General features: G+C 34.8%; 101 protein-coding genes and 1 tRNA gene (1 of these 102 running past the window's edge). 44 read left to right on the plus strand and 58 right to left on the minus strand.

Going from position 1 to position 115,343, the window contains the following annotated elements:
• Window positions 1–675 precede the first annotated feature (675 nt).
• Window positions 676–2,019: a phosphoglucosamine mutase gene (gene glmM / locus CQA62_RS03405; protein ID WP_104725151.1), complete on the minus strand. Its 1,344-nt coding sequence runs from the start codon at window positions 2,017–2,019 to the stop codon at window positions 676–678.
• Window positions 2,020–2,113: 94 nt separating this feature from the next.
• Between glmM and rpsT the strand changes: the two genes are divergently transcribed.
• From rpsT to CQA62_RS03425, 4 genes are all read left to right on the plus strand, one after another.
• Window positions 2,114–2,389, plus strand: coding sequence for a 30S ribosomal protein S20 (gene rpsT, locus CQA62_RS03410; RefSeq protein WP_104725040.1), 276 nt, complete (start codon window positions 2,114–2,116; stop codon window positions 2,387–2,389).
• Window positions 2,390–2,449: 60 nt separating this feature from the next.
• Window positions 2,450–3,520: a peptide chain release factor 1 gene (gene prfA / locus CQA62_RS03415; protein ID WP_104725041.1), complete on the plus strand. Its 1,071-nt coding sequence runs from the start codon at window positions 2,450–2,452 to the stop codon at window positions 3,518–3,520.
• A 297-nt stretch (window positions 3,521–3,817) separates the two neighbouring features.
• The gene (locus CQA62_RS03420) at window positions 3,818–5,656 is read left to right on the plus strand and encodes an McrB family protein (RefSeq protein ID WP_232006804.1); all 1,839 of its coding nucleotides are present in this window, start codon (window positions 3,818–3,820) and stop codon (window positions 5,654–5,656) included.
• A 5-nt stretch (window positions 5,657–5,661) separates the two neighbouring features.
• On the plus strand, window positions 5,662–7,152 hold the full coding sequence (locus CQA62_RS03425) for an McrC family protein (protein WP_104725042.1): 1,491 nt from the start codon (window positions 5,662–5,664) through the stop codon (window positions 7,150–7,152).
• A 42-nt stretch (window positions 7,153–7,194) separates the two neighbouring features.
• On the opposite strand, the gene CQA62_RS03430 is transcribed toward CQA62_RS03425, so the two are convergent.
• The 5 genes from CQA62_RS03430 to CQA62_RS03450 form a co-directional block, all read right to left on the minus strand.
• Entirely contained in the window at window positions 7,195–7,746 is a 552-nt protein-coding gene (locus CQA62_RS03430) for an RICIN domain-containing protein (protein ID WP_104725043.1), read from the minus strand.
• An 8-nt stretch (window positions 7,747–7,754) separates the two neighbouring features.
• The gene (locus CQA62_RS03435) at window positions 7,755–8,576 is read right to left on the minus strand and encodes a cytolethal distending toxin subunit B family protein (protein WP_104725044.1); all 822 of its coding nucleotides are present in this window, start codon (window positions 8,574–8,576) and stop codon (window positions 7,755–7,757) included.
• A gap of 18 nt (window positions 8,577–8,594) precedes the next feature.
• Window positions 8,595–9,314 carry a cytolethal distending toxin subunit A/C gene (locus tag CQA62_RS03440; RefSeq protein ID WP_104725045.1) on the minus strand — a complete coding sequence of 240 codons (720 nt, stop codon included), beginning with the start codon at window positions 9,312–9,314 and terminating at the stop codon, window positions 8,595–8,597.
• A gap of 501 nt (window positions 9,315–9,815) precedes the next feature.
• Window positions 9,816–11,714, minus strand: coding sequence for a motility associated factor glycosyltransferase family protein (locus tag CQA62_RS03445; protein WP_104725046.1), 1,899 nt, complete (start codon window positions 11,712–11,714; stop codon window positions 9,816–9,818).
• A gap of 46 nt (window positions 11,715–11,760) precedes the next feature.
• Window positions 11,761–13,305: a flagellin B gene (locus CQA62_RS03450; protein ID WP_104725047.1), complete on the minus strand. Its 1,545-nt coding sequence runs from the start codon at window positions 13,303–13,305 to the stop codon at window positions 11,761–11,763.
• A gap of 171 nt (window positions 13,306–13,476) precedes the next feature.
• Between CQA62_RS03450 and topA the strand changes: the two genes are divergently transcribed.
• Window positions 13,477–15,678 carry a type I DNA topoisomerase gene (topA, locus tag CQA62_RS03455; protein WP_104725048.1) on the plus strand — a complete coding sequence of 734 codons (2,202 nt, stop codon included), beginning with the start codon at window positions 13,477–13,479 and terminating at the stop codon, window positions 15,676–15,678.
• Between the two features lie 6 nt (window positions 15,679–15,684).
• Here topA and CQA62_RS03460 read toward each other — a convergent pair whose 3' ends face one another.
• Genes CQA62_RS03460 through lpxB form a run of 13 tightly spaced genes read right to left on the minus strand, consistent with a single transcriptional unit; the run spans window position 15,685 to window position 25,539 of the window.
• Window positions 15,685–16,896 (minus strand): HD domain-containing protein, encoded by a 1,212-nt coding sequence (locus CQA62_RS03460; protein WP_104725049.1) that lies wholly within the window; start codon window positions 16,894–16,896, stop codon window positions 15,685–15,687.
• On the minus strand, window positions 16,886–17,443 hold the full coding sequence (gmhA, locus tag CQA62_RS03465; protein WP_104725050.1) for a D-sedoheptulose 7-phosphate isomerase: 558 nt from the start codon (window positions 17,441–17,443) through the stop codon (window positions 16,886–16,888). The genes CQA62_RS03460 and gmhA overlap by 11 nt, the downstream gene beginning before the upstream one ends.
• 3 nt (window positions 17,444–17,446) lie before the next feature.
• On the minus strand, window positions 17,447–18,790 hold the full coding sequence (gene rfaE1 / locus CQA62_RS03470) for a D-glycero-beta-D-manno-heptose-7-phosphate kinase (protein ID WP_232006854.1): 1,344 nt from the start codon (window positions 18,788–18,790) through the stop codon (window positions 17,447–17,449).
• A 32-nt stretch (window positions 18,791–18,822) separates the two neighbouring features.
• Window positions 18,823–19,833: an ADP-glyceromanno-heptose 6-epimerase gene (gene rfaD / locus CQA62_RS03475; RefSeq protein ID WP_104725052.1), complete on the minus strand. Its 1,011-nt coding sequence runs from the start codon at window positions 19,831–19,833 to the stop codon at window positions 18,823–18,825.
• The gene (locus CQA62_RS03480) at window positions 19,833–20,363 is read right to left on the minus strand and encodes a D-glycero-alpha-D-manno-heptose-1,7-bisphosphate 7-phosphatase (RefSeq protein ID WP_104725053.1); all 531 of its coding nucleotides are present in this window, start codon (window positions 20,361–20,363) and stop codon (window positions 19,833–19,835) included. The genes rfaD and CQA62_RS03480 overlap by 1 nt, the downstream gene beginning before the upstream one ends.
• A gap of 10 nt (window positions 20,364–20,373) precedes the next feature.
• A complete protein-coding gene (locus tag CQA62_RS03485) occupies window positions 20,374–21,030 on the minus strand; it encodes a sulfite exporter TauE/SafE family protein (RefSeq protein WP_126498334.1) in 657 nt (218 codons plus the stop codon).
• Between the two features lie 5 nt (window positions 21,031–21,035).
• Window positions 21,036–21,341, minus strand: coding sequence for a hypothetical protein (locus CQA62_RS03490; protein ID WP_232006806.1), 306 nt, complete (start codon window positions 21,339–21,341; stop codon window positions 21,036–21,038).
• On the minus strand, window positions 21,325–21,957 hold the full coding sequence (locus tag CQA62_RS03495; protein ID WP_104725055.1) for a type III pantothenate kinase: 633 nt from the start codon (window positions 21,955–21,957) through the stop codon (window positions 21,325–21,327). The genes CQA62_RS03490 and CQA62_RS03495 overlap by 17 nt, the downstream gene beginning before the upstream one ends.
• Window positions 21,954–22,955 (minus strand): hypothetical protein, encoded by a 1,002-nt coding sequence (locus CQA62_RS03500; protein WP_104725056.1) that lies wholly within the window; start codon window positions 22,953–22,955, stop codon window positions 21,954–21,956. The genes CQA62_RS03495 and CQA62_RS03500 overlap by 4 nt, the downstream gene beginning before the upstream one ends.
• On the minus strand, window positions 22,945–23,520 hold the full coding sequence (locus tag CQA62_RS03505) for a hypothetical protein (protein WP_104725057.1): 576 nt from the start codon (window positions 23,518–23,520) through the stop codon (window positions 22,945–22,947). The genes CQA62_RS03500 and CQA62_RS03505 overlap by 11 nt, the downstream gene beginning before the upstream one ends.
• A 12-nt stretch (window positions 23,521–23,532) precedes the next feature.
• Window positions 23,533–23,964, minus strand: a complete 432-nt coding sequence (gene dut / locus CQA62_RS03510) for a dUTP diphosphatase (RefSeq protein ID WP_104725058.1) — start codon at window positions 23,962–23,964, stop codon at window positions 23,533–23,535.
• A complete protein-coding gene (greA, locus tag CQA62_RS03515) occupies window positions 23,964–24,458 on the minus strand; it encodes a transcription elongation factor GreA (RefSeq protein ID WP_104725059.1) in 495 nt (164 codons plus the stop codon). The genes dut and greA overlap by 1 nt, the downstream gene beginning before the upstream one ends.
• A 43-nt stretch (window positions 24,459–24,501) precedes the next feature.
• On the minus strand, window positions 24,502–25,539 hold the full coding sequence (lpxB, locus tag CQA62_RS03520; protein WP_104725060.1) for a lipid-A-disaccharide synthase: 1,038 nt from the start codon (window positions 25,537–25,539) through the stop codon (window positions 24,502–24,504).
• 95 nt (window positions 25,540–25,634) lie between these two features.
• On the opposite strand from lpxB, the gene ispG reads away from it, so the two are divergent.
• The 6 genes from ispG to CQA62_RS03550 all read left to right on the plus strand — a co-directional run bounded on the left by ispG (window position 25,635) and on the right by CQA62_RS03550 (window position 31,159).
• Complete coding sequence (gene ispG, locus CQA62_RS03525) at window positions 25,635–26,708, plus strand: flavodoxin-dependent (E)-4-hydroxy-3-methylbut-2-enyl-diphosphate synthase (RefSeq protein WP_104725154.1); 1,074 nt, start codon at window positions 25,635–25,637, stop codon at window positions 26,706–26,708.
• A complete protein-coding gene (locus tag CQA62_RS03530; protein ID WP_104725061.1) occupies window positions 26,708–27,937 on the plus strand; it encodes a glutamate-5-semialdehyde dehydrogenase in 1,230 nt (409 codons plus the stop codon). The genes ispG and CQA62_RS03530 overlap by 1 nt, the downstream gene beginning before the upstream one ends.
• Before the next feature lie 158 nt (window positions 27,938–28,095).
• Window positions 28,096–28,527 (plus strand): flagellar basal body rod protein FlgB, encoded by a 432-nt coding sequence (gene flgB / locus CQA62_RS03535; RefSeq protein WP_104725062.1) that lies wholly within the window; start codon window positions 28,096–28,098, stop codon window positions 28,525–28,527.
• 9 nt (window positions 28,528–28,536) lie between these two features.
• Entirely contained in the window at window positions 28,537–29,031 is a 495-nt protein-coding gene (gene flgC, locus CQA62_RS03540; protein ID WP_104725063.1) for a flagellar basal body rod protein FlgC, read from the plus strand.
• An 11-nt stretch (window positions 29,032–29,042) separates the two neighbouring features.
• Window positions 29,043–29,357, plus strand: coding sequence for a flagellar hook-basal body complex protein FliE (gene fliE, locus CQA62_RS03545; protein ID WP_104725064.1), 315 nt, complete (start codon window positions 29,043–29,045; stop codon window positions 29,355–29,357).
• Window positions 29,357–31,159, plus strand: coding sequence for a peptidoglycan D,D-transpeptidase FtsI family protein (locus CQA62_RS03550; RefSeq protein ID WP_104725065.1), 1,803 nt, complete (start codon window positions 29,357–29,359; stop codon window positions 31,157–31,159). The genes fliE and CQA62_RS03550 overlap by 1 nt, the downstream gene beginning before the upstream one ends.
• Here CQA62_RS03550 and CQA62_RS03555 read toward each other — a convergent pair.
• The 3 genes from CQA62_RS03555 to CQA62_RS03565 all read right to left on the minus strand — a co-directional run bounded on the left by CQA62_RS03555 (window position 31,152) and on the right by CQA62_RS03565 (window position 33,854).
• Entirely contained in the window at window positions 31,152–31,409 is a 258-nt protein-coding gene (locus tag CQA62_RS03555) for a hypothetical protein (RefSeq protein WP_104725066.1), read from the minus strand. The two genes, CQA62_RS03550 and CQA62_RS03555, sit on opposite strands and share 8 nt — an antisense overlap.
• Before the next feature lie 69 nt (window positions 31,410–31,478).
• Complete coding sequence (gene ruvA / locus CQA62_RS03560) at window positions 31,479–32,045, minus strand: Holliday junction branch migration protein RuvA (protein WP_104725067.1); 567 nt, start codon at window positions 32,043–32,045, stop codon at window positions 31,479–31,481.
• Entirely contained in the window at window positions 32,046–33,854 is a 1,809-nt protein-coding gene (locus CQA62_RS03565; protein ID WP_115585114.1) for a hypothetical protein, read from the minus strand.
• A 65-nt stretch (window positions 33,855–33,919) separates the two neighbouring features.
• On the opposite strand from CQA62_RS03565, the gene murJ reads away from it, so the two are divergent.
• Together murJ and cysS are read left to right on the plus strand one after the other, a co-directional pair.
• A complete protein-coding gene (gene murJ, locus CQA62_RS03570; protein WP_104725069.1) occupies window positions 33,920–35,353 on the plus strand; it encodes a murein biosynthesis integral membrane protein MurJ in 1,434 nt (477 codons plus the stop codon).
• Window positions 35,350–36,756 carry a cysteine--tRNA ligase gene (cysS, locus tag CQA62_RS03575; protein ID WP_104725070.1) on the plus strand — a complete coding sequence of 469 codons (1,407 nt, stop codon included), beginning with the start codon at window positions 35,350–35,352 and terminating at the stop codon, window positions 36,754–36,756. Before murJ ends, cysS begins: the two co-directional genes overlap by 4 nt.
• On the opposite strand, the gene CQA62_RS03580 is transcribed toward cysS, so the two are convergent.
• On the minus strand, window positions 36,753–38,018 hold the full coding sequence (locus tag CQA62_RS03580) for an apolipoprotein N-acyltransferase (protein ID WP_104725071.1): 1,266 nt from the start codon (window positions 38,016–38,018) through the stop codon (window positions 36,753–36,755). The genes cysS and CQA62_RS03580 overlap by 4 nt on opposite strands.
• 50 nt (window positions 38,019–38,068) lie before the next feature.
• Between CQA62_RS03580 and CQA62_RS03585 the strand changes: the two genes are divergently transcribed.
• The 4 genes from CQA62_RS03585 to CQA62_RS03600 are packed head-to-tail and all read left to right on the plus strand — an operon-like array spanning window position 38,069 to window position 42,308.
• Window positions 38,069–38,734 carry a CvpA family protein gene (locus tag CQA62_RS03585; protein WP_158653709.1) on the plus strand — a complete coding sequence of 222 codons (666 nt, stop codon included), beginning with the start codon at window positions 38,069–38,071 and terminating at the stop codon, window positions 38,732–38,734.
• A complete protein-coding gene (gene lysS, locus CQA62_RS03590; protein ID WP_104725073.1) occupies window positions 38,734–40,251 on the plus strand; it encodes a lysine--tRNA ligase in 1,518 nt (505 codons plus the stop codon). Before CQA62_RS03585 ends, lysS begins: the two co-directional genes overlap by 1 nt.
• Complete coding sequence (locus tag CQA62_RS03595; RefSeq protein WP_104725074.1) at window positions 40,248–41,498, plus strand: serine hydroxymethyltransferase; 1,251 nt, start codon at window positions 40,248–40,250, stop codon at window positions 41,496–41,498. The genes lysS and CQA62_RS03595 overlap by 4 nt, the downstream gene beginning before the upstream one ends.
• A 9-nt stretch (window positions 41,499–41,507) precedes the next feature.
• A complete protein-coding gene (locus CQA62_RS03600) occupies window positions 41,508–42,308 on the plus strand; it encodes an SPOR domain-containing protein (protein WP_104725075.1) in 801 nt (266 codons plus the stop codon).
• A gap of 24 nt (window positions 42,309–42,332) precedes the next feature.
• On the opposite strand, the gene CQA62_RS03605 is transcribed toward CQA62_RS03600, so the two are convergent.
• The 9 genes from CQA62_RS03605 to rpe form a co-directional block, all read right to left on the minus strand.
• Window positions 42,333–42,659 carry a YraN family protein gene (locus tag CQA62_RS03605; protein WP_104725076.1) on the minus strand — a complete coding sequence of 109 codons (327 nt, stop codon included), beginning with the start codon at window positions 42,657–42,659 and terminating at the stop codon, window positions 42,333–42,335.
• Window positions 42,652–43,926 carry a homoserine dehydrogenase gene (locus CQA62_RS03610; protein WP_104725077.1) on the minus strand — a complete coding sequence of 425 codons (1,275 nt, stop codon included), beginning with the start codon at window positions 43,924–43,926 and terminating at the stop codon, window positions 42,652–42,654. The genes CQA62_RS03605 and CQA62_RS03610 overlap by 8 nt, the downstream gene beginning before the upstream one ends.
• 142 nt (window positions 43,927–44,068) lie before the next feature.
• Window positions 44,069–44,890, minus strand: coding sequence for a hypothetical protein (locus tag CQA62_RS03615; RefSeq protein ID WP_104725078.1), 822 nt, complete (start codon window positions 44,888–44,890; stop codon window positions 44,069–44,071).
• On the minus strand, window positions 44,884–45,735 hold the full coding sequence (locus CQA62_RS03620) for a hypothetical protein (protein WP_104725079.1): 852 nt from the start codon (window positions 45,733–45,735) through the stop codon (window positions 44,884–44,886). The genes CQA62_RS03615 and CQA62_RS03620 overlap by 7 nt, the downstream gene beginning before the upstream one ends.
• A complete protein-coding gene (gene rlmB / locus CQA62_RS03625) occupies window positions 45,728–46,414 on the minus strand; it encodes a 23S rRNA (guanosine(2251)-2'-O)-methyltransferase RlmB (RefSeq protein WP_104725080.1) in 687 nt (228 codons plus the stop codon). The genes CQA62_RS03620 and rlmB overlap by 8 nt, the downstream gene beginning before the upstream one ends.
• The gene (gene rsmI, locus CQA62_RS03630) at window positions 46,411–47,247 is read right to left on the minus strand and encodes a 16S rRNA (cytidine(1402)-2'-O)-methyltransferase (RefSeq protein WP_158653710.1); all 837 of its coding nucleotides are present in this window, start codon (window positions 47,245–47,247) and stop codon (window positions 46,411–46,413) included. Before rsmI ends, rlmB begins: the two co-directional genes overlap by 4 nt.
• 2 nt (window positions 47,248–47,249) lie before the next feature.
• Window positions 47,250–47,453 carry a 50S ribosomal protein L31 gene (gene rpmE, locus CQA62_RS03635; RefSeq protein ID WP_104725082.1) on the minus strand — a complete coding sequence of 68 codons (204 nt, stop codon included), beginning with the start codon at window positions 47,451–47,453 and terminating at the stop codon, window positions 47,250–47,252.
• Between the two features lie 71 nt (window positions 47,454–47,524).
• On the minus strand, window positions 47,525–48,373 hold the full coding sequence (locus CQA62_RS03640; RefSeq protein WP_232006808.1) for a 3'-5' exonuclease: 849 nt from the start codon (window positions 48,371–48,373) through the stop codon (window positions 47,525–47,527).
• A complete protein-coding gene (gene rpe / locus CQA62_RS03645; RefSeq protein ID WP_104725083.1) occupies window positions 48,370–49,020 on the minus strand; it encodes a ribulose-phosphate 3-epimerase in 651 nt (216 codons plus the stop codon). The genes CQA62_RS03640 and rpe overlap by 4 nt, the downstream gene beginning before the upstream one ends.
• Before the next feature lie 103 nt (window positions 49,021–49,123).
• Between rpe and CQA62_RS03650 the strand changes: the two genes are divergently transcribed.
• The 3 genes from CQA62_RS03650 to CQA62_RS03660 are packed head-to-tail and all read left to right on the plus strand — an operon-like array spanning window position 49,124 to window position 50,719.
• Window positions 49,124–49,981, plus strand: coding sequence for a class 1 fructose-bisphosphatase (locus CQA62_RS03650; protein ID WP_104725084.1), 858 nt, complete (start codon window positions 49,124–49,126; stop codon window positions 49,979–49,981).
• A complete protein-coding gene (locus tag CQA62_RS03655; protein ID WP_104725085.1) occupies window positions 49,978–50,163 on the plus strand; it encodes a hypothetical protein in 186 nt (61 codons plus the stop codon). The genes CQA62_RS03650 and CQA62_RS03655 overlap by 4 nt, the downstream gene beginning before the upstream one ends.
• Window positions 50,144–50,719, plus strand: coding sequence for an SEL1-like repeat protein (locus CQA62_RS03660; RefSeq protein ID WP_104725086.1), 576 nt, complete (start codon window positions 50,144–50,146; stop codon window positions 50,717–50,719). The genes CQA62_RS03655 and CQA62_RS03660 overlap by 20 nt, the downstream gene beginning before the upstream one ends.
• Here CQA62_RS03660 and CQA62_RS03665 read toward each other — a convergent pair.
• The 5 genes from CQA62_RS03665 to CQA62_RS07095 all read right to left on the minus strand — a co-directional run bounded on the left by CQA62_RS03665 (window position 50,697) and on the right by CQA62_RS07095 (window position 54,722).
• Window positions 50,697–51,563, minus strand: coding sequence for an ABC transporter ATP-binding protein (locus CQA62_RS03665; RefSeq protein WP_104725087.1), 867 nt, complete (start codon window positions 51,561–51,563; stop codon window positions 50,697–50,699). The two genes, CQA62_RS03660 and CQA62_RS03665, sit on opposite strands and share 23 nt — an antisense overlap.
• Window positions 51,556–52,218 (minus strand): molybdate ABC transporter permease subunit, encoded by a 663-nt coding sequence (gene modB, locus CQA62_RS03670; protein WP_232006813.1) that lies wholly within the window; start codon window positions 52,216–52,218, stop codon window positions 51,556–51,558. The genes CQA62_RS03665 and modB overlap by 8 nt, the downstream gene beginning before the upstream one ends.
• A 2-nt stretch (window positions 52,219–52,220) precedes the next feature.
• Window positions 52,221–52,610, minus strand: a complete 390-nt coding sequence (locus CQA62_RS03675) for a TOBE domain-containing protein (protein ID WP_104725088.1) — start codon at window positions 52,608–52,610, stop codon at window positions 52,221–52,223.
• The gene (modA, locus tag CQA62_RS03680; protein WP_104725089.1) at window positions 52,607–53,338 is read right to left on the minus strand and encodes a molybdate ABC transporter substrate-binding protein; all 732 of its coding nucleotides are present in this window, start codon (window positions 53,336–53,338) and stop codon (window positions 52,607–52,609) included. The genes CQA62_RS03675 and modA overlap by 4 nt, the downstream gene beginning before the upstream one ends.
• An 85-nt stretch (window positions 53,339–53,423) precedes the next feature.
• Window positions 53,424–54,722, minus strand: coding sequence for a methyl-accepting chemotaxis protein (locus tag CQA62_RS07095; RefSeq protein WP_115585115.1), 1,299 nt, complete (start codon window positions 54,720–54,722; stop codon window positions 53,424–53,426).
• 118 nt (window positions 54,723–54,840) lie between these two features.
• On the opposite strand from CQA62_RS07095, the gene CQA62_RS03690 reads away from it, so the two are divergent.
• Window positions 54,841–55,305, plus strand: a complete 465-nt coding sequence (locus tag CQA62_RS03690) for a tRNA (cytidine(34)-2'-O)-methyltransferase (RefSeq protein ID WP_104725091.1) — start codon at window positions 54,841–54,843, stop codon at window positions 55,303–55,305.
• Here the strand turns inward: CQA62_RS03690 and rny are convergent.
• Window positions 55,286–56,764 carry a ribonuclease Y gene (rny, locus tag CQA62_RS03695; RefSeq protein ID WP_104725092.1) on the minus strand — a complete coding sequence of 493 codons (1,479 nt, stop codon included), beginning with the start codon at window positions 56,762–56,764 and terminating at the stop codon, window positions 55,286–55,288. The two genes, CQA62_RS03690 and rny, sit on opposite strands and share 20 nt — an antisense overlap.
• Window positions 56,694–57,362, minus strand: a complete 669-nt coding sequence (locus CQA62_RS03700; RefSeq protein WP_104725093.1) for a 5-formyltetrahydrofolate cyclo-ligase — start codon at window positions 57,360–57,362, stop codon at window positions 56,694–56,696. The genes rny and CQA62_RS03700 overlap by 71 nt, the downstream gene beginning before the upstream one ends.
• Between CQA62_RS03700 and CQA62_RS03705 the strand changes: the two genes are divergently transcribed.
• Genes CQA62_RS03705 through radA form a run of 3 tightly spaced genes read left to right on the plus strand, consistent with a single transcriptional unit; the run spans window position 57,344 to window position 60,108 of the window.
• Window positions 57,344–57,874 (plus strand): hypothetical protein, encoded by a 531-nt coding sequence (locus CQA62_RS03705; RefSeq protein WP_104725094.1) that lies wholly within the window; start codon window positions 57,344–57,346, stop codon window positions 57,872–57,874. The genes CQA62_RS03700 and CQA62_RS03705 overlap by 19 nt on opposite strands.
• Before the next feature lie 12 nt (window positions 57,875–57,886).
• Window positions 57,887–58,768, plus strand: coding sequence for a signal recognition particle-docking protein FtsY (ftsY, locus tag CQA62_RS03710; RefSeq protein ID WP_104725095.1), 882 nt, complete (start codon window positions 57,887–57,889; stop codon window positions 58,766–58,768).
• Window positions 58,765–60,108 (plus strand): DNA repair protein RadA, encoded by a 1,344-nt coding sequence (gene radA / locus CQA62_RS03715; RefSeq protein ID WP_104725096.1) that lies wholly within the window; start codon window positions 58,765–58,767, stop codon window positions 60,106–60,108. Before ftsY ends, radA begins: the two co-directional genes overlap by 4 nt.
• Window positions 60,109–60,116: 8 nt before the next feature.
• On the opposite strand, the gene CQA62_RS03720 is transcribed toward radA, so the two are convergent.
• The 4 genes from CQA62_RS03720 to CQA62_RS03735 all read right to left on the minus strand — a co-directional run bounded on the left by CQA62_RS03720 (window position 60,117) and on the right by CQA62_RS03735 (window position 64,302).
• A complete protein-coding gene (locus CQA62_RS03720; protein WP_104725157.1) occupies window positions 60,117–61,475 on the minus strand; it encodes an L-serine ammonia-lyase in 1,359 nt (452 codons plus the stop codon).
• 18 nt (window positions 61,476–61,493) lie between these two features.
• A complete protein-coding gene (locus CQA62_RS03725) occupies window positions 61,494–62,756 on the minus strand; it encodes an aromatic amino acid transport family protein (RefSeq protein WP_232006816.1) in 1,263 nt (420 codons plus the stop codon).
• A gap of 95 nt (window positions 62,757–62,851) precedes the next feature.
• Window positions 62,852–63,226, minus strand: a complete 375-nt coding sequence (locus tag CQA62_RS03730) for a group III truncated hemoglobin (RefSeq protein WP_104725097.1) — start codon at window positions 63,224–63,226, stop codon at window positions 62,852–62,854.
• Window positions 63,227–63,294: 68 nt separating this feature from the next.
• Entirely contained in the window at window positions 63,295–64,302 is a 1,008-nt protein-coding gene (locus CQA62_RS03735) for an adenosine deaminase (protein ID WP_104725098.1), read from the minus strand.
• Window positions 64,303–64,391: 89 nt separating this feature from the next.
• On the opposite strand from CQA62_RS03735, the gene CQA62_RS03740 reads away from it, so the two are divergent.
• The 3 genes from CQA62_RS03740 (at window position 64,392) to CQA62_RS03750 (ending at window position 66,712) form a co-directional block, all read left to right on the plus strand.
• Window positions 64,392–64,479 (plus strand) — tRNA-Ser (locus CQA62_RS03740).
• 218 nt (window positions 64,480–64,697) lie between these two features.
• Window positions 64,698–65,870, plus strand: coding sequence for a pyridoxal phosphate-dependent aminotransferase (locus CQA62_RS03745; protein WP_104725099.1), 1,173 nt, complete (start codon window positions 64,698–64,700; stop codon window positions 65,868–65,870).
• A gap of 413 nt (window positions 65,871–66,283) precedes the next feature.
• Complete coding sequence (locus CQA62_RS03750) at window positions 66,284–66,712, plus strand: DUF3149 domain-containing protein (protein WP_104725100.1); 429 nt, start codon at window positions 66,284–66,286, stop codon at window positions 66,710–66,712.
• A 36-nt stretch (window positions 66,713–66,748) separates the two neighbouring features.
• Here CQA62_RS03750 and CQA62_RS03755 read toward each other — a convergent pair whose 3' ends face one another.
• The 11 genes from CQA62_RS03755 to CQA62_RS03805 form a co-directional block, all read right to left on the minus strand.
• A complete protein-coding gene (locus CQA62_RS03755; RefSeq protein WP_104725101.1) occupies window positions 66,749–67,177 on the minus strand; it encodes a globin domain-containing protein in 429 nt (142 codons plus the stop codon).
• Between the two features lie 80 nt (window positions 67,178–67,257).
• On the minus strand, window positions 67,258–68,070 hold the full coding sequence (nadC, locus tag CQA62_RS03760) for a carboxylating nicotinate-nucleotide diphosphorylase (RefSeq protein ID WP_104725102.1): 813 nt from the start codon (window positions 68,068–68,070) through the stop codon (window positions 67,258–67,260).
• Window positions 68,067–69,071: a quinolinate synthase NadA gene (gene nadA, locus CQA62_RS03765; RefSeq protein WP_104725103.1), complete on the minus strand. Its 1,005-nt coding sequence runs from the start codon at window positions 69,069–69,071 to the stop codon at window positions 68,067–68,069. The genes nadC and nadA overlap by 4 nt, the downstream gene beginning before the upstream one ends.
• A gap of 12 nt (window positions 69,072–69,083) precedes the next feature.
• Window positions 69,084–69,872: a phosphatidylserine decarboxylase gene (locus tag CQA62_RS03770; protein ID WP_115585116.1), complete on the minus strand. Its 789-nt coding sequence runs from the start codon at window positions 69,870–69,872 to the stop codon at window positions 69,084–69,086.
• Window positions 69,872–70,408: a hypothetical protein gene (locus tag CQA62_RS03775; RefSeq protein ID WP_104725105.1), complete on the minus strand. Its 537-nt coding sequence runs from the start codon at window positions 70,406–70,408 to the stop codon at window positions 69,872–69,874. Before CQA62_RS03775 ends, CQA62_RS03770 begins: the two co-directional genes overlap by 1 nt.
• Window positions 70,408–70,950: a hypothetical protein gene (locus CQA62_RS03780; RefSeq protein ID WP_104725106.1), complete on the minus strand. Its 543-nt coding sequence runs from the start codon at window positions 70,948–70,950 to the stop codon at window positions 70,408–70,410. Before CQA62_RS03780 ends, CQA62_RS03775 begins: the two co-directional genes overlap by 1 nt.
• Window positions 70,950–71,819, minus strand: coding sequence for a menaquinone biosynthesis prenyltransferase MqnP (mqnP, locus tag CQA62_RS03785; RefSeq protein WP_104725107.1), 870 nt, complete (start codon window positions 71,817–71,819; stop codon window positions 70,950–70,952). The genes CQA62_RS03780 and mqnP overlap by 1 nt, the downstream gene beginning before the upstream one ends.
• A gap of 44 nt (window positions 71,820–71,863) precedes the next feature.
• Window positions 71,864–73,030 (minus strand): ComEC/Rec2 family competence protein, encoded by a 1,167-nt coding sequence (locus CQA62_RS03790; protein WP_158653711.1) that lies wholly within the window; start codon window positions 73,028–73,030, stop codon window positions 71,864–71,866.
• Window positions 73,031–73,104: 74 nt separating this feature from the next.
• Window positions 73,105–74,415: an MFS transporter gene (locus CQA62_RS03795; RefSeq protein WP_232006821.1), complete on the minus strand. Its 1,311-nt coding sequence runs from the start codon at window positions 74,413–74,415 to the stop codon at window positions 73,105–73,107.
• A gap of 322 nt (window positions 74,416–74,737) precedes the next feature.
• Window positions 74,738–75,343, minus strand: a complete 606-nt coding sequence (gene lpoB, locus CQA62_RS03800) for a penicillin-binding protein activator LpoB (protein WP_104725109.1) — start codon at window positions 75,341–75,343, stop codon at window positions 74,738–74,740.
• A 9-nt stretch (window positions 75,344–75,352) separates the two neighbouring features.
• Window positions 75,353–76,741 (minus strand): COG3014 family protein, encoded by a 1,389-nt coding sequence (locus CQA62_RS03805; RefSeq protein WP_104725110.1) that lies wholly within the window; start codon window positions 76,739–76,741, stop codon window positions 75,353–75,355.
• A gap of 251 nt (window positions 76,742–76,992) precedes the next feature.
• Here CQA62_RS03805 and CQA62_RS03815 point away from each other — a divergent pair, with 251 nt between their 5' ends.
• The 4 genes from CQA62_RS03815 (at window position 76,993) to CQA62_RS03830 (ending at window position 82,214) form a co-directional block, all read left to right on the plus strand.
• Complete coding sequence (locus CQA62_RS03815; RefSeq protein ID WP_211305525.1) at window positions 76,993–79,263, plus strand: hypothetical protein; 2,271 nt, start codon at window positions 76,993–76,995, stop codon at window positions 79,261–79,263.
• Between the two features lie 115 nt (window positions 79,264–79,378).
• Window positions 79,379–80,563: a saccharopine dehydrogenase family protein gene (locus CQA62_RS03820; RefSeq protein WP_104725113.1), complete on the plus strand. Its 1,185-nt coding sequence runs from the start codon at window positions 79,379–79,381 to the stop codon at window positions 80,561–80,563.
• Window positions 80,560–81,114, plus strand: a complete 555-nt coding sequence (locus CQA62_RS03825; RefSeq protein WP_104725114.1) for a hypothetical protein — start codon at window positions 80,560–80,562, stop codon at window positions 81,112–81,114. Before CQA62_RS03820 ends, CQA62_RS03825 begins: the two co-directional genes overlap by 4 nt.
• Window positions 81,111–82,214 (plus strand): hypothetical protein, encoded by a 1,104-nt coding sequence (locus tag CQA62_RS03830; RefSeq protein WP_104725115.1) that lies wholly within the window; start codon window positions 81,111–81,113, stop codon window positions 82,212–82,214. Before CQA62_RS03825 ends, CQA62_RS03830 begins: the two co-directional genes overlap by 4 nt.
• Here the strand turns inward: CQA62_RS03830 and fdhD are convergent.
• A complete protein-coding gene (gene fdhD / locus CQA62_RS03835; protein WP_104725116.1) occupies window positions 82,207–82,983 on the minus strand; it encodes a formate dehydrogenase accessory sulfurtransferase FdhD in 777 nt (258 codons plus the stop codon). The two genes, CQA62_RS03830 and fdhD, sit on opposite strands and share 8 nt — an antisense overlap.
• A gap of 147 nt (window positions 82,984–83,130) precedes the next feature.
• On the opposite strand from fdhD, the gene CQA62_RS03840 reads away from it, so the two are divergent.
• From CQA62_RS03840 to CQA62_RS03865, 6 genes are all read left to right on the plus strand, one after another.
• Window positions 83,131–84,060, plus strand: coding sequence for an NAD(P)H-dependent glycerol-3-phosphate dehydrogenase (locus tag CQA62_RS03840; RefSeq protein ID WP_104725117.1), 930 nt, complete (start codon window positions 83,131–83,133; stop codon window positions 84,058–84,060).
• On the plus strand, window positions 84,060–87,098 hold the full coding sequence (locus CQA62_RS03845) for an autotransporter outer membrane beta-barrel domain-containing protein (protein ID WP_104725118.1): 3,039 nt from the start codon (window positions 84,060–84,062) through the stop codon (window positions 87,096–87,098). Before CQA62_RS03840 ends, CQA62_RS03845 begins: the two co-directional genes overlap by 1 nt.
• Entirely contained in the window at window positions 87,095–88,354 is a 1,260-nt protein-coding gene (locus tag CQA62_RS03850) for an autotransporter outer membrane beta-barrel domain-containing protein (protein ID WP_104725119.1), read from the plus strand. Before CQA62_RS03845 ends, CQA62_RS03850 begins: the two co-directional genes overlap by 4 nt.
• Window positions 88,341–91,004 carry a hypothetical protein gene (locus CQA62_RS03855; RefSeq protein ID WP_115585117.1) on the plus strand — a complete coding sequence of 888 codons (2,664 nt, stop codon included), beginning with the start codon at window positions 88,341–88,343 and terminating at the stop codon, window positions 91,002–91,004. Before CQA62_RS03850 ends, CQA62_RS03855 begins: the two co-directional genes overlap by 14 nt.
• Window positions 91,005–91,145: 141 nt before the next feature.
• Window positions 91,146–99,779 (plus strand): hypothetical protein, encoded by an 8,634-nt coding sequence (locus CQA62_RS03860; protein ID WP_104725121.1) that lies wholly within the window; start codon window positions 91,146–91,148, stop codon window positions 99,777–99,779.
• Entirely contained in the window at window positions 99,779–105,448 is a 5,670-nt protein-coding gene (locus CQA62_RS03865) for an autotransporter outer membrane beta-barrel domain-containing protein (protein WP_104725122.1), read from the plus strand. The genes CQA62_RS03860 and CQA62_RS03865 overlap by 1 nt, the downstream gene beginning before the upstream one ends.
• Before the next feature lie 10 nt (window positions 105,449–105,458).
• Here CQA62_RS03865 and CQA62_RS03870 read toward each other — a convergent pair whose 3' ends face one another.
• Window positions 105,459–107,168, minus strand: coding sequence for a cation:proton antiporter (locus CQA62_RS03870; RefSeq protein WP_104725123.1), 1,710 nt, complete (start codon window positions 107,166–107,168; stop codon window positions 105,459–105,461).
• A 101-nt stretch (window positions 107,169–107,269) separates the two neighbouring features.
• Here CQA62_RS03870 and CQA62_RS03875 point away from each other — a divergent pair, with 101 nt between their 5' ends.
• The 7 genes from CQA62_RS03875 to CQA62_RS03905 all read left to right on the plus strand — a co-directional run bounded on the left by CQA62_RS03875 (window position 107,270) and on the right by CQA62_RS03905 (window position 114,835).
• Window positions 107,270–108,784, plus strand: a complete 1,515-nt coding sequence (locus CQA62_RS03875) for a sensor histidine kinase (RefSeq protein ID WP_104725124.1) — start codon at window positions 107,270–107,272, stop codon at window positions 108,782–108,784.
• Between the two features lies 1 nt (window position 108,785).
• Window positions 108,786–109,448 (plus strand): response regulator, encoded by a 663-nt coding sequence (locus CQA62_RS03880; protein ID WP_104725125.1) that lies wholly within the window; start codon window positions 108,786–108,788, stop codon window positions 109,446–109,448.
• Window positions 109,449–109,539: 91 nt separating this feature from the next.
• Entirely contained in the window at window positions 109,540–110,871 is a 1,332-nt protein-coding gene (gene rho / locus CQA62_RS03885; RefSeq protein ID WP_104725126.1) for a transcription termination factor Rho, read from the plus strand.
• Window positions 110,872–111,624 (plus strand): glutamate racemase, encoded by a 753-nt coding sequence (murI, locus tag CQA62_RS03890; RefSeq protein WP_104725127.1) that lies wholly within the window; start codon window positions 110,872–110,874, stop codon window positions 111,622–111,624. It begins immediately after the preceding gene.
• Between the two features lie 72 nt (window positions 111,625–111,696).
• Window positions 111,697–113,256, plus strand: a complete 1,560-nt coding sequence (locus tag CQA62_RS03895; protein WP_104725128.1) for an inorganic phosphate transporter — start codon at window positions 111,697–111,699, stop codon at window positions 113,254–113,256.
• 110 nt (window positions 113,257–113,366) lie between these two features.
• Entirely contained in the window at window positions 113,367–114,521 is a 1,155-nt protein-coding gene (locus CQA62_RS03900) for a YeiH family protein (protein WP_104725129.1), read from the plus strand.
• Window positions 114,515–114,835, plus strand: coding sequence for a thioredoxin family protein (locus CQA62_RS03905; RefSeq protein ID WP_104725130.1), 321 nt, complete (start codon window positions 114,515–114,517; stop codon window positions 114,833–114,835). Before CQA62_RS03900 ends, CQA62_RS03905 begins: the two co-directional genes overlap by 7 nt.
• 21 nt (window positions 114,836–114,856) lie before the next feature.
• Here the strand turns inward: CQA62_RS03905 and CQA62_RS03910 are convergent, their stop codons facing one another.
• Together CQA62_RS03910 and CQA62_RS03915 are read right to left on the minus strand one after the other, a co-directional pair.
• Window positions 114,857–115,144 (minus strand): CiaD-like domain-containing protein, encoded by a 288-nt coding sequence (locus CQA62_RS03910; RefSeq protein WP_104725131.1) that lies wholly within the window; start codon window positions 115,142–115,144, stop codon window positions 114,857–114,859.
• Window positions 115,141–115,343, minus strand: the 3' portion of a protein-coding gene (locus CQA62_RS03915) for a hypothetical protein (protein ID WP_104725132.1). It continues 37 nt past the right edge of the window; the window shows 203 of its 240 coding nt (coding positions 38–240); the start codon falls outside the window, past its right edge — the gene reads right to left on this strand; it ends in the stop codon at window positions 115,141–115,143. The genes CQA62_RS03910 and CQA62_RS03915 overlap by 4 nt, the downstream gene beginning before the upstream one ends.

Here is a 115,343-nt window from a genome sequence, read left to right on the forward strand (position 1 = left end):
TTAGCAGCAGCAATCAATAACGACCTGCACTCTGTAGCACAACTTTTATGGGAATATCAATATGGCAAAAAATCTCCTTTCAATATTTCCAAATCCCCTACTCCCAAAGAATCCTAATGGCCTAGTCTTCTCTTTCTCTTCCTCCCTCTTTACTCTCCCAAGTATAGGCAGTTTAATCCTCATGCAAAGATTGCCATTGCTTTAAGTGAATCCCTCTTTCTATCCTCTGAAGATGTTTCTATTTTAAATCAGTCCTCCCCTACTCTCCTACTTCAAGAAAATTCTTCTCTCCTCTCTAATGCTACTTCTTCTTTGCGGTGTAATCAATGGAGTAGAGAGTTTAGAAGATATTAACAATCCTCTATGAAATAAACACAAAGCCCCCATCCCCATCATTGCAATTTTCTTTGAGTCTTCTTGCACTTCTATCTTTTTTATACAATAGACACCAACAATCCCTAAATAAACATACATTGTCTCCTATCATAAAGGGGTGGAGGCCAGATGCTAAGTTTTTAATCCAAAATAATCTCCACAAACCCCTAGAGAGATAAAAGGTCATTTTGCGCATTAGTTCAAGAATAAGAAAAAAGATTTCCCTCAATGTTTTAAGGAGTTCTTCTAAGTGAGAATTCTAAATATTGTCTGTAGAAAAAAAAAGGGGGGGGGGTCTAACTATGCCTCACCTAAACTTTCTTTAAAGTATGCCTCAAGCTCTGCCATCATCTCTAAAAGCACTTTTTCACTCTTTCCCTCTAAAAGGATTCTAAGTTTATTTTCTGTACCTGAGTAGCGAATAAGATGCCGCATTTTCTGATTTTCAATCTTTTGGATTTTCTCTTGAAACCCTCTAAGTGAACTCAATTCCTCTTTTGAAGCCACATTAAGATTGACAAGCTTACTCGGATAGAGTGAAAAAGGATTAAGAATCTTACTTGCACTTTTATTTGCACGCTTAATCATTGCCATCACCTGCAATGCACTCACAAGTCCATCTCCCGTTTTTGCATAATCACCAAAGATAATATGCCCACTCTGCTCTCCCCCAAAACTCAAATCATAACGCTGCATCTCTTCTAATACATATTTATCCCCTACTCCACACCTTACTAATTCAATCCCATTTTGAGCTAAAAACTCTTCAAAGGCAAGATTACTCATCAAAGTGGCAACAATTTTTGGGTTTTTGAGCATTTGATTTTCTTTTAAATAAAGTGCTAGGGCTCCTAAAAGTTTATCCCCATCAATCACACTTCCCTTCTCATCTACAACTACTAATCTATCTGCATCACCATCAAATGCAAATCCCACATCTGCGCGGTATTGCTTGACTGCCTTTGCTAATCCTTGTGGATGCAGAGCACCGCACTGCTCATTAATATTAAATCCATTTGGCTCATCATTAAGCACCACAACATCAGCGCCCAATTCTTGGAAAATTGTAGGAGCAACACGATATGCTGCACCATTGCTTACATCAAGTACAATCCTTGTTCCTTGCAAATTAAGATCTTTTGGAAAAGAGTTTTTAATCTGCACAATATATCGTCCCACTACATCATCAATTCTCTTTGAGCTTCCTATTTCAAAACCACTCTTAAGATATTGCTCCAAGCCCTGTGTATCATTAAATATCTTTTCAATTTCTCTCTCTGCCTCTTCACTGAGTTTGTATCCAAAGCGATTAAAAAATTTAATTCCATTATCTTCATAAGGGTTGTGACTTGCTGAGATCATAATCCCAGCATCACATCGTAAATCTTCCGTTAAAAATGCAATTGCAGGGGTGGGCATAGGTCCAATCTGAATAACATCATAACCTACAGAAGTGAGAGCTGAAACCAGAGCATTTTCTATCATATAACCACTACGTCGTGTATCTTTACCCACTAAAATTTTATTTGTAATAGAATTCTTACGAAAATACACTCCAGAAGCAATGCCGAGTTTCATCACTTTAAAAGGTGTAATATCCACCCCTGCTTTTCCCCTTACTCCATCTGTGCCAAAAATTTTCATTTTTTCTCCAAAAATATTAGATTTTCCTAGCTTTTTTTCAAAAATCAAGGCATAATTTTGCCTTTAATTCTACAAAAAAAGGATTACATTCAAAATGGCAAACCATAAATCAGCGGAAAAAAGAATTCGACAAACAATTAAAAGAACAGAGCGAAATCGTTATTACAGAACAAGAATGAAAAACATTATCCGTGCTGTAAAAGAAGCAGTGGCTTCTAAAGATCTGACAAAAGCTCAAGAAAGTCTTAAAATCGCCAATAAAGAGCTTCATAAATTTGTAAGCAAGGGGATTTTAAAGAAAAATACAGCATCACGCAAAGTTAGCCGACTTAATGCATATGTAAAAAAATTCGCCCTTCAATCTGCATAATTTATTCTCTTAGGCAGGTTTGCTCCTGCTTAATCTTTATTTTACTCTCAAGGCTATATCATGCTTGTAGAAAAACTAAAACCCATTATTGCACGCTATGAAGAAATTACACAATTACTCTCCTCTCAAGAAGTCATCAATGATGTCAAAACTCTCACTGCATTAAGCAAAGAACAAAGCGATATTTCTCCCATTGCTCAAAGTGCAAAAGAATATATCTGCACTTTAGAAGGGATTGAAGAAAACAAACTTTTATTAGAGGACAAGGAATTAGGAGAGCTTGCCAAGGAAGAAATCAAAAGTTTAGAAGAGAAAAAAATCCAATTAGAAGAAGAGATAAAAGTCCTTCTTATCCCCAAAGATCCCAACGATAATAAAAATATCTATCTTGAGATTCGTGCAGGAACAGGAGGAGATGAGGCAGGGATCTTTGTAGGAGATCTTTTTAAGGCCTATTGTCGCTATGCGGATTTACAAAAATGGAAAGTAGAGATCATGAGCTCTAGTGAAAATAATGTGGGAGGATATAAAGAGGTTATCGCACTCATTAAGGGAAATGGAGCGTATTCTAAGCTCAAATATGAAGGAGGGACACATCGAGTGCAAAGAGTGCCAGAGACCGAATCTCAAGGACGTGTGCATACCTCTGCTGTGACTGTGGCAATTATGCCAGAGGTGGATGATGTAGAGGTTTCTATCAATCCAAATGATCTCAAAATCGAGGTTTTTCGAGCAGGAGGACACGGAGGACAATGTGTCAATACCACAGATTCAGCTGTAAGAATCACTCATATTCCTACAGGAATTAGCGTATCCATGCAAGATGAAAAGTCCCAACATAAAAATAAAGACAAAGCCCTAAAAATCCTTAAAGCGCGTATTTATGAAGCTGAGCTTGAAGCACAAAGAAGCCAAAATGCTGAGGCTAGAAAATCTCAAGTGGGAAGTGGGGATAGAAGTGAGAGAATCCGCACTTATAATTACCCTCAAAATCGTCTTACAGATCATAGAATTAATCTCACGCTTTACAGCTTAGAAGAAGTGATGCTTGGGGGAAGGCTCGATGAAGTCATCAATCCACTCATTGCACACGCCCAAAGTGAGGCTATGGGAGGAAATGGGGAGGAGTGAATGCTCTTGAGATAAGTCTTGAAGTTTAATTTAGGCAAAAAAATTTCTAAACATTTATATCATCGCAAATTCTCACTCCATATTCCCACACATTAACTTCACACAAAATCCTATCCCCCTACTTTCCCACTAACTAAGAGATAAAAACTAAATTGGTTGTAACCAAAGTTATATTTTATTAAATCCCTTATTTTTTATTTGGATTAATTCAGTAAATTTTAATAAAAATAATGCAAAAATCCCTAAGAATATGTTTTACCACTTACATAAAAGCCATATAAAAATGAAGGAGTAAAAATGTCCCATCAATATCAAACAACAAATGAAACAAATTCTCTGGATTACAATATCTATGATACCTATACATCACAACTCTATCCCTATAATAATCAAACCTATCTTCAGCTTGAGGATTTAATCCAAAAAGGAGAAAAAATTAAAACTCTGTTCACACCTGAAGGATCAAAATTCTATGTCCTTAAATCAAAAGAAAAAAATAGTATTAATGTTATCTCTCAAGGTGAAAAATCAAGTTTCGTTTATCTTGGCAAAAATGATTTTAAAAGATACTGCTCAGAAGGAAAAGCAACTTACCCTTCTTATGCTTCTGTATTTGATGATATTCTCAATACCTCTACTTCTATTGCATCAAATAATTTTTCAAGAAAAAGCACAATATCTAAAAACTCACAAACACCACTCCCACTCAATCAAATCCTCTATGGACCTCCAGGAACGGGGAAAACTTATGACACAATTAAAAAAGCACTAGAAATTCTAGGAGAGGATACAAAATCCAAGAATCGACAAGAGTTAAAAAAACTCTTTGAAGATTACAAATCAAAAGGACAAATCGAGTTTGTTACCTTTCATCAAAGCTATGGATATGAGGAATTTGTGGAGGGGATTAAACCCGTGATGAGTGAAGAAAATAATATGATCTATGAAGTGCAAAATGGAATTTTTAGAGAGATTTGCAAAAAGGCATTAGCAAATTATCAAGAAAGTCAAGAATCTCACCAATCCTCTAATTTTGAAGAATTATTTCAAGCCTATGCTCTTTCTTTAAAAGAAAAGTTGGACCAAGGGGAGAATATTACTTTCTATAAAAGTATGAAAATTTGCTCAATTAATCTTGAAAAAAGTGGAAAAATCTACTCCATTGGCATTGGTGTAAATCCACAATCTTTGCAGAATTTAAGTTTAAAAATATTCTTAAGAGATTATCAAGATTTTAAACAAGGAAAAATTAAAAATTACAAAGACATTAAACCCACATATGAATCCACCTCATTGTGGCATGGCAATGCTATTTATTATTTTAAACTTTATGAAAAGCTCCAAGAATTTGAAAAACAAGAGTTTCACCCCTATAATCAAGAAAAGAAAAAATCTGAGCTCAAACCCTATATCCTCATCATTGATGAAATTAATCGTGGGAATGTCAGTAAGATTTTTGGAGAGTTGATTACCCTTATTGAACCAAGTAAGAGGATTGGAGCAGATGAGGAGCTTAGAGTAACACTTCCCTATAGCAGTGATAGCTTTGGAGTGCCAAAAAATCTCTATATCATCGGAACAATGAATACTGCTGATAGAAGTATTACCAGCCTAGATACAGCATTAAGAAGAAGATTTGAGTTTATTGAGATGATGCCTGATTCTCAAACATTGATAAATCTTAGGGTATATGATGAGGGTGAAGATACAAAAATTAATCTAAAAGAACTCCTAGAAGCAATCAATCAAAGAATTGAATTTCTTTATGATAGAGAGAAAACTATCGGGCATACCTTTTTCCTAAGTGAAAACAAAGAATACGAAGGGAAAATAATCCTAGAACAACTTAAAGGAATATTCCAAAATAAAATCATTCCCCTACTTCAAGAATATTTCTACAATGACTATGAGGCAATTGATGCGGTTCTAAATGGTAATGAAATGATACAAGCAGAGAGTAAGACAGAATATTTGACTATGGAAAAGTTTCAAAAATTTATCGATGACAAAGGATTTGAGAAAAAGATTTTCAAAATCACTGCAAAAAATGATAGGGTTTGGGATGACCCACAAACCTACATCAAGATTTATTCCCCTACTCATTCCTCACAAAATCAAGACAATGAGAATAAGTAAGATCAGTGAAGCCTCTAACTTATACAATCATCGAACATCAAATCTTTGGGATTGAGGAGATTGCTAAAGCTTGGACAAAACACAAGAGTGAGGAGTGCAAGGGAGTTGAGCAGAGAGCTAAAAAGTTTTTCAAAGCCCTAGAGGAGTTTCAAAAATCCCACGAAGACAATTACAAATTCCTTAAACACTATAATAAACACAAGCTCAAAGCCCAAAACTATGTAGGCGTGATTCAAACTCAATACGGCACACTAGAGATTTTGCCAAAGTGTTTTACAAGTATAGCTCTAAGCGATGAGAAAGATGAGGAAAAGGCAAAACTCAAAGAGAGCAAAAAGACAAACAAAGAGGCTCTTAAGAAATTTTTCATACTTGAGAGCTTTGAGAAACAATTTAATGGCACTCCTCCTAAAATTCAAGATTTCTCCCTCTTTAATTCCCCCAAGCAATCCGCTCAAAACTTCCTGCTCTTTTGCTTAGGGTTACTCAAAAACTTACCCAAATCGAACAATCTCTCCTCACTTAGCACTACATATACTCCATTGCTAGAAATCTTTATGAAAATGTTTTGTAAGGAACTTTTAGAAGTTTGCAAAAGGGGTATAAGACACGATTATGTTGCCATAGAGAATAATAGAACTTATCTTAAAGGTAAACTTCTTTTTGATAGGCAGATTCGCCATAATTTTGTGCATAAAGAGCGTTTTTATACAAGCAGTGATGAATATATTGCCAATATCGCACCTAATCGCCTCATCAAATCTACTTTAAAGCTTATCGCTACTTTCTCTACTTCTCATTCCACCTATGCACTTATCAATCAATGCCTTGAAGCATTTGAAGAGATTCCAAGCAGTAGCAATATTGATGCAGATTTTCTTTTCTGCACTAACTCTAGGCATTTTTCCTACTATGAAATACTTATGGAATGGTGCAAACTCTTTTTGAAAAATAAAAGTTTTACCCCTTATAGTGGAGAGAGTCAAGCCTATGCCCTCCTCTTCCCTATGGAGAAGCTCTTTGAATCCTATGTGGCTTTTATGCTTAAAACTTGCAACATCCAAGCTCACACTATCACTCCCCAAAAGTCCGATCAATTTTTATACTACTTAGAAAACAACGTTTCTTATCATCCTCGCTTTAATCTTAAACCTGATTTGCATATCCAAAAAGAAGATGGAAGTATTATTATTGCAGATACCAAGTGGAAAGTCCTTAAAAATGCTGATGACAAAAAACACGGAATTGCTCAAGCTGATCTCTATCAACTCTTTGCCTACGCTCATTATTATAAGGCACAAGAGATATGGCTGATTTACCCCAAGCTTTACGCACAAAATGATAAGGAGAATAAGGAGATTGCACAGATTATTGATAATCTACAAGAGTGGAATAGCAAGACCCCCCATTACTCTCATCCCTGCACTTTTGAAGAAAAGGGGGAACACCATAAAATAAAGATAAAAGTCCTCTTTGCTCCCCTGGCCTTTTATTGATCTTATAGTTAAATCTTTTTTTATCACCCCCTATCCTCCTTCTTAAGGATTAATTGTTTTTGCCTCAATAAGAGGAGGAAGAATAAGCATTAAATTGCGCATATCGATACGAAATAATCTATCTACATCACAAGGGGAAATCCCTATGCCTCTTCCTGTAGGCAATCTTGGATTAAAAAATGCTGCAATGCATTCTGTTTTATCCAAAACAAAGGACCGGATTTGCACTGCAGCAGTTGTTGTGGGAATAATTGTAAATACGGTTTCAAGCTTTTTACTTTTTAAGTCCTCCTCACAAGACTTAAGTGCAAAAAATCCACTTTCATCAATCCCTAAACATAAACTTGGATCTTCTGTATTGACAAATTGCATAGCCCCTAAATTAAAGCTAGCAAAAGGATCACTTTTAGTAATCTCTTCATCAAGAATCACCTGCTTAAGATTCCAATTAGGTCTTTTAGAATCTGGAGCAAGCAAATCCCCTGTCATCACATTTCTTAAAGAAAATGGTGCAGTGAAATCAGGCAAATCCTCAGGATTGACTCCATGCATAAAATTTAAAATTAAAGCAAACAATAAGATAATTTTTTTCATTCTGCCTCCTAAAAACGTCCAAAATGCACAGGAACATGATCTGATGAGAGATGTGCACGTATGCTAGCTGCTATAAGCAATGCAGTAATTTGTGGCAAGGTTAAAGCAGAGCGCTCAGAGCTTGATCTGCCCACCACTGCATAATCAAGCGTTCTATTTGCACCACGAGAGCTAAAATGTGTGGCTGAATTTGGTGCAGCAATGCGGATGTGATTGGTAATTCTTGTATCAAGCCCAGCTTGCAAGAGTGCTGGGTCGCGATTAAAATCACCTGCAATGAGCCAATTGATTTGAGGCATATTAATAAAAGTATCATGCACTGCGCTCACTAAAGCAGGGGCATCACCGCCACCATTTGCCAAGGCATGAATGTTAAAAAATACATCATTACCAATACGAATGCCTATGGCTGGACGTGAAGCATCTGTTGCTACAGTATTTTGACGCACTACAAAGACTTCATCAGCCATGACATTGGAGACTATGGCAAGATTTACTCTTCTTGCCCCTACATCAAGAGGAGCATAATAAATATATACCATATTAGGTCTAGAATATGTGCCAAGCTCCCAAGTAAACTCTTCTACAGGTGTACCACCGGGTTGGATGATTCTGCCTGTTCTTCTAGCACTTGCAGGAACAGCACCTGCTTCTTGTATCATAAGAATATTGGCGGGATTATCTCCTGTAATGAGTTGTCTGACGCTGACATTCCATTTACTTTCTGTATTTGCCGAAGAACCTTGCAAATTCCAAGTGCTTACTCTATAATCCTCAAGATTAGCTAAAGCAAGGCCAAAACTTATAAAAAAGCATAACAGTACTTTCATCATCGTTCCTTTTCTCTATTAATTTGGGTTTGTTACAAAAATGGGTGGGGCATTGTCTATAATGGGAGTGATATACCATTGCTGATCAAGATTAGGTTCATTGATTGCACATTTTGTCAAGTAGATACTGTAGTAACTTGTTGAACGATTAGTTGGGGTTTGCAAACAAGCTTTTGTGCCAACATTTTGAATCTGCACTGCCTGATTATCAAAAAAGTTTAAAACCCAAAATTGCTCTGGATTATTTTCATTGCACACTTCATGAATTGCACCATTTCCATATGCTTGAAGACAAGTCCCTTTTTCTTCATTTTTAATCATCACTTGCCCATTTGGAAAATTAATGATGCGCCAAAAGGGTGCTTGATGAAAACTTTGCGCATCAAGAGGTGTGTATCCCCATACCCAATTCCTTGGTTTTAAAGCCCAAAGCGTTAAGAGTCCACCAGAAGAAGACATGATTGATACAGGATTAGAGGCATTTTTATCTATTTTTGGTGCATTATTAGCATTATTACCAGAACCTATAACAGGAATTTTTGTTTTTTGCATTTGTGATTGCATAAATTTTTGTCTTGATTTTTCATTAGGTATCTCAAGATTAGGTGGAGGTGTTGGACTCAATCCTATCCCTAAATCTTTTTGACTTTCAGACAAAAGACTTGACTTTGAAATCTCTGGTTTTGAGGAACACGCCAGAAAGAAAAAGGTTGCAAAAATCAAATATACATACCGCATAAATACCCTCTTAATAAAATTTTTAATAGAAACTCCTAAATAAAATAATTATTTGGAATAACCTAAAAATTATATCTTTAATATTTTAAAAAAATAAAAACCTTTTTTTAATGGGATAAATTTCTTTTTATATCTCTCAATGCAATATTGTAATAATCAATATATAAAAAAACTATCTATTCTATTAAAAAATATTTGATCTAAAAAGATAGAATCTTAAATTTAAAATCAAATAGGATCTTTATGCTATATCAATAATTTAGAAGATATAAAAGTATATACTGAGCTTTTATTTAAAGAAAACTTATGATAAATTTATCTTATTCTATATCTAGTTAATAAGGATAATTTAAAGTATATAAAATTTAATTAAAAGATAAGTTTTTATCAAGTTATGAGATAAAAAATAGATATAAGGTCGCAACTATATCTATAGATCATATACAAATTGCGGTATTATAGATGCAACATTGTTGATCTCTAGTTTTTCTACTTTAAGGATTATTTTCCCCTACCCCAGCTTTTACTTGCCCTTTTAACTACTTCAAGCACACTATCCATTCCTCCCGCAAGAGAAAAAAGCCAATATTTATGTAAAAAAATCAGTTCAATTTGTTTGGCTCTTCTTTGCATTTCATCTGAAGTATTTCTTACAAGCACTTTAGCAATATCCATTTCTTGATGAAAGATATAAGATTGTAGAGCGTCAATAAACGTAGCGGAGAAGATAGGATCTTTAAAGTATTCTTTGACTTTTTCAATCTCTTGACTGAGCTTATCCATTCTCTTATAATCAATTGTTTCAAGCTTATTTTCATCATTAAGTTTTTCTAGCTCTTCACAAAACTCTGCAACTTTTAAAAAGACTTTTTCGATTCTTTTCTGTTTAGTCCTACCCTCTCTAAGCCACATTTTGCACCTCTTAGAAATAGTCTGCATATTTTGCTCTATAAGCTCTTGTGTAGGGAAATTTAAAACAAGTTTAGGTTTAGACTCCCTTGGAATTAGAGAAATTGCTTTGGCAAATGGGATTTCTTGTGTCCCCTCTATCCTTGCACCCCCTTCAGTGGAATTAATCACTTCAAGATTATAAGGAGTATTGGCAATATCTCGTTCATAGAAATTTAAGAACATTCTCCAAACTATTGTGCTTTCTATCTCTCCTCCTCCGCCATATTTGGTGACAAATACTTTCTGATCTTTTGGCTTAATTTCATGAGAACCATAGAGAGCATCTTGAGAATGAGAACTTCCATCCTCACCGAATGCAAGATCTTGCCCAATAATAATGCAGCGTTTAAATCTTGAATGCACAACCATTTCATATGCCATATTTGCAGCACTCATTCCAATCCCAATATAACCATATTCATTGATTCCAAAATAAGTCGTATATCCAAAAGGACGAAAACTATATTGAATAAGCCCCCCTTTCTCTTCTACTGCCTTTTTTAATCTTGGATGTACAATTGAAGTGAGTGCAAACACTACCCCCTCAAAAGCTTCCTTTGGAGTATCTTCATAAAATTTTGCTGTAGCCTCTACCCTCTCAAGAGAAAGGACAACATCAGGTTTAATTCCATGTTTATAAAGAATGGGAAAAGATGCATCAATACAAAAAAGTGTTGCATAAGGGGCAATTTCTTTAAGTAATGGGAGTTGCTTATAGAGACTTGGTCCTGTGGCAACAATAATAGCTGTGTCTCTTCCTCTAAGCTGGGTAATCAGCTCAACTAAACTTGGAGAATGCAGAGAGGCTGGGAGATTTTGTATATGATGATCAATTCCTACAATCGCATCATGTGCATCATTTCCTACAGAAACTACCATATGTTCAATTGCCTTGATGAAATGCAAATTCAGTGCATGGAGTTCTTCATCATGGTTTTCATAATAATAAGCACTGCAAGCTTCAAGCATATAAGTTTTTGCATAAAGTTTGGAGTGTTTATCTTGATCAAAAAGATTGAGTACAGCTTGATAATCTACTTTCTCACCCCAAAGCAAAACAAGCTTTCCTTCCAAAATCTCAGAAGAAAAATCAATAAAATGCATTGCAATAAATAAAATCTCAAGTTCAGGCTCAATCACTACAATTCTTTTAACAATCTCATTTCCTAAAAGAAGCTTATAGAGCACCCCATTTCCTATTCCATAGAAATACATATAAGGATAATAAGCATATTCACTCAACTCCTCAAATCTCTTCATATTCTCTTCAAGAGGACTTGTGAGATATAGGGGCTTCTCTCTCTTGCAATCAAAAATATTATAGTTTGCAATATCTTCACCCATAAAAACTTCAAAAGATTGATTAGGTTTATGAGCTTGAAGTAAGAGTGCAAGTGCAGGATTTTTAATTGCAATAGAAGCAAGATTGCTTTGGAAAAAATCTTTCATAATAAAGCCTTAGAGATAAGATATCCCCCCATAAGAGGGATAAAGATTATTGAAGAAGTTTAAGAACATTTTGTTGCACTGCATTGGCTTGTGCCATTGCATAGCTTCCGCTCTGTGCCAAAATGTTATGTTTTGAGAATGTTGCTGATTCTGCAGCAAAGTCAACATCTCTAATTTGAGATTCAGCTGCCTTAACATTCACTTGAGTTACAGAAATATTATTAATTGTTGATGTGAGTTGATTTTGTACAGAACCCATATCTGATCTAATCTTATCAAGCTGAATTCTTGCAGACTCTGCCATATCCATAACAATCATTGCGCCTTCTAAGCTTGTAACACCTGAACTAAGGCCTTGAGAATTGAGTGCAGCTTGTGCTGCATTTGCATTTGCTCCTGATGCTGAGGCAATATTAGCATTAAAGTCACCCATTAAAGAACGCAATGCAATGGTTGCTTCTGCAACACCTTGAGCAGAATGGAATCCAACATGACTAAAGTTTGTTCCACTTATGACGATATCTCTAGCATTGGTTCGAACAAGAGTGAGACGTCCCACAATTGCATGATTTGTTCCGGAGATTCCCGCAAAGTTTCCTCCTCCAAATACTGCACCGCTCGCACTCGTTGTTTGAATCGAAATCGCTCTTCCATCAATACTCTTTACATTAATTCTTCCTGTGATATCCATAAATGCCTCAACACCTGTTGAATCTTTTACGGCATTAATAGCATTGATGAGTTTTCCATCGGCATCATTTTTTTGAACATCATTGATTGTCCCAATATTTACACCATTGATTGTTAGCCCTCGTACTGTTCCTGATTGTACAGGAGAGCCACCTGTTGCCACAACATTCCAGCTTGCTCTTACACCAAGCTTATCTGAATAGCGATTGATTGCTTCACTAAGCACTCCAATACCTGTTCCTGCTGAATTTGAAATTCTAACTGTTTCAATTGCATATTCTTCCGTTCCATTAACTTCTTTAAAATTAAAAGATACCTCGGTTAAATTTTTTGCAGCAGCACTTGCTTTCATTCCATCAGCAGTCACTGAAGAAGTTTCCATTCTTACATGGCCAATCTTATCTGAGCTTGTTGCACCAATAGAGGCTTTAATTGTTGTATTTGAGAAAGCACCAATTTGGAATTCTTTATTAGTGAAAGCACCAGAAAGCATTTGCTGACCATTAAAGCTTGTTGTATTAGCAATATTATCCAATTCTTCAAGCAATCTTGTGATATCAGCTTGAAGTGCTTTTCTTGTTTCAGTAGTTTGACCATCTTGAGCAGCTTGAATTGCCTTTGTTTTGATTGTATCCAAGATTTTAATCTGCTCATCCATTGCTTTATCAGCAACTTGAATCATACCAATAGCATCATTGGCATTTTTGACTGCTTGACCCAAGCTCTCACTTTGAGATCTCAAACTATCAGCAATTGCCATACCAGAAGCATCATCTGCTGCCTTATTGATACGCAAACCTGAACTGAGTCGCTCAAGTGAAGAAGCGATCGCACGATTATTCTGAACGCCAATGGTATGAGCATTGAGCGCCGCCACATTTGTATTTATCCTAAAACCCATGTTGTATCCTTACTAAAAAAGTTTTTACATGAGGATAAAAAGCAACTAGTATTCCAACTTTATCAAAATACCTATTTTGTGGAAAAAAATATATTTTCTCATCTCATTGCATCCATAATTTCACAAAAGCCTTTTATAATGTATAAAAAATTTCAATATAAAGAGTTCATTATGAAAAATCTAATTATTGTTGAGTCCCCTGCAAAAGCAAAAACAATTGCCAACTTTTTAGGAAAAGATTATGAAGTTATTGCAAGTAAGGGACATATTCGTGATTTACCGCAAAACAAATTTGGAATTAAAATTAAAGATAAGGAATTTATTCCTGATTATGTCATTTCAAGCGATCATAAGGATATTGTAGAAAAAATCAAATCCCTTGCAAAAAAATCTAATCAAATTTATATTGCAACCGATGAAGATCGTGAAGGAGAAGCTATTGGATATCATATTACGCAAGCTATTGGGGGAGAAGCAAAAGATTATCCGCGTATTGTTTTTCATGAAATCACCAAAAGTGCAATTACCCATGCATTGCAAACTCCACGACATATTGATATGAATAAAGTCGATGCACAGCAAGCTAGACGACTTTTAGACAGAATTGTGGGTTTTAAACTGAGCAGTTTAATAGCCAATAAAATTCAAAAAGGTTTAAGTGCAGGAAGAGTTCAAAGCAGCACACTTAAAATTGTGGTTGATCGTGAGAGAGAGATAGAAGCCTTTAAGCCTATAAGGTATTTTAGCATCAATGCAGAGTTTGCACATAAACTCAATACTGAACTTATAGAGTATGATGGAGAAAAACTTGAAAAACTTTCTCTTCAAGATGAAAATAAAGTAAAAAAAATGCTTGAGGTTTTACAAAAAGAGCATTATCATGTTAAAGAAATCAGTAAAAAAAGTAAAAAAACCTCTACACCACCCCCCTTTATGACTTCAACACTTCAGCAAAGTGCATCAAATCTTCTTGGTTTCTCCCCCAAAAAAACAATGAATTTAGCACAAAAACTCTATGAGGGAGTACAAACGCACGCAGGAATGATGGGAGCAATTACATATATGAGAACAGATAGTCTTAATATTGCTAAAGAAGCACAAGAAAAGGCTAAAGAAGTGTTATTCCAAAATTATGGAAAAGATTTCGTTCCCAGTAAGCCCAAAAATTACACTACAAAAAGTAAGGGAGCGCAAGAAGCACATGAGGCAATTCGTCCTACAAATCTTGATTTTACCCCTTCTCTTGCAAAAGAGTTTTTAAGCAATGATGAATATAAGCTATATACGCTTATTTATAATCGCTTTCTAGCCTCTCAAAGTACAGATGCAGAATTTGAAAGTCAGACTTTATTGATTGCCTCAGATCATGGAGTGTTTAAAGCCAGCGGTAGTCGCCTTGTGTTTGAGGGATTTCATAAAATTATTGGAAGTGAAGATAAAGATAGACTTCTCCCAGAGCTTAAAGAAGGTGAAATTATTGAGCCTAAAAATATCTCTAGCAAAGAGCATTTCACAGAACCACCTTCAAGATATTCTGAAGCAGGTTTAATTAAAACAATGGAAAGTCTAGGAATTGGACGACCAAGCACCTATGCACCTACGATCTCCCTTCTTTCTAGTCGTGAATACATTAAGGTAGAAAAAAAGCAAATTTTTGCCCTTCAAAGTGCATTTAAAGTAACACAAATGCTAGAAGAACATTTTAATGAGATTGTAGATAGCCATTTTACTGCCAAGCTTGAAGAAGAACTTGATGATATCGCCGAGAAAAAAGAGCAATGGCAAGAAGTTTTATGGAGATTTTATGAACCATTTGAACAAAAGCTTATTGAGGGAAAAAACTCCATTCCTTCACAAAAAATTGCAATTCCTACAGGAGAAGATTGCCCAGAATGTGGAAGCCCCTTAATTAAGAGAAATGGGCGATATGGTGAATTTATTGCTTGTAGCGGCTACCCAAAATGTAAATATATCAAAAAAGATGATCCACTCTCCATCACTCAAGTCCAAGAAGATTTGGGAGTTTGTGAGAAATGCGGAAGTGCAATGGTTAAAAAAATGGGTAGAAGAGGAGAATTTCTTGCTTGTAGTGGCTACCCAAAATGTAAAAATGCAAAACCCCTTCACCCTATCCACCCGCAAGCCCTTGAGATTAAATGTCCAGAATGTGGTGGAGAAATTCTTCAAAGAAATAGCAGAAGGGGAACCTTTTTTGGATGTGGCAATTATCCAAAATGCACCTTTATTTCAAAATTTGAACCCATTGCACAACCTAAATGTCCAGAATGTGGATACATGGTTGCACAAAGAACTTATAGAGGTAGGGAGATTTATGAATGCATTAAATGCAAAACACGCATAGATAAAGAGTAATAGGGATTATCTAAAATCCCTGATAATTTTTCCCAAATCCACCCCTCTCATCACTTTATTGCAACATTTCTGATAAATACCCTCTGAGCCTTGAAGTAAGTCTTGACTTGAAATTCCATGGGCAATAGAGATCTTAGCTTCCAAATATGCACTTAAATGATCGCAAAACTTTAAAAACTCGCCACATACTGGATCAAATTCATCTTTATCATATTTGCTTAAAAACTCCTCACCACTCTCTACGCGATAGACAAAATGCTCAATTTTATAGCGATTACTAAACTCATCTTGAGTGAAATAAATCACATCATCTTTAATATTTGTACTCACATTAGCCAAAATTTTCTCTTCTACTGCTTCTTTTTCAATTTTTTTAATTTGCTCATCAAGCCCTTTAACATTATGTTTAATAGGAGAAATAATATCTCTTGTAAGAATCTCTGGCAAATCATGGAAAAGTCCACAAAGAAAGTGATTGATCCTCATTTGCTCACAAACTCCTAAATCAAGACTAAGCAGGTATGCACTCATAGCCACTACAAGCGTATGACCTAAGACACTTGTTTCAGGAACGCGTGGGGTTTGACTCCAACGCTTTTGGAATCTTAATTGTCCAAACATATCAATCACTTCTTGACTCTTTTGGTAAAGCACAATCTCACTCATTCCAGCTAAATAATAAAACTGCTCAACTTCTGTATTAATGATGTTTTTAATATTCTCTACACCATACATCTTGGGATTAAAATTATAGATAATATCAAACTCCCACTTTGATGCATAAAAATGTGAAGCTCTTAAAATATCCCTTTCAATGCACTTTGGAGGATTTTTGAGATACTCTTGCAACAAAGTGAGCAAACCATAGGGCTCAAGATCCTCTCTTAAAGCCTCTATAACAAAATCAGCCAATTCATTACGATGATGTTTTTGAAGCTTATGAAATACGGGAGGTTTAATATCTGTAAGCACCATACGTTCAAAAAACTCAAAGCAAAAAAAGTAAATTAACTTCTCCCAGTCAATCTTACTCCCTCTACAATGCTCTTCATAACGTGCAAGAAAATAGGCAATCACCATTTTATGCGCTTGCTTATCAAGCTCCACAAATTCTACTGGACAAGCTTGATCATTCCATCTTCTAATCGAAGCAGAAACAAAGATTTTCCTAAGTAGAACTGAGCTAAGACGTGGAGATTTAAGTGCATTATCTTCCACTGAAAGCCTCGTCAATCTTTTGGCAAATGTAGTGGATAATGAGAATATGCATCTCTTGGATACGTGGCGTATCTGAGCTAGGAATGATAATATTGGGTTCACACCACTCATTCATTTCTCCTCCATCTTTTCCACTTAATCCCACACAATGACACCCTCTTTTTCTCCCCTCCTTTAAAGCATTAATCACATTCATAGAATTTCCGCTTGTAGAGATTGCAAAAATCATATCATCACTTTTAGCCAGTGCTTGAACCTGTCTTGAAAACACATGCTCAAATCCATAATCATTACCAATTGCACTCAAGGCTGAAGTATCTGTACTCAATGCAATTGCAGGCAATCCCATTCTTTCACTCTTATATCTTCCTGTAAGTTCTGCACTAAAATGCTGTGCATCAGCAGCACTTCCACCATTTCCACAGATGAGAATCTTTCCTCCACTTTTTAACACTTCTACACAATGCTGAGCGAGGATCTCAATTTTTGTTCCCATTTTTTCACTTGTAAGTTGAGCAACTTGAATATGTTCTTGAAATTCTTGCATATTTTATCCTTTGATTTTTTTGATGAGATTTGTTGTGCTTTTACCTTCAACAAAATCAATGAGTTTTACCTCTTGAGCAAACTCGCTCCCTATAACCTCTTTTCCCTTATAATCTGCTCCCTTTACCAAGATTTTTGGAGAAATGGATTTAATTAGCTCATAGGGAGTAAGCTCATCAAAAATAATCACATAATCCACACACTCTAAAGATGCTAAAAGAAATGCCCTATCTTCTTGGGAATTAATGGGCCTATTCTCTCCTTTCAATGCTCTGACTGAAGAATCAGAATTCAATCCTACTACTAAAATATCCCCTAGTTTTTTTGCCTTTTGCAAATAACTCACATGACCTTTGTGCAAAATATCAAAACATCCATTTGTAAAGACAATATTTGAATTTTGAGGAAGTTGTTTTGCACAAGCAAGAATCTTGCTATGTGCATATTCTTGGTGGTGAAACCGACCAATTTCCTCTTGTGTTGCAACAGCACTTCCTACTTTTGCAACAACAACAGCTGCTGCACTATTAGCAAATTTTACTGCCTCTTTTATATTCTGTCCTTGTGCAAGCATATAGCCAAGCGAAGCAATTACTGTATCTCCAGCTCCTGTAACATCATAAACTTCTTGGGCAAGTGTTGGAAAAATTTTTAATTCCCCATCTTCTAAGATTCCAATCCCATCTTCACTTAAGGTGATTAAGGGGTACAAAAGATTACATTGCTCTTTAAGTGTATTTAAAGCAAGCAAAAGATTTTCTTTATTATTAATCTCAATACCTGTGGCTTCCTTGGCTTCTTTTTTGTTTGGGGTAAGGAGTGTTGCATATTTATACTTACTATAATCACTCCCTTTTGGATCACAAAGGACAACTTTCTGATATTCATTAGCAAGTGAGATGAGTTTTTTACACATGCTCTTGCTTAAAACTCCCTTACCATAATCTGAGAGAATCAGACCATCACATTCTGTAATCTCAGAGCAAACTCCATGATATAAAGATTGCAAAATTTTATCACAAAGATCATCTTTATTCTCTCTATCTACACGTAAAATTTGCTGATTTGAAACCAAGATTCTACTTTTTTGTGTTGTTTGGCGTTTCTTGTCTTTATAGATATGCTTTACACCAATGCCTAGGTTTTTGGCATCTTGTAAAAGCATCTCTCCTGCCTTATCTTCTCCTATTACGCCACAAAGCTCTACTTTAGCTCCCAATGCAATCAAATTATGGGCAACATTACACGCTCCACCCAGACGATTTTGCTCTTTTGTAACCTCTACAACTTGAACAGGAGCCTCTGGAGAAATTCTAGAACAATCCCCCAGAATATAATGATCCAACATTAAATCCCCAATTACAAGGATTTTTGGAGTTTTTAAAGACACTTCTTCTCCCTTGCATAAATTGCCTTAATCTCAGGCATATAGTCATCAATTCCCTCTTGCAAACTAAATCTAGGGTGATATCCCAAATCTTGCGTGCTTAATGAAATATCTGCTTCTGTATAGTTTTGATAGAAAGTATAAGGATTGTCAATATATTCCACTTCAAATTCACCGAAATGGTATTGAATCCTTTCGACAATATCATTAAAACATCTTGCCTTTCCACTCCCAACATTATAAACCCCACCTTTTTGTGCCTTCATTGCCAAAATATTAGCCTGAATCACATCTTCAATATAAACAAAGTCTCTTTTTTGCTCACCATATTTAAAAAGTCTAACTTTTTTATGATGCATTGCTTGGAGAGAAAGTTGAAGAATCATAGAGGCTGTTTTGCCTTTATAAAACTCTCTTGCTCCATAAACATTAAAAAATCTTAGACCAATAATAGGAGTTTTGGGATCATTTTTAAGAATACTTCTTACACTCTCATCCATACAAAGCTTTGAAAAGCCATACACATTCTCCGGCACTTCACCCTCTCCAATCTTATTAGGTGCTGGAGAGTTTCCATAAGTTCCTGCACTTGAGGCATAAATCATTACTCCATTTTGCTCTCTAGTTAATTGTAGAAGATGAAGAAAACAATCATGATTAGTTTGCATCACAATTTCTTGATTAAGCACAGTTGTATCAGAAATTGCAGCTTGATGAAAAACATAATCAAATCTAGTTTTTTCAAATAACTTACTCATTGCTTGGGTATTATTAATATTTTCACAAATTACATGTCCCTTAAATCCTATAAGATTCTTAAAACTTCCTAAAGATTTAAAATTGCCACTTGGAAATGTTTCATCATTTCTAAAGCAATCAAGTACATAAACATTAGCCTTAGGGTGATGCTTTTGAAAATAAAATGCTAGGGCGCTTCCAATAAACCCTGCACCTCCTGTAATAAGAATATTTTTATTCTCTAATGTATCCTCAATGTATCTCACTATTTCTTCTCCTTTTCTTCAAAATCTTTGATTTGCGCTAATGCAATGACCCATATAAGATTGTCTATTCCACTAAAATCAGGTTTCTTAAGTGAAAAAAAATACTTCTTTCCAATCCCTATAGACTGTGCAGCTTGCATATCACTTTGCTTATCACCAATCATAATACTTTTTTCAAAATCAATTTTAAAGTCCATATTTGCTTCTTCAAACATTCCTGTTTTAGGTTTTCTGCATTGACACCCCTCAAGATGAGGACAAAAATAAATCTTATCAAATGCAAAACCTAGTTTCTTCATAATTTCAGATTGCATATATTCAGTCAAATCCAAAAAATCCTGAGTAGAATAATACCCCCTAGCAATGCCAGATTGATTGGTTACAACAAATAAAAGGTAATCTTGGGATTTATAGTAAGAGAGGAGATTAAAAATTCCTGAGCAGAATTCAAATTCTTTTTGAGAATATACATATCCCTTATCAAGATTAATCACTCCATCTCGATCAAAAAATACAGCCTTTCTCTTCATTTAACCTCCTTTAAATCAGTTTCATACCCTTATAAATTGTAAAAACACCAAAGATCATCATAACAATTGATGAAATTTTAAGCATTATATTTTTAAGTGAGGAATTGAGTATAAGACTTGAAAGAATCCCTACAAAAAGCATAGGTAAAAAGGTGCTCACTCCAAAGATTCCCATAATTATTGCTCCTTTGAATACTCCTCCACTGGCTAAAGCAATCAAAGCAAAATAATACACTATCCCGCAAGGTAAAAATCCATTCAAAAGTCCTAAAAGAAAAAAACTCATAACATTCTGAGATTTTAAAAGTTTTAAAAAAAATGATTTTAAACCTTGACCTGTAGGCATAGAGGGTTCAATTTTATTTAAAAGCTTTGGTGCAAAAAGCAGCAAGGCACCAAAAAGTCCTGTTAAAAAACCAATAAAAATTAAAGCCGCTCCCTTAATTTGCGGATTAATTTCAAAAACAATCCCAATTCCCCCACACAAAGCTCCAATCAAAACATATGCACTCAATCTCCCAATATTATAAAGAAAGTTACAAAGTAGAGCTGGAAAATGATTTTGTGCAATTTTTGAATTGAGTGCAAGCACAATTCCCCCACACATTCCAATACAATGTCCCAATGAAGCAGAGAGGGCGATATTAAAGACTAAAAAATAATCCAACTCCACTAAAATGTCCCTTTGAGCGCATCATTCATAAGTTCTTGAGTTTTTTTTAAACTTTGCATCTTTAAATCATCTTGATGATTCTTTTCATTTTGCGTAGATTTAAGTGGAGGTTGGATTTGCTCAGGAGAGATTCCATGGGGCATTTTAATAAACACATCTTCATAATTTTTTCTATTCTTTTTATAGCGGATATACACCTCCCCAGTTTGGTTATTGTAAAGATAGGTGTCTTGTTTATCAGCAAACATAATCCACTCTCCCCACCCTACCCCTAAAGCAAATAAAAGACTAAGAATGAATTTCACGATATTTCTCCACAGCCTTAAGCATTCCTTTAAAAACTAAAATTTCGTTATAAATACTGTTTTTAAAAAATTTTGAAAAAAACTTTCCATCCCCTCCAGAAAAATAAATTTTCTTTCCACATGATTGTTCCTGAATAAACCCTATGATACTTTTTAAAATCCCTAGACTAATAGCTTCCTTTGTATTTTGAGGCATTAAATCTAAATCAAGAGAGAGATCAGGCATGAGATTCAATCTCTCTGAAATCTCTGAATATAATTTCAAATAGGATCCAACTCCAGGTAAAATGTATCCTCCAAGATGACTGCCATCTTGCATAATATCTATCGTAATAGCACTCCCAGCATCGACAATAATACCATCTGCAATCACACTGCAAATACTCTTTCTATCTATTCCCAATCCTACATAAGTAGTGTCAAGCTCAATATAGGGTGCGAGCAAAATAGCATGAGGAAAGCATCTTAAAAAACTTTCTTCTGATTTGCAAGAGACACTAATGTAAAAAATTTCATTTTCAAAGTGACGAGTTGAAATCTTATTTGCTTTCTCTTTCCATACTCTTCCATCTTGGTAGAAATGCAAAAAAGTATTTCCAATATCACATAGAATCATTTTAACTCCAAGATTTCTTTCTCATAATAAAAAAGATTTTCTCTAGTAAAGATATTTTTCTCTCTTGAGAGGCTGATCTTATAGATTAAGGGTGTAAAAGTTTTTAAATCGATCTTAATTAAATATCCTGATCCTGTTTCCAATACACTTAAAGTATTATCAGTGATATTAATTGTAGAAAAATTTGCAAACTGAAATTTAAGCTCTCTTAAAAGCTTGAGGGTAAAATCTAGTTCCTTAATTCTTCCATCCAGTGTGCTCAAATAAATTCTATCTGCATTAATCTTAATATCTCTAATTTCAGCATCATAAGCATAATCTGATCCCCCATAAAGACTTAAGAGCTTCTTTGCTGTTGCCATGAGTGTTAAATCTTTGCTCACATCAAGAAAAATAACATTATTGAAAAATGGAGCAGAATCAATCACTATGGTTTTATCAATCTCTCCGCTTGTTTTATCCATAATTACAACACTTCCGTCAAGCATTGGATAATAAATCTTTCCATTAGAGAAAACTGGATTTTGAATAAGAGAATTGACTGCAATTGCAGAATTTGTCTTTTTTGTAAAAATTTCTTTTTTACTCTTAAGATTATAAAGATGGATTGTATTCTCATTCCCCACTATAGCAACTTCATCACCTTTAATTGTTGCACTGACTGGACAAAAATTAATAGGCAATTTCTCTTGAATTCCACCTCTTTGATCATAAATTAGAAGTTCTTGGCAATGAGAATTAAATAAATACACCCCCTCAGAATATCCCACAAAGTTTTCATCTTCTTTATATTCAAAAGTACTTAATCCCTCTTGAGTAAGGATTTGACGATTTTTTAAAATTGCAGCATTGATATTAGTATTCACAATCTCTGAGGGAAGTTTAGAAGAAAAAGAAATCTCACCATTAATTTCAAGGGGTTTGAAATATTCTTTTTGTGAACAGCCAAAAAAGATCAGAAATGTAAAAACAAAAAAAGAAATTTGTTTACAACCCATAATGTCCTATCCTATTAGCAAATTCTCTCAAATCAGAATCATTACTAATTTCTGCTAATTTTTGTAATGCTAAAGTGCGATTTTTTTCTTTAAGAGCTAAGAAACCTTCTTGCAACAATGCTAGTGGAGAAAACTCTCCAAAGTTATCTGTTGTAAAACTTTTTTTAAGTGTCGCCACCTCATAATTTGCATAATGAGCAATAAAAGTATTTTTTGATTTTATAAAACCCTCAAGTTCATCAGCATTGTTTTGTAAAAGAGCTTGAGAGAATTTAAGCATCTCATAAAGTGTGTCATTTTTCTCTTTAAGACTATTCCATGCTTGAGTATCTTGTGGATTGGCTTGGATTTGTTGCATTAATTTTGTACTTGCAATTGCCTTTTGCTCTTTAAAATAATCCTCTGTCCAAATATAAGCAATCCACGCACACAAAACAATTCCTAGAGCAATAAGAAGAAATTTATATTTTTTAATAAAAGTTTCAATTCTAAAGATCCCTTCAAGCATTTTTTCATCATTTGAAATCTCTTCCTTGATTGTTTTAAAATCATTTTTCATATTCATCACTTATCCTTTTTAGTTTTTTCCACTACTTCCAAACCCCTTTGTTCCCCTTTGCGTATCCAAAAGCTTTTCTGTTTCAACAAAATCAACTTGCTCAAACCTAGCAATCACCCCTTGAGCAATCCTATCACCGACTTCAACACAAAAATCAATCTTTGAGTGATTGATCAATACAATTCCTACTTCTCCACGATAATCACTATCAATTGTTCCCGGTGAGTTTAAAACACTAATTCCATTTTTGAGTGCCAGACCACTTCTAGGGCGAACCTGAAGCTCATATCCTTCAGAAATTTCAAAAGCAAGACCTGTTTTTACAAGTTCCCATTCTCCAGCTTTAATAATTTTTTTTTCAATTGAACAAAAATCAAATCCTGCAGCACCACTGCTTTGATATGCAGGAATCCTTGCATCTTGATGAAGTTTTTTGATTTTAATCTGCATCACTTCTCTCCAAAAATAATAGGCTTATAACACACTTCTAAAATCTCAAAATCACTTTCTCCATTAGGAAGTTTAATGCTTACTTCATCTCCTTCAACCTTTCCTAAAAGACTTCGAGCAATAGGTGAGCCAAAGGAGATTAATCCCCTTGCAGGATCACTCTCAATCCCCCCAACGATTGTATAAGTTATTTCTTTATCTGTATCAAGGTTGAGAATCTTAACCGTACTTCCAAAACTTACCTTATGATGAGAAAGCTCACTTGGATCAATAACTTGAGCATTTAAAAGCATTTCTCCAAGCTCGGCAATTCTTGCCTCAATAAAAAGTTGTTTATCTTTTGCAGCATGATATTCTGCATTTTCTTTAAGGTCCCCATAAGAGCGGGCAATATCAATCTCTTTTACAATATTTGGTCGCTCAACTTCTTTGAGATTCTTGAGCTCATTACATAGGATTTGATAACCATAAGCTGTCATAGGTTCTTTATTCATCTGCGCCCCTTTATTTTAAAGTTTTACAAAAATCATATCAAAATTATTCCATAATCTTTTGTGCAAGTCTTTTTGAGCTTCCAAAAGCAAGATATTTTCTCAATTCTTTAATCTTACCAAAGAACTCTTGACTCTCCATTGCATGATATGCGCGTATTAGGTTTTCTTTAGTACATTGTGCCTGAATGAGCTCTTGATGAATTTCTCCTTGTCCAAAGTGGGCATAAAGAATATTTGCAAGCCCAATATGCCTAAGCTTGACAAATGCACTTGCAATGCAATAATCAAGTTTTTTTGCCTGATATGCCAAAACAAATGGAGTGCCAATGAGCGCAGATTGTAGAGTTGCAGTTCCACTACAGATAAAAGCAAACTTAGCTTCATAAAGTGCAAAATTTGCATCATAAGAGATCTCAAAGCCTTGAAGTAAATCTCCATAATATTCCTGAATTCTTCTTTGATCAAAATGAGGGGGAATTACAAGGACACAACGCTCTTTTTTAAACTCTTTTGCAATTTCAAAAAAAATAGGCAACATTCTTTTAATCTCTTGTTTGCGACTTCCTGGCATAAAAACAATATTGTCTGTATTTGAGGGTTTGAGCTTAAATTGTGAAATTTCATCAAGTAAAGGATGTCCAATATATTCAGCCTTTCCTTGATACATTGCAATTTCAAAAGGCAAGATTCCATAAAGCTTATCGCAATATTTCTTTAAAGCTTCAACTCTCCAAGGTTTCCAAGCCCAAACTTGAGGAAGAATATAGTAAATAATTTGTTTTTGTGGGTAATATTTTTTGATTGCTTTGGCTAAAGGAAGATTAAAGCCTGAAGAATCAAGTAAAAGCACTTTATCCACTTCTTCTGCTTTCTTCACCATCTCATTTAAAACTTTCTTGAAGAATATAAGCTTTTTAAAAATATCAACAAAACCCATTACAGAAAAATCTTTAGGTGTATAAAATCCTTTTTGATCTTCTAGTTCAAAAATTCCTTCAAACTTAACATTATCTAAATATTTTTTTAGTTCTGCAAGATGAAGATTTGAGCTTGTTTCTAAAGCACTCACCAAGATTTTCACTCAAGCCTCCCGATTTAAATATGAAGCTAAAATTTTACCTATTTTCAAAGTGCAATGTGTTAAAATTGCCAAAAACTCAACATCTTGGTGAAAGTATGGAAGTAAATAGACGAAAAACCAAAACCATCTACATTGGAAATATTCCCATTGGAGGGGATTCTCCAATTCCAATTCAGAGTATGACTTTCTCAAAAACTTGCGATATCCAAGCCACATTAGAGCAAATTAATCGCCTAGCTTTGGCGGGATGCAATATTGTAAGAGTTGCAGTAAGTGATGAAAAAGATGCCCATGCACTCAAAGAACTCAAAACCCTCTCTCCTCTTCCCATTGTTGCAGATATTCATTTCCGCTATAAACTTGCTCTTATTGCTGCACAAAGTGTAGATGCTATTAGAATTAATCCAGGAAATATTGGGAATAAAGACAGAATCAGATCTGTTGTACAAGCATGCAAAGAGCGAAAGATTCCTATTCGGATTGGCGTAAATGCTGGGAGTTTAGAGAAGCAATTTGAAGAAAAATATGGAACTACACCACAAGCAATGGTGCAATCTGCACTCTACAATATTAAACTTTTAGAAGATTTTGATTTTACTGATATTAAAGTTTCACTTAAAGCCAGTGACGTTCTTCGCACCATAGAGGCTTATAGACTCTTGGCCCAAAGCAATGTGCCCTATCCCTTTCATTTAGGTGTAACTGAAGCTGGCACACTTCCCCATTCAATGATCAAAAGCTCTATGGCACTTGGAAATCTTTTAATAGATGGAATTGGGGATACAATCAGAGTTTCCATCACAGGGGAATTAGAAGAAGAAGTTAATGTTGCTCGCAATATTTTAAGGTATAGCTCAAGACTCAAAGAGGGAATAACCATTATCTCTTGTCCAACTTGTGGAAGGATTGAGGCAGATTTAGTCAGCATGGTTAAGGAGGTAGAAAAACGCCTCAAGCATATTAAAACCCCTATGCAAGTCAGTGTTATGGGATGTGCTGTCAATGCTTTAGGAGAGGCAAAACATGCAGATATTGCAATTGCATTTGGGAATCATGATGGATTAATTATTAAACAAGGTAAAATTTTAGGGAAATTCAAAGAGAATGAATTGCTTGAAACTTTTGTTTCAGAAGTACAAGCTTTAGCAGAACAAATGAAGAAGGAATAATGGATTTTAATAAGATTAAACAGGCTCAACATACACTCGCAAAACTTACTCATAAACTCAAAGTTAAAGTTCTTGAAGCGATGGCACAAAATCTCATAGCCCATACTCAAGAAATTTTAGATGCCAATGCCAAAGATTTAACCAACTCCTCACATCTTAACTCTGCAATGAAGGAGCGATTAGCCTTAGATGAGGCAAAGATTAAGATGATGGCAAAGAGCATCCAAGAAATTGCCTCTCTTCCTAATCCCTTAGGGCAAACACTTAAGGGTTGGAAGAATGAAAGCGGCTTAGAGATTAAAAAAGTAAGCGTGCCTATTGGCGTAATTGCAATCATTTATGAATCTCGCCCCAATGTCACAAGTGATAGTTCCTGTTTATGTTTTAAAAGTGGGAATGTCTGCATCCTTAAGGGGGGCAAAGAGGCCAAAGAAAGCAATACCATTATTGCAAAAATTTTACAAAATACTCTTGAGAGTTTTTCACTTCCTAAAGAATGTATCAATATCCTAGAAGATTATTCTAAAGAAAGTGTATTAGACCTCATTAAACAAGATCAATACATTGATTTACTCATCCCAAGAGGAGGAGAGAGATTGATTTCTTTTGTAAGCCAAAATGCCACAGTCCCTGTGCTTAAACATGATAAAGGAATATGCCATCTCTATGTTCATAAAGACAGCAAAATCGATGAAGCAATTGAAATTATTATTAATGCCAAAACCCAACGTCCCTCTGCCTGTAATTGCATCGAAACATTACTGATTCATAAAGATATTGCCCCAACTCTTTTGCCCCCACTATTTCAAGCCTTAAAGGCCAAAAAAACCTATCTTAAAGTGACACAAGAGGTCCAAAATCTTCTTAAAGAAGATTTGGAAATTTTAAGAAAAGAAGATTTTGATAAAGAATATGGAGAAAATATCCTCAATATTGCAATTTCAAAAGATTTGCGAAGTGCAATTGATCATATCAATACTCATGGCTCCAAGCATTCTGAATCTATTCTTACAAAAGACATTGAAAGTGCGGAGATCTTTCTTAATGAAGTGGATGCTTCTTGTGTGTATCTTAATGCCTCCACTCGTTTTAGCGATGGAGGAGAATTTGGATTTGGTGCTGAGATTGGAATCTCTACAAACAAACTTCATGCCAGAGGGCCAATAGGATTAGAAGGATTGGTAACTTATAAATATAAAATTTATGGAAATTGGCAAGTTAGAGAGTAGCTTTCTCCTATTCTCTCTGTCAATGACTCCTATTATTTAGAACACTTTTTGCTTACAAAATTTAAGCATTAAGAGAAAGGACTTGTAAGAGAAATTTCTCAAATAATGGAACTTTATTTGCTTAATAAATTTTATATCTAATTTGGAAAGGAGCAAAAATGTCATTTATCGAAGTTTCACCTGTTTATAAATATGCTCACAAAGCGCTTGATTATCGATCAATACGACAAGATTTAATTTCAGGAAATATTGCAAATGTAGATACTCCTTTCTATAAGCCTCGTGATATCAATTTTGAATCCTATCTCTCTGAAGCAATGAATGAAGAATTTGGAAAAAACAGATCATTTGAGTTAAAAATGGCTCAAACAAGCTCCAAACATCTTAATTCTCTTCAAGAGGGAAATAAGGGTGGAATGATTTTTTTTAGAGATGGACATATGGCAAGAAATGATGGAAATAGTGTTGATCTTGATGTTGAAACAAGCGAAATGGGAAAAAACAGCGTAATGTATCAAGCACTTGTTGCTTCTCTTAAAAAACATAAAGGGATTTTTGCATACGCATTAGAATCAAGTAAAAATATATAAGGAATAACAATGGCTTTTTTATCTAGTTTTGATATTAGTGGTTATGGACTTTCAGCTCAAAGAGTACGCGTAAATACAATCTCTTCAAATATTGCAAATGCCAATACAACAAGAACTGATGAGGGTGGGCCTTATCGCAGAAAAGAAGTTGTGTTTAAAGCAATCAATTTTGATAAGATGCTTAATGAAAAACTTGCTCAAAATGAAAATTTTCATCAATATGAAGATCCACTTGATGAGGGTTTAAAGGGTGAAAAAGCTATTCCTTCTCTTACAAGTGTAATCATCGATAAAATTGTTAGAGATGATAAAAATTTTAAGCTAAAATACGACCCAAGTCATCCTGATGCAGATGCAAATGGTTATGTTGCTTATCCCAATGTCAATCCTGTTGTAGAAATGGCAGATTTGATTGAGGCGACAAGAGCTTATCAAGCCAATGTTTCAGCATTTCAGAGTGCCAAGACAATGGCAAATAATGCTATTACAATGTTTCAGGCTTAAGGAAGTAGAAAATGAATAAATTTGGTGTAATTAACAATGATATCTCTCATGTTTCTCAAAATATCAATCAAGCCCAAAAACAACCAGAATTTGATGCTCAAAAAGCAAAAAGTTTTGAAAATCTTCTTAAAGATTCTATCAAAGAAGTGAATACTGAGCAAAAGATTGCAGAAAAAGCACTTGCAGATATGGCAACAGGGCAAATCAAAGATATTCATCAAGCTGCAATTGCAATTGGTAAGGCAGAAACGAGTATGAAAGTTATGCTTGAAGTTAGAAATAAGGCAATCAGTGCTTATAAAGAAATCTTAAGAACGCAGGTCTAATGTCCTCATCTAGGCCTCCTCTCTCTGACATCCAAAAAGGTACAAGTTTTTTTCTACTTGTATTATTTATTTTTATCCTTGCACTAAGCTTTTTAATTGCACTCTACTTCACAATCTCAGAAAAAAAACGCAGTTTAAATCCACAATCAAGCAAAAAAGATTTTAGTGTCAGAGGAACAATTTATAGCAGTGATGGCTTCTCCATGGCCTCAAGTGAAAAACTTTATAAAGTCAGTATCATTCCACAAAATATTGCTCCAGAGAAAAAAGAGCTTTTTGTTAATCTTTTTTCAATTTATAGCAATATTCCAAAAGAAACCATAGAAGAAAAACTCAAAAATAAAGGTTATACAACCCTCTCCTATCACATCACCCCTATTCAAGCCAGTAGTCTTAGAGTGCTCAATAGTAAATTAAATGCTTATCAAGTTTTTCAAGAGTTTGAAGAAAATGCAAAGGTTTATCAAAAAATGGGGATCTCTATTGAAGTTAGCGGTTATAGTCGTCAATATCCCTATGGAACTATAATGGAACCTCTCATTGGCTATACAAGAAAAATCCATCAAGAAAAAATTACAAGGGTTGAGGGGATTAAAGGAAGCGAAAATTTTGCACAAAACTATCTTAATGGAAAAAGAGATGGGGAAATTGAAGGAAATCGTGATATTGGATTTAATATCATTAGAAATAAGGATTCAAAAGAAATTCAAAAACAAGATGGATTAGATGTTGTTTTAACTCTTCCTTTAAAACTTCAAAAAAAGATGGAGGCCATTCTTGATGCACATAAACAACGTCTCCAAGCAAAAGAGATTATTGCAGGAGTTATGGAATCTTCTACAGGTAAAATTCTCTCTCTTGCCACGTCCAATCGTTTTGATCCTAAAAATATTAAAAAAGAGGATTATCCCTCACTCAATATTACGGCCATTGAAACCTCTTTTGAGCCAGGAAGTATTATCAAGCCAATTATTTATGCTATTTTGATGCAAAAAAAAATGATTGATCCTCAAAAAAATATTGATCTTAATAATGGGGTTTATAAAATTGGTCGCCATACAATCCGTGATGATCATCCTCTTAAAAATGCAACACCTCCGCAAATTCTTATTAAATCTAGCAATATTGGAATGATCAAACTCACTCAAGACTTGAATTCTCAAGAATTTCTTGATGCACTCAAAGAATATGGATTTGGGACACAAACCCAAATTGATCTTCCCTATGAAGCACAAGGAGTCTTGCCTGATATTACAAAACTTCGAGGAAGTTATAAAGCCAGTGTTTCATATGGATATGGTTTTAGGGCAACCTTTATCCAACTCTTAAGAGCTTATGCAACATTTAATAATGGTGGAAAACTCATCACCCCTAGAACTATTGATTATCTTAAAAATAGCCAAGATGAACATTTTAAACCTAAAACTCCTCCACCCTATCCAATCATTTCTGAACAAACAAGTCATGAAATGAAAATTTTACTTGAAGAAATTGTAAAAAAAGGAACTGGTAAAAAGGCAAATGTTGAAGGTGTTGTGATGGGTGGAAAAACTGGAACTGCACGAATCTTTATTAATGGAAAATACACAAAACGCTACAATAGTTCATTTTTTGGATTCGCTGATGATGAGAAGAAAGCCTATACAATCGGTATTGTTGTTTTAGATCCCAATGTGCAAGAAGGATATTATGGTAGCCAAACAGCTGCACCTATTTTTAAAGAGATTATTGAATTACTTTTGAAAGAAAAATATTTATCCAAAGAAAATATAAACCCCCTAGATAAGGGAATTGTTAATTAGAGTTAAGAAGTCCTAGCACTCCTACTGCGTGAGGAGTCATAGCACCACATTTATTGCAAATAGTATAAATTGCAGGAACCATTGGACCGTTAGAAACTAAACTTCCATCAATTCGATTTTGCAATGTAACATTGCTGAACCCTGGTGCGATTCCAATCTCACTACTACCGCATACAGGACATTTAAGCTTTCCGGCCTTTTCTTTTACTTTATCAAGGATAGTTTGTTCTGTAATGGAAACATCTGCCATATTTTTCTCCTTATATTAGATTAAGAGATGAACTCTTATTTAGTATTATAAAGAAAAAATCTAGAATTATTAAATGTTTTGTAAATTTTTAAGCGCACTTTTAATTAAAACTGCTACATCCTCATTTTCTATACCCTTAAGGGCATTTTGAATTTCATTCTTTTTAAATCCCAAGCCCTCAAGAGCTAGAATTGCCTCATCTTTTGCTTTTTGATACCCATTTTCTTGTGTGCAAGAAAAATCAAAGAATCCAGCCAAATCTACCATAATCTTACTTGCACCCTTTGCACCAATTCCTGGCACTTTTTGGATTGCAGAAATATTTTTTTGCTCCACAATTGAAGCAAATACAGAAGGTGAATAAGTCGAGAGAATTGCCATTGCTACCTTTGGCCCTACCCCATTAATTTTAATCAATCTCTCAAAAATTTTTTGCTCTGCTTTTTGTAAAAAACCAAAAAGCAAATAAGCATCTTCACGAATAATTTCTGTGATAAAAAACCTTACTTCTTCTCCAACTTTAAGATCCAAAGATGAGAGCAAAGAGACCTGAATCCCATAAATCACTCCCCCTACTTCAAGAGCAATATTGCCCATTTCATTATGCTCAACTCTCCCTTTAAGTCCAATAATCATTTAAATCCTTTCCTTTAACAGCTTATGATAATTGGCATCAACATACACATTGACCTTTTCGCCCTCTTCAATATTCATCACCTCTCTCTTATCACTCAATGCATCCACAAATTCAACTAGATTTTGTTGTACCCACGCCCCTTTACACTCTATTCTTCCTTCTAAACTCACTTGCATAATAGGTTCAATTTCTTTGAGAATTTCAGCCGATTGCTCTTGATATTGCTGTATTTTTTGCTTAATTCTTTTAAGCCTTCTACATAACCCCATATACTCACCTATCGTGCTTAAAATATAGGGTTGAGTACGCATACCTGATTGTATATTTTTCACAAAAATCTCTCTAAAACGATCAACTGCAGGCTTCATTCTTTTGGTTTGAATTAATTCTTGCTTATAAATTTTTCCTAATTTATCTATTGCTTCCAGATATTTATTATGACGCTTTTTAATTTTTGCAATCTCTTCTCTATAATCCAAAAATGCTGAACTATCAATACAGAAATAATTTCCCCCTCCCTTCATTTCCTCTATACTTACTTTTGAAGAAATATAAATTTTATTATTAGAGTGCAAAGTTTTTACACTTATCTCTTTTCCCATAACTTCTGCCCCAACCATCTCCTCAAATTCACCTACAGTACAATCAACATTTCCCCCCTCACACATTTTGATTTTGACTTCTTCCGCCTTAAGTGTGCCTCTTAAGATTCCAATATCTGCTTTTTTTGCAAAAATCTCAACATTTTGATGCGTAAAACCATTAATATTGCATTCTTGAGTGCGTAAAATCACGCCTTGATCTACTCCTCCTATAACATTAAGTTTTTGAGCCTCAATAATCATTCCTGCCCCAATTGCATCTTTTTCGGGTATTGAAGCCTTAACATTAATTTCAATCTCACACTCAATGCCTCCCAAAAGATTTCCCATATTTCGATTATTAATCTCTTCAAAATCATTTTCTTTTATTAGAATAAGACCACTGCTATTTAATCCTACAAACCCTGTTTTACTTCCCAAGTAAACAATATAATCTTCACAATCTTGAATATTAAAATCATCCTCAAGAGCACTAAATTCTAAATCTTGCAACTCTTTTTTCTCAATCTTGATATATTCCCCTTTTAAATTTCTTCCATCACTTCCATTCTTCGCTTTATAAAGTCTGCCAACTTCCATACCACTTTTAACAGCATAAGAAGAGTTTTCAATACTCATCTTTTTACAATATTCCCACTCTTCTTTAAGGGTAAAGAAAAAATGTGCCTCAATATTGGGATGATAAAACTTACTTTTCTCCAATAAAAACTTCTTCTTTCCTCCAATGGTTTTTTGAGCCGATGTAATTTTCTCCCTCAACACTTCAGCATCAAAATTAAGAGAGAAATCTTTGAAAATGACACCATAAGATGCTTTTTTTCGATCAATTCCTTTTTTAACTTCCAAAAGATTATCCAAAAGCCACTCTTCACTCTGAGCATCAAAAACAAAATATAATTCACTATCCTCTGCTTCAAGCTCAAGAAAAAAATGTTCAGGTTGATGCTTTTCTTTCTTTTTAATCACCAAATCATAAGCTTGGGCAATATAGCATTGATTATCCTCATAGCTTCCTGAATAAAAAAAATCTCTAGTTTTTGCCTCATTAAGCTCTTGTCTTACACCATCAGGTTCTTCACTTAAAAATGTACTTACCCCCACAATATCAAAAGAAAGATTTTTTGAATCTATTTTTAAAACAATGGATGCTTTTTCCAATTCGTGAAAAAGATCAAAACATTGGCTTACCTTGATTTCATTTGTCATTTTGTCTCAAACTTCCTTATTGAATAGGTAGAATTCAAATTTTATCCCATAAATGGAGATTTACATTGTTAAAAAAAGCTTTTTTAACTAATAGCAGTGGAATTTTACTCTCAAGGATTCTTGGCTTTTTAAGAGATGTATGCATGGCTTCAATTCTTGGAGCTGGAATATTTAGTGATATTTTCTTCATTGCCTTCAAACTCCCAAATCTTTTTAGAAGAATTTTTGGAGAAGGGGCATTCACACAAAGTTTCCTTCCAAGTTTTATCTATGCAAGAAATAAGGGAGTTTTTGCCCTGAGCATTGGTGGAGTATTTGCTACGATCTTATTGCTCTTGAGTCTTCTTGTTTGCCTTTTCTCCCCTCTTCTTACAAAACTTCTTGCCTTTGGTTTCCCACAAGATGTCATCAATATGGCAGCCCCTATTGTTGCGATTAATTTTTGGTATCTTTTACTTATTTTTATCGTTACTTTGCTTGGAGGGATCTTACAATATAAAAATGTCTTTTGGGTCAGCGCATATAATACTGCTCTGCTTAATGTGTGTATGATTCTTGCACTTCTATATGCAAAAGATCAAGATAAATTACAAATTGTTTATTGCTTAAGCTATGGAGTACTTTGTGGAGGAGTAGCACAGATTTTATTGCATTTTTATCCCCTTTACCGTTATGGATTCTTTAGACTCTTCTCCTATTCTATTCCTGTAATATTTTCTTTTATAAAAAATACCCATAAACATTCTCAAAGATTTAAAAAAGATTTTAAATCATTCTTCTCACAATTCTTTCCAGCCCTTCTTGGAAGCTCAACAATACAGCTTCTTGCTTTTATTGAAACCTTTATTGCTTCATTTTTAAGCTTTGGAAGCATCTCTTATCTTTATTATGCTAATCGTATTTTTCAACTCCCTCTTGCACTCTTTGCTATTGCAACCTCAGTGGCACTTTTTCCCATGATTGCTAAGGCCATAAAAAATACACAAACCCATCTTGCTTTAAAAAAAATGTCTCAAGCCTTTTGGTTCCTCACTCTCACACTTTGTGCATGTTCTATAGGTGGAATTATTCTTAAAGAAGAAATTATCATTCTTCTTTATCAAAGAGGTCCTTTTACCCAAAATGACACACTCACAACCGCAAATGTTTTTGCCTTTTATTTACTGGGTTTAGTGCCTTTTGGACTAAGTAAAATTCTCTCACTCTGGCTCTATTCTCATAAACTTCAAGGAAAAAGTGCAAAATATTCTTTAATTTCTCTAGGAAGTGGAACCTTACTTTGCTTACTTCTTGTTAAACCCTTTGGGGTTTTGGGTATTGCTTTTTCAAGCTCTTTTGCAGGTTTTATTCTTTTAATACTTAATATCAAAGCAATAGGTACAAAAAACTTTTTTTGTATAATCGCAAATAAAAAATGGGCATTCATTACACTTATTGCACTTCCAATTGAAGCTTTAGCAGTGTATGGTTTGAAAATTTTAATTCAAGGATATCTATGAAAACTTTATTTCTCTTTGATAGTGTTAAAAAACAAAAACTCCCCTTCACCCCTATTTATCTCAACCATGTCAAACTCTACGTCTGTGGTCCAACTGTCTATGATGATTCTCATCTTGGTCATGCAAGGAGTGCCATTGCCTTTGATTTGCTTCATCGCACACTTTTGGCTCTTGGTTACACAGTTGAGTATGCAAGAAACTTTACAGACATTGATGATAAAATTATTAAAAAATCTCTTCAAACAGGTCAAAGTTTGGAAGAAATTACAACCCACTATATTGCCTCTTACCTTAAGGATATGCGGGCTTTAAATGTCCTTTCTCCTACCCTTGAACCAAAGGCAACTCAAAATCTTCCCGCAATGATTGAAATGATTGAAACCCTGCTTAAAAAAGGCTACGCTTATCAAACAAATAATGGTGATATCTACCTTGACAGTAGCAAAGATCTACTTTATGGCTCTCTCTCTCATCGCTACGATGATCTTGAGATGCAAACACGCCTAGAGAGTGAAAATGAAAAAAGAAATCCAAGAGATTTTGTGCTTTGGAAATCCTATAAAGGAGAAAAAGACATAGGTTATGAATCACCCTTTGGCAAAGGACGTCCAGGTTGGCATATTGAATGCTCCGCAATGATAGAGAAACATTTAGCATATAAAGATGAAGAATATGCTATTGATATCCATGGAGGTGGGGCCGATCTTCTTTTTCCACATCATGAAAATGAAGCCTCACAAACCCGCTGTGCAAGCAAGAGAGAACTTGCAAAATATTGGCTTCACAATGGCTTTGTTACAATCAACGGTGAAAAAATGAGTAAAAGCCTTAATAATAGCTTCTTCTTAAAAGATATTTTAAAACACTATCATGGAGAAATTGTACGCAATTACCTCTTAGGCACGCATTATCGAGCAAATTTTGATTTTGGAGAAACAGATTTATGTTTTAGCAAAAAACGTCTTGATAAACTCTATCGACTAAAAAAACGTATCACATCCTCAGTTAATTCCTCCTCTTCATCACTTAAAGATCTTCTTCTTGAAGCCCTAAGTGAAGATTTAAATATTTCTTTAGCCTTAAGTCATATGGAGAACTTTTTTAAAGAAAGCAATGAAGCTTTAGACAAAACACCCAAAGATCAAGCTCTTCAAAAAAATATTGCTGCCTCACTTCTTGCAATTGAGGAAATCTTAGGACTTGGAAAAATTGATACTCATGAATATTTTCAACTTGGAGTGAGTGAAGAAGAAAAAATATGGATACAGAACTTAATCTTACAGCGCCAAGAAGCCAAAGCAAATAAAGATTATGCAAAAGCTGACAGTATCAGAAATGCTCTTGAAGAAAAAAAGATTATTCTTCTTGACACTCCTCAAGGGACAATATGGGAAAAAAATTAAGTCATTACAAAACTTCTTGAACCATTAATCGCATGCAAAATGATTTTGTTATAACGCTTTGCATAATATTTCATAAGCATTTTTTGCACAGAGGGTTCAATACTTCCCTTAAACCATGCATTATTGCTTATCACAATTAAATATTTTGGTGCATTCTCATAAGCTTCTTGGCTTGTCCCTTCATAACATATCAGTACTCTTACTTTTTTCCCCTCAATATTAATATCACTAAACTTTTCTCCTTCAAGTATTTTTGGAGAATTTCCTAAAAAGAAATGACGGAGTGATGAACTCAAAAAATCTGGTAATGGAATTTTTTCACCAAAAGGGGCTAAGATTTTCTTATCTGCAATACTCACTCTTAAGTTTGAAAAAATATAAGCTGAATTATAAATTCCATTTTCTCCTTCTCTTAGCGAACCTACAATCAAAGTGTTCCCAGAACTCATTGAGTTAAGTATTTCCCAAAAATAACTTTTTTCTATTTCAAAAGGAAAAGCTGTTTCAGGAAGAATAATAAGTTTCTTTTTTTCTTTGAGTGCAGTCTGAATTTGAGTAAGTTGCTCCTTTGTCATGGATTGCATATTTTGTCTTTGCCATTTAAAATCTTGTGAAAAAGAACTTCCTAGTAGCGCATAATCAAAAGGAATCTCTTCTTTTTTTTGTGCTAATGAATGATAATCAAGTGCACAAATTAAAAATGCAATTCCAACAATTTGTTTTCTATCTTGGGTTTGTAAAATGAATGCAATTCCTAAAACAATGAGGATAAAATCATACTTTTGCACCCCAAAATAGCTATAGGCAAAAAAGCTATCCACAAGTAGCCAATCAAATCCAAAAGGATGGATATAGCCCAATAAAACGAGCCAAACTCCTCTCCAAATATAAGAAGGATAATACAGAGCAACCACAAAAAGTAGCATGTAAATTCCTGCAACAACGACTGCAATCACAGGTACAAGAATAGGGGCACCAAAATAAAAAAAAGAAAATCCCACCCAATAAAACCATAATAATCCTACAAAAAAGCCAAACCAAAACTTCTTGGAACTTGGAATAAGAAAAAAGATTGCCACACTTCCTAAAGCTAGAAGTGTAATGAGCCAACTATAAGGATCACGATCAAAAATTTCAAAGAAATGGACACAATAAATTGGCCCAACAAATATCAATGAATAAAAGAAAGTTTTTAGCACTTTTTCCTCGTAAAAGAATTTATAAAACTGTAATATTATTGTAGAATTCTTTACAAAAGCAATACTTTAATGTTTGTATTTATCTTTTGCATATAGAGAGGAGTTTAACCTTGGTGGCAAGTTTTGGCTATCTTGATTTTTTATTTTTAGCTATCATCATATTTTCTTCTCTAGCGGGGTTTTTTAAAGGCTTTGCAAAAGAGCTTTGCGCCTTCTTTGGTGTGATTTTTGGAATTTTCTTTGCCTCACGCTTTGCCTATGAGTGTGGAGAGTGGTTTAGAAATACTGTTATTGATATCAAAAATGAAACTTTTGACACAATCATTGGATTTTTAATTATTTATTTGATCATTTGGGTTTTCTCTTTTTTAATTGGAAAACTCCTTGACAAGCTCTTTAATAGTGCGCTACCTAAATATCTTAATAAACTTCTTGGGATGTTTTTTGGAGCAATTAAGAGCTTTTTAGCTATTGCAATTATTCTGCATCTTGCCTTTAGATTAGAAATGCTTGAAAGCCTTAAAGCACATTGTGCATATAATTCAACTCTATATGAGATTATGGACAAAATTGCTTCAAATCTTATTAGTTCTAAACTTATTAGTAATGCTCCAAAAAATACCCAAGAGGTCAAACAGGAGCTTGAGAATATGAAAAATGAAATGATTGATAAAGTCCAAGAGAGTGGGGAACAACTCATTGATAAAACCAAGGATACAATTCAAAATCTCTCCCAACCCACTCCAAGCCAATCTACAACATCACAAGAAGGACAGTAATGTTTGACAATCAATACATTCAGCAAAGAATCCAAAAATCCAATTCATTACGAAAACTAGGCTTTAATCCCTATGCTAATGGCCAAAAACGCTCACTTTATAATGCCCAATTTCTAGAACGTTACTCTAGCATTGCCTCACAAGAAGGGCAAAGAGATGAGAACATAAGTGAAAAGATTGTCGGAAGAGTAAAATTAGAGCGATGGATGGGAAAAGCTAGTTTTATTAAAGTAGAAGATGAGAGTGGAATTTTGCAAGTTTATTTCTCAAAAAATGATTTAGGGGAGCATTTTGAGATACTCAAAAAACATCTTGAAGTTGGGGATATTATTTATGCAATTGGATTTCCATTTTTAACTAAAACAGGAGAGCTTAGCCTTTATGCAAAAGAGATTGAGATTATTACAAAATCTATTGTTCCTCTCCCTGAAAAATTTCATGGACTTAATGATATAGAATTACGCTATCGTCAACGTTATGTAGATCTTATTGTCAACCCAGACGTCAAAGAAACCTTCAAAATGCGCAGCAAAATTATTTCAAATATCCGTAAATTTTTTGAAAAAAAAGGCTTTTTAGAAGTTGAAACTCCTATGCTTCACCCTATTCCTGGTGGTGCAAATGCTCGTCCCTTTATTACCCACCATAATGCCTTAGAAGTTGATCGCTATTTAAGAATTGCTCCAGAACTTTACCTTAAACGTCTTATTGTAGGAGGATTTGAAGCTGTTTTTGAAATTAATCGAAATTTTAGAAATGAAGGAATGGATCATAGCCATAATCCAGAATTTACAATGATTGAATTTTATTGGGCTTATAAAACCTATGAAGATCTTATTGCTCTAACGCATGAGCTTTTTGATTATCTACTCACCTCTCTCTCACTCCCCAAACAAATTCCTCACGGTGAAGATATCATTGATTTTGATAAGATAAGAATCTTAAGTTATCAAGAAGCACTCAATCAAATTGGTGGAATCCCTCAAGAAATTATAGAAGATAAAGAAAAGCTCTATATCTATTTACAAGAAAATAAGGTAGAAGTACAAAAAAATATGAATTATGGAAAACTCCAAAGTGAAGCCTTTGATGCGTTTGTAGAAGACAAACTCATTAATCCCACCTTTATCACTCAATATCCTATTGAAATTAGCCCACTTGCACGCCGAAATGATCATAATCCAATGATCGCGGATCGATTTGAACTCTTTATTGGTGGAAAAGAAATTGCCAATGGCTTTAGTGAGCTTAATGATCCTCTAGATCAACTTGAAAGATTTAAAGAACAAGTAAAGGCTAAAGATGCTGGTGATGAGGAAGCACAATATATGGATGAAGATTATGTTTGGGCTTTAGCTCATGGTATGCCACCAACTGCTGGACAAGGAATTGGGATTGATCGTCTTGTGATGCTATTGACAAATCATAAAATCATTAAAGATGTTATTCTTTTTCCTGCTATGAAACCCATAAGGCATCATTTTGAACCCATCAAAGAAAAGGAGAAAGAAGAATGAGCTTTTATCTACAGGAACAAGATAAAGAGATTTTTAATCTTATTGAAAAAGAATTTGAGCGACAAAATACACATTTAGAGCTTATTGCAAGTGAGAATTTCACTTTCCCAAGTGTCATGGAAGCAATGGGGAGTATTTTAACTAATAAATATGCAGAGGGTTATCCTTATAAGCGATATTATGGTGGGTGTGAATTTGTTGATGAAATTGAAACTATTGCTATTGAGAGAGCAAAGAAACTTTTTAATTGTTCTTTTGCTAATGTTCAACCTCATTCTGGGAGTCAAGCTAATGGTGCAGTTTTTAATGCACTCCTTAAACCTTATGACAAAATTTTAGGAATGGATTTAAGTCATGGAGGGCATCTTACTCATGGTGCAAAAGTTAATGCAAGTGGAAAAATCTATCAAAGCTTTGGTTATGGTGTAGATCTTGATGGCTGTATTAATTATGAAAAAGTAAGAGAAATGGCACATTATATTAAGCCTCAACTTATGATTTGTGGTTTTAGTGCCTATACCAAAGAATTAGATTTTAAAAAGTTTAAAGAAATTGCCCAAGAAGTTGGAGCAATTCTTATGGCAGATATAGCCCATATTGCAGGACTTGTTGTTGCAGATGAGTACCCCAATCCTTTCCCATATTGCGATGTCGTTACAACAACAACACATAAAACTTTAAGAGGTCCAAGAGGGGGTGCAATTTTAACCAATGATGAAGAAATTTCAAGTAAAATTAATAAAGCAATTTTCCCTGGGATTCAGGGTGGTCCATTAATGCATGTCATTGCTGCAAAGGCTGTAGGATTCTTAGAAAATCTTAAACCTGAATGGAAAACTTATGCTAAGCAAATCAAGCTTAATATTAATATAATGGCAGATATGCTTATGCAAAGAGGCTATAAACTTGTAGGAAATGGTACACAAAACCATTTAATCCTAATGGATTTCTTACAAAAAAACTTTAGTGGAAAAGATGCTGATCTTGCATTAGGAAATGCAGGAATCACAGTGAACAAAAATACCGTTCCTGGAGAAACTAGAAGTCCATTTGTTACCAGTGGAATTCGACTTGGCTCTCCTGCACTTACTGCTAGAGGAATGAAAGAAGAGGATTTTAAATTTGTAGCCAATAAAATTGCCGATGTGCTTGATGACATCAACAACCCAAAGATTCAAGAAAAAGTTTGGGAAGAAGTGAGAGCATTTAGCCAAAAATTTAAACTTTATCATCAACCTATCTACTAAGGAGAAAAAATGGAAAACAATCTTGAAGATATTTTAGTGGACAATATCGAGGAAAAACCTTCCTCTAAATCCAAAGCAAGACTGATTATTATTACAGTTGCAACAATTGTATTACTCGCGGTTTTAGGAACTCTTGCATATGTGTTATTGAAAAGTGAACCAAAGAAAAATCCAGAGTTTAATCATACAGAATTAGAAAAAATCATCCCAGAAGAATCTCAACCTGATGATTTTGACAAACTTATTGCAGAAATTAAAAATAAAGATACTCTCAATCAACCTCAAACTTCTATTTCTGCTGAAGAATTACGCCAAAATCCAGTGCAAAAAACTCCACAAGTAGAGGAGAAACCCACTGCTCCAAAGTCTGAGGATCAGCCCCAAATAAAACAAAATGTAAAAGAAGAGAGCAAGCCTAAGAAAGAGAATAAGCCTAAGGCAATTGAAAATAAACCTATAGTGCCAAAAGTTCAAGAGAGTAAACAACAAGAGAATAAAAAAGAAATACAAAAAAAATCTCAAGTAGAAAAAAAGGCACCTAGTGCATCTAAGGCCTTTGAATCACTTGAAACTCCAATGCCTCCAAAAGGATATTATCTTCAAATTGGTGTATTTGGAGGAAAGCCTCAAGCAGCATTTATTTCAAAACTTGCTTCTTTTGAATATAAAACAGAAACACTCCAAAAGGGAGGAAAAGTTCTTACTCGCTATCTTGTTGGACCTTATATCAACAAAGATCAAGCAGAAGCAGCAATTTTTAATGTTATGCAAACAATGGGAATTAAACCCATCATTATAGAAATCAAATAAGGGTAAGGTTTTTTCCCTACCCTGTCATATTGTAATATTCTCTAAAAGTGTTACTTCATCACCACAAATAATCAAAGCATCAATACAGTAATCAAATCTGACATCATTCTGATAAAAATAAAAACCAATAGTTTGATTAATTTTGTGAAGTTTCTTTGAGGTAATGGCATAAACAGGATTTCTTCTTGCACTTCCCTTCACCTCTATAAAGTGTAAAACCTTATCTTTAAGAGCAATAATGTCAATCTCACCAAAGCGTGAATAAAAGTTTCTCTCAATGATTTCAAAACCATTATCTTTTAAAAACTCACACCCTTTTTCTTCATAGTAATTTCCCCATTCTCTACTCATGAACTCTAATTTTTCTTATCGATCCCAAAGTAAAAGAACATAATGAAATCTTTTTTATTGCTTCATTGACTTTTCTCTCTTCTACCCTATGTGTTAAAAGAATAATGATCGCACTTCTCTGATTATCTTCTTGCATAAGCTGACTGATTGAGATTTCACATTCTGCAAGAATTGAGGTAAGCTTTGCCATTGCTCCTGATTGGTGCAGCACCTCTATTTTAAGATAAAACTGACAGATAATATCACCTTTATTTTTGAGCTTAACACATTCAGAAGAGTTGAAAGTTCCAAAAGGAGGGATAGGATATTGTGCACATTCTCTAAGTCTCGCAATATTTACAATATCTGCAATCACAGCACTTGCAGTTGCATCTCCACCTGCACCCAACCCACAATACAACATCTCCCCTATTCCATCTCCTCGCACACTTAGAGCATTTTTCACACCATTGGCACTACAGAGCATTGAGTCATGGGGGATAAAAGTAGGATGTACACGTAATTCTACAAATTCTCCTTCTTTACGTGCAATTCCTAAAAGCTTAATTTTATAACCCAATTTTGAGGCTATCATAATATCTTCAAGTTCAATATCTTTAATTCCCTCAATTAAGATCTCCTCTTCCTTTACTACAATCCCATAAGCAAGTTTGGCAAGAATGAGTAATTTATGAGCAGCATCCCCTCCTTCAATATCAAGTGTTGGATCAGCTTCGGCATAACCTAATTCTTGAGCCTGAGTCAGTGCGCTTTGGAAAGATTGATTTTTCTCTTCCATTTGGGTGAGAATAAAATTACTTGTTCCATTCATAATTCCACTAAAATCTAAAATTGCATTCCCCACTAAACTGTCTCTAAATGCTTCAACAATTGGAATTCCTCCGCACACACTGGCCTCAAAACCAAAAGGAATACCCTTAGAATATTCTACAAGCTCTTGCATTTTTGAAGCAATCATTGCTTTATTTGCACTCACAAAGGCTTTTTTCTTTTGAAAAACTCTCTTAGCTATTTCAAAAGGGTATTCAATTCCCCCTACAAGCTCTACAACCAAAGCAATACTCTCATCCTCTAAAATTTCATCCAAACTTTCTGCAAGATTAAAACCATAGTGAGCATACTTAGCTTGATTTCTTACAAGTACTTTAGCAACGACAATCTCTATCCCACTCCTTTGAGCAATGAGATGTTTATGTTTATTGAGTATTTGAGCAACCGATAATCCCACGGTTCCTAGCCCAATAATTGCAATCTTGTATGTTTGCATTTTTACTCTCCATAATTTTTAGAAATATGCCAAGATTTCTTTGTATTTGAAAAATTTTTTATATTTTTCTCATACTACCATTATTCTCCAATAATCCAAGAAGTATTATTGAAATTTATTTAATTAAAACATCATAAAGTCTTTAATATGGTGTAAATACAACACTTAATCCATATTTTAATCTTGCAGGATTGTTTAAATCTGTCACCATCACAAAGGCTGTTTTTTCATTTAAAGCAATCTCACTCTCAACAGCAAAACTATTTTGTGTAATAATTTCTAGAATTTGTAGATTTTTATCATAAAGAACAATACGTGGAAACCAACCAATGCGCGTATTTTTCTTTTTGATATACAAAACTCCTGGAGCTTGAACATCAAACCAATACTCACCAGAGATTTTTTTTATATCAAACCTTGCCTGTTTTAATAAAGGAGTTGAGCCAAGAGTAATCCATTTTTGAATCTCAAGATTATATTCCCAATGCAAAAGATTATCTCTTTTTACACTCAAAGATATCATCCCTCTTTTTCGAAGCTCATTGAGGAAAATTACAGGATCTAGAATATGTTCAGTTACAAGCGAAAAAGTAAGCTCAACTTCCCCCTGCTCATATTTGGCTTTTGAAATTGTAAAATAAGAATACCCAATTGAAGAGAGAGTGCTATTGATTACTCGTGTGAGAAAAATTGGCTTGCTTTTGGCTTTAATAGTAATTTGAAGTTCTGAAGGCTCAGAAAACATAAGCTCTAAAAGACCATTATCTTTAAGAGTTTTTAAAATCAAAAAATAATCAATCTGGCCCTCATTAATAAATTTTTTTTCATCTTTAAAAAGTTTTTTAATAAAATTTTGGTTAGTGTAATACGCTTGTTTGCCAATGAAATTTTCAATACAATCCTCAAGATTGTTTCCAAATAATCCTCCTACCAAAATAAGAAAAAAGAAGAACTTTCTTACCATTGGACTCCGCCGTTAAGATAAATAAACTCATCTTGACTAATTTCTCTTAATCCACCTTCCTTAGTATAAATAAGATATACAGGAAGATATCCCTTAAACTCTCTGCTCTCTTCATCTAAGCTCAGAACAAATCCACCACGAGCAATGCTGATTAAGAGTTGTTTATCAAGTGGAATATCAAATTCTTGCTTAGTTTTTGCAATACGTTTTCTATTCTCAAGATTAATCATTCCCACCCAAAGAGGTTTAGCACTCTCAATATAAAGAATATTTTCTTCATTAAAAGCGATATTGGGAAAAATCTCAACCCCATACTCAGAAATATTTTTTTGCTCAATTTGAGGTTTTTTCTCCTGTTTTTGCTCCTCCTCTTTAACCTGTCCTTCTTCTTGAATTTGCTTCTCTTCCAAAGGTTGTACTTGAGGGATTTCTTCAATAATAAGCTCTTGAGTAATTTGTGGCTCTTGCATTGTTTTTTTTGTGGTCTCTAAGTCTGTAGAAGCTTTGGGAATCAAAGAAAAGAGCAAAATTGCACCCACAATTCCTAAAACCCCTAAAGCTCCCCAAACCAAATAGGAATTCTTCTTCGAATGCACAACCACGCAGTCCTCATCTTTCTTTTCTTGAAGGAGCGTTTGATGAAATTCTTTATATTCCTGAAACCAAGAAGATAAATCTAAATCATATTGCCTTTGAAGAATATTGATAAAACCCCTAGCCCTCACACTATCAAGTTTTTCAAATCTTTTATTAAGAATACAATCAATTTTGGTAAGATCAAGATTAGTATCTTCTTGAATTTTCTCAATACCAATCTGTCTCAATTTCTCTAATGCGTTATCCATTCTTTAACCTATAAACCAAGATTCCTGTTGCTACTCCAACATTTAAGGAGTTAAATTCATTTTTCATTTTAATTGAGATTATTTTATCCATTTTTTGTTTGATTTTTCCACTCAACCCCTCACCCTCTGAACCCAAAAATAACGCCCACTCATCACTAGGGGCAATAGATAAAACTTCCTCTCCTCCCATATCTGCACCATAGCAAGTTTTATTTTTTGTCTTGAGCTCGTGAATAAGTTCTAAGAGATTGGATGTGATATAAAAAGGCACACATAGCATTGCTCCACTACTCGCTCTAATCCCTCCTTCAATAGCATTTTTACTTAAAGTCCCCCCTATAATAATTCCTTCAACTCCAAGAGCATAAGCACTTCTAAAAATTGATCCAATATTTCCTACATCACTGATTCCACAAAGCACAAGCAAGGTTTTTAAACTCAAAATTTCTTTTTTCTCTACACTCTCAATAGGCTTAATCTTTGCCAAAAATCCTTGATGATTCCCACTATGGGCCATAGCTTGGGCTTTTTTGGTATCAATGCGTAAAATTTTTACACCAGAAGAACAGAGAGAGGAGAAGAGTTTTTTATCAATTTCTTTTGCTAAATAAATTTCTTCAAGCCTATCAGGGCATTTTTGAAGAACATAAAATAAGATTTGCTTACCATAAACAATCATTCTTCTTCCTTTAACAGGCGCTCATACCATTCTTTAATAGGAATATTAGTAAGTTTTGAGAGAATCTTGCTTTTTAGTTTAGGGGCAATGGGAAGCTCTAAAACTTCTTGAGCAGTGAGTGTTTTTTGATAATCTTTTTTAGAAAAATCAATCACTAGACACCACTCACCTTGCAAATTTTCCCCCTGCATTTGCTCTAATACTTCTTTTATATTTCCTAGAAAAGACTTTTGGAATTTTTTTGTCATCTCTTTAATTGCAAAGAGTTTACAACTACAATCAACCTCACCCAAATCTGCCAAGCTCTCTAAAAGTCGATGTGGACTTTCAAAGCATACTAAAGGCATACCATTTTGCACTCCTAGAACCTGATGCCAATACCTCAACCTCTCTTTTCTCTCTTCTTTTTTATGGGGCAAAAAACTATCAAAAACATATCCTCTATCCCCAAAACCACTATAAGCAAAAGCAAGAGATGGCGCACTTCCTCCTAAAAGCACTTCAAATTCAATACAATGCTCTCTTGCATAATTAATTAACACTGATCCTGGATCACTGATACAAGGCATACCTGCATCACTCATAAAAACAACATTTTGAAAAAAAAAGTCTTTTTGAATCTTTTTAAGAAAATCTTCTTGATTATGAGTATGGAAAGAATAAAAGACTCGCTCTTTATCTTTAATGTATTGACGCTGCTGAAGAAGTGATAAAAGTTGTTTACTTACTCTTGTATCCTCACAGAGAAAAACCTCTGTTTGATCAAGAATATTAAGTGTATGAAGTGTGATATCGGCTAAATTGCCAAGGGGTGTAGGCAACAAATAAAGCACGATTATTTCATATTGTATTTTTGTCTAAATTTCTCCACTCTTCCTGTTGCATCAGCAATTTTGTCGCTTCCTGTATAAAATGGATGACAAAAACTTGAAATATCAATTCTTAAATCACTTTTATTGCTCATAACCTCAATTGTTTTTCCGCTTGTTACACAAGTTACTTTGCAAGGGATATATTCTGGGTGGATACCTTTTTTCATTTTAAGTCCTTTAAGATGATTTAAACTCACTTGTATTTTCGAAATATTAAGCTTAGGATTTTATCAAAAAACTAAGAATTTTCATCTAAATTTTTAAGACTTTTTGCTTTTTGAGAAAAATTCAAAAGGCTTTGGGCGCTAAAAAAACACGCATCCACATTTTTAAGAGATTTTTCAAAAATTCTCATACAAGTATAAGCATCTGCATAAGCACGATGAACTTGAGGGGTATGAATTTCTAAAAAATTATTCAAAAAATTCAATCCATACCGAGGTGCTACAATACTTCTTTTAGCAAGCTCAATGGTGCATAATTTTTGGTTATACAATCCAACACCAAAGAATCTACAGTAACAATAATCTAAAAAAGTATAATCAAAGCCTACATTATGTGCTACAAAAATACTATCACCCAAGAACTTTCTAAAACTTTGTAGAACCTCCTTCTCTTGTGGAGCATCACATAAGGCTTCTGGCGTGATTCCTGTAATTTCTTGAATAATCTCTGGCACATTACTTGCCCTTACATAACTTTCAAAACGATCCAATACTTTTCCATTGCAATACTTAATTGCACCAATTTCAAGAATTTGAGAAATTCTAGGATCAGCACCACTGCTTTCAATATCTACAAAACAAAAAATTTGATCTTTTAAGCTTCTTTTTAAAGATCCAAGAAAAACTTCTTGATTGATTAAGCTAATATCCAAACCAATGGTGTGCAAAAATTCTAGTGAATGATCACAAATTGCTAAATTTCTTAGCACTTCATCTTCAGAACAAAGAGAAATAAACTCATGCAAAGGAATGCTCTTATTCTCCAAAGCTTGCAAAATCACATTACTCTTTGGTCGAAGCTTTAGGGGTTTTGGAGGAAGATTTCCCTTTAAAGAGGGATCAAATCTAATAATATGCTTCAATTCACACTCTTTTTAAGAGAAGAAATTGCTTGATTATAATCATCAGAACCAAAAATATAACTCCCAGCCACTAAAATATCTACTCCTGCTCGTGCAAGCATAGGTGCATTGATATGATTAATTCCACCATCAACTTCAATAAGACAATGAGGAGCAAACTCATCTCGAAGATCCCTAAGTTCTCTAACTTTTTCTATTGTGTGGGGAATGAATTTTTGACCACCAAAACCGGGATTAACACTCATTAAAAGCACCATATCCAAATCTGGCAAAATATATTTAAGTTCGTGAACAGAAGTATGAGGATTAAGAGCGATGCAAGGAGAAATCTCTTTTGAACGAATAAAAGAAATATGGCGATGAATATGAGATTCTGCTTCTAAATGAAAACCTAAATATTTAGGCTTAAGCGAAGTAAAAAGTTCAAGAAAAAAAGGAACACGATCAACCATGAGATGAATATCAAGAGGGATTGAAGAGATATTTGCAATTTGCTCTATAATCATAGGGCCAAATGTAAGATTTGGGACAAAATGCCCATCCATCACATCAATATGGAGTAAATCTGCCCCAGCTTCAACAGCTTTAAACACCTCTTCTTGAAGTTTTAAAAAATTAGCAGATAAAACACTAGCCGCAATTTTCACCTTTTTCTCCTCCTTAAATTTGAAATTTGGATTGTAACAAAAAGCCTTGTTTTTTATAAAAACCGTTATAATTTTAAAGCAATTTTTTAACTTAAGGATAACTATGCATACCTTAATTGAAACTCTTTACTCTCTTGCTCCAAAAATATCTGAACTCATTATTCTTGGAGAAACTTCTTATGCCTCTTCAACTAATCAAAGTGGTGATATCCAACTCGCTCTTGACATTCAAAGTGATTTACTTATTCAAAAAGAGCTTACTTCACTGAAGTGTATTAGAGCAATTTTTTCAGAAGAGAAAGAAGAAATCATACAAATCAATCCTCAGGGAAAATATCTTGTTGCTTATGATCCTATTGATGGCTCATCTTTAATTGCAGGAAATTTAAGTGTGGGGAGTATTTTTGGAATTTATACAGAAAGTTTTGAGGGAAAAAATCTTATTGCAAGTGCATATATTCTTTATGGGCCACGCCTTGAGATTGTCGTCGCAACCCAAAAAGATACACCCCCTATCCTTAAGCGCTACAATCCAATCTCTCAATCTTGGGGTCAAACAAGTTCACTCATTCTTTCATCTCAAGGCAATCTTAATTCACCAGGTGGAACACAAAAAAATTGGAGCACCTCTCATAAAGAGATGATTGAGGGCTTTTTTAAACAAGGATATCGTCTTAGATATTCTGGAGGAATGGTGCCTGATTTGCATCAAATTCTTACAAAAGGTGGAGGATTATTTAGCTACCCAGCAACAACTGATGCACCTCAAGGTAAATTGCGGAAACTTTTTGAAGTTTTTCCTTTTGCTTTTATTTTTGAATGTGCTGGAGGTGAGGCAATTAATGGATACCAACGCCTTCTTGATCTTCCTATTTCCCACTCCCATGAAAGTACACAATGCTTTTTTGGAAGTAGAGAAGAGATTAAAATCGTTAAAGAAATATACAGGAATAAAAAATGAGCCAACCTTATACTCAAGAATTCCAACAAGCTAGAGAAGAACTTATGAAATGCCAAAAAGAAAAACAACTCTCTTCTTGTATGCAATGCCCCAAAATCCTAGAGTGTCATACTCGAGAAAAATATGTTAAAGAAACATATTCCCATCTTAGCAAAGGTAAAAATGGGGAATTTTCTTTCTAAAGTTTTTCTTGTTACTCTTGTGATTGTGCTTAGCGGCTGTAAGGGAAAGGTAGAAAACCTTAAAGAAGCACTCAGCAAATATCAAGATCGTAATTTTAAAGAGGCATTATTCTACTTTGAGAGAGCCTGTTTAGAAGGACAAATCTATGCATGTCAAATGACAGCTTCTCTTTATCTAAATGGAAAGGCAGGAAGTAAAAGTAAGGCTAAATCTCTTAAGGCTTTAGAATATGCTTGTCAATGGGGGGATACTTCTTCTTGCAAAATCACCTACCATTCATATAACACACTTGCTCTTTCACCACTTGCAAATAAAATGCTTGAATATGGTTGCCAAGGGGGAGAAAGTGAACTTTGCAGCCAACTTGCTCTAAATCTCTATAAAAATAAAAATTTTAAATCTTCTCTTGAGACTGCAAATAAAGCTTGCTATGGCGGAAGTCTAAAAGGATGTCATTTCTACCTTGCCCTAGCACAAAAATATAATCCCGATCCTCTAAAAATTAAAGCTATTGAAATACAAATCCAAAAACTTATTCCTCAAAAGAAGATTTGATTTTTCTTACCATTGGAGAAAAAGATTTAAGCACAACCTCTACACTCTCTCCCACCTCTATCCCCTCTATCTCACTAGGATGCACAACAAAATTCATCACTTCACCCCCAATAAGCATACATATCTCACTCAATAAGGCATTATTCCTAATTTCAAGAATCTGGGCAATCAGTTGAATATTGTGCTTTGCAAAAGTTCCCCTAGGAGAAGAATGTGAGGAAAACTTTCCTTCTTGAAGAACAAAGACTTCTTGGGCGAGTGTATACACCTCTGCAATATCATGGCTGACAAATATTAAAGTAAAGTTGAGTTCCTTTTGCAATTGTAAAACTTCTAAAATGAGTTTGTTTTTTATTGTGTTATCTAACGCAGAAAAAGGCTCATCAAAAAGAAGGATTTTGGGCGAATTTGCCAATGCTCTAGCAATTGCCACTCTTTGAGCTTGCCCTCCAGAAAGCTTAGAAGGCTTAACATCCCTTAATTGTATAAGCTCCATCATCTCTAACAAATCATCAACTCTCTTTTTTTGTGCATTCTTTCCATAAGCAATATTTTCATATACACTTAAATGAGGAAAAAGAGAATAATCTTGAAAAACATAGCCCACACCTCTTTTTTGAGGAGGTAAAAATTTTTTTGCATCATCCCAAATTTCCCCATCCACCTTTAGTATTCCTGATGAGATTTGTTGCATCCCTGCAATAATCTTTAAAATTGTACTTTTTCCTGCACCACTTTTCCCAAAAATTGCTATTCGATGGCCTTGAGAGATTTGAGCTCTAACCTCTAAATTAAAATCGCCTGATATGCCATGAAGAGATTTGTAAAAATCAAATTCAATCATTTAAAAATCTCTTATTAATATAAAGCATAATAAAAAGCATAATAAAACTTACCACAAATAAAGTGAAAGCATATTGGTGTGCTAAGGGATAATTAAGCATTTCTACTTCATCAACAATTGCAATACTTGCTACCCTACTCTCCCCAGCAATATTGCCACCAATCATCATTACAACTCCAAATTCTCCAATTGCATGAATAAAGGTACCCACACAAGCAATCAAAATTGAGGGTTTAATATTGGGAAGCAACACCCTAAAAAGCGTATAAATTCTTCCCCTTCCTAGAGAAAAACTTGCTTCATTCAAATAATTAGGCAGTGAACAAATTCCACTTTTAATAGGCTGTATCATAAAAGGAAGTCCAAAAATTACACTGCCCAATAAAATTCCCTCAAAGCTAAAAACAAGCTTAATTCCAAAATGTTCAAGCAAAAATTTTCCAAAGAAATGTATAGGAGAAAATGCAAGAAGAAGATAAAAACCAAGTACAGTAGGTGGCAAAACCAAGGGAAGCCATACAAGCACTTCTAAAATAAGTTTTAATACACCTTTAGAATAATAAAAATATCCTCCCATCATAATACCGATGGGCAATAAAATCACCATTGTTAAAAATGCAAGTAAAAATGTGAGTTGCATTGTTTCAAAAAACATCTCTACCCCATTCTCTCAAGAAGAATTTCATTGGATTTAACAAACCAAAGAAATTCTTGTCCAACTTTAATTTCAAGTTCTCTATAAGCCTCTGAAGAGATTAAAGAGCAAATTCTCTCTTGAGCAAACTCAAACTCAATTCTTGCTAAAACACCATTTTCACTTACAGATACAACAGATGAAAGAAATTTATTTCTTGCACTTAAGCGATGACTCTCCCTATGTGCAACCATAACATCACTTTCTTTAAAATATACTCCAACACCCTCCCCTATTTTCCATCCTCCCCCCAAACTCATCACACTCACAATAAAACCTTTTATATCAACTTTAACAAATGCAATCCCTTGAGCTTCTTTAAAACTTATCACTGTGCCAAAGAGTTTATTCATAAGCCTCTTGTATATCCATATCTTTCAAAAATCTTTTGAACATCATGGCTCAAAATAAAACGTGCAAAGGCTCTTGAGAGTCCAGGATTTTGAGTATTCTTAAGGATGATAAAAGACTGCTTAATGGGTGAATAATATTGAGGATCTAAAACTAAATAAGAAAAACTTGGGTCTCCGATAACAAGAGAAAGTGCATTCAATCCTACTTCTGCATTGCCGCTTTTGACAAAATTTAATGCTTGACCAATTGAATCACCATAAACAAGTTTTTTCTCAACAAGTGGATAAAGTTCCATATTTTTTAAATATTCAACTCCTGCTTTTCCATAGGGAGCAAGCTTTGGATTTGCTAAAGCAATATGAACAATTTGTTTATTAGCTTTTAAGATATAGGGCGTTGAGATATTGATTCCACTAGCAGTGCATAAAACCAATTTCCCTTGTGCATATATTTGTGGTTGCAAAAGTGCATATCCTTCATCAAAAAGCTTTTGAGGTTTTTCTTCATCTGCAGAAAAAAATAAATCGGCTTTAAAAGAATTTTTGATCTGTGCATAAGCTTTCCCTGAAGAAAGATAAGTAATTGTAATTTTTTCATCTGGATAATTACGAACAAACTCTTCTTTGATAACCTCTAAAACATTTTTCAGATTGGCAGCCGCAAGGATTGTAAGCTCACCTGCAAAAAGATTAAAAGCAAACAGAATGCAACAAAATAAAACTCTCATAACAAAACTCCTTTTCGTTATATTTTTTTGTATATAACGCTAATTATAACAAAGCAAACTTTAAATAGTTTGCTTTGTTACTTGATTAGAGTGTATTTTTTTCTTTAATTGTTTGAGCGACCCTTGAAGCACTTTCACGAATTTTATCCATTACTTCCTTAGCCTCTCCAGCAAGTTTTACACCATCATCAACTTGCTCAATACTTGTTTTAATATTATCAACAACTTGCCCTGTAACATCTCGGATTGAGTTGATTGTTGTTGTAATTTCTGTAATTGATTTTGATGTTCGCTCAGCAAGTTTTCTTACTTCATCAGCCACAACAGCAAATCCTCTTCCATGCTCCCCAGCTCTTGCAGCTTCAATCGCAGCATTGAGTGCTAGAAGATTGGTTTGATCTGCAATATCTTTAATGGTTTGAATCACTGAAGTAATCTCATCAGATTGACTTCCAAGACTTCCCACAAGTGAAGAACTTGTTTGCATCATTTCAGCAATTTGTTTCATATTATTTGTAGTCTCTTCAATAACTTTTGCGCCATTAGTTGTCAATCTATCATTTTCTTGAGCCATTTCTGAAGCAATTCTTGTGTTTTCTCTATCATTGAGAACCTGTGAAGTGATATCAGTAGCAAACTTAATTACACGATAAACCTTGCCATCAGAATCAAAAATTGGGTTATAACTTGCTTCTAGCCAAATTTCTTTATTGTCTTTTCCAAAACGCTTAAATTTTCCTGCAATAAACTCACCTTTTTTAAGACGATTCCAAAACTCTGTGTATTGTGGAGATTGTGTGAAAGCTTGATCACAAAATATTCTATGATGCTTTCCTTTAATTTCTTCAAATGAATAACCTAAGGCATCTAGAAAGTTCTTATTTGCATCAATGATATTTCCTTCCATATCAAATTCAATTGCAGCCATAGAGCGATTAACTGCATCAAGTGTATTTTGGCTTTCACTTACTTTATTGGTATAAGAGGTGATATCTGCAGCAATGGCAACAATATACTCAATTCTGCCATCATCATTTAAAACAGAATTAAATGTTACATAAAACCATACAAGTGATCCGCTTTTACTCTTTTGAGAATATACTCCAGAGACATCAACATTTGTTTTAATTGCATTCCAAAGTTTTTCATAATCTGCCTCAGTTACAGTTGGATTTCTAAGATTCTTGTATCCAATTTCTTTAAGTTCTTTAAGAGTATAACCCATAACATCAATATACTTTTGATTGACATCTAAAATCCCATTATCTGGCGTTAGCTTCACAACACAAAAACCACGATCAGCGGTTTTAACAATCGCATTTTGCTTCTTTATTTCTTCTTGCAATTTTGCGATTTCAGCTTTCAAATCTTGACTAAAAAACATAGAAAACTCCTTAAGAGAAATAATTACAAGTATTATAAAACATCTCTTGGAAAAATAAGAGTAACTTTGCAAAATAAAAGGGCAAAATTGTTTAAGAAAAATCAATAAAAGGAAAAAAATGTTTAATATTGTTTTACTTGAACCAAGAATTCCACAAAATACTGGAAATATCGGAAGACTTTGTGTTGCTGGGTGGGCTAGGCTTCATCTTATTCATCCTCTAGGATTTGTTCTCTCACAAAAAGAAATTAAACGTTCAGGAATGGACTATTGGGAAAAATTAAAAGTTATTGAATGGGATAATCTTGCTTCATTCCATAAAGTCCACCCCATTTCTTCATCACATTTTTTTCTCTCTACAAAAGCTTCAAAAACCTATTATGATGCAAATTTCAGTGATGAATGTTTTATTTATTTTGGAAGAGAAGATGCAGGATTACCTCAAAGTCTTTTAGAAAAAAATTTTAAGCAAACTTACAAACTTCCTATGAAAGAAGGTCGAAGCATTAATCTTGCAACCTGTGTGGGTGCAGTCCTGTATGAAGCGATCAGACAAAATCGCTCTATTTTGCATATTCAATAGAACGGTATTCTCTAATGACATTAATTTTAATTTCACCTGGATATTGAAATCCCTCCTCTATCTCTTTGGCAATTTCTTTAGCCAAAACCGCACTTGCTTCATCGCTTAAAATTTCAGCCTCAATAATCACTCTAATCTCTCTTCCTGAGTTAATCACATAAGACTGTTTGACTCCAAGCTTTTGATTAATGAGCTCTTCAATCTCAATGGCTCTTTGTAAAAAATTTTCCAAAGCTTCTCTTCTTGCACCAGGACGAGCAGCAGAAAGTGTATCAGCTGTACAAACAGCAGCAGCCTCTATACTCATTGACTCCTCATAACCATGATGGGATTTGATGGCATTAAGCACAATATCACTTTCTTGATATTTTAAACAAAGCTCATAACCAATATCAACATGATTTCCACCAAGTTCTTGGGTTAAGCTTTTTCCAATATCATGAAGCAAACCTGCTCTTCGTGCCATTTTTGCATCACCCCCAAGCTCTCCTGCAATTATTCCTGCAAGCCGTGCCACTTCAATAGAATGTCCAAGTGCATTTTGTCCAAAACTTGCACGATATTTTAATTTACCTATAAGCTTCTTTAATTCTGGATGCATATATCCAAGCCCAAGATCAAGCACAGTATCCTCACCATCTTGCATAATCTGCTCTTCCATCTCTTGGGAAATTCTTTCATAAACTTCTTCAATTCTTGAAGGTTGAATTCTTCCATCTTCTACCAGTGCTTCAATGAGCTTAGTTGCAATAGCTCTACGATAGAGATTAAAAGAACTTAACACAATGCTTGAGGGTGTATCATCAATAATAACATCTACCCCTGTAATCATCTCAATTGCTTTAATATTTCTTCCTTCTTTTCCAATAATCCTTCCTTTAAGCTCATCATTAGGAAGAGTAATTACATTAATCAAGCGCTCTGTTGCAAACTCACCAGCATAGCGGGTAGTAGCTTGAGCAATAATATAGTTTGCCTTCTTTCTTATCTCTTCTCTGGCTTCATTTTCATATTTTCGAATGAGCTTTCCCTTATAGTCAATCAAATCATCTTCAATCATTTCACAAAGCTTCTTTCTTATCTCTTCAATGGAGGTTCCAAGCTGTTGGGAAAAAGCTATTTTTAACTTTTCTCTTTCTCGTGTATATTGTTCAATAAGTTTTTCTTGAACTCTTTGTTTTCTAGTAAACTTTTCTTCTTCTGTTTTTAATTTTTCTTCTCTTTTTTTAATCTCATCTAGATACTTTTGAAATTGTTGATTTTCAAGGGCTGATTTTTGTTCAAACTCTTGAATTTTTAGTCTATAACTTTGCTCTAACTCTATTTCTTTAAGTTTAAGTCGTTGAAGTAAAAGAGAGTGTTCTTCTTTTGAAGATCTATTGAGTTTTTTAAAGATTACAAGAAAAGTTACTAGGATAAAGATAATTAAGATTATAAGGCTTATCCATATCCATTCCATTATATTTTCTCCTTATTTTACAAGATGGTACAAGGATTAAATCTGCACCAACATCAAAATCTTGTGTAATTTTTTGACAAACATACAGACCTAAAAGACTTACAAAAATTATATAGGGTTTACTTGATAATTTGGCATAAAAACGATCATAGTATCCCCTGCCAAAGCCAATTCTCCTCATTTTTTTATCCCATGCCAACATTGGAACAATCATTACATCGAGTTTCGCTCTTTTTTTTACTCTTCCTCTTGGCTCAAAAATAGAAAATTTTTCTTTAAATAAAGGGAGTCTAAACTCAATTAAATCAAACTCTTCTCCTTTTATTTTAGGAACATATAAACATATATTTCTTCTTTTTTTAAGTTTATAGAGTAAGGCCGTGATATCAAATTCACTTGGCAGTGGAAAATAAAGCAAAATATGCCTAAAGTGATTTTGCAAAATAATCTTTTCAAGCGTTTCAAGCATAATTTTTTGAGCTTGAGTTTTTTTATTTTGGAAAAATTTTATTCTTTCTTTGGCAATAGTTCTAATTTGCGTTTTTATATGTTTTCTCCTATAATTGCTGTATGAAAATAATGAAATACTATCTTTTATGTTGCACTTTTATTCTAATTTTTGTAGGTTGTGATGGAAGAAATCAAACATACAAACAAACTTATCCCCAATATACTCTAAGTAACTTTGATGGAAAAAATATACAAATCATTAAATACAAAAACAAGATTCAAATTCTCCCAGCTCCTGATACCAATAAGCCTGTTATGTTCTTTTTTCTCCAACCCTCTTGTACTGAATGTTTTAAAGGAATTGAGCATATCCAGCGCCTTTATGAAGAATATAAAGATAAAATCCTTTTTTTTCCTATTCTTTCAGATGCTCAGAGTAATGAAGAAAATTTTAAAAGTGAAGTCGCTATTTTGAAAAAAAACTATGGACTTAATTTTGAGTTTTATCGCTCTGTTGGAGAAGATTTCTTGCAAAGTTTTGAGCGAGAAAGTGATAGTAATTTTATTGTTTTATACAATTCTTCCCTCTCACTTGTAGGAGAATATGAAGGTTTGGTGCCAGAAGAAATGCTAGAACTTGATCTGAATCTATCTATATAAATAGGAGTTATTATGTTTAATGCACTAAAAAAAACATTACTTAAAACCACACAAGCCCTCTCTGAAGCTCTTGGCAGTAATAATAAAACCATTAAAAAAGATTTGCTTGAAGAGGCCTTAATTCAAAGCGATATTTCTTATGATTTAGTTGAAAAAATTCTTAGTTCTCTTCCTGAAGAAGTGAGTCGTGATGAATTAGAAGTGGCACTCTATCACTTTTTTAGATCACAGAGCTATTATGATCGCCTCACCTACACTCCACCCACACAATCTCCCAGTGTGTCTTTAATTATTGGAGTAAATGGTGCAGGCAAAACCACCACTATTGCTAAGCTTGCCAATCAAGCAAAACAAATGGGAAGAAAAGTCATTTTGGGTGCAGGAGATACCTTTAGGGCAGCTGCTATTGAACAACTTAAACTTTGGGGAGAAAAACTTGGTATTGAGGTGATTAGCTCAAAAATAGGACATGATCCTAGTGCCATCGCTTTTGATAGCATCAAAGCTGGACTTGCACGAGGAGTAGATGAGATCATTATTGATACTGCAGGAAGATTGCATAACCAAACAAATCTCAAAAATGAGCTTATAAAGATTGCAAATACTTCTCAAAAAGCTTTAAATGGGGCAAAGATTCAAAAACTTCTTATTCTTGATGGGACACAGGGAAGCTCAGCAATCCATCAAGCAAAAATCTTTAATGAGATTTTAGATATCGATGCAGTGATTGTGACAAAACTTGACAGCACAAGCAAAGGGGGTGCTATTCTGAGTATAATTTATGAACTTAAAGTGCCAGTGGCTTATATTGGAGTGGGTGAAAAAGAAAATGATTTAATTATTTTTGATCAAGACAAATACATTCAAACCCTTCTTGATGGAATCTATGAATGAGTAAAAAAAAACAAATTTTATTTGAGTGTCAAAATTGTGGATTTCAAACTCCCAAATGGCTTGGAAAATGCCCACAATGTCAATCTTGGGAAAGCCTTGTAGAACTCTCGAATGAACAAATCACCTTTTTACAAACTGCTTCAAATCTCTCAAAACATCTAACTCCACCAAGAGCAATCACAGAGATTGAGAGTGAAGAGTTTATTAAATTTAGCTCTTTTGAAAGTGAATTTGATATGGTGCTTGGGGGTGGAATTGTCGCAGGAGGGCTATATCTTATTGGAGGAAGCCCTGGGGTTGGAAAATCTACCCTCCTTCTTAAGGTTGCTTATAATCTAGCAAATAATGGAAAAAAAACACTCTATGTTAGCGGAGAAGAAGGTGTGGGGCAAATTAAAGCAAGAGCGCAAAGACTAGACTGTCTAAGTTCTCATTTATTTTTGCTCAGTGAAATTAATCTTGAAAATATCCTTGCACAAATCCCCTCTTTTGAAATTTGCGTTATTGATTCTATTCAAACACTCTTTTCAAGCTCAATCACTTCTGCACCTGGATCTGTTGCACAAGTAAGAGAGAGCACTTTTGCTTTAATGAGGATGGCTAAAGAGAAAAATATCGCAATTTTTATTATTGGACATATTACAAAAGAAGGATCTATTGCGGGACCAAGAGTGCTAGAACATATGGTAGATAGTGTTTTGTATTTTGAGGGAGATCCTAGCAAAGAGCTAAGAATTTTAAGAGGATTTAAAAATCGTTTTGGAAATACAAGTGAGGTGGGGATATTTGAGATGAAAGAAAATGGTCTTGTGAGTGCAAAAGAGGCTTCAAAATTGTTTTTTCAAAATAAAAAGAAAATGGCTGGAAGTGCCATTACTGTCATCTTAGAAGGATCAAGAGCATTGGTATTAGAAATTCAAGCATTAGTGAGCGAAAATAACTATGGTATTCCCAAGCGCCTTGCAACAGGTTTTGATCTCAATCGCTTAAATATGCTTTTAGCACTTTTGGAAAAAAAGCTTCAAATCCCACTTAAGGGATATGATGTTTTTGTCAATATTACAGGGGGAATTAAAATCAGTGAAACAGGTGCAGATCTAGCAATTATCGCTTCAATTATTTCAAGCTTTAAAAATCGTCCCTTAAGTCCTACAACAGCCTTTATCGGAGAAGTTAGTTTGATAGGAGATGTACGTGAGGTAGGCAATCTTGATACAAGACTAAAGGAGTTAGAACACTATGGCTTCAATAAGGCCATTGTGCCTAAAAAACCTAGCAATCCTAGCAGTATTGTATGTTATGAAACAAATGAAGTTACAAAAATTATTGATTGGATGTAAAGGAGAGCTTAAGCTTCCCACTCCAATGAAGCAAGACCTCCAAGAGAGGTTTCTCTATAACGATGATCCATATCTTTGCCAGTCTGATACATTGTTTTGATCACTTCATCAAGCCCAACCTTAGGTTGACTTTTTCTGCTAAGCGCCATTCTTGCTGAACTGATTGCTTTAATCGCTCCAAATGCATTACGCTCAATACAAGGAATTTGCACAAGTCCAGCCACAGGATCACAAGTAAGCCCCAAATGATGTTCCATTGCAATCTCTGCTGCTGAGCAGATTTGATAAGCATTACCCCCCATAATATAAGCTGCAGCTGCAGCTGCCATAGAACTAGCTGAGCCAATTTCAGCTTGACACCCTGCCTCAGCTCCACTAATAGAGGCATTTTTCTTATAAAGTGATCCAATTGCAATAGCCACAAGCAAAAAGTCAATCACTTTTTCATCAAATTCACTCCCATACAAGGCTTGTAAATACAACATCACCGCGGGCACAACAGCACATGCACCATTTGTGGGGGCTGTAACTACTCGCCCACCAGCACCATTTTCCTCTGCAATAGCAATTGCATAAAGTGAAACCTGATCAACAAAGCTTAAAGGATCCTTGGGATCAAAATGACTTTTTACAAGCTCTGGGGCTCTTCTTTTAAGTTTTAAAGGTCCTGGGAGAATCCCCTCACTGACACAACCATTATGATAAGAATCTTGCATTGCCTCCCAAATCTCTTTAAAATAGTTTTGAATATATTCTTTGGAATTGAATTGCTCTTCATACTCTAAAGAAATTTCTGCAATGCTTTTATTGTATTTTTCACAAAGTGCTAAGAGTTCTTTTGCATTAGAGAAAGTAATTTTAAAATCTTGTTGTTCTTCTTGTTTGGGTGGATTTTTCAATGCCTCCTCAGTGGCAATAAATCCTCCCCCTACAGAGTAATACACCTGCTTCAAAATTACTTCACCTCTAGCATCATATGCACTTACTCGCATACCATTCTCATGCAAAGGTAAAAAATCTTGATGAAAAATAACATCTTCATCATAAAAAAATTCAATCTCTTTTTTTCCTGCAAGATTAATTTTATGATTCTGCATCGCTAAAGAAATGATCATATTTTTAAGAGAAGGAGTAAGATCTTTTGCTCGTATACCATTAAGTCCAATAATACAGGCCATATCAGTCAAATGCCCTCTACCAGTCAAAGAAAGTGAACCATAAAGCTCAATTTTTACTCTCCGCACTTCCTTAGCTCTCTCTCCTAGAGCATCTAAGGCATTACAAAAAAGATTACAGGCCAACATTGGGCCTACAGTGTGGGAACTCGAGGGTCCCACACCAATTTTGAAAATACTTAGATTACTAATCTCTGCCATTTCCCACCCCTATCCTTGCAAGAAAAATTTTGCAATAATACTTGAGATAGCAAGCAATCCTGTAATGACAACAAATGCATCAAGTGCAGGATTTTTCCATTTTTCCATATTTTTCACCCTATACACTGCATACACTGGCATTAAAAACAAAATCACAGCAATGATGGGTCCGCCCAAATCCTCAATAAATCCAAGAATGCTTGGATTCTTATAAGCCACTATAATCATTGTTACATACATAAAAATTGTTGTAAAGATATTAATAGTCTTAATATTTGGATTTTCATTTCCAGACATTTTGATCATTTTTCTAATGATTCCATTTAACCCTTCTCTAGCCCCAAAATAATGGCCAAAAAATGAGCTTACAATTGCCAAGAATGCTACAAGTGGCGCACCATAAGATACAAGAGGATTATCAAGCTTATTTGCAAAATAAGAAAGAATAGGAATATTAGCCTCTCTAGCCGCTTGGAAATCATCTGTATCTAAACACATAATGCAACTTATAACAAAAAACATAACAAAAAATAAAAGCAATCCTGAGGTTCTAAAAAGAACTTGAGAGGCCTTATAAGGAGCCAAATCTCCATATTCCTTTCTCATTGCAACTGAAAAAGTTGAAATTGCTGGAGAGTGATTAAAAGAAAAGACTAAAACTGGTAAGGTTAACCATACAACACTGATAAACTCTTTGAGATTTGGAATATTTTTTAAAGTTTCAAATTTCCAATGAGGAATAAGATAGATTGAAAAAATAAACAATACAATACAAAGAGGATAAACAAGAGCATTGCATATTTTTGTAATAATTTCTTCACTCAAAGTCATCACAAACATCATGGCACTAACCAAAATCACTGAAAGCATCAAACGATTAAATTCGGTAGAAAAATCAACACTCCAACCAAGCTGATTTGTAAAAAAACTTGCAAAAGTGTTAGTGATTCCAACACCATAAGCTAAACAAATAGGATAAATTGCAAAAAAGTAAAGCACAGTAATGAGTAAGCTTATCTTACGTCCAAAATGCTCTTCTGCAGCATGAGTAATGTCTTTATCAGCTGCACTTGAAGCACAAACAAATCGACTAAGTCCTCTATGGCTAAGCCAAGTCATAGGAAAAACAAGCATTGCCATAATTAAAACAGGCCAAAACCCGCCAGTACCTGCACGGATAGGTAGGAATAAAATCCCAGCACCAACAGCCGTCCCAAATAAAGATAGCATCCAACGAGTATCAAATCTCGTCCAACTCATTTTTTCGTGCATAGAAAACTCCTTCTCAATGAATTTAAGTGTAAAAATACACAATAATATTCTAGTATAAAATCATTCTCTTATAAAAAAATTAAAAATTACATTCTTTAATGTTTAACGTCATAGAGCATATATTGGAATCTTTGCGCAATAATCTTTGCCTTTTGCAAGATAATTTGTGCATCATCTTGATTAAAAATCTTATTCAAACACTCCTCAAATAGATTCAACCACACGCTAAATAGTTCTCTTGGAAATGGTGGGAGTTCAATATGAGCCTTCATTGGATTACCCTGATAATCTCCCTCACCCAAAAGCATTCCCATCCAAAAATTTCCAATCTTCTTCTTATGCACTTCCCATTCTTCATTACTTGTTCCAATTGCATGATTAAAAATTTCTCCAAGCTCTGGATTTACACGTACCTTGGCATAGAATATATCCATAAGTTCCTGAATTTTTTCTGGGGTTATTTGTGACATTTTTACTCCTTTGAATTAAAAAATTTCAAGTCTTTTAGCATACTTTGTTATTAATTTTTTAGAAATTTCTAACTTTTTGCAATATTTTTAAAATTTATAATTTGTTGTCTTAAATTTTCTTTTTCTTGTTGAGGTAAAAAAGTTGCTTGAAGTGCATTGAGGCTAAAAGTCAACAATTCTTCCTCTCTAATTTCAAAGTTTTGTGCAATAACTTCAAAATTAGCATTAATGTATCCACCAAAATAAGAAGGATCATCAGAATTAATTGTCACACATAGCCCTTCTCTTAAAAGTTTGACAACATTAAGATCTTTAGGGTTTTTAAAAACTTTTAACTTAAGGTTTGAGAGTGGACAAACTGTAAGTGGAATTTGTTTTTCTCTAAGATAGGTTATAAGCTTTTCATCTTCTTCACACCTCACCCCATGATCAATCCTGTGCACACCTAATTGCAATGCTTCCCAAATATAACTACTGTCCCCCTCTTCTCCTGCATGAGCTACAAGTAAAAATCCTTCTTTTTGTGCCTCTTTAAAAAGTTGCGTAAACTTACTTGGAGGATGACCTACTTCAGAGCTATCCAGACCAATGGCAATGATTTTATCTCTAAAAGGTAAAATCATTCTCAGTGTTTGTAAACCCTCCTCTTGGCTTAAATGACGTAAAATACAAGCAATTAAATAACTAGAAATCCCCAGCTCCTCTCTCCCCCTATTCATTGCCTCACTTATTCCATCAATTACATCTGCAAGTTCAATGCCTCTTACACTATGAGTCTGTGGATCAAAAAAGATTTCAGTGTGAATAACATTATTTTCTTTACATTTAAGCAAATATGCCCAAGTGAGATCAAAAAAATCCTGCTTATTTACAAGCACAGATGCACCAGTATAATAAAGATCAAGAAAAGATTGGAGATTATGAAAATCATACATCTTTTTAATCTCTTCTACATTTGCATAAGGAATGGGAATATTGTTTTTCCTTGAGAGAGCAAACATCATTTCAGGTTCAAGTGTGCCTTCAATGTGTAGGTGAAGTTCAATTTTGGGAAGTTTGTGAATCAGTGTTTTCATTACCTATCCTTGCAAAAAATAAAGGAATTATTACAAGTTTTTAGGCATGTTTGAAAGAAGGTGTGATAAAATCATAGTTTTTTATGTATAGACAGGTGTCCGAGTGGTTGAAGGAGCACGCCTGGAACGCGTGTAAGGTGCAAGCCTTCGAGGGTTCGAATCCCTTCCTGTCTGCCATTGAATTCTTAAAAATTATTCTTTTAATGCAAATTCTTAAATATAAGAGCAAAAACTCACCCATCACTATTTAATCTTAATATTTTATATCTCTGTAATTTATTTCATCCTCAATCACCTCATCTTTTCCTGTATCTCAATACTTACAGATGATATGCATCATAGAAAATCCTTGTTTTAAAGTATAATCTCCTCTACTCTAGTTAAAAAGGATAATCATGCAATACTCTAAGAAAATTCTCGCACTTGAAGAATCCAATACACTTGCAATCAGTGCTCTAGCCCAAAACCTTAAAAAAGAGGGTAAAGAGATTATCAATCTCTCTGCAGGAGAGCCTGACTTTGACACCCCCCAAGCCATTAAAGATGCAGCAATTAAGGCAATTCATGCAGGGTTTAGCAAATACACTTCTGTAAGTGGAATGTCTGAGTTGAGAAATGCAATAAGTGCCAAGCTTCTTAGAGATAATGCTCTCTCTTATACACCTAATGAAATTATTGTAAGCAATGGTGCAAAGCATTCGCTTTTTAACGCCTTTGGTGCAATTCTTGATGCAGGTGATGAGGTCATTATCCCCTCTCCTTATTGGGTGAGCTATCCTGAGATTGCAAAATACAATCAAGCTATACCCATTTTTTTGCCAACTACACAAGAAAATAATTTTAAAATCACCCCCGAACAACTTCGTTCTGTCCTTACTTCACGCACAAAGCTTCTTGTGCTCAATTCTCCCAATAACCCTACAGGCTCACTTTATAGCAAAAATGAACTCATTGCATTAGCAGAGGTGCTTAAAGGAAGTAATGTTTGGGTGATTAGTGATGAGATTTATGAAAAACTCACCTATAGTGGTGACTTTGTTTCTCTCGCTTCACTTTCAGAGGATTTATTACAACGCACAATTACAATTAATGGTTTAAGTAAATCTAGTGCAATGACAGGCTGGAGAATGGGATATCTTGCGAGTAAAGACAAGACCCTTATTAAAGCCATAGATAATCTTCAGGGCAATAGCACAAGCAATATTAACTCTTTCACTCAAGTCGCCTCCATTACTGCCCTCTCTGCTTCTATGGAATCAGAAATTTGCATTATGAGAGAAAAATTTAAAGAAAGGAGAGACTTTGCTTTTGCTCAATGTTCCCATATTCCCACTCTTAGTCTCAATCTCCCCAGCGGAGCATTCTATCTCTTTATCAATATTCAAGCACAAAAACGCTTCAATGGAGATAGTATGAAATTTTGTAAAGCTCTTTTACAGGAGCAAGGTGTAGCACTTGTCCCAGGTGTGGCATTTGGTGCAGATGGATTTGTAAGAATGAGTTTTGCCACCTCAATTCAAACTCTAGAAAAAGGATTTGAGAAAATTGCTAAGTTTGTAATGCAATAAGGTTTTCTATTTAGCAATTGAATGGATTCTTTAAGCATTTCCCATGATTTGATTATATATGCATTAAGGGAAGGATAGAATGGGGTCATTATCTAGTATCCTCCTCTCCTCTTGCATCTTTTAAAATAGAAATAAACTTTTTATATGAGCCAATATCTTTTGCTTCTATCATTTAGACCTTTTATTATTTATATTAAAAATCTTAGAATACTTCAGTATATCCCTCCTAAACATAAACAACAAACTCAAAAAAAGAAAGATGGATTCCCTTTGTGATTAGTCCCTACATCTTGTCTCAAAGATATAGATATTAGAAATACGCTTTAAAGTGCTTGATTGTAGATGTTTACTAAATTCTTTCAATCTTTTCAGGCTAAAATTATATTTATAATTTTCTTAAATTGGAGGATTTTATGACTTCTATATATTTTATTGCATTGATCATACATTTACTGAGTGCCATTTTCTTTGTAGGGTATTTTTTACTTGAAATATTTGTACTTAAAGCCCTTTATTCAAAAATTTCGACTGAACAAAAAAGCATCTTAGGACAACGAAAAGTAAAAATGATTTTTATCTCATTGTTTTTACTTTTTGGAAGTGGTGGGATAATGGCAACACAATATCTTGGAAATGGAATGGGATTTTTTGCAAATACCCCTCAAAGCATTCTCTCACTCAAAATTATTCTAAGTCTTATACTCTTGGCATTAGTGTTATATTGGTATTTTATTGTAAAAATTTTGCAAAGACCTTTACCACTTAAAAAACTTATGCATCCTCTTAGTTTAATCTTACTTCTTTTAATTGTAATTCTTTCAAAAGTAATGTTTTATGTTTGATTTTCACCCCCTCTTTTTTGTAAAGGATGGGGAAAATTAAGCTTTTTGATAGAGCTCTTCTTCTATTTGGATATAAAATTTTGCAAGCTCATCGTAAGCTTTCTCCCACGCATTAATCACTTCATCATCTACATTTAACACAGTTTTAACTGCTTTCAATAGGCACTCTCCTACAATGGGATAATGCTCAGGCTTTACCTGGGATTTAACATGAGTTACTCCAATTTTACTTACAAATGCTCTCATATTTTCCATATTATCAATATTGATTGCAGCATTCCAAACTGCATTTGCTAAAGCCTTGGGTTGGGATCCATCTTTTTGTTTATTCATATCAAACATTGACTTAACCTCTGGATACCGCTCAAACATATCACGATAAAACTCTTTTGTAATCTCCTCACCTCTTTCACGTAAAATTGGTGCGGTTGATTTAACAATTTCAATAGTTTTTTGATCTAACATCGATTCTCCTTATTTGTAAAAAATACGCTGGAATTCTAATTTGGTTTTTTGTTACTTTTATTGAAATTTTTATTAAAATTTTATATTTTCATACTCATATCTATCCAAGTAGCTTGATGGATTAAGCTCCCACTTGAAATAGCATCTACCCCACTTTTAGCATATTCAATAAGATTTTCAAGTGTAATATTTCCACTAGCTTCAAGAAGAATATGGGGATAATTCGCATTGCGTAAAGCAACTACTTGAGCAATTAAAGAAGGAGTCATATTGTCACACATTACAATATCTGCCCCACTCTCAAATGCTCTCTGACATTCCTTAATACTCCCACATTCCACTTCAATCTTACAAGTAAAAGGGAGTTTCTTTCTTGCTTGAAGAATAAAACTTTTGAGTTCATCAATATGGGCCAAATGCGTATCTTTAAGCATTAATGCATCATCAAGACCAAAGCGATGATTATGTCCTCCACCATTTCGCACAGAATATTTTTCAAATTCCCTAAGCAATGGACGCGTTTTACGGGTATCAAGAAGTTTTAGAGGCAAATCCCCCAAGGCTTTAACATAATTATAAGTATGTGTAGCAATTCCACTGCTATGCTGTAGTATATTTAATGCTGTGCGCTCAATTTTTAAAATTTCAATATAACTTCCTTCAATTTCTGCTAATACTTCACCTTTATTAAAATACTCACAATCTTTTTTATAAAGTTTAAGTTGAAGTGCGCTTAGCTTGCATAAGGCTTGAAGATAGAGTGCACCTGAAAAGATTCCCTCTTCCTTAGCAATAACCCTAGCCTTTGTTTCCCTATCTTGCGCCACTCTCTCAAAAAGATCTCCTCTTCCTAAATCCTCTTTAAGAACTTCTTGAACAAAAGAGGCAATCACTTAGAAAGCTCCATCATTTTCTCAAGAGCTTTTCTTGCAAGAGCAGAAGTATGTTCATCAAGCTTGATTTCATTATAAGGTTCATTTCTCTCATATGCTTCTAATACCTTAACAATATCATCAAGTGTAGTTTCATTCATTGTAGGACATTCTGGCTTAGTGGAAGAGAGAACATAAGTATAATTTACTCCATCAACAGGTTTTCTTAGACGATTAACAAGATTAAACTCTGTTCCCACTGCTACTCTTTGGGTAGGCTCTAGAGAATTGACATATTTAATAATTTGACTTGTTGAACCTACAAAATCTGATTTTGCAACCACTTCTGGAGGACATTCAGGATGTGTAACAATCAAAATATCTGGAAATTTATTACGATAAAACTCAATATCTTCTACACTAAAAAGCTGATGCACCGAACAAAAACCATCATAACAAATTATCTCAGCATTCAGTACCTCTTGCTTACTTGAAATACCCAAAACAGCTGAAGGGATATGATGATATTGTGCAAGATTAAGTCCCAAACATCGATCAGGTAAGAAAAAAATTTTTTTATTCTGAGATTTGGCATAGTCAAAAATTTTACTAGCATTTGCACTTGTGCAAACAACTCCCCCCATTTCTCCCACCTTGGCTTTAACTTCTGCATTGGAATTAATATAGGTCATGGGAAAAATATCTTCACGCCTTATTCCATAACTTTCCATAAGCTCAATACTCTTGTCATAATAAGAGCTATCAATCATTCTTGCCATAGAGCAACATGCTAAACGTGGCATAATCACTCGTTTTTGAGGAGCAAGGATTTTTACACTCTGTCCCATAAATCCAACACCACAAAATACCACGAGCTTCCGTGGGCTTGCACTTGCATTTCTAGCTAACTCTAAACTATCTCCAGTTAAATCAGCAACCTCAACAATCTCATCTCTTTGGTAATAATGTGCTACAAGCAATGCATCATTTGCATCCAATAACTCCTGAATTCTTTTCTTCATTTTTACCTCCCTTTAATCAGTAAATTCTCCCACACTCTCTCCAAATCTTACCTTCTCACCCACATGAGCAAAAGGAGTATAATCCTTTTGGAAAACAAGAATTGTTGATCCCATTTTAAACATTCCCACCTCCTCACCTTTTGCAATAAAAATAGGTTCTGAATATGTATAAGAGGTGCTGATATTAGCCTGTGTATTTGTTTGCACTCTTGGCTCAAAATTCACAACCATTTGCCCAACATTCAATGCCCCTACAGCCACATAATACACCCTATTTCTTTTATTGTCTCTTGCAATAATGACCACCCGCTCATTGCGGATGAATAAATTATGATTTTTTAGAAGTGAGGGGCGATTGACTGCAAGAAGTTCTCCTGCAAAATATCTCACCTCCTCTATCCACATATCACAATGCGCATGATAACGATGATAATCCCTTGGAGAAAGATAATAATTTGTATAAAAATACTCATTCTCTAGTGCTTCTCCTAAAAGCTCACTGACACAATATATCATTCCCTTAATCTGCAAAGCTGTATTATTTTGTACAAAACCTTGTTCCATAATAAGCGAATCGCAAGGAGAAATAATGGTTTTAGGACTTTTATCAAATTGACGCTCTACTTTTAATTCACGTGTAAAAAGTGCATTGAGTGTAGGGTAACTCTCAATGTTTTCAAATTCACTTAAATCAATATTAAAAATCTTTACATAGACAGAATTAATAATTTTTTGAATCTTGGGTGAAAAAGAATGAGAGGCAAATTTCCCAAAATATCTTGAAATCCTATTACTTAGCATTAATTTCCTTTATACGCGATATTTGAAAGTTGCAAAAATAATTCAATTTCTCCTTTAGGGATAGAAAGCTCCTTTGAAATTTCATCTACACTTTTACCTTCTTGTAGAAGTGTAGAAATTTTTTTCTCATCAACACCTGTTGCATTGCTAGAGAAAAACTCTAAATCCCTGATTTTTCCATCTAGACTATTAAGATTATCTGTAGCAAGACGAATTTCATCATTAACACGTTGTTCTATATTTTCTAAATGCTCAAAAGTTTGAGAGAGAGAGTGAGCAATCATATCCCTTGCTTGAGTTTCAACTTGATTTTGAATCTCTAGCACCCTCTCTTCTTGCTCCCCCTCAACACGTTTAATGTATTTTTGAATTTTATAAATTTCATCATGCAAACTATCAATCGCAATTTCAAATTTATCAAGTCTTCTTGTAGATTCCAAATCTTTAAGATAAGTAAAAAGCAAAATCAAAAATGAAGCAAGACCTACAAAACCACTTAACACTAAGCTCAAATTTTGCTCAATCCAAATTCCCATTACTCTACCTCTCTTTTACTTCTAATCTCCATTCTCTCGCACTCAACAACATAAGCATCATAACTGTGATTATGAGATTGTCCAATTTTAGTAATCTTTGCAACAGATGGAGTAAGCATTACAAAAAAAAGAGGAATGATTTTGGTCGGGAAAACTGGCAATTCACATCGGGCATAATAAAGCCCACCCTCCTGCAATTCCTCCTCAAAACATAAAACACTATGACCAATGCTATGGGTTTTAAGTGAAAGCTCCAAAGGAATATAGGGGCTTTCTTTAATGCTGAGTTTTTGCTCTAAACGCTCAAGCTTTTTATACATTTCCACAAGTAACTCAAGCATTACTTCATCTCCTTCATAATCCCTCCCCTTGGAGAGTTTAAGCCACTTCTCAATCCCACTTTCTTCAATCTGATTGAGAGCAATATACTCTTGTAAAAACTTTCCCCCAATCTCTTGCACTTCTTGTGCTTGTATATCCAATACACATCTTGCAATTCTAGTTTCTAAACCTAAGCTATGACATATATGCAAAAAATCCATCACCTACTCCATTGCAATTCCAAAATCATCATAATCAAAAAAACAAAACCCAAATACCCATTACTGACAAAAAAGGCTTTAGGAATATGGGCAAAATCTTTTCTGACTAAATACTGCTCATAGCCTAGGATTATGGCACATAATCCTAGGCCAAGATAAGCAATCCAACTACAACCAAAGACATATAAAAACTCTCCCCAAAATACCAGGGTTAAAATATGAAAAATTTTTGAGATTAAAAGAGTTTTTTCTACCCCAAATACACTTGGAATAGAATACAATCTCTCTTGTTTATCAAATTCAATATCTTGTAAAGAATATAAAAGATCAAATCCTGCTACCCAAAAAATCACACCTGCTGAAAGAAAAATACACCACAGAGGCACACTTCCCAACACTGCAATACTTCCTGCAATGGGTGCTAATCCCAAACTCACTCCTAAAATGATATGAGCAAGATAAGAAAATCTCTTCACATAAGAGTAAAAACCTAAAATCAACAAAAATGGATAAGAGAGATAAAAGGCAAGAGAATTAATAAAATAGCTAACTCCTATAAAACCAAGAGCATTAAGACAGATTAAAATTAACATTACCCTAGGAGAAATTCGACCATCGACACTTGGACGATTTTGAGTACGAACATTTTTTGCATCAATATCTCTATCTAAGTAACGATTAACACTCATAGCAAAATTACGAGCAAAAATTAAAGCCAATACACACAAAATAAGCAATGAAAAGCCAAACCAAAGGGATTGATTTTTTTGTATTGAAGCGCAAAAAAGAGCTATAAGCATAAAGGGAGCAGAAAAAATTGTATGCTCAAATACGACTAACTCGCTGATGTCTTTAATCTTTTTTAACACCTTTTAACTCCGCAACCTAGAAAAATAATCCGTGATTTTACTCTCTATCTGAGCATTTTTAACACTAAAAATATATAAAATGCCCCACCTATGCCTAAAGTCGCATAATAACAAGAGCGATATCTAAGTGCTAAAATACAAAAAAACACATAAGGATAAAATACCCAAAATGGAGTAAAAATCTCCTTGGAAGGTAGAGAAAAATCTAAAGCCCAAGACAAACCCTCATCAAACACTCCCCCGATCCCCAAAAGATGTGCAAACAAAGAAAGAATAAAAAAGAGAGGAAAAATCAGACTTAAGATAATTGCACACAAGGAATAAAGATAAAAGGTGGGGAAAATATAATGAGAGATGGGAAGCATTTGAAAAAAGAGTGCACTATTGAGTAAAAGAGCAATCAGAAGAATTTTATACACCCCCTTAATTTCTGCATTAAAATATTTAAAAAAGAGCAAGATAAAATACACTCCACTCACTGAAAACCAAAATCCAAAATTCACTATAAATTGAGGAAAAATAGCCAAAATCACACAAACACATAAAAATAAAAAGTGAAAACTTAAAACTTTGATATTCCCCCATACAAAAAGCATTCCAACTGCACTCATCACAAATGCTCTGACATATGCTGGAGGAAAGTTTAAAATATAAGCATATACCAATAAAATTACCATAACTATAGCCCCTATATCAAAGACATTGTTACGATAAGTAAAATAACGTGCTTGAAAAAATTTATAAGGCTTACCAAGCAAGATATACAGCAACCAAGCAAAGATTCCAAGATGCAATCCGCTAATAGCAAAAAGATGAGAGATATGAAGCTTAGAACTCCACTCTCGCCAAGGCTTAGGAAGAGGTGTAGCAAAAAAGAGACTTTGATAAAGTCGTGTAAGCAAAATATCACTGTGTTGAGAGGAAACCCAATCTAAAAGAGGTGTAGAAGAAGTGGGTAAAAGAGAAAAAGAATAAGTCACAAAAAAACAGCTCTTAAGTGATTGGATAAAATCACAGGGCATACTTTTTCCATATAGGGAAAGTTCTTTATAAGTTAGATCTTTAAGATCTTCTTTTGAAGTTGTATAAATGATTTGGCCCTCGGGGGTAATAAGCTTTAAAACCCATTTATTGCCTTTAGTATATTGCGCCAAGACTTTGGCATTAAGATGTTTTGCTTGAATATATGTAAGAAAATTTTGATACCTCATCCATCCCATTAGACAAAAAACTATTACACACACCCCCAGAAAGATTGTCCACCCCACAGAATTCTCAAATAATCTCAATCAAGAATCTCTTTATTATTTTTTTCAATCATTTGTTGATACATACAGGCTACACCATAGGCAATGAAGCACAGAAGCAAAATATAAGCACAAAGTCCATAAGCATAAATGCCCTGCTTTTTGCTCAGTGTATGAAGTGCAAATGCAAGCTGAGGGGTAATCCCCCCGACAAGAGCATAGGAAATATTATAGGAAAAAGAAATTCCAGAAAATTTAAACCTTGGTTCAAAAAGCTCACACATTGCAACTGGAGTAAAAATCATAATCCCCACACTATTGCAAAGTAAGCAATACAAAAGGATTGCATAAAGAGTGTTTTGAGTTTGATACAATGAATAAAAAAAGGAAATTGATGCGATTCCTAAATATACTGCCCATATTTTATAACCTTTTGACACCCCTAAAATATCGGCACATACTCCAGCAGTTGCACATCCAACAATCAAACAAAAGACCCCAATAATTTGCACCATGCTTCGTTCAATATTACTTAAAGTCAATACATCTTGCATAAAATTTGGCAAGAAAAGAACAATTACAATGATACAACCCGCCAAAACCCAAGTGCTAAACATTGAGAGTATAATGCTTTTTTTAGAGGTTTTAAAGACTTCTTTAAGTGGGAATTCTTCCAAAGCCTTATCTTTTTGTATTTTTTTAAACACAGGTGTTTCACTTAGAAAGCGACGCAAATAAATTGAAATCATTCCAAATCCTCCTCCAAGCAAGAATGGAATCCTCCAACCCCATTGATATAGAGTCTCTTGAGAAAGGATTAAGTTGAGTGCCAGTGCTACAAGAGCACCTAAAAAAATCCCCCCGACAACTGATGCGGTTAAAATTGCTAGATAAAGCCCTTTACGCTCTATTGGAGAATGCTCTCTTACAAATACCCAAGCCCCTGGAAGCTCTCCACCAATTGCTATACCTTGTAAGATTCTTACAATTAATAAAAAGATTGGAGCCAAAGCTCCAATCCCCTCATAAGTTGGCACAAGCCCTAAAGAAAGTGTGGGGATGACCATAAGTAAAATACTGAGCATAAATATTTTCTTACGCCCAAAACGATCCCCAAAATGGGCCATAATTATCCCTCCAATAGGTCTAGCAAGATAACCTGCTGCAAAAGTGGTATAAGTATTAAGATCCCTCCAAAATGCACCCAAATCTTTAGGAAAGAAATGCGCTGAAATATATTGGGCAAAAAAAATAAAAATAATAAAATCATAAAATTCTAATATTCCCCCAAGAGAGGATAGGCCAAGGGTTTTAATTTCATCTTTTTTTAGTGGCATTTTCTCCTGCATTACATACTCCTAGAATAAAACAATAAAATAAAAAGAGGATTCTATAAAAATTTTAAGGATTTAAAAGCTTTTTATTTTCTAAAGATGTTTTAAGTCACCTCTCTCCTAACAAGAGAAGAGTGGGCCAATTTACTGAGCAAATACAAATCCCATTCTTGGCTAATTTGGTTTTGCTTAAATCCATTAGGGGGCTTCTTTTGCACGATTAATATTTTCACCTAAATTAATCCCAAAAATCCATTTAAATTTGATTTTGGAGATTTAAGCCCATGGCACCTTGTACATCAAGCAAATTCAACACAAGAAAAAATAAGGGTTTGAATTACCATACCGAATAATTACCTGAACTTATTTTTGAAATATCAATTGTTTTCGACCAAGCTAAAAGTCCTGTCTTTATGTCAGCAATTTCAATTTTGAAGAAATAGTCAATTCTTTGCTCATTCCCTACTCTTATAATTCTCTGCCCTACTTTTCCACTCAATGAAGCATTGGCTGCAATTTTCTCTCCCTTTTTTATAACACTATTTTGACGATATTCTTCATCATTCCTAGCCTGACGAGTTTGATCAATCATTGCATCAATACTTCCACCACTCCCACTCACTGCACGAGTAATAAGAAATTTTCCACTCTCTTGAAGCTCTTCTACAATCCTTGCTGTAATTTGCTCCATATCAAGTTTAATTGTTGTATCATTGATAAAATCTGAAACCACTAAAATAGAAGGCTTACTTAAGTCAATTTGGTTAAAGTAGGCACTCTTGTATAAAGAATCTAAACTCTGCTTAGCGGCATTTTTAATATCATTCAGATCCAAACTTGCACTTATATAATCCTTACTTGCAGGATCAATATATTTTATCCCCCCTCCACATCCATAAAATCCAATAGCAATCAGAGTTGCAATGACTAAGCCCTTTCTCATTCTGCCTCCTTATTTTGAATAAATGACTTGATTAAAGATATTTTTTTGTGCATTTCGCACATAAATAATATGATTTTTATCTATACAAAGATTTTGCTTATTATCACATTTTTGAGAAAAATTTATTTTTGCAATCTCGCGTTCATTTGCAAAAATTTTATACTCCCCTTGTGCATTTTCAATTCTAGCTACAAAAAAACCATTAGGCATCAGTATTGGGATTCTTAAGTCTGCCCTTGTGGTGGCGGTAGTGTAAATCACTCCACCCAAGGCCATAAAAACTTCAAACCACCCTACTCCTTTTGTAGCTTGTTGTGCCCCATACGCAATAAGAGCTTTTGTGGTTGTAGAAATCACACCTCTTGTGATGATAAAAGGAATTTGCTTATTAAACTCATTCCATACCAAAGGGGTAAGACTTGAAATTTTTTGAGCTTGATAATCTCTACTTCCCTTCACTCTGTAAGAATTTGCAAAATCAACCCCCTCTTTTATATCTGGTAAAGCTAAAACCACATTAAGAAGAGCTGATCCTGTATAAATCGGGAGGTTAAATCTCTTTTCAATCTTAGAGGGGCTTTTTCCATCCTCAATAATTACCCAAGTTTGCTTCTTTTTATATCCCCCTTTTTGGAGCATCTGCCAATCTTGCTTAATTATTTCACTTCTGCTCACCCCATAAGATTCTTTAAAAAAATCAATAGCCTTGCTTTGATCTCCTTCAAGCATAAAAAATATGCCAGAAACATAATCAATCATTGGATTAATAAAACCAGTGAGTGAAGAGAATTTTGAAAGATTGCTATAAGTTTGTAAAATCTTATTCATCTCACTTCTTTGATTCTCTATACTTCCTTTATTTTCCTTATTTTTATAGGCTTGTTGCTCTATTGCCTGAGCTTTTAAAATCTCTTTTTCGTAATACTCTTTAATCCTCCTTTGCCGATCACTTGCACGATTAAATTCCACTCTTGCATCAGCATAGTTATTCTCTGACATAGACAGCAAGGCTTTATAATAATTAATCATAACTCCTTCATATAAAAAACCTTGATAATTCATCATTGCATCATTGAGCAATATTGCTTCAAAGTTTTTAAAAAGGCTGACAAGTATTCCACTTTGTTCATTAGTATTTATACGCCTCTCCGCACTCTCAAAAAGCTCTTTTGCTTGAGGATCTTTAAGATCAAATCCAATAATCCCTCCTTGAATCTGCCACAACAGCTCATCTTCTTGTGCATTCTTTTCTTCTTGATGCAAGTTTGCACCTTCTTTAGCAAGTTTATAAGCTCTAATAGGATTGCCCTCATAATATTGTTTGCTCACTTCATCAAGACTTACACTTGCACACCCACCAAAAGCAATAGCCCAAATCACCCAACTCCAAGCTCTCAAATTTATCCTTATTTCTTTAGGTTTTATCATTTTAAATCCCAAATAATCACAAAGCTTAAAAAATTCCTAAAAATAACCTTATAATATGAAATTATTCCCAAAGAATAGAGTCATTGATAGAAACTCTATACAAGCATGGAGAAAATTTGAAAAAGAATATATCAAAAGAAATACAAAAAGTATCAAAGAGAAATATAGAAGAGGAACATTTAAAAAAGATACATATAAAGATACATATAGAGAAAAACCTATTGCTCTCCCTCCTTTTAACTTCATCTCTTTACTGTGATACTGATTGGGAGTGGAATAATCTCCCCACACATATCACTCTTACAGGAGGAGTGCGGAACGATACAGTTACCCCTAGAAAAGGAAATGGACAGATGACTATGATCGATTTAAAATCTTCTGTCTTTACCCTCACAGGCACACCCAAGTCCCAATATATTCTCACCATCCTAAATTCTCCACAAGCTACACCCCAAAGCACGACCTACTACTCTGGAGGATTTTCTATTGGTAAGGAACTTAGTTTCACCCTTGAAAGTGTCCATACTTTGGCACTTGAAACTGGGAAAAGAATCGATGTAAAAGAAAATGCAAGTTTTATCATAAACGGCACTCACACAACCATTAATTCTGCAGGTTCAGAGTATGGAGGACAATCAAAATTTCGCTTCTCCTCAAATACTTGGAAAAAACAAATTAGTTCTCTTAATCTTAGTAGTGGTGCCAGAGCTGAGTTTAAAAATGCATTTTTTTTTATTCACGATGGTACAATCACAATGCAAAAAGACTCCACTCTCGCTATCCAAACAGATGTCATTCGCTTCCAAAGATCTCTTAGCAATAATGGAGGGGAGATCAATCTCAAGGGAAATACTTACATCGTCGGAAGTCCAATAGATACCAAGCCTGCAGGTACAGGCCAAAAGAATACGGCTGCCTTTTTCACTTCCATAGATGGGAAAGTCGCTATTGAAGGAAATCTCTATAATGGAGGAACTACGCCAATAGATAGTAGTCAAAATCCAATTTTCCCTGCCTTTGACCCTCCAGCAATGGGAGGAGGGTCGATTGTTTTAAAAGGTGGAAGTATGCAGGTGAGTGGAAATATAATCTCTCAAAGTGGAGGGTCCTCTTCGAATGAGGGGGGACTTCAAAATTCTAATATCGAGCTTTATGGTTCATCTCTTAAAGCCCAAAACCTCCAAAACCAAGCAAACTCACTTTTACTCTTTGGTGCATATGACAATAAAATGGGAACCTTTGAAGGTAATATCCAAAATAATGGAAATGTCTTGGTTGATCTTGGAGGCATTAAGCTTGATGGGGATTATCAATTAGTCTTAGGAACAATTAGTGGAATCACATCAGATAAAATAGAGCTTAAAAATGGTAATACTGGATTTTCCAAGGCAATTTTAGACTTCAAAAATGATGAATGGAGTGGTGTGGTTAAATTGCAAATTGATCAAAATGCAATCAATGCGTTTAAACAAGGATTAAATGAGGGAGAAAGAGGAATTTTAGAGAGTTTTGGAGATGAAATCTTTATCTTTGAGGGTGCTACAACCTCTAGCTTATCTCAAGATGTAAGCACCTTCAAAGATAAACTTAAAACAGGATTATTAGATTCTTCTTATCTGTTTATTGAGACTATGAAATCTCATAGCACTATTTTAGATCTACGACCCCATACTCTCACTTTTGATATATTAGGTGGAGGAATTTGGGGAGGAGGCAATGGAGGAATTGGGGGGATTGGTATGAGATGGGATGATGAAACTTTGTTTGAGATTGGTTCTCTTGAGATGAGCTTTTGGGGAGCTTATGCGTATGGGAATTTCAATCAATCACTCCCATCTTTTAATCTCCTTGGAATTTCAGAATTTAAAAATCAAAGCCATAATCTTGCTCTTAATGCTTATACAAATTTTATCTTCCAAGAGAGTGAAACCTCTCTTAGTGTAGGTTATTTTGCTTCCTTTCTTGCTTCATCAAGAAAGACCCAAACCCCAGACACCTTTGAAATCCTCACATCACGTTATTCACACCATTATATTAGAGCCAATCTTGCACAAGGCTATCGCTTTTCTTTCTCACAATTTTTTACCAAACCCTATTTCTCACTTAATCAAGCTCTTCATCTCATTCCTAGTTTTAGTGAGGGGGATAGCTCCTATGCTTATAGCTCTCAAAAGTATTGCACCTATGATTTAAGTGCAATGGTAGGAATTGAAATGGGCTATGAGATCAGCAATCTTTATAAAATCTATGCTAACGTCTCTTATGAAGGAATGATTTATAACTCGAGTGATTTTGTATTATTCACCTCATCTCATACTCCTATTGCCTTTAAAACCCCTTTTATTCATCGTGTAGGAGTCGATTTTGGAGGATATGTGGGGATCAATGAGGCTTTTGGGGTAAATTTTGAAGGAAATTTTAAATATATGGGCAAAGATTTTTATTATCTTGGGGGAAATATAGCACTTAAATACACTTTCTCCTCCTTCTAATCCCTTTTTTTATTTTTCTCTTTTTCTTACACATTCTCTTGTCTAAGAAAAAGATTTAAACTTTTGAAATTTGATTCTATAATTGCAAGCTTTAATTTTGTTTTTGGAGAAGGTCATGAGTGTTTTACAAATTGGTGCTGGAGGAGTTGGAGGAGTTGTTGCACATAAACTTGCAATGAATGCAGGGGTTTTTGGAGAAATTACTCTAGCTTCAAAAACTTTAAGCAAGTGTGAAGAAATTGCAAAAAGTGTTCTGGAAAAAACAGGCATAAAGATTACATGCAAAAGTGTCAATGCAGATCATGTAGAAGAGCTTATAGCTCTTATTAATGAAGTTAAACCCAAAGTTGTCATTAATGTTGCACTGCCTTATCAAGACCTTAGCATTATGCAGGCATGTTTAAGAACTAAAACTCACTATCTTGATACGGCAAATTATGAACACCCTGAGAGTGCAAAATTTGAATACAAGGAGCAATGGGCATTCCATGAAGCCTATAAAGAGGCTGGAATCTTTGCCTTACTTGGGAGTGGATTTGATCCGGGGGTGACAAATGTATTTTGTGCCTATGCACAAAAACACTATTTTGATGAAATTCATAGCATTGATATCCTTGATTGCAATGCAGGAGATCATGGCTACGCATTTGCAACAAATTTTAACCCAGAAATCAATCTTAGAGAAGTCAGCTCAAAAGGAAGATATTGGGAAAATGGAGAGTGGATTGAGACAGAAGCAATGGAAATTATGCAAGTATGGGATTATCCTGAAATAGGCAAGAGAGATTCTTATCTTCTCTATCATGAAGAATTAGAATCTCTTGTTAAACATATCAAAGGCCTTAAACGTATCCGCTTCTTTATGACTTTTTCTGCAAATTATCTTAATCATATGCGATGTTTGCAGAATGTTGGGATGCTTAGAATTGATGAAGTGGAGCATAATGGAGAGAAAATTATTCCTATCCAATTCTTAAAAACCCTCCTCCCTGACCCTGCAAGTCTAGCTGGTCGAACTATTGGTAAAACAAATATTGGATGTTATATTAAAGGCATTAAAGAAGGCAAGGAGAAAACAATCTATATTTATAATGTTTGTGATCATCAAGAATGCTATAAAGAAGTCAATTCTCAAGCGATCAGTTACACTACAGGTGTGCCTGCAATGATTGGGGCTAAACTCATTATGGAAGGAAAATGGGGTGGAAGAGGTGTATTTAATATGGAAGAGCTTGATCCAGATGTATTTATGGAGGAGCTTAATACTCAAGGCTTACCTTGGAAGGTACTTGAGCTTTGAATTACCCCTTAATAAATTTATATCATCTCTACAATCTTGAGATGTTTGCTCAAGGGTATTGTGATGGATTGCAACACTCCTCTACCCCTGCTCCCAAGCAATCTCAAAATCTAGGCTACAATCCTTCTCATGCCAAAACAATGCTCATTACAACCTTCCCTTTAATTGATAAAGATGGAGTATTTTTCTCTCAAAAAAGCTCACAAATGCTTCAAGATATGATTTTTAAGGTTTTAAACCTTTCTTTATGTGAATGTGCAATTTTCTCTCTTTATAAATCCCAAGAATTATTAAATCCTCATGATATGCAAAAATATAAAGAAATTTTGTTTGCACAAATTCTTCAAAGCCCAGCTAGGTGTGGATTAATTTTTGGACTTGAAGAGATTGCTATTCCTCTTTTCCCAAAATACTCCCTCTCTATAGGTTCAAGCCTAAATTTCAAAGGAAAAAAACTCCTTATCACCCACTCTCTTAAAGCTCTCATTAGGCTTGAAAATCTTAAAAAACAAACTTTCCAAGATCTTAAAAACCTCAAGGCATTATTATGAAAAAAACTTTATTTCTCCTCTTCTTTTCTTTTCTTGTTGCCCAGCAACTTGAGTTTAACCCTCCACACTTCTCTAAACCCCAAGAAGAAATCATTGCCCAATTCTCCCAAATCTCAGACAGAAACACAGTAAAAATTGCATTGATGATGCCTAAAAAAATCATTGGACGCTATTCGGTTGCAACTATTGATACCATTTTGGCTTATCTCTCAGCCCGTGGAAGAGATTTTGAGTTTGAAGTCTTTGATTGTGGGGATGAGGAGAGAGATTCTATTAAAAAAACTTATGAGCAAATTGAACAAAATAAATTTCAATTCATTATTGCTGTCATGACAACTAAAGGAGCGATAGAAAGTTCAAAACTTGCTTTAAAAATTCCACTGTATATTCCAACCGTCAATCATACTCAAATTCCTTTTTCTCCTTCAAATTCTCCCCTACTTTTTTTTGGAGGGATAAGCTATGAGGAGCAAATCCAAAAGCTTTTAGAAATTCGATCAGGGGCACATGTCATTGCTTATAATGATGATAGTCCTGTGGGAGAAAGGCTGTCTATGATTTTACAAGAAAATATAGGGGAACTCCCAGAACTTACAATCACTAATGAAATAGCCGCTACATTTGCCAAAAGTAATAAAGCTCAAGAGCTTCTGCTTGAAAATGCAGATGTATTTTTAAATACTCCTGTTGTAAAAACTGGATTACTTCTTTCCCAAATTGGTTATTTCAAGAAAAAATCTGCAACCTTTCTCTCAACACAAATTAATTATAATCCCTCTCTCACTATACTCACCCAGCAAAGAGATAGAAAAAACCTCTATATTGCAAATTCTATTGGAAAAACTGATCAAAAACTTATTGAATATGGCTCATTGCTTAACAGTGATCTTAAATATGATTGGGTAAATTATTCAACAGCTATAGGAATGGAGGTCTTTTATAGAATCATCCATCCTGATACTCTAAGCTACTTTAAAGAAAAAATCATAGATAACCAAGTGCAATATGATGTGAAGATCTATCAAGTAGATACCAAGGGCTTCCACCCTATTGATATCCAAACACTCAAGGCACTTCAAGAGCAAAAAGAATCTAAATAATCCTTGAAGTATGAGTATAGAGATTCATATTTTTTCCTCTTGCAAATCCGCAAAGTGTAATACCGTGTTTTTGAGCGGTTTGCACTCCTAGAAATGTAGGAGCTGTTCTAGAAATCACAATAGGAATATGATGCATAACAGCCTTACTCACCATCTCAGAACTCAATCTTCCACTTACAATAAGTATCCCCTCATTGGGATCTTTATCTTGCATTCTTGCTCTCCCACAAACCTTATCAATGGCATTATGTCGCCCAATATCTTCACTGACTAAAAAACTCTCATCAGCAAAAAGAAGCATCGCCTTATGCACACAACCTGTTTTTAAATACAGCTCACTCTCTTGATAAAATCTCTTGACATGAGAGAGCACCCACTCTCCACTCACTTTTAGAGGTGAAGTATTAAAACTCACTTCCAAAGCATTCTCTACATTTCCAGTCACTCCTCCACCGCAACCTGAAACTAAAGTTTTCTCTTTATAAAGATTTTTAAGATTGTGGGTATTAATCCTTGCATGCATCTCTACATTTAAGCCATCTTCACTTACCTTCAAGCTCTGCACATCACAAATATCATCAATCACCCCCTCACTGAGTAAAAATCCCACCATATGGGCTTCTTGATTTTGTGGAATACACATTGTTGAGATCACTTTTTCTCCATTTAAGAAAAAATTGACCCTTGATTCTAAGATGACCACATCTCCTTTCTGCACTCTCTGACCATCTTCAAAACGCACAATTTCAATATTTTTTAATACTTCCATTTTTCTATCCTTTTTTGCATAAAATTCAAATTATATTTTTGCACAAAAGAGATAAAGGGTAAGATTCAAAGTAAAAAAATCTCCCAAAAAGTGGAACTCTTTTTGTTTTGTTCTTCATTAAAAATTTATGAATTCTAAGGTTTTTTTATGGCAATTGTAAGTGTCTTTGGAGGTGGTGCTTGGGGAAAAGCACTAGCTTTCTCATTCTCTTTTAACAATCAAGTGTATATCCATTCTAGGCGAACTCTAAGCTTTAAAGATCTCTGCACTCCCAACCCAATCAAACAAGTAGATTTACAAAAAGCTTTAAGTGCGGATTATTTTGTCATTGCCATTGCTTCAAGTGCCCTACGCTTATGGATAAAAGAAGTTTTTTATCCTGCAGCAAATCAGCTTAAAAAAGAGATTAAGATCCTCTCAGCAAGTAAAGGGATTGAAGAAAATAGTGGGGCATTCGTCAGTGATATTTTTCAGCATTTCTTTCCCTCTCTTAGTCTTTGCTTTCTCTCTGGCCCAAGCTTTGCACATGAAGTGATACAAAAGCTCCCTTGTGCACTTATGATTAGCTCACTTAATATTCCTCTTGCAAGAGAATTTAGAGAGCTTATGCCTTCTTTTATCAAAACCTATGTTAGCCCTGATATTATTGGTGGAGAAGTGAGTGGATCTTACAAGAATGTTATTGCCATTGCTGGAGGGATTTGTGATGGATTAAATCTTGGCAATAATGCAAAAGCCTCACTGATGGCTAGAGGATTGATTGAAATGTATCGATTTGGCCAACATTTTGGAGCAAAGATGGAAACTTTTTTAGGATTGAGTGGGGCGGGAGATTTATTTCTAACAGCCAATTCCACTCTTTCAAGAAATTATCGCGTAGGACTTGCACTTGCGCAAAATAAACCCATTAAGCAAATTTTACAAGATCTAGGAGAAGTGGCTGAGGGAGTGAAAAGCTCAAAAGCAATTGTGCAAATTAGTAAAAAGGAAGGGATTTATACCCCCATTGCAACACAGGTGCAAGAAATTATCAATGGCAAAGATCCAAGAGAAAGTTTAAAGGTATTAATGAAATAATGAATAGATTTTTAAGGATTGGATTTTTTAGCGCTCTATTAGCTCAAAACCTCTACAGTGTCAATGCAAACTGGTGGTGGGAGCTAGATGAAGATAATAATCCAATCCCTCCAGCAGGTCCAATTCTACGCGATCCTCTTACTATTTATGAAGATAGCACCCTTAATGTCATTGCCAATGGTGATGGAAATCTTGGCAATCAATTTTTTAGCGGGAATATAATCTTTAATCATAATCTTGTCATCAACCTTCTGACACAAAGATCAGGAACAAACGAGACAACAACAATTTATCGCCGTGATAATCATTTTAATATTGCAAATTTTGATGGCATAGGAACACTTACTCTTAATATTGATTCTCCGAATGTTTTTGCAAAAAGTATTTTTAACTTTGATGGAGGACAAGATGGACTTAATCTTAATGTCAAAACAAACATCAGAGCCACTGAGGGAAGTCAAATCTTTTCTGTCTTTAGAGTGGGGGGATCCACACTTAATATTACCAATGATTTTATAGTCGATCTTTCCAAAGCTACAGGGGTATTTAGTAATGCTAATCCTGCAGGTGGAATCACAAATGCAAAAACTATTTTTGATGCTGCTGGGACTATCAATGTTAATGCAGCCAATAGCACAGCTGTTCTTATTCAGATGAATGGAGATATTGCAAATTTTGGTGGAATCACTACCATTAATCTTGCTAATGGCAATTCATTTTTTAAAGGAAGAGTAGAAGCTGTAAGCACTTCAGCCACAAACTTTAATCTCTCTAATGCCTCTCTTGCAGAAATCCAACTCACTGCTCATAATAGAAATAATAATGATGTACCTAATTTTACCCTTAATCTCAATAGCGGATCAATTGCAAAAATTGATACAAAAATCAATTCTGCTGCTTCTCGTTTAAACTACAATATCAATAATGCTTCACTCTATGCGGATTTCACCTATGATAATGCTCAAAATCCAAACACTCCAGGAGGAGTAAATAACCCTGCACAAGCTCTTCTTAATATCACTAATAGTGGAACTTGGTATGTGGGCAAAGATAATGCAGTAGAAAATCTTATGATTGGAAACCCTTCAGAAAACCTTACAAAAGATAATTTTGAAAATCTTACCAATCTTGCTTCCGTAGATTTTCGATTTGCCAATAAGGGCACAACACTTAGGGCCATAGAGAGAATGAATGAAGACAATCGTTTCACGCTTAATATTGGGAGTATTGGAAGCCCTGTAGGACTGAGTGGTGGGGTATTTCGCCTCTATGGGATCTTAAATGCAAATGGATGGAATGCAGTTAATGATATAAATACAGGGGATTTGATTGAGAATATTGCCACTGACCAAGTGCATACAAGTCAACTTAATGGAACTCATCATATCCAGCTCTTTTGGGATAAAAATAGCTTTGATAAATCTTTACTTAACACTGATCTAGAACCTAGAAAAATCATTGTTGCAAAAGAATTTGCCACACCAAGAAATTCAAATTTTGTAGGTGCAGTCACACCAATTGGTGTCTATAACTATATCACCAATCTTAAAAAAGAAAATTTTACCTATACTGATAACAATGGTGCATTACAAACAGGCTCTCAATGGATCGTTACTGATGTGCAAAGAGCAGATAACTCTTATATGTCTAGGCTTCTTGATTCCTTGTTTCAAACCCAATTTAGGATTTATAAAACCCAAATTGATACACTCAATCTAAGAATGGGAGAACTGAGAAAACTCAATCGTGTTCATGGAGTGTGGCTAAGAAGCAAATATGGACGTCTTGGCTCAAAAGAAACGAACCAAACTCTAGCCTCTTGGGATGAATTTGCTTCTGTTTGGCTGGGGTATGATCAAAACTTTTATGTTTTGGGTGGAAAAAATTTTTTAGGTCTTTCTTTTGATGTTAATTTTTTCAACTCTAATGGAATTCCTGATCAAGATGATTTTACAAATCCTTCTTATATTGGCCAATCCCAATCTTATGGTCTCTCAATCTATGATACATTTTTCTTTGATAATGGCTTTTATATTGATGCTTTAGCTAAGTATTATTTAACAAAAAACAAATTCATCATCAACTCTGAAGTTTTATCAAGAAATACCCCTAAGTTTTTCTCTCATAATTTTTATGCCTCTTTTGAAGTAGGAAAAAGGTTTAAACTCCCTGTCAAACTCTCCACAAGTGCAAAAGACTATCTCTATCTCAAACCTGACGCAGGAATGTCCTTTGCCTTTAGCAGTGGGCAGGATTGGAGTTTTATGGATTGGAGTAATCAAAGAGTAAATGCAAGATTAGACTTTAATTCACCTGTGAATATGCGCACGGGTTTAACATTTGGCTGGACATGGAATTCTAGGGGGTATGAGGGAGATTTATATGCAGGAACAAGTTTTGAGTATGACTTTAATAGTGGTGGGGATTTACGACTTGAGGATTTCTTAGATCGTGTAACACTTGCCCATCGTGGAAACTTTAATTGGCGCATTAATGCTGGAACAAATGTAATTCTTAATGAATATTGGAGACTTTATTTTGATGTGGATACTGCATTTTTTGGGATCATTAACTCTACTTTTACACTCAATGCGGGAGTAAGAATTAATTTTGGACGCTTGCATCCACAAATGCCCTATATTCCCCCTTATATGGACGAACTTGAAGATTTAAACAAATACCCTGCCTATCGTCGAACAATTCCACAGGTACAAAATTATGAAACTGAAGGAATTTTGGATAATTATAGAGGAAATAAAAAATACACAATTCCCCCTAAAATTATCATTAAACAAAAACCATTTGAAGGGACACAAAAATCTCAAGACAAACAAATTGAGCAACTCAAAATAGAGCCTAAAGTTGAGCAAAAACCTCAAGGGGCCCCAGAATTTATTGATAATCCTGGACAAATCAATGCTCCAAGCCAAAATTATAAAAGAGATACAAATATGCCGATGTATAACAACTTAAATATAGAGCAAAGATCACGTTCAATGGATAATATTAAAGAAACTTATAATAGAGGATATCGATGAGAAAAATCTCTTGTGTTTTAGTGCTGAGTGCCACCACTTCTCTCTTTGCCTCCTCTCTATCTAGCGCATTACAAGGAATTTATAACCTCCACTATGCTCATACCTCTTCACTCCTTAACTCTACAATGGGGAATCTTAGAGAATCTCGCTATTCTGATGCACTTTGGCTTAGGGGAGAATTTACTCAAATCTCCTCAAGCGATGATTCCACTCTTAAAGCTGCACTTGGAATGATTGGATATGATCACTCTTTTCTTCCAAATATTGGGCAAGATTTTTTAGGCATAAATTTTGAATATTCATATTCATGGCTCAATACTCCACAAAATACTGCCAATACTTTTGGATTCACACTCTATAACACCTATTTCACCCCATCAAAGTTTTATATTGATACGCGTTTAAAATATCTCTATCACTCTTTAAACTTTGCTCTCCTCTCCTCTTCTCCTTCACATTTCTTACTAGGCTCACTTGAGCTTGGCTGGAAATTTATCTACTCTTATGGATTTTTTCTCCAGCCCGCTACTCAAATCTCTGTAGGCTATAGAAATGCAATCACCTTATCCCAAGGCTCATCAACCCTACGTTCTTCCTCATCTATTCCACTTTTTTATCAAGTGGGGAGTTATATGGGATTTGAATTTGGCTCTAAGGCTGATATTGTTCTAGGAGTTTTTTATGATGGGAATCATTTTTTCTCCCACAATACTCTTGAGAAAAACTCACTTGATCATCGTTCCAATTCTACTCTTGCACTCAGTTTGCAATCCACTCTTTTCATTACAAAAAATTTCCGTTTTTATCTAGGAGGGAAAACAAGCTTTTTTGGTCAAAGCAATATTGATTACTCCGCAAATTTTGGAATGCGCATCTTATTAGGTCAAGACTATGCACAAACCCATAAAAAAGCTCCAGGTTATACCAATGAGCGTAATTTACGTTCTATTCAAGCCAATCTTTTATATGAAGCAGATCAAAGCAGAAGAAGAATACAAGAGCGCACTCATCTTAAACCTCAAGAACTTGAAAAGCAATATGCTATTCAAAACAATCGTAATGACACAAAAATTGAAGATGAAATCAAATATGCTAATCGTGAACGTTTTTTAAGAGATCAAAAACGATGGAAAGACATTCAAAGCAATGAGCAAAATTATATCAATAGAACAGATGGACGTATAGAGACACGAAGTATTCATCTTATCCGTGATTACAATAAACGTGAATTAGAGAGAAAATATGGTCCACAATAATAAACTTATCTCTCTTTTTTTATTCTCCTCACTCGCATGGGGAACACCATTTAGTAATTGGAAAGATCCTCTTTTTGTCAATGGGATTAATCAAAATCTTGAAGGAAATTTTACCTATGATCAAACTCAAATTGCAGACTTTGTTCTTACAGATAAAATTCTCTTCACACGCTCAATGTTCAACCTTTCTGTACGTTCAATCATTACAGGAGATTGGAGTGGACAAAATGAGGGATTTATTTTTTATGCAAACAATGCCAAACGTCTCACCTTTAATAAGGGCAATATTTCATTTTTTATCAATTCTGAGGGGTTAAAATTTGGGAAAAGTGCATATTTTCAAATCAGTGATACTGCCACACTTGATATTAATGCCAACCTTACAATTATCTCCTCTGCAAAAAGTGTCTTTGATACTTTTGGGCTTTTTGGTCTTAAGAACAATGCTCGGTTAAATATTGAAGATGCTAATTTAAATATTGATCTCTCCAATAATCAAAAGGCTAATCCCCTCCTTTTCTTACTTGAAAATAGTTCTGAGGCAAAAATTAATTCTGGAGGAAATAAAGCAAACCAAACCATTTTTCTTAAAGGAAAAATCGATCTTAGAGGTGCTTCAAAGTTTGAACTCAACCTCTCTAATCGTTATTCTTATTATGAGGGTGCCATTTCAATTGCAGGGACTTCAGAACTCTCCATTAATCTCTCTAATTCTTTGGCTACTTTTACAAACTACTCCCAACAAGCAGGAAGTGCTACAATCTCTCTTGAGAACAATTCAACTCTCAATGCAATGATTTCAGGTCATCAAACTGACCTGATAATCAATAAGGGTTCAGTTTGGAATATGTTAGAGCAAAATAATGGAACTGGAGGAGTGATTAATTTTACAAACAATATTAAAAATCTTGCAATCAACAATGCCAAAATCAATTTTATGAATAATACAGATGGCACCCATCGCTTTAATCAAACATTTAATCAAAAAACACTCAATGCTAGAGGGGCTTTAAGTGGAAATGGAATCTTTGCAATCTATGCTGATGTGGGTGATCAAACCAAAGGGGTAGACACTATAACTTTCCAAAGTGCACAAGGTCATCACACCTTTGATATTCTTTACAATCCCAATACCTTCACCCAAACTCTTGCTGAGGGTATTAGCACAGCAGATAATATGATTGTAGCCACCATTAATGATCCAAATACCCAAGCGACATTCTCAACCCTTCCTACAACGATGGGGCTTACATCTTATAGCACATATCTTCAAAAACAAACTGATGCAACTAAAGCACAATGGCTGATTGCCCATATCACTCCTGATGGAGAAAGTCCACTCTCTCAAGCGCTCACTACAGCACTTAATACCCCCTATCGTCTTTTTAAATCCTCTAGCCAAACGCTTAATCTTCGCTTAGGGGATCTTAGAAATTATCCTAAAGATTATGGACTGTATCTCCACACTTCCATTGCTTATAACTCTTTTGCACAAAATCGCAATCTCACTGCTGGTCAAGATCTGTTTATAAATATTGTGGGTGGATATGATATGAATGCGCTTTATCGCGGACACAATGATTTCTTGGGTTTTGGATTTGAAATTAATTTCTTAGATACCACAACAGATATTTTTACCTCTAATACACAATCTTATGGAGGATTTTTCTACTATACCTCCATTTGGAGCAATCGTTTTTATTATGATGTAATTTTTAAATATGCCTATTCTCCCACAGACATTAATCTTGGATCAATGGCATCATCCACTTCTCTCTCTTCCCATCTCCTTAATCTCACTGCAGAGGTGGGTAAAAAATTTGCCTTCAACTCTAATCGTAACTTTGCCTATACTGAAATAGAAGGCAAGCTTACAAGTGGATTTATTTTTCCTGCCTCTCTTTCTACAAGTGATCCAAATGGCACACCTATTGAGGCAAAAATTAATTTTCAATTTCCACTTTTACTTAGAAGTTCTATATATTTTGGCTATGAGTGGAATAAGGAATTTAAAGGTGATCTTAAAGCTGGAGTGTTTATAGATTATTCACTCTTTAGTGGCGCAGAAACCACTCTCTTGGACAGATGGAGTGAATTTAAAAAAACTTTTGATATGGATTTTGATATCGGGGTCTCTATTATTTCAAATATTACTCTTAAAGATTATTTGAGATTCTATCTTGAACTTGACAGTAGTTTTATGGGAAGCTATCAAACCAATATACTTTTTAATGCAGGAATTAGGTGGAGTTTTGGGGAACGCTATATCCCCCCACCTCCACCCCCCGCAGATCCCAATCGCTTAAAAATTAGAAAAATTCGAGGCAATACAATTAGGGATATTCCAACAGTAGAAAAAAATGATAGAAGCAATATGAAACACTATGAGGGCAGTCGCAATCAAATCATTAATACCTATAAAAATTCTGATCCAATTATTCAGCAAGAACAAAATAATGAAGAAAATAGGAACACTAATCGCTTTTATCCAAGAAATAATACTACTCTATACCCCTCAACAAACACTCAAGAGAGACCTAAGAGAGAGGGGAATAGGGATTTTTACAACCCTTCTAGGAGTGAAGAGGAAGTGCAAAAACAACGATATTATCATCAAGACCGCTACACTCCCATATATCCCTCTAAGTAAAGATACTAAGATGGAGTTATATTAAGGAGGTAATATAAAAGTTTTATTAATTTTTTTCTATGATATAGAATACCGTTTGAAAAAACTTTTATTCAAAGAAAAAAGATATAATTTATTAAAAAAAATATATGAGAGTTGACATTGAGATTTAGTAGCACTATCGCTCTTAGTATTGTTGCTTGTGGGATTTTATGTGAGGGGCAAAGTTATACTGATTGGAATGGTGGAAATTTTAATGATGGGGATAATGTCAATATCAGCTATAACGCCTCCACCTCTACTCCTACTCTTTTAAATCAAAGCATTAATCTTGCAAATGGAACTCTTACAGCCAATATTACTGCGACTCTTCTTAAACAAGGTGTTATTAATGGTCCAATGGTGGGAAATTTTGGGAGTGGCAATATCTCTTTTGGCTCAGCAGGCGCAACAATTAACTTTAATATCACAAAACAACAAAATGCTATAGGGGTCACTGAAGCTTTTAGATTGAACTCAACCACATTGACAGCCAATGCAAATCTTAACATCAATAGCAATATTGCAGGAGGAGGATTTACCCTCTTTAATGCCACAGGTGGAAACCTCACCTTTAATGGTGATGTCAAGATTTCAGGCAATGCCTCAAATGCTATGACTACAAATAACTCAACCCTTAACATTAATCAAGCTGGGGGGAAAAACATTGATATCACAGGAGCAATCAGTGCAAATGGAGGAAATACCAACATTAAGCTTGATGGTGGAGATAAAATCAGCGGTGCATTCAATGGCACAAATAATAGTCATCTTACCCTAGAGATTGATAATTCCACCTATAGTGGAAATGTTACAAATAGTGGCACAAGCACTATTAATATTAAAAATAATGGAAAACTCGATGGAACTCTTAACGCTCAAGGCACAGAGCTTAAACTCACCATGCAAAATGGCTCTATTAGCCAATCTGTCAAATCTAGCGCCACTACAAATACTCTAGAACTTAAACAAAATTCAGTCATTAATGGTGGACTTCAATCAAGTGGAACAACAAATCTTAACCTTGATAGCTCTAGGATTAATGGCACAAGCACAATAACTGGAACAAAATTTAGTGCAACTCTGCAAAGCTCTCAAATCAACTCTTTAACAACAAGTGCTACAGAGAGTACAATTAAGGTTGATAAAGGCAGTGGATCTACAATCTCAACGCTTACAATGAATGGGAATAATAATTCCATTTTCACAGACCAAGAAACCCTCACTGTCCAAACACTCACCATGATAGGAAAAAATAATACTGCTCATTATTCTGGTAATGCTAATAATGGAGCAAAACTCACAATCACAGGTGATGCGACTATTACTGCAAACGGGGGAGAAAATAAGTTTGTTTTCCAAAAAGGAGGAGTGAATGGAATACTCAAAACCTCAGGAAAAACTGATTTCAAACTCTTGGGAAACACAAATATTAATACAATGCAACACAGTGCCAATGATTTAAAACTCACAGTTGATGAACAGGCTATTGTGCAAAATGGTGTAAATACAGATACACAAACAACAACCCTTGATATCACGATCTCAAAAACTGCTGCGCTCAATGGAAGTTCAACACTCAAATCCCAAACCTCAGCAAAAGTGAGTATGAGTGACACTGCAAAAGGGGGAAACTTTAATTTTCAAGGACCTCAAAATACGCTCAATGCCTCCGGAACAAATAATACACTTACTGGTTTGAGTATGCAAGGAAGCAATGGAGGAAACACAAATAACAACCTTAATGTCACAGGAAAACTCACCATTAATGGAAATGCTGATCTTAAGGCAGGAAATGGTGGTAACAATACAATTGATTTTAATGATGGGGGAATCACTGGCACACTCACCACAAGTGGACAAACAACCCTACAAACAAAAAATTCCACCTCTATTGCACAAGGGATTGTCCATAGCAATGGAGATTTTAATGCAGATTTTGAAAATCACTCACACATTCAACAAGGGATACAAACTAGTGGAAATGGAAACTCCATTATCAATATTAAAGATCAAGCCAAAATCTCAGGTAATTCAATCTTAAAGAGTAATCAAAATACCCTCACTCTCATCTCCTCTGCTCAAATTATAGGGAATACCACTTTTGCTGGAAATACCAATGCTCTGACTGCAAACAATGATTCTAAAATCACAGGGCAACTCATTACTGATGCACAAGCACAAAATACAACCTACACCCTAAAAGATAATGCAACTCTTGTAGGGGGTATTGATACCCAAACAGGTGCAGGAAAAACTACGGCAAGCTTTAACAATAACTCTAAGATTGAAAATGGAACTTCAAACCTTTCTGCAGATATTGATCTTACTTTCACAGATAACTCACAAACCAATAATGAACAATTCAATATTAATGGTGCAGCAGTAAATATCATCTTTAAAAATCAAGCCCAAAACAATGGTGGGGCAATCACTACAAAGAATGGAACTTCTGATATTAAATTTACAGATGACTCTAAAATGACTAATGGCAAAGTTGAAACTACTGGAGGGAATACAACTCTTTTAGCTAATCAAAATGCAAATCTCACAGGTTCACTCTCTCAAAGTGGAGGAAATTTTAATGCAACATTTAAGAACAACTCTCAATTTAATGGAAATGGCACACAGACAGGAGGAACTTCAAGCATTACATTCCAAGACCAAGCCAAATGGAGTGGAAATTTTGAGCAAAATGGGGCAACATCACAATCTAGTATCACCTTCAATAACACAGCAAATATGCAGGGAAATATTGTGGTTAAAGATGGCACAACAAATATCACTTTTAATCCCCAAACTTTTATTGTTGGAAATATCCAAGCAGCAGGTAGAGAAAATAAAGTCACTCTAAGCAATGCACTTCTTGATGGTAACCTGACTCTTGATGGTGTGGGGCCAATTAATGGAGAGAGCAATGCCACAATTACAAATAGCAAAATAACAGGGAATATCCAAGGCTATGATAAGGTGGATATCAAAATTACAGGAAGTGAAGTTGATGGATATCTTCATCAGGGAGGAAGTTTTGACCCTCAAGGAATGAAAGCAATCATTTCAGATTCTTGGATTAAACAAGGTTTTCAAGGTAATAATGACCAAGCCAATACTCTAAATGTGACAAATAGCAAAATTGATGGTGGGATTAAGCAAATTCAGGGATCTCTTGATGCAACCCTTGAAGCAACACTTGTAACTGGAGGATTTCAGGGAAGCCAAAATTCTGCAAACAAAGTGACAATGACCAATGGGAGTCTTAAAGATGGCATTGTGCAAAATACGGGTTCTCTTGACTTTCTCTCAAAAGGCACAAATTTTATAGCCACCACTCCTAATCAATCTTATGGTTTTTTGGGCATTAACTCCCAAAATACCCTTAAAATGGCAAATGGAGACTTTGGATCACAACACATCAAACAGCAAGGTGGAAGTCTTAATGCTGAAATTGTCTCAATGAGCAATGTGCAAAACTTTGAGGGAATTAACTCAAACAATAATGTCAGTCTCTCCAATACTGAAATGACTGATGTTTCTCAAAGTGGTGGAAGTCTTGATCTGCTTACATATTCTCAGATTAAAGGATCCATTACAGGAAGTAACAACAGTCAAAATATAATTAGAATTGTTGGATCAGGGGTTAGAGAAGATATTCTTCAAAATACAGGTTCAATGGAGCTTTATCTGACAAACTCATCAGCTGGAACACAGGGAACACAGAATAATAAAATTGGCATAACCAATGCAAACTTTGGTCTTTATGCAGATAACTCAACCATTAAAAATATTGAATTAATTCATTCTACCTCTCTTGGAAATTCAACCTCTACCACACTCACAGGAACTTTTTCTCAGATGGGTGGAAGATCTACAATGACTTTTTCAGATAGCAAATTCACCGGTCAAGATTCAATTAAATTTGAAGATACCCTCAGTGCAAGTTTAATTTTTACAAAATCAGAGATTAATCATGTCTCTGCAATTAGAGGAGTGAGCACACTTAATCTCTCAGAAAGCAAGATGGGGAATTTTAGTGGAACTTCTGGAGTCCATACAGTGATGCTTACTTCATCAGAGGGTAAGAATTTTACTCAAAATAATGGAAGTCTCTCTGTGAGTGCAACAGCAAACTCAACCCTTAGCTCACTCACGGGAAATAACGCCACCCTCTCTCTTATCCTAGGGAATCAATCTAGTGTCACTGGCAATGTGAGCAATACTAATGGAAATACTTCTATCTCTATGCAAGATTCTACAATCAATGGAGATGTTTTACAAACTGGAGGAAATCTCACCTTTAATGCTGAACAATCAGAAATTAAAGGAAAATATGAGCAAAATGGAGGAAGCAGCAATGTTAATTTCACACAATCCTTCATCAAAAAAGGAGTAGGGTTAAATTCTGTGGCTGATGGTTCATCCCTAATCTTTTCTCAACAATCACAAGTCAATCAAGGCTTTGAGGTCAATAACAGCAATATCGCTCTCTCCCTTCTCTCCCAATCCAAAATTACTGAGGGATTTAAACAAAATGGAGGAAAGGTTATAGGCTCACTCAATAATCAATCCAGCATTAATGGAGATGCAAATCATGCAGGACTCACCCTCTCTGGGGGAGTGACAAGCTTTACCCTCTACAATCAATCTCAAATTAATCAAGGAATTCAAGCCACAAACAACACCTCAAGCATTCTCGTGGATCGCTCAACAATTGATGGCAATATCACTATCAATCAAGGAAGTCTTGATCTTACCGCTCAAAATAAATCCACAATTACAAGTGCTCAAATGCAAATCACTGATGCTGATCTCCAACTTACATTAGATACAAATTCAAAATTTATTGGTGATTTAACCCAAACCAACAAAACCCAAGAAATCACCATTAAACAAAATTCTACATTTCAAGGAAATATCACAAATACCAATACCACAAGCACAATCATTATTGATAATGCCTCTGTGACAGGTCATCTCACCCAAGAAAGGGGAACTTTAAGATTAGAGCTTTCTAATGGGGGGAAAATAGGAGGAAATGTAGTTCTTAAACAGGTGGACACTACCCTTTTAGGAAGTGGGACAAATAATGAGATTCAAGGAAATTTCTCTCAAGAAAATGGGAGTCTTAAAGGCAATATGAATGGTTTGACCCTAACTGGAACATACACTCAAAATGGTGGAACTTCTGATGTCATTTTTACCCATTCAGCCTTTAAGAGTGATACAACGATTACAAATGCAATAAACTCCTCTCTCTCTTTTGAAAACTCTACTCTTAAAAACTATACAATTACTGGAGGAAGTAACAATACTCTTAAGCTCCTTAATCAAAGCACAATGACAGGGAATCTCACATTACAAAACCAAGCAAGTGCGATCCTTAAAATGCAAGATTCTAAAATTGATGGAAATATCAATGCTTCTAATGATTCATTTCTTCATTTTGACACTCTTAACTCTGAAATAACAGGCACAAGCACTATTGATACTGGGGGAGTTACTGGAGTAGCAGAGAATACAAAATTTGGGGGAGACTTCACACTGACTCAAACAACCTCAAATGTTTCTTTTATAAATGGAAGTGAGATTAATGGCAATCTTATAGCAATGCAGGGAGACAATACAATTAAATTTGATGCTTCCTCCCTTACGGGAAATCTTTCACAAACACAGGGAAATATCAATCTTGATCTCTCCAATGGCTCACAAATTATTCAAAACTTAACATTTAATAACACAGTCGCACATTTTACAGGAAGTGGTACTGGGAATAAGATTGGGGGTAAGTTTGACTCCCTTCAAACAAAGCTTACAGGAGATGTAAGTGGTCTTACACTTCAAGGAACTTTCACCCAACAAAATGGAACTTCAGACATTATCTTTAGAAATCAATCTCAATTTAATTCTTTAGTCAGCATTGACACAGCAACCTCATCAAATATTAAATTTGAGAATCAATCAGGAATTAAGGCAAATATTTCAATAAAAAATGGAACAGATAATCAACTCTCTTTTAATGATGCTTCCTTTATTGTGGGTGACACCATCCTTGCAGATACAACAGCTTTAATCGCTGCAAGCAATCACTCCACTATCGATGGAAAACTCGATGCAGACAACTCTATCACACAAGCAACACTCTCAAACTCTATATTTAACGGTGATATTACACAAAATAATGGCACGATGACACTCACAGGGGTTGATAACTCAACTTTCACCTCTCCTGCTTTCAATATCAAGGGCAACCCCACTGCGATCACAAATATTAATCTTGATACTGGTTCAAATCTCTCTAGCACTATTACTGCCCAAAATGCGACCCTAAGTTTCTCTTTAAATAATATTTCTTCTGTTGGGGATGTAGACAATCCCTCCACAATCACCTTGACAGATGGCACCCTCTCCATTGATGCACAAAATGGCTCAATCTTTAATGCTGACATTACTGATACCAATACCAATGCCACACCTCCTTTAAAGAGTGCAGACATTACTCTAAAATCAAATTCCATCTTTAATGGAAAAATGGCTTTTGAAAACATTAGCATCACTGCTTCGCTAGATTCTTCTACTCTTCATTCCCCACTTATTCAGGTCATAAATGGCAAATTTGACCTCATTTATACCAATTCTGCCAATGGTGGAACAATTACTGAGTTTGAGGCTAAAAATACAGAACTTACAATCAAGGCTAACCAGAGTCTAGCTTCAATCAATCAACTTAAGATCAGCGGAAAAAGTCTAGATCTCTTAGCCCAAAATAATGCACGGCTAAGCATAACAGATCTTCAATTTAATCAAACAACAACAGCCACTTACACTGCCCTTACTAATGGAAACCTCAATGTCAATACTCATATTGACAATAATGCAAGCACCTTAGATGTCAAACTCTATGGTGGGATGCTTCAAGGTTCAATCACACAAATTGGCAATGGACAAGGTGGATTTGATAAGGGAAATATTGAGCTTAAAACAATTGGGGATTTGGGTGGAAGACTAGCCCTTAGCGATGATACACAAATCCACTCTTTAACCTTAAACAATCATGAAGATGTGCTTTATACCAATGCCCTCTTTGTCTCAGCATTTAAAAATCCAATGAGTTATGTGGATTTTACTTTAGAATTTGATGATACACAAACCACTTCAAGAGTGGATAAAAGTATGATTAAAAAACCCATTCCCCAACCAGGCCAACCTATTCTTCCCGCTCCAAATGGGAGCACCTATGTTCGATCTCTTCAAGTTGATGAAATTAAAGGTAATTATGGACTTTTTAGGGTATATGCTGATTTAGGTGCGGACTTGGCAGATAATATTCTTGCTTCTAGAGCAAGTGGTGAGCATATCATCCAAGTGCAATACCGCGCACAAACATTTCAAGATATTGGGGGTAAACGCATTGTAGTTGCTAAAGTTATCGATCCCAACACCTCTGTAAGTTTTAAAGGAACTCAAAGTGAAATTGGTCTCACTCGCTATGATACAGAAATCATCAAAGAAAATGCTCAAGGGGGTGGATTTGAATGGATTATTGGACAAGCTACTCCAGCAGGGATGAGTTATAGCTCTAAAATTATTGCCACTCTTCTTCAAAGCCAATATCGCAATTTTATGGTGGAAGTGGATAGCTTAGATCGTCGTATGGGGGATCTTAGATACATCAAACGAGATTTAGGGTTATGGATGAGAGCTTATGTGGGTGAAGGTAAAAAAGGAGCTAATGACTTTAGTGTGAGCGCAAAAGATGATTATTACTCTATTTGGAGTGGAATGGATTTTAATTCTGTTGGTCTCACTGTACATAACTTTGCAGGAATATTTTTTAACTACACAGGAATTAATTCTGAAGGTAAAGATTTTAGTAGTTCAGGCTATAATATTGGCATTGGATTGTATGACACATTTAGGGCATTTAGTGGATTTTATGCAGATTTCTTAATGAAGTATATTTATAGTTCTAATTCCTTTGAAATCACCAACTATGCCCTTGCGAAAAATAGGCCAAAAACAACAAATCATAAATTTCTTTTAAATGGAGAAATGGGTTATAGCTTCTATTATGGAGAAAAATTTAAAAGTGGATATATTCAACCGCAATTTCAAGTTACAAGTGGCTATATTGATGAGGTCTCACTTCAAATGGTGGATGTTAGCGGTGAAATCATTTATGGGACAATGGCTAGAAACTTCCCCATTACTCTCCGTGCAGGGGTATTCTGGGGACAGGTTTTTGGAGAAAAAATCAAATCTCATATTAAATTTGGAAGCTCTTTTGCTTATGATGTCAATAGTGGTGGAGATTTACATTTTAAAGATAGCTCTACACAACTTGATTTTAAGCAAGGAAGTGATTTTAGGATGCTCTTAAGTGCACGGAGTGATTTTACATTCAGTGATTTTTTCAAAGTCTATGCAAGCATTGATACAAGCTTTTTTGGAAATTATAATATTGTATATAATGCAAACTTTGGACTTAGAATGATCTTTGGACGTCCCAATAATCGCGTAATGAACGTCCCTATGGTTTATAATCCCTATGAACCACCCGTAGTGATTAATGATGATAAACGAACTATACCTGTTGTGAAAAAATTTACTACAAAGGATATTGATCAAAACTATGCAGGAAAACCTAGAAAAATAGAAAGTCAAATTTTTGGGAATCCTCTACCACAATCTAATTATGGAAATCTTCCCTATACTCCTTCAAGAAAATCTATTCGTGATATGACCAGCGAGGTGGAATTCTAATGCGCTTGTCTCCTGCTATCACTTTATCTGCCTTACTGGTTGGGGGAATGGGGTATGGAGTAGATTGGAGTATTACAGGAACTGAAACCAAAAACATTAATGCCCAACAAGTTAATGGTGTTGAGCTTACAGGAAATGGCGATCTTACGGTTAATAGCACGGGAAATAGTGCAATTAAAGATATGAAAATGTTTTGGCTTACAAATGGAGCAAGTGCAAATTTTAATGTCAATAATGGAAATCTTTCGCTTGATTTAGAACTTTTAAATCCTAATCGTATAACAAACATCATCAAGTTTGATGTTAAGAGCAATGCAACCCTCACCCTTAATACTGGTAAAAATGGGGGAGCTCATGGAGTATTTAATGGAGTGAATACCACTCTTTCTGCAACAATTGCTAATGGTGGAGTGCTTGATGGATTAATGAGCAATGATGGCACAACAAGTCTTCAAATCAATCATGGAGGAACATTAAGTGGAAATGTTTCGCAAACTGGAGGAAGACTAGAGGCAACAATTGAGGGAACTCTTGATGGAGGAATTAGTGCTAATAAAAATGTCCAACAAGTGCGTTTATGGGCAAATCAAAATCAAAATGTCAATACCCTTTCTTCAAATATTACAGGAAATATCACAATCCAAGGAGGAGACTTAGGGGGAATACTTAAGGGGATAAATCTTGGTGGAAGTTATGTGCAATCAGGCGGAACTTCAGATATTGCCTTTCACCACTCACAATTTAATGGAAACACTACCTTAAGCGATGCAACTACTCTAATTCACTTCTATGCTACAAATTTAAAATCCATTACTACTACAAATGGAAATACAACCATCAATCTCAAGGGGGATATAAATACCCATACAGGGGGTTCTATAATGGAGGGTTACACAGGAAATGGTGGAAGAACCACCATTAACCTCATTGAGAACTCCTCTATGCAGAGCGCATCACAAACTACAGGTGCTCTAACAATTGACTCCACAAATTCTAATATCAATGGCTCTGTTACAGGATCAAATGCTGCCACACTTAATCTTCTCCTCTCTGAGAGTATGCTTACAGGTAGCCTCTCAAATTCTGGAGGAATTACAACTCTGCATTCAACAGATTCTAAAATCAATGGAAGTGTGACTCAGGTAGGCGGTAGTTTACAGATCAATATGAGCGACACAAGTATTGGAGAGAAAATTACTCAAAATGGCGGAACACTTCAATTTATCATTGCAAGAAATTCAACAATTTCACAAGGAATGCTTCTCACAGGTGTAGCTGAGGGCAATTCTATTCCCCAAATTAATTTTAGCAACACCCAAATCACAAATGGGGGACTTTTTATCAGTCAGGTTGTTGGTGAGCTTAGTGGCATAATCTCTGATGGCTCAACAATTAATGGAGGATTTGATCAAACCAATAGGGGACAAGTTTCATTACAATTTAATAACTCAACTCTAAATGGTGGAGTTGCTGTAAGAGATGGAGGAAATATTCAGGGCAATACGGGACAATCTTCAAACTATGCCACTGTTTTATCTTTTGCAAATAACTCAACTCTTAATGACGGAGTCACATCCAATAATCATTCCATTTGGCTTGACTTTGATCACAGTGTTGAAAATGGGAATTTTACCTTTACTGGAGGGAATGCCTATATCAAAGGCACAGGTCAATCAACACTCACGGGAGATCTCATCTCCCAAAACACAGCAACTACATCTTTGGATTTACGAAACTCTACCCTCATAGGGGATATCAGACAAAATAATGGAGTGCAAACACTCACTATTTTAAATCAGGCAAGAATTAAGGGCAATATTGAGAATAACAATACAATTGTAGCCTTTGAACTGCGACAAGGATCAGAACTTCAAGGCTCTTACACTCAAAATAATGGATTTTTAGAGTGGATTTTGGGTGGAAATGCAATTGTTCATCAAGATGTGACACTCAATAATGTGCAAACAACGCTTGGTAATGGCAGATCAATTGATCAAATTGAAACCCTTAAGGGTAATTTCACACAAAATGGCGGGACTCTCAGCGGAAATTTAGGAGGTTTGATACTTGAAGGACAATTTACTCAAAATGGGGGGACTACAAATATTATTTTTAGAAAAGCAGATTTTAAGCAAGAGACAAAAATTAATGATGCCACTTTAAGTAAAATTACTTTTGATGATGAATCAAACCTTAAAACAACTACTATTTCTAACAGCAAAAATCCTGACAATACCTTTACACTTGATCATAAGACCATATTGGAGGGGAATTTTATCCTTAAAGATTCAAAAGTAACCCTTGGGGTGAAAAATCAATCAAAAATCACAGGAAGCATCATCAGTAATGATCCTGACAATGATCTCAACCTTGACTTTGGTGGCGCAGGAAACGAAATTGGGGGAGATCTTGAAGTCAAAGATGGGAATCTTAATGGAGAGATTGCAGGAACAACTATTGGGGGGCAAATTAAACTTATTGATGCACAAACTCATTTACATATTGTTGATTCTGAAGTTAAGGGAGGAATCGATATCACTCGTGGATACACCCTTTTAACCCTACAAAACTCAACCATTGGTACTGGCTTTACAATGAGCCAAATGGATGGACAGGGAAGAAACCCTACTCTAGGATTAAGCATTAATGAGGGAAGCAAAATTGATGGAGATCTAAGATTTGAAAATACCATTGTTGCCCTAGGAGGCTTTGGGGATAATAATCTCATCACAGGAAACCTCATCTCAACAAACACAACCCTCTACACTGGGGGAGATAATTTTAACCAAGCAGGACATCATCCCTCACCCACTTCTATTTCAGGGCTTACAATACAAGGAGAGTTTAAGCAAGAGAGCGGAAGCTTAAATCTTATCTTTGCGAATCAATCTGATATACAAGGCAAAACTACACTCAATGATGGATTAAAATCCCATCTTACCTTGCAAAACTCAAAATTGGGGGCATTAGAGATTATCAAGGGAGGAGACAACCTCATCATTTTAAAAGATGCCTCTAAGCAAAATGGAGCAATTTCCCTCACAGATACCACAGCCACAATCAAGGCTTTTGGTCAATCAGTTATGGAGGGCGATATTACTGTTACAACTCCTACTCAGACAACTCCTCACACAAATATATTCCTTGATCAATCCACACTCAAAGGAAATATTAATCAATCTGGTGGAACACTTAATTTAGAATACATCAAAAACTCCAATATGATTGGATCCATTACTGCTGGAAAACTTGATCCCCTCTCTATCACACTAGATCGCTCAAGCATTACAGGAGATATGACAATTGCGAGTAGCAATGTGCAAATTAATATGAGCAATCAATCCTTAATTGAGGGTGATTTTGCTCTTACTAATAATTCTAGCTTTAAACTCAATGCCAATGCCTCAACACTTAAAGGAGATATCACTCACACTTTTAATAATCCTCAAGCCAATGCATCTGAGATAGAACTTAATTTTAATAATGGTTCAATATTTGATAATAATAAACTCTCAATCAGTGGAAATATGGTTGTTAATTCTCAAGATTCCACAGTCAACTCAACCAAAGGAATGGATCTTATTAGTGGGATTTTCAATCTCAATCTCTCTCATTCCAAAGGAGTCATTGATTCTCTAAGCACTGGGGGCAATAATGTCATTAATGTCATCACAAGCAATCAATCAGATTCTCAAATCACTCAAACAACCATTTCAGATAATGGAAATCTTTCCCTTATAGGACAATCACAAGCTATTCTTAAAGGTGAGATTAAGCTTGATGGTCAAGCAAAAGGATTGATTAACTCTTCAGAGAATGCAAATTTAAAAATTGATATCAATCCTGCCCCCACAAGCACACTTGAAATTGTTCTTAATGGTGGAATTATGGAAGGAATGATCAATCAAGCTCAGCCTACCGTAGGATTGATGACACTTGATAGTGCTGGAGCCTTTGGAGGCAGATGGATTGCTACAGGTGATTCTGCAATCAAAGAATTTGTTATCACCAATTCTTCGGCAAATATTGGCAATGAGGGCTTAATGCTTGCTGATACTTATACCTCTCCCATTTCACTTGTGGATACAACAAGAAATGTGGGAGGAATTTCAAGAATTGGAATGGCAATGATTAAAGCAAATACTGGAGCTCCCCAAACTGGACAGACTGCAGAGAGAACAATTGCCATGAGCACTCTTGATGGAATTAATGGTGTTTTTCGTGTTTATACTGATATCGGTGCTGAAGCTAGCGATAAAATCACCACGCAAAAAGCCTCAGGAAGTCATATTATGCAGGTTTATTACAATCCTGCAACATTCACTGAAGATATTGCAAATCGCTATATTGTTGTAGCTCATGTTGATGATAATCAAACCACGGCAAATTTTGAGGGTGGAAGCACAATTGTAGGAACTCAAACTTATAAAACCAGTTTGACAAAAGTTCCTGTAGCAAATGGTGGATTTGATTGGATCTTGGGCAAAACTCAAAATGCTGGAGCCAACTATGGGACCAAGGTAATCTCTTCTATTCTTCAAAGCCAATATCGAAGCTTTGCAATCCAAACTGAGACTTTACGTCAAAGAATGGGAGAGTTGAGAGATATTAATCGCGTACATGGGTTATGGGGACGCTACACCATGGGAAATATGCAAACTCCAGAAAGCGATGTAGCCATTGGGATAGAGGATCATTTCTACTCTGCTTGGGTGGGATATGATCAAAATATACTTGATCTTAAAGGGCAGGATTTTTTTGGTTTTGCTCTAAGCTATAATCTTCTTAACCCTCAAGGAGAGGATTATAAAGGAAATGTCCATAGCATAGGATTTAATTTTTATAATACCTTTATTGCACGGAATGATTTTTATGTTGATCTTGTGATTAAGTATATTCTTTCTATGGCAAATTATGAAATCTCCTACTACAGTCTTGCCCAAAATACTCCACAATATCTCAATCACAAGTTAATGTTTAATGTTGAAATTGGCAAAAAATTCAAACTCTCTGAAAGCAAAAATTACTTCTTTCTCCATCCAGAGGCACAGGTTATAGCTGGTTATATGTTTGGAAATGAGGTAGATTTTATTGATTTTACTCAAACCACTATTGCTTCCTCTACCTCAGGAATTGCTCCTGTAATTTTACGAACTGGGCTAAGTGCAGGATACAGTCTAAATCAAGGAATTAAATCTGACTTTTATATTGGAACCTCACTCTTGTATGAAACCACTAATGGGGGAGATGTGCATCTTGATGATGGCAACAATACTGTAGATTATAGTCATAAGGGTGCTTTTAAAATGAGTATTCAAGGAGGCTTTGATATACTTTTTACCGATAATGCAAGAATCTATTTTCAAGCGGGCACAAGCTTTTTTGGCAAAACCAATACAACCTACTCCATTAATGCTGGTGCAAGATTTGCATTTGGATATAAGAATACAAGAAAGCTCATTGTCCCTTCTTTGATCACTCCCCCTCCACCACAAGAACCCTATGATCCAAGAAACATTCCTGTCATTACAGACTTTACTCAAGAAGATATTCGCAACAATAATGCTTCCAAACCAAAGATACGTGGGAATGAGGATAACTACTTTATCAACACAAGAAAAGCTTATAGAGATAAATCAACTATTCAAAAAACATTCAGAAATCAATAATTTTCTCTTTTTATAGCTCTTTAGGTGCAAGTGCAGCATGAGCTAAAATTTTAGCAATCTCCTTTTTCTCATTAATGACATAGTGTAAAGGCATATCCCCCAATTGCATTTCTTCTTCTTCAGTTGTAACCTTGGCAATAATATTGCACTCTGGAGCTTCTTCTAAAAGCATTTGACAAATATGCTTTAAATGTCCCGTATCATCAACTGCAATAATCACAGCCCTAGAATCCTTTAGACTTAAATGCTCTAAAATCCCCTTTTGTGCTACATTTCCAAAAATAACACGATCTCCTTGCTTTAATCCCTTCTCAACTCTTGCTAAATTATAGTCTACAGCTACATAATTCATATGATGTTCTTTAAGCCACTGCACTATTTCTTGTCCAAAAGTCCCATACCCACAAACAACAATATGATCCCTCATTGCTTCTAGCCCTTTAATTGTATACTCTTGAATCTTCCTTTCCTCTTCACCAATACTTTTGGCAACTTTAGGTAAGAAAAAAAGTGTAATTTTTCTTAAATTCTTAAGAACAAAAGGAGTTGCAATCATTGAGAGAATAACCATTAGAGTAAGAATTTGATTCATATCTGTAGCTGAAAATCCTTTTTGCAAAACTCCAATCTCAATTAATCCTTGCAAAACTTTGCTTTCTTCATTAGTTTGCAATAAGCCGGCTTGCTGAGATATTAAAAAGATTGCAAAAGAAAACTCTCCAATTTGACAGAGCGAGAGTGCAGTTTTAAGCGCAGTTTTTGCCTCTCTTCTTAAAAGCTTTAAGATTGTAAAAATGATCCCCACCTTTAAACTCATCACAAGCACAAGAAATAATCCAATAATAAAAAAATGTTGCATTAAAAATTCTAAATCAACCTGCATTCCTACCGTAACAAAAAATAGCCCCAAAAAGATATCTCGAAAGTGTGTTAAATCTGCCTCAACCTGATGCTTATAATCAGAACTTGAAATTACCATACCTGCAATAAAGGCACCCAAAGAGTGAGAAAATTCAAAATACTCACTCAAAAGCGCCGCCCCCAAAACAATAAATAAAACTGTCCCCATAAAAATCTCATCCATATGCGTATTTGCAGCAAATTTTAAAATCTTGGTTGCCAGAAATTTTCCAGGAATAAACAAAATAAAAAGCACAACAATGGCTGAAACAACTGTTTTAATCAATAATGGAGCAAATTCTGTCTCCTTATTGCCAAGCATTGCCACCATTAAAAGAATAGGAATTACAGCAATATCTTGCATGATCAAAATTCCCAATGCCTTTTTTCCATACCCTGTTCCCATCACTTTATTTTCTTCAAAACTTTTAAGAACAATCGCTGTAGAAGAAAGAGAGAATGCACTTGCAATAATAATGCTTGTTGCTCCATTAAATTGAAAAATATAATAATTGATAAGGAAAAATATTCCTGTTGTTAAAATCATCTGCAAACTTCCAAAAGTAAGCACTTCCTGTTTCATCGCTTTAATCCGTGTAAAGCTAAATTCAAGTCCAATCATAAACATCAAAAATACTATTCCAAACTCAGCAATTTTGCTCAAATCCTCAGAGGCAGAAATTGCACGCAAATCAAAAGCATAAACAATAATTACACCCGTAACGATATAGCCAATAATCACAGGAATATCAATTCTCTTAAAAAAGATATTAATAATCACTGCAATTCCAATTGCAAAAACAAGAATAGCAAAGCCCACTCTTATACCTCCAAAAAGAAACTTGAAATAAAAATAAAATACTTTAGGGTTAAAAAATTTTATAAAATTTTACTAGAAAAGCGGCATAAAAGGTAGGATATATGGAATTTTTACACAAAATTAAAGATAAACTTCTAGGAACATCACTGCAAAGAAAGACTAAGATTCTAATCCTTAATACTCTTGTTGGTTTATTTCTCATCTCTAGCACAACAATCATCTCTCTCTTTGGACTTAAGTATGATTATGATTCTACTTTTATCAATCAAGAGCGAAAGCTCAAACAACTGATTGTGATTCAAAATCTCTACTCCAATTTGCTTATTCACTACATCAGCAAAGAAAAAACTGATGCAAGTATTAAAGAACTTCAAGATGCATGGAGAATTTTTGATCAAATCAGTGAAATGGATGAAAACTATGCAACAAAATTTAAAGACTTCTATACTCGTCTATTTCTTGATTATGAAATACACCTCAATAAACTCACAAATGATGAAATTAAAATTGCTCAAATCATTAATCATGAAATTATTGAACAAACCCCATCATTTGAGCTTTTTAAAACAACGGTGATTAATCTTAATTTTCTACTTCATCAAGCGATTGAGTTAAGAATTGAAATCCTTAATATTAAAAAACAAGCGACAAATTCGCTTTTTCTTACTTCTTTATTTGTTGTAGCTATTTTACTTGCAATGATTATCCTAACCACACTCTTTTTCTCTCATATTATCATCTCTTCAATTAAAGAACTTCATCACTCACTTCAAAAAATTGTCAATAAAAAAACACAGGAACTTAGAAACCTTAATGAACACTTACAAAAAAGAATTAAAGATAAAATCATGCAATTACGCCAAAAAGATCAAATTATGTATCAACAAGCACGCTTAGCCTCTATGGGAGAGATGATTCAAAATATTGCCCATCAATGGCGACAACCCCTTAATTCTCTCACTTTGCTTATTCAAAGTTTTCAAAGCAAATCAGAAAATGGAAAACTTACCCATCAATTCATTTGTGATCAAACTAAAAATGCCCTAAGAATTGCTAAAAATATGTCTGATACAATTGAAAATTTCCGAAATTTTTTTCACCCTCATAATGTAAGGGAAGATTTTTGCATCCAAAAAAGTATCCAAGATGCCCTCTCCATCCTCAGTTCTAATCTCAAATCCAGTGATATTGAGTTTTACACACCCTCAGAGAAACAAACAATGTTTTTTGGCTATGAAAATGCATTTTCTCAAGTCATTCTTAATCTTATCAATAATGCCAAAGATGCCATCATTTTAGAACATATTCAAAAAGGGATGATTGAGATTGATGTAGTTGAAGACAGGAATGAAATTAAAATCATTGTCCAAGATAATGCAGGAGGAATTAAACTTAAAGAAATTAATAAAATTTTTGAACCTTATTTTACGACAAAGCATAAATCTCTAGGAACAGGGATTGGATTGTATATGGTCAAACAAATCATTGAAAATCAAATGAAAGGAAAAATATTAATTAATAATTCCCATTGGATCAGTAAAATAACAAAACAAGAATATTTTGGAGCCGTTTTTACTATCCTTCTTCCCAAGGCTCTAGACACACAAGGAGAATAAAATGTCTTATGAGAAACTTAAACACCTGACTTTATTATATGTTGAGGACGACAATGATACACGAGAAGCAAGTGCAACAATCTTGGAAGATTATGTAGGAAAGCTCATTGTTGCAAAGAATGGAAAAGAAGCCCTTGATCTTCTTGCTAAGCATCAAATTGATCTTATTCTTACAGATATTTTGATGCCAAAAATGAATGGGATTGAGATGATTAAAAAGATTCGTGAAGGTAAAATCAATCCTCAAATCCCCATTGTTATCACTACTGCACATGCTGAAACTCAATACTTACTTGATGCAATTTATTTGCGTGTTGATGGTTATATTCTTAAGCCAATTGTTATAGCTGATTTGCTTGACACACTTGCAAAAGTTGTCCTTCCCCTCATTCAAGCTAGAATGATTAGCAATCAAAATCTACTCATTAGTGCAATTTCGACTTTTGTAGGAGGGAAAAAGATTGAAATCATTCGTTATTTACTTAAAAATATCGATGAGGACTATATCTTTAGAGGTTCTTATGAAAGCATTATGGAAACTTTAGATGTCAGCAAACCCACCGTTGTCAAAACCTTTGCACAACTTATAGAAACTGGATTGATTACAAAAATTAAAAACAAAATTTATCGTCTTCATCCTGATATCATTCAAAACAAGGTATAATCTCCTTGATTACAAAGGGTATTTCTACCAAAAACCCTTTTTCACTTTAATATAGGCACTCCCATTCTTATCTAACACTTTAAGGAAAACGATGACTCAAAAAGAAAATAAAGAAATAAGAGAGAGCAAAGAAAGCAAAGGCTCAAGAACCCATACTCCTGTTGATGGGTATAAAATCGAAGAATTACGTGCAAAAAGCGTTAGCGAACTTACTAAAATTGCAAAAGGCATTGGGATTGAAAATCCTCAAGAATACAGAAGGCAGGATTTAATTTTTGAAATTTTAAAAAACCAAGTCAATCAAGGGGGCTATATCCTCTTTACAGGAATCTTGGAAATGAGCCATGAAGGCTATGGTTTTTTAAGAGGGATTGATGGAAATTTTACAGATAGCCAAAATGATACCTATGTCTCTCAAAGTCAAATCCGACGTTTTGCGCTTAGAACTGGAGATATTGTTACAGGGCAAGTGCGCCCTCCAAAGGATCAAGAGCGCTACTATGCACTCTTAAAGATTGAGGCGATTAATTATCTTTCTCTTGAAGAGATTAAAAATCGCCCCCTTTTTGATAATCTTACCCCTCTCTTCCCCCTTGAACAACTTAAGCTTGAATACAATCCTCTTAAAGTAACAGGAAGAATGCTCGATCTTTTCAGCCCTATTGGTAAGGGACAAAGAGCTCTCATTGTTGCCCCTCCTCGCACAGGTAAAACCGAACTTATGAAAGAATTAGCTCATGGAATTTCAAACAATCACCCAGAAGTTGAGCTAATGGTTTTGCTTGTTGATGAGAGACCTGAAGAAGTCACTGATATGGAAAGAAGCATTAAAGGACAAGTCTTTAGCTCTACCTTTGATCTGCCCTCAAGCAATCATATTCGTGTTGCTGAGCTCGTCATTGAAAGAGCTAAGAGAATGGTAGAAATGGGACAAGATGTTGTAATTTTGCTTGATTCTATCACAAGACTTGCAAGAGCTTATAATGGTGCTACACCCTCAAGTGGAAAAGTGCTTAGTGGTGGAGTAGATGCCAATGCTCTACACAAACCAAAAAGATTTTTTGGTGCTGCAAGAAATATTGAACAAGGTGGAAGTTTAACCATTATTGCCACAGCTCTTATTGAGACAGGCTCAAGAATGGATGAAGTCATCTTTGAGGAATTTAAAGGAACGGGAAATAGCGAAATTGTCCTTGCAAGATCCATTGCTGATCGAAGAATCTATCCTGCCTTTGATATTCTTAAATCTGGGACAAGAAAAGATGACCTTCTTTTAGGCAAAGAAAAACTTACAAAGGTTTGGATGCTCAGGAATGTAATGCAACAAATGGATGATGTAGAGGCTCTAAGTTTTATTTACTCCAAAATGCAAAAAACTAAGGACAATGAAGAATTCTTAAATCTAATGAATGAAAAAGAGTAAATGAGAGTTGGGATTTTTGATAGTGGTATTGGGGGGGTAAGCGTTTTAAAAAGTTTGCTTGATGCTAAACTTTTTGAAGAAATTATTTATTATGGAGATACCGCAAGAGTTCCTTATGGCACAAAGGATAAGGAAACAATTATTGCCTACTCACTTCAAGCGCTTGATTTTTTTATCCCTTTTGAGCTTGACTTGCTCATCATTGCTTGCAATACAGTCAGTGCCTATGCACTTGAGATTTTGCGTCAGAAAGCCCCCTACCCTGTTATAGGTGTAATAGAGGCAGGAGTTCTAGCTTTACAAAATAAAGTATCCAATAAAGATTCCTCAATCCTTGTTTTAGCCACACAAGCCACAACAAACTCTCAAGCCTATCCCAATGCCCTAAAAGCTCTAGGCTATGAGCATATCCAAGCCATTGCAACAACACTTTTTGTCCCATTGGTAGAAGAAGGAATTTATGAGGGTGAAATTTTAGAGGCAACCTTAAAATATTATTTTCACTCCATCACCACTCCCCCAAAGGCTATTATCTTAGGATGCACACACTATCCTTTTATTTCTAAGGCAATCTCAAAATATTTTAAAGAAAAAAGTTTACTTATTCACTCTGGGGAAGCAATCTTACAACAACTTAAATCCACCCTCTCTCTTTCTCCACATAACAAGGAAGCAAAGCTAAGTTTTTACTCATCACAAAACAATCTCTCACTCCAAGTTCAAGCCCTCTCCCTCCTCTCTCAAAGGTCCTAAATTCTTTTTTAATAATCTAAAAATGTTATGATTATAAACGGGTTAATGCCCTACTTCAAAACAAGGATTTCTATGGATATCAGAGACTTTAAAGAGCTTGAAAAAGCTACAAAGTCAGCACAAAAAGATGCTCTTCGTATTGGATCTGTTGTATTTTTTATTGTTGCAATTTCTCTTTTTGCTTTTAGTATAGAGGGGATTAGCAATCCTCCAATGCTTGTATTTGCAACAATTATCGGGGGTTATATGGCAATGAATATTGGAGCAAATGATGTTGCCAACAATGTTGGCCCTTCTGTAGGCTCTAAAGCAATGACCTTATTTTGGGCAATTATTATTGCAGGAATCTGCGAGGCTTTAGGAGCAATCATTGCAGGAGGTGATGTTGTTTCCACAATCAAATCAGGGATCATTGATCAAAATGCAATCACTGATAGTCATATTTTTTTAGTTTTGATGTTTTCAGCCCTGCTCTCAGGTGCTCTTTGGTTAAATCTTGCCACATTTTTGGGTGCACCCATTTCTACAACCCATTCACTTGTAGGCGGAATCTTAGGGGCTGGAATTGTAGCAGGAGGAATAGAGATTGTAAAATGGAATGTTTTAAGAGATATTGCACTAAGCTGGATTATTTCTCCTGTTTTTGGTGGGATTATTGCTGTAATTTTGCTTATTATTATCAAAAGAAGCATTTTTTATAAATCTGATAAAAAGCAAGCAGCCAAACAAGTTGTGCCCATTCTTATCACTCTAATGGTTTTTACATTTTCACTCTATCTCATTCTTAAGGGATTAAAAAAACTCTTCCCCATAGAGTTAGGTGTCGCATTAAGTATCAGTGCAGGATTAGCAATTTTAGGTTTTTTTATCATCAAGCCTTTAGTGAAGAAAAAGGCCAAAACTCTTGAAAATACAAAAGAAGATATCAATGAGCTTTTCACAATTCCCCTCATCTTTGCAGCCGCACTCCTTAGTTTTGCCCATGGAGCAAATGATGTTGCCAATGCCATTGGACCTCTTGCAGCAATTAATCAAGTTTTAAGTGGTGCAGAATTTGGAGGAAAAGCAAATGTGCCCCTATGGATTATGGTTATAGGAGCTTTAGGGATTTCGCTTGGACTTGCACTCTTTGGCCCAAAACTGATTAAAACTGTAGGCAATGAAATTACAGATTTAGATAAAAAGCGTGCATTTTGTGTGGCTATGAGTGCGGCCATTACTGTGCTTATCGCTTCCCAACTTGGACTACCCGTAAGCTCTACACATATTGCAATTGGTGCAATCTTTGGAGTTGGTTTTTTAAGAGAGTATCTTCACAAAAAACAAGATCTTGCTCAGCAAATGATTTTGAAAGCTCATGAGGGAAAAGATGAAGCACAGGTTCAAGAGTTTCTTAAAAAATATAATACTGCAAGCATGAAGCGTAAGGGAATGATGCTTGAAGCTCTTAAGAGAAAAGAAAATAAACTCTTGGATAAAAAAGAGAGAAAAACACTTAAAAAAGCTTATAAATACGAACTTGTTAAACGAAGTGCTTTAAATAAAATTATTGCCTCTTGGCTGATTACTGTTCCCTGTTCAGCACTCTTAGGTGCAGGAATTTATTATCTTCTAATATGTTTAGGTTTCTAATCAATTCTAAGGAGTGAAAACTTTAAAATACAAAAGTTACATTTTATGATTCTTTTTATTCTTAAAGTAGTATGATTTCAATTTATTTTAATCTAACTTTAGGAGTAACAATGAAACATCATCATGATCATGTGAAAAAGGGAGGGGTTTCTTATTGGCTTTACCACTGGGGTTCAATCATTAAATCAAACACCAAAGGATTGGTGTTTGTTGGAGCAATTGTTTTAATTTCTATGCTTCTTGCAGGAAATAAAGAGGTTCATGATAGCACCCACCTTGCAGCAACTGCATTTGCGATTCTCATTGGATCAGCCCTCTCTCCAGTATTTTTTAAATATCAGCATCCTCTCCAAGCAGGAGTACATTTTAGTGCAAAAAAACTTTTAAGATTAGGAATTATTCTTTATGGATTTAATGTCACACTTACAGAGTTGGCAAGTGTTGGATTCTGGGGAATTTTACTCTCTGTTATTGTGATTGTCGCTGTCTTCTTAATCTCAGTGATTGCTGGAACAAAGATTTTTGGACTTGATAAAGAAACTTCAATGCTTGTAGGTGCAGGAAGTGCTATTTGTGGTGCTGCGGCAGTATTGGCTCTAGAATCAAGTTTAAAATCTGATTCTTTTAAAGGAATTATTGCAGTGGGAACTGTTGTAATTTTTGGACTTTTATGCATGTTTGCCTATCCTATTGCTTATGCATTAGGTTTGATTCCAGGACTTGATGGCAATGGAATGGGTGTTTTTATGGGTGCAACTTTGCATGAAGTAGCCAATGTTGCTGGTGGAGCTGAAATGGCAAAAGATATGGCTTCTAATACCTTTTCTCAAGGTGCTGCAAATATTGCAATCATTGTAAAAATGATGAGAGTGATTATGCTTGTTCCCTTTCTTTTGATTGTAACGATGCTCTTTGCAAAAGAACAAGAACATGAGGCACAAATTGATGGAAGAAGTCATAAAAAGATTCAAATCCCTTGGTTTGCTTTTATGTTCTTAGGTGTGATTATTCTCAATACTTATTTGGCAAAAATTTCATCCTTTGAATTGATTGGAAGCTTTAGTATTGCAGATCTTGTAACTGTCGGAAAGTATCTATGCACACTGAGTATTGTTTTTTCAATGGCAGCATTAGGTTTGCAAATTGATATTAAAAAGTTTATCCAAGCTGGTGGAAAAGCTTTTGGTTTAGCATTTTTACTCTGTCTTGTGCTAATCTTTGGAGGTTATTTTTTAACTTTAGCATTTAAAGGAATTTTATGGTAGAAATCATTAATAGCCAAAAGTATCAAGAGGTCATAAAAAGTGGAAATGTTCTAATTGTTCTAGGTTCAACTTGGTGCAAGGATTGTGTAAAAATCGAGCCTTTTCTTAAAGAATTCAAAGAAATGTATGCAAACAAGATTGAAATTTACAAAATTGATACGAGAGAAAATGAAGAGCTCAGTTTAGAGCTTAATATTAGAGCAATTCCTACTCTTATCTTTTATCATAATGGCTCTGAGGTCGGAGAGAGATTGGTTGAACCGCAAAATAAAGATTTAATCCAAAATGCGATTAAAGAAAATTTTTCTCTTTAATTAAGAAGGGCTTCCCTTCTTTTAAATCTCTCCCAATCTTTTATCAATTTCACTTAAGCTGTATTGAAGATATTTTAAAACTAATTCTAATTTTTGCTCAATCTCTTTTGTTTCAGGGGAAAGCAATCCTTCAAACAAAACAAGAAGTTTTTTTCTCTGATTGCTTAAAAACTCTTTCTCATCAATCAAAGAGGCTGAAAGGATCTCACGATCCGCAGAGAGCATTTCTTCAGGAGTGGGTCTATCCTTTTTCCCATCAATTTGGGAGAGAGTTTCTAAAATTACTTCTCTTACATCAATTTGCTTCATTTTATTAACCACCTTTCAATTTCTTGAATTTGTCTCTCTCCTTGAGCTTCTTGAAAAAATAGCTTATTTTCAAGACTCACTCCTTCAAACTTTACCCACTCATGTCTTGTACGAATAATTCCAATCTTTGCCTGTAGAGGAGATTGCCCAAGTGATAAAAGTTTATGATAAATTCTTGATGCTTTCTCTCTTTGGCCTT

The organism is Helicobacter cholecystus, from assembly GCF_003364215.1.
GTDB lineage: Bacteria > Campylobacterota > Campylobacteria > Campylobacterales > Helicobacteraceae > Helicobacter_G > Helicobacter_G cholecystus.

Coding starts and splice junctions, on each gene's coding strand:
- glmM (WP_104725151.1), bottom strand. CDS start 2,019: ATGAAAATTTTTGGCACAGATGGAGTAAGGGGAAAAGCAGGGGTGGAT.
- rpsT (WP_104725040.1), top strand. CDS start 2,114: ATGGCAAACCATAAATCAGCGGAAAAAAGAATTCGACAAACAATTAAA.
- prfA (WP_104725041.1), top strand. CDS start 2,450: ATGCTTGTAGAAAAACTAAAACCCATTATTGCACGCTATGAAGAAATT.
- CQA62_RS03420 (WP_232006804.1), top strand. CDS start 3,818: ATGTCCCATCAATATCAAACAACAAATGAAACAAATTCTCTGGATTAC.
- CQA62_RS03430 (WP_104725043.1), bottom strand. CDS start 7,746: ATGAAAAAAATTATCTTATTGTTTGCTTTAATTTTAAATTTTATGCAT.
- CQA62_RS03435 (WP_104725044.1), bottom strand. CDS start 8,576: ATGAAAGTACTGTTATGCTTTTTTATAAGTTTTGGCCTTGCTTTAGCT.
- CQA62_RS03440 (WP_104725045.1), bottom strand. CDS start 9,314: ATGCGGTATGTATATTTGATTTTTGCAACCTTTTTCTTTCTGGCGTGT.
- CQA62_RS03445 (WP_104725046.1), bottom strand. CDS start 11,714: ATGAAAGATTTTTTCCAAAGCAATCTTGCTTCTATTGCAATTAAAAAT.
- CQA62_RS03450 (WP_104725047.1), bottom strand. CDS start 13,305: ATGGGTTTTAGGATAAATACAAATGTGGCGGCGCTCAATGCTCATACC.
- topA (WP_104725048.1), top strand. CDS start 13,477: ATGAAAAATCTAATTATTGTTGAGTCCCCTGCAAAAGCAAAAACAATT.
- gmhA (WP_104725050.1), bottom strand. CDS start 17,443: ATGCAAGAATTTCAAGAACATATTCAAGTTGCTCAACTTACAAGTGAA.
- rfaE1 (WP_232006854.1), bottom strand. CDS start 18,790: ATGTTGGATCATTATATTCTGGGGGATTGTTCTAGAATTTCTCCAGAG.
- CQA62_RS03480 (WP_104725053.1), bottom strand. CDS start 20,363: ATGAAGAGAAAGGCTGTATTTTTTGATCGAGATGGAGTGATTAATCTT.
- CQA62_RS03495 (WP_104725055.1), bottom strand. CDS start 21,957: ATGATTCTATGTGATATTGGAAATACTTTTTTGCATTTCTACCAAGAT.
- CQA62_RS03500 (WP_104725056.1), bottom strand. CDS start 22,955: ATGGGTTGTAAACAAATTTCTTTTTTTGTTTTTACATTTCTGATCTTT.
- CQA62_RS03505 (WP_104725057.1), bottom strand. CDS start 23,520: ATGAATATGAAAAATGATTTTAAAACAATCAAGGAAGAGATTTCAAAT.
- dut (WP_104725058.1), bottom strand. CDS start 23,964: ATGCAGATTAAAATCAAAAAACTTCATCAAGATGCAAGGATTCCTGCA.
- greA (WP_104725059.1), bottom strand. CDS start 24,458: ATGAATAAAGAACCTATGACAGCTTATGGTTATCAAATCCTATGTAAT.
- ispG (WP_104725154.1), top strand. CDS start 25,635: ATGGAAGTAAATAGACGAAAAACCAAAACCATCTACATTGGAAATATT.
- CQA62_RS03530 (WP_104725061.1), top strand. CDS start 26,708: ATGGATTTTAATAAGATTAAACAGGCTCAACATACACTCGCAAAACTT.
- flgB (WP_104725062.1), top strand. CDS start 28,096: ATGTCATTTATCGAAGTTTCACCTGTTTATAAATATGCTCACAAAGCG.
- flgC (WP_104725063.1), top strand. CDS start 28,537: ATGGCTTTTTTATCTAGTTTTGATATTAGTGGTTATGGACTTTCAGCT.
- fliE (WP_104725064.1), top strand. CDS start 29,043: ATGAATAAATTTGGTGTAATTAACAATGATATCTCTCATGTTTCTCAA.
- CQA62_RS03550 (WP_104725065.1), top strand. CDS start 29,357: ATGTCCTCATCTAGGCCTCCTCTCTCTGACATCCAAAAAGGTACAAGT.
- CQA62_RS03555 (WP_104725066.1), bottom strand. CDS start 31,409: ATGGCAGATGTTTCCATTACAGAACAAACTATCCTTGATAAAGTAAAA.
- ruvA (WP_104725067.1), bottom strand. CDS start 32,045: ATGATTATTGGACTTAAAGGGAGAGTTGAGCATAATGAAATGGGCAAT.
- CQA62_RS03565 (WP_115585114.1), bottom strand. CDS start 33,854: ATGACAAATGAAATCAAGGTAAGCCAATGTTTTGATCTTTTTCACGAA.
- cysS (WP_104725070.1), top strand. CDS start 35,350: ATGAAAACTTTATTTCTCTTTGATAGTGTTAAAAAACAAAAACTCCCC.
- lysS (WP_104725073.1), top strand. CDS start 38,734: ATGTTTGACAATCAATACATTCAGCAAAGAATCCAAAAATCCAATTCA.
- CQA62_RS03595 (WP_104725074.1), top strand. CDS start 40,248: ATGAGCTTTTATCTACAGGAACAAGATAAAGAGATTTTTAATCTTATT.
- CQA62_RS03600 (WP_104725075.1), top strand. CDS start 41,508: ATGGAAAACAATCTTGAAGATATTTTAGTGGACAATATCGAGGAAAAA.
- CQA62_RS03605 (WP_104725076.1), bottom strand. CDS start 42,659: ATGAGTAGAGAATGGGGAAATTACTATGAAGAAAAAGGGTGTGAGTTT.
- CQA62_RS03610 (WP_104725077.1), bottom strand. CDS start 43,926: ATGCAAACATACAAGATTGCAATTATTGGGCTAGGAACCGTGGGATTA.
- CQA62_RS03615 (WP_104725078.1), bottom strand. CDS start 44,890: ATGGTAAGAAAGTTCTTCTTTTTTCTTATTTTGGTAGGAGGATTATTT.
- CQA62_RS03620 (WP_104725079.1), bottom strand. CDS start 45,735: ATGGATAACGCATTAGAGAAATTGAGACAGATTGGTATTGAGAAAATT.
- rlmB (WP_104725080.1), bottom strand. CDS start 46,414: ATGATTGTTTATGGTAAGCAAATCTTATTTTATGTTCTTCAAAAATGC.
- rpmE (WP_104725082.1), bottom strand. CDS start 47,453: ATGAAAAAAGGTATCCACCCAGAATATATCCCTTGCAAAGTAACTTGT.
- CQA62_RS03650 (WP_104725084.1), top strand. CDS start 49,124: ATGCATACCTTAATTGAAACTCTTTACTCTCTTGCTCCAAAAATATCT.
- CQA62_RS03655 (WP_104725085.1), top strand. CDS start 49,978: ATGAGCCAACCTTATACTCAAGAATTCCAACAAGCTAGAGAAGAACTT.
- CQA62_RS03660 (WP_104725086.1), top strand. CDS start 50,144: ATGGGGAATTTTCTTTCTAAAGTTTTTCTTGTTACTCTTGTGATTGTG.
- CQA62_RS03665 (WP_104725087.1), bottom strand. CDS start 51,563: ATGATTGAATTTGATTTTTACAAATCTCTTCATGGCATATCAGGCGAT.
- modB (WP_232006813.1), bottom strand. CDS start 52,218: ATGTTTTTTGAAACAATGCAACTCACATTTTTACTTGCATTTTTAACA.
- CQA62_RS03675 (WP_104725088.1), bottom strand. CDS start 52,610: ATGAATAAACTCTTTGGCACAGTGATAAGTTTTAAAGAAGCTCAAGGG.
- modA (WP_104725089.1), bottom strand. CDS start 53,338: ATGAGAGTTTTATTTTGTTGCATTCTGTTTGCTTTTAATCTTTTTGCA.
- CQA62_RS07095 (WP_115585115.1), bottom strand. CDS start 54,722: ATGTTTTTTAGTCAAGATTTGAAAGCTGAAATCGCAAAATTGCAAGAA.
- CQA62_RS03690 (WP_104725091.1), top strand. CDS start 54,841: ATGTTTAATATTGTTTTACTTGAACCAAGAATTCCACAAAATACTGGA.
- rny (WP_104725092.1), bottom strand. CDS start 56,764: ATGGAATGGATATGGATAAGCCTTATAATCTTAATTATCTTTATCCTA.
- CQA62_RS03705 (WP_104725094.1), top strand. CDS start 57,344: ATGAAATACTATCTTTTATGTTGCACTTTTATTCTAATTTTTGTAGGT.
- ftsY (WP_104725095.1), top strand. CDS start 57,887: ATGTTTAATGCACTAAAAAAAACATTACTTAAAACCACACAAGCCCTC.
- radA (WP_104725096.1), top strand. CDS start 58,765: ATGAGTAAAAAAAAACAAATTTTATTTGAGTGTCAAAATTGTGGATTT.
- CQA62_RS03725 (WP_232006816.1), bottom strand. CDS start 62,756: ATGCACGAAAAAATGAGTTGGACGAGATTTGATACTCGTTGGATGCTA.
- CQA62_RS03730 (WP_104725097.1), bottom strand. CDS start 63,226: ATGTCACAAATAACCCCAGAAAAAATTCAGGAACTTATGGATATATTC.
- CQA62_RS03735 (WP_104725098.1), bottom strand. CDS start 64,302: ATGAAAACACTGATTCACAAACTTCCCAAAATTGAACTTCACCTACAC.
- CQA62_RS03745 (WP_104725099.1), top strand. CDS start 64,698: ATGCAATACTCTAAGAAAATTCTCGCACTTGAAGAATCCAATACACTT.
- CQA62_RS03750 (WP_104725100.1), top strand. CDS start 66,284: ATGACTTCTATATATTTTATTGCATTGATCATACATTTACTGAGTGCC.
- CQA62_RS03755 (WP_104725101.1), bottom strand. CDS start 67,177: ATGTTAGATCAAAAAACTATTGAAATTGTTAAATCAACCGCACCAATT.
- nadA (WP_104725103.1), bottom strand. CDS start 69,071: ATGAAGAAAAGAATTCAGGAGTTATTGGATGCAAATGATGCATTGCTT.
- CQA62_RS03770 (WP_115585116.1), bottom strand. CDS start 69,872: ATGCTAAGTAATAGGATTTCAAGATATTTTGGGAAATTTGCCTCTCAT.
- CQA62_RS03775 (WP_104725105.1), bottom strand. CDS start 70,408: ATGGGAATTTGGATTGAGCAAAATTTGAGCTTAGTGTTAAGTGGTTTT.
- CQA62_RS03780 (WP_104725106.1), bottom strand. CDS start 70,950: ATGGATTTTTTGCATATATGTCATAGCTTAGGTTTAGAAACTAGAATT.
- CQA62_RS03790 (WP_158653711.1), bottom strand. CDS start 73,030: ATGAGGTATCAAAATTTTCTTACATATATTCAAGCAAAACATCTTAAT.
- CQA62_RS03795 (WP_232006821.1), bottom strand. CDS start 74,415: ATGCAGGAGAAAATGCCACTAAAAAAAGATGAAATTAAAACCCTTGGC.
- lpoB (WP_104725109.1), bottom strand. CDS start 75,343: ATGAGAAAGGGCTTAGTCATTGCAACTCTGATTGCTATTGGATTTTAT.
- CQA62_RS03820 (WP_104725113.1), top strand. CDS start 79,379: ATGAGTGTTTTACAAATTGGTGCTGGAGGAGTTGGAGGAGTTGTTGCA.
- CQA62_RS03830 (WP_104725115.1), top strand. CDS start 81,111: ATGAAAAAAACTTTATTTCTCCTCTTCTTTTCTTTTCTTGTTGCCCAG.
- fdhD (WP_104725116.1), bottom strand. CDS start 82,983: ATGGAAGTATTAAAAAATATTGAAATTGTGCGTTTTGAAGATGGTCAG.
- CQA62_RS03840 (WP_104725117.1), top strand. CDS start 83,131: ATGGCAATTGTAAGTGTCTTTGGAGGTGGTGCTTGGGGAAAAGCACTA.
- CQA62_RS03845 (WP_104725118.1), top strand. CDS start 84,060: ATGAATAGATTTTTAAGGATTGGATTTTTTAGCGCTCTATTAGCTCAA.
- CQA62_RS03850 (WP_104725119.1), top strand. CDS start 87,095: ATGAGAAAAATCTCTTGTGTTTTAGTGCTGAGTGCCACCACTTCTCTC.
- CQA62_RS03855 (WP_115585117.1), top strand. CDS start 88,341: ATGGTCCACAATAATAAACTTATCTCTCTTTTTTTATTCTCCTCACTC.
- CQA62_RS03865 (WP_104725122.1), top strand. CDS start 99,779: ATGCGCTTGTCTCCTGCTATCACTTTATCTGCCTTACTGGTTGGGGGA.
- CQA62_RS03875 (WP_104725124.1), top strand. CDS start 107,270: ATGGAATTTTTACACAAAATTAAAGATAAACTTCTAGGAACATCACTG.
- CQA62_RS03880 (WP_104725125.1), top strand. CDS start 108,786: ATGTCTTATGAGAAACTTAAACACCTGACTTTATTATATGTTGAGGAC.
- rho (WP_104725126.1), top strand. CDS start 109,540: ATGACTCAAAAAGAAAATAAAGAAATAAGAGAGAGCAAAGAAAGCAAA.
- murI (WP_104725127.1), top strand. CDS start 110,872: ATGAGAGTTGGGATTTTTGATAGTGGTATTGGGGGGGTAAGCGTTTTA.
- CQA62_RS03895 (WP_104725128.1), top strand. CDS start 111,697: ATGGATATCAGAGACTTTAAAGAGCTTGAAAAAGCTACAAAGTCAGCA.
- CQA62_RS03900 (WP_104725129.1), top strand. CDS start 113,367: ATGAAACATCATCATGATCATGTGAAAAAGGGAGGGGTTTCTTATTGG.
- CQA62_RS03905 (WP_104725130.1), top strand. CDS start 114,515: ATGGTAGAAATCATTAATAGCCAAAAGTATCAAGAGGTCATAAAAAGT.
- CQA62_RS03910 (WP_104725131.1), bottom strand. CDS start 115,144: ATGAAGCAAATTGATGTAAGAGAAGTAATTTTAGAAACTCTCTCCCAA.